104 protein-coding genes, 1 tRNA gene and 2 pseudogenes (1 of these 107 running past the window's edge) are annotated in these 115,343 nt (G+C 32.0%); 52 read left to right on the top strand and 55 right to left on the bottom strand.

The annotated features are described in order from the left end of the window. A protein-coding gene (locus tag HXZ74_RS12870) for a sigma-70 family RNA polymerase sigma factor (RefSeq protein ID WP_019975176.1) crosses the window boundary here: on the top strand, positions 1-825 show its 3' portion. It extends 42 nt beyond the left edge of the window; the window shows 825 of its 867 coding nt (coding positions 43-867); its start codon lies beyond the left edge, outside the window; its stop codon occupies positions 823-825. Positions 826-864: 39 nt separating this feature from the next. On the opposite strand, the gene mgtE is transcribed toward HXZ74_RS12870, so the two are convergent. Further along, entirely contained in the window at positions 865-2,184 is a 1,320-nt protein-coding gene (mgtE, locus tag HXZ74_RS12865) for a magnesium transporter (protein ID WP_114997840.1), read from the bottom strand. Positions 2,185-2,283: 99 nt separating this feature from the next. Here mgtE and HXZ74_RS12860 point away from each other — a divergent pair, with 99 nt between their 5' ends. The 6 genes from HXZ74_RS12860 to HXZ74_RS12835 all read left to right on the top strand — a co-directional run bounded on the left by HXZ74_RS12860 (position 2,284) and on the right by HXZ74_RS12835 (position 6,142). Further along, positions 2,284-2,673, top strand: coding sequence for a hypothetical protein (locus HXZ74_RS12860; protein WP_038332499.1), 390 nt, complete (start codon positions 2,284-2,286; stop codon positions 2,671-2,673). A gap of 60 nt (positions 2,674-2,733) precedes the next feature. Next, positions 2,734-3,321 carry a hypothetical protein gene (locus tag HXZ74_RS12855; RefSeq protein ID WP_286475735.1) on the top strand — a complete coding sequence of 196 codons (588 nt, stop codon included), beginning with the start codon at positions 2,734-2,736 and terminating at the stop codon, positions 3,319-3,321. 83 nt (positions 3,322-3,404) lie between these two features. Continuing rightward, complete coding sequence (gene rpe / locus HXZ74_RS12850; RefSeq protein WP_286475733.1) at positions 3,405-4,052, top strand: ribulose-phosphate 3-epimerase; 648 nt, start codon at positions 3,405-3,407, stop codon at positions 4,050-4,052. 233 nt (positions 4,053-4,285) lie between these two features. Beyond that, entirely contained in the window at positions 4,286-4,786 is a 501-nt protein-coding gene (locus HXZ74_RS12845) for a regulatory protein RecX (protein WP_280063361.1), read from the top strand. A gap of 94 nt (positions 4,787-4,880) precedes the next feature. Continuing rightward, positions 4,881-5,528: a DUF2306 domain-containing protein gene (locus tag HXZ74_RS12840; RefSeq protein ID WP_280063362.1), complete on the top strand. Its 648-nt coding sequence runs from the start codon at positions 4,881-4,883 to the stop codon at positions 5,526-5,528. Between the two features lie 23 nt (positions 5,529-5,551). Beyond that, positions 5,552-6,142 (top strand): hypothetical protein, encoded by a 591-nt coding sequence (locus HXZ74_RS12835; RefSeq protein WP_280063363.1) that lies wholly within the window; start codon positions 5,552-5,554, stop codon positions 6,140-6,142. 36 nt (positions 6,143-6,178) lie between these two features. On the opposite strand, the gene HXZ74_RS12830 is transcribed toward HXZ74_RS12835, so the two are convergent. Together HXZ74_RS12830 and HXZ74_RS12825 are read right to left on the bottom strand one after the other, a co-directional pair. After that, on the bottom strand, positions 6,179-6,604 hold the full coding sequence (locus HXZ74_RS12830; protein WP_280063364.1) for a GNAT family N-acetyltransferase: 426 nt from the start codon (positions 6,602-6,604) through the stop codon (positions 6,179-6,181). A gap of 18 nt (positions 6,605-6,622) precedes the next feature. Beyond that, the gene (locus HXZ74_RS12825; RefSeq protein WP_280063365.1) at positions 6,623-7,255 is read right to left on the bottom strand and encodes a CatA-like O-acetyltransferase; all 633 of its coding nucleotides are present in this window, start codon (positions 7,253-7,255) and stop codon (positions 6,623-6,625) included. 814 nt (positions 7,256-8,069) lie between these two features. Between HXZ74_RS12825 and HXZ74_RS12820 the strand changes: the two genes are divergently transcribed. From HXZ74_RS12820 to HXZ74_RS12805, 4 genes are all read left to right on the top strand, one after another. After that, positions 8,070-9,263, top strand: a complete 1,194-nt coding sequence (locus HXZ74_RS12820) for a phage tail-like protein (protein WP_280063367.1) — start codon at positions 8,070-8,072, stop codon at positions 9,261-9,263. 28 nt (positions 9,264-9,291) lie between these two features. Further along, complete coding sequence (locus HXZ74_RS12815) at positions 9,292-9,858, top strand: phage tail-like protein (RefSeq protein WP_038332516.1); 567 nt, start codon at positions 9,292-9,294, stop codon at positions 9,856-9,858. 215 nt (positions 9,859-10,073) lie between these two features. Continuing rightward, on the top strand, positions 10,074-10,700 hold the full coding sequence (locus tag HXZ74_RS12810; protein WP_038332519.1) for a Crp/Fnr family transcriptional regulator: 627 nt from the start codon (positions 10,074-10,076) through the stop codon (positions 10,698-10,700). 59 nt (positions 10,701-10,759) lie between these two features. After that, positions 10,760-10,963: a YgaP family membrane protein gene (locus HXZ74_RS12805; protein ID WP_280063239.1), complete on the top strand. Its 204-nt coding sequence runs from the start codon at positions 10,760-10,762 to the stop codon at positions 10,961-10,963. 67 nt (positions 10,964-11,030) lie between these two features. Here HXZ74_RS12805 and HXZ74_RS12800 read toward each other — a convergent pair whose 3' ends face one another. After that, the gene (locus HXZ74_RS12800; protein ID WP_280063240.1) at positions 11,031-11,927 is read right to left on the bottom strand and encodes a DMT family transporter; all 897 of its coding nucleotides are present in this window, start codon (positions 11,925-11,927) and stop codon (positions 11,031-11,033) included. A gap of 62 nt (positions 11,928-11,989) precedes the next feature. Next, on the bottom strand, positions 11,990-13,528 hold the full coding sequence (locus HXZ74_RS12795) for a serine hydrolase (protein ID WP_280063241.1): 1,539 nt from the start codon (positions 13,526-13,528) through the stop codon (positions 11,990-11,992). 173 nt (positions 13,529-13,701) lie between these two features. On the opposite strand from HXZ74_RS12795, the gene HXZ74_RS12790 reads away from it, so the two are divergent. Next, positions 13,702-14,694, top strand: a complete 993-nt coding sequence (locus HXZ74_RS12790; RefSeq protein ID WP_114997809.1) for a 2-hydroxyacid dehydrogenase — start codon at positions 13,702-13,704, stop codon at positions 14,692-14,694. Here HXZ74_RS12790 and HXZ74_RS12785 read toward each other — a convergent pair. The 5 genes from HXZ74_RS12785 to HXZ74_RS12765 all read right to left on the bottom strand — a co-directional run bounded on the left by HXZ74_RS12785 (position 14,689) and on the right by HXZ74_RS12765 (position 19,824). Beyond that, positions 14,689-15,033, bottom strand: coding sequence for a DUF4260 domain-containing protein (locus tag HXZ74_RS12785; protein ID WP_114997808.1), 345 nt, complete (start codon positions 15,031-15,033; stop codon positions 14,689-14,691). The genes HXZ74_RS12790 and HXZ74_RS12785 overlap by 6 nt on opposite strands. 87 nt (positions 15,034-15,120) lie before the next feature. Next, entirely contained in the window at positions 15,121-15,444 is a 324-nt protein-coding gene (locus tag HXZ74_RS12780; RefSeq protein ID WP_221408221.1) for a monooxygenase, read from the bottom strand. A 95-nt stretch (positions 15,445-15,539) separates the two neighbouring features. Next, positions 15,540-17,336: a translation elongation factor 4 gene (lepA, locus tag HXZ74_RS12775; RefSeq protein ID WP_038332533.1), complete on the bottom strand. Its 1,797-nt coding sequence runs from the start codon at positions 17,334-17,336 to the stop codon at positions 15,540-15,542. A 170-nt stretch (positions 17,337-17,506) separates the two neighbouring features. Next, positions 17,507-17,935: a hypothetical protein gene (locus HXZ74_RS12770; protein WP_114997803.1), complete on the bottom strand. Its 429-nt coding sequence runs from the start codon at positions 17,933-17,935 to the stop codon at positions 17,507-17,509. Between the two features lie 32 nt (positions 17,936-17,967). Further along, positions 17,968-19,824: a helix-turn-helix transcriptional regulator gene (locus tag HXZ74_RS12765; RefSeq protein ID WP_221408220.1), complete on the bottom strand. Its 1,857-nt coding sequence runs from the start codon at positions 19,822-19,824 to the stop codon at positions 17,968-17,970. A 238-nt stretch (positions 19,825-20,062) separates the two neighbouring features. On the opposite strand from HXZ74_RS12765, the gene HXZ74_RS12760 reads away from it, so the two are divergent. The 5 genes and pseudogenes from HXZ74_RS12760 (at position 20,063) to prfH (ending at position 26,247) form a co-directional block, all read left to right on the top strand. Further along, complete coding sequence (locus HXZ74_RS12760; RefSeq protein ID WP_038332539.1) at positions 20,063-20,383, top strand: magnetosome magnetite crystal formation protein family; 321 nt, start codon at positions 20,063-20,065, stop codon at positions 20,381-20,383. A 244-nt stretch (positions 20,384-20,627) separates the two neighbouring features. Beyond that, complete coding sequence (locus tag HXZ74_RS12755; RefSeq protein WP_286475731.1) at positions 20,628-23,108, top strand: beta-mannosidase; 2,481 nt, start codon at positions 20,628-20,630, stop codon at positions 23,106-23,108. 358 nt (positions 23,109-23,466) lie between these two features. Continuing rightward, positions 23,467-24,228 (top strand): hypothetical protein, encoded by a 762-nt coding sequence (locus tag HXZ74_RS12750; RefSeq protein WP_114997794.1) that lies wholly within the window; start codon positions 23,467-23,469, stop codon positions 24,226-24,228. Positions 24,229-24,230: 2 nt separating this feature from the next. Next, positions 24,231-25,621 (top strand): annotated as a pseudogene (locus tag HXZ74_RS12745) (RtcB family protein). Positions 25,622-25,626: 5 nt separating this feature from the next. Next, on the top strand, positions 25,627-26,247 hold the full coding sequence (gene prfH, locus HXZ74_RS12740) for a peptide chain release factor H (protein ID WP_115001907.1): 621 nt from the start codon (positions 25,627-25,629) through the stop codon (positions 26,245-26,247). Positions 26,248-26,279: 32 nt separating this feature from the next. Here prfH and HXZ74_RS12735 read toward each other — a convergent pair whose 3' ends face one another. The 7 genes from HXZ74_RS12735 to HXZ74_RS12705 form a co-directional block, all read right to left on the bottom strand. After that, positions 26,280-28,667 (bottom strand): hypothetical protein, encoded by a 2,388-nt coding sequence (locus HXZ74_RS12735; RefSeq protein ID WP_114997789.1) that lies wholly within the window; start codon positions 28,665-28,667, stop codon positions 26,280-26,282. A 62-nt stretch (positions 28,668-28,729) separates the two neighbouring features. Next, complete coding sequence (locus HXZ74_RS12730) at positions 28,730-33,565, bottom strand: DNA repair ATPase (RefSeq protein WP_286475729.1); 4,836 nt, start codon at positions 33,563-33,565, stop codon at positions 28,730-28,732. A gap of 87 nt (positions 33,566-33,652) precedes the next feature. Beyond that, positions 33,653-35,737, bottom strand: a complete 2,085-nt coding sequence (locus tag HXZ74_RS12725) for a flotillin family protein (RefSeq protein WP_114997783.1) — start codon at positions 35,735-35,737, stop codon at positions 33,653-33,655. 99 nt (positions 35,738-35,836) lie between these two features. Further along, complete coding sequence (locus tag HXZ74_RS12720; protein WP_114997780.1) at positions 35,837-36,529, bottom strand: OB-fold-containig protein; 693 nt, start codon at positions 36,527-36,529, stop codon at positions 35,837-35,839. 18 nt (positions 36,530-36,547) lie between these two features. Beyond that, the gene (locus tag HXZ74_RS12715) at positions 36,548-36,742 is read right to left on the bottom strand and encodes a DUF4177 domain-containing protein (RefSeq protein WP_038332555.1); all 195 of its coding nucleotides are present in this window, start codon (positions 36,740-36,742) and stop codon (positions 36,548-36,550) included. Positions 36,743-36,811: 69 nt separating this feature from the next. Next, on the bottom strand, positions 36,812-37,516 hold the full coding sequence (locus tag HXZ74_RS12710) for a PspA/IM30 family protein (protein WP_180905237.1): 705 nt from the start codon (positions 37,514-37,516) through the stop codon (positions 36,812-36,814). Between the two features lie 12 nt (positions 37,517-37,528). After that, positions 37,529-37,921: a type III secretion system chaperone family protein gene (locus HXZ74_RS12705; RefSeq protein ID WP_038332747.1), complete on the bottom strand. Its 393-nt coding sequence runs from the start codon at positions 37,919-37,921 to the stop codon at positions 37,529-37,531. Positions 37,922-38,014: 93 nt separating this feature from the next. Here HXZ74_RS12705 and HXZ74_RS12700 point away from each other — a divergent pair, with 93 nt between their 5' ends. Then, positions 38,015-38,674 (top strand): helix-turn-helix domain-containing protein, encoded by a 660-nt coding sequence (locus HXZ74_RS12700; RefSeq protein ID WP_038332559.1) that lies wholly within the window; start codon positions 38,015-38,017, stop codon positions 38,672-38,674. Between the two features lie 30 nt (positions 38,675-38,704). On the opposite strand, the gene HXZ74_RS12695 is transcribed toward HXZ74_RS12700, so the two are convergent. Together HXZ74_RS12695 and HXZ74_RS12690 are read right to left on the bottom strand one after the other, a co-directional pair. Then, on the bottom strand, positions 38,705-39,271 hold the full coding sequence (locus HXZ74_RS12695) for a hypothetical protein (RefSeq protein WP_038332561.1): 567 nt from the start codon (positions 39,269-39,271) through the stop codon (positions 38,705-38,707). Between the two features lie 10 nt (positions 39,272-39,281). Continuing rightward, positions 39,282-40,490 (bottom strand): acyltransferase family protein, encoded by a 1,209-nt coding sequence (locus tag HXZ74_RS12690; protein WP_180905236.1) that lies wholly within the window; start codon positions 40,488-40,490, stop codon positions 39,282-39,284. A 108-nt stretch (positions 40,491-40,598) separates the two neighbouring features. Here HXZ74_RS12690 and aspA point away from each other — a divergent pair, with 108 nt between their 5' ends. Next, positions 40,599-41,996 (top strand): aspartate ammonia-lyase, encoded by a 1,398-nt coding sequence (aspA, locus tag HXZ74_RS12685; protein ID WP_286475745.1) that lies wholly within the window; start codon positions 40,599-40,601, stop codon positions 41,994-41,996. 70 nt (positions 41,997-42,066) lie between these two features. On the opposite strand, the gene HXZ74_RS12680 is transcribed toward aspA, so the two are convergent. Further along, positions 42,067-43,209: a DEAD/DEAH box helicase gene (locus HXZ74_RS12680; protein WP_286475726.1), complete on the bottom strand. Its 1,143-nt coding sequence runs from the start codon at positions 43,207-43,209 to the stop codon at positions 42,067-42,069. Positions 43,210-43,452: 243 nt separating this feature from the next. On the opposite strand from HXZ74_RS12680, the gene HXZ74_RS12675 reads away from it, so the two are divergent. After that, positions 43,453-44,628, top strand: a complete 1,176-nt coding sequence (locus HXZ74_RS12675) for a trans-sulfuration enzyme family protein (protein ID WP_280049430.1) — start codon at positions 43,453-43,455, stop codon at positions 44,626-44,628. Positions 44,629-44,717: 89 nt separating this feature from the next. Beyond that, positions 44,718-45,227 carry a hypothetical protein gene (locus HXZ74_RS12670; RefSeq protein WP_286475725.1) on the top strand — a complete coding sequence of 170 codons (510 nt, stop codon included), beginning with the start codon at positions 44,718-44,720 and terminating at the stop codon, positions 45,225-45,227. A gap of 38 nt (positions 45,228-45,265) precedes the next feature. Here the strand turns inward: HXZ74_RS12670 and HXZ74_RS12665 are convergent, their stop codons facing one another. Next, the gene (locus tag HXZ74_RS12665) at positions 45,266-46,282 is read right to left on the bottom strand and encodes a threonine aldolase family protein (RefSeq protein ID WP_286475723.1); all 1,017 of its coding nucleotides are present in this window, start codon (positions 46,280-46,282) and stop codon (positions 45,266-45,268) included. Positions 46,283-46,376: 94 nt separating this feature from the next. Here HXZ74_RS12665 and HXZ74_RS12660 point away from each other — a divergent pair. The 3 genes and pseudogenes from HXZ74_RS12660 (at position 46,377) to HXZ74_RS12650 (ending at position 48,804) form a co-directional block, all read left to right on the top strand. Beyond that, positions 46,377-47,035, top strand: a pseudogene (locus HXZ74_RS12660) (response regulator transcription factor). Between the two features lies 1 nt (position 47,036). Beyond that, positions 47,037-48,311 carry a sensor histidine kinase gene (porY, locus tag HXZ74_RS12655; RefSeq protein ID WP_286475721.1) on the top strand — a complete coding sequence of 425 codons (1,275 nt, stop codon included), beginning with the start codon at positions 47,037-47,039 and terminating at the stop codon, positions 48,309-48,311. Positions 48,312-48,375: 64 nt separating this feature from the next. After that, positions 48,376-48,804, top strand: coding sequence for a PepSY-like domain-containing protein (locus HXZ74_RS12650; RefSeq protein ID WP_180905227.1), 429 nt, complete (start codon positions 48,376-48,378; stop codon positions 48,802-48,804). A gap of 55 nt (positions 48,805-48,859) precedes the next feature. Here the strand turns inward: HXZ74_RS12650 and HXZ74_RS12645 are convergent, their stop codons facing one another. Then, positions 48,860-49,507 (bottom strand): protein-L-isoaspartate(D-aspartate) O-methyltransferase, encoded by a 648-nt coding sequence (locus HXZ74_RS12645; protein WP_286475719.1) that lies wholly within the window; start codon positions 49,505-49,507, stop codon positions 48,860-48,862. A gap of 71 nt (positions 49,508-49,578) precedes the next feature. On the opposite strand from HXZ74_RS12645, the gene HXZ74_RS12640 reads away from it, so the two are divergent. From HXZ74_RS12640 to HXZ74_RS12630, 3 genes are all read left to right on the top strand, one after another. Next, positions 49,579-50,583 (top strand): Gfo/Idh/MocA family protein, encoded by a 1,005-nt coding sequence (locus HXZ74_RS12640; RefSeq protein ID WP_286475717.1) that lies wholly within the window; start codon positions 49,579-49,581, stop codon positions 50,581-50,583. A 128-nt stretch (positions 50,584-50,711) separates the two neighbouring features. After that, positions 50,712-51,602, top strand: a complete 891-nt coding sequence (locus tag HXZ74_RS12635) for a 3-hydroxyacyl-CoA dehydrogenase family protein (protein ID WP_219034882.1) — start codon at positions 50,712-50,714, stop codon at positions 51,600-51,602. Between the two features lie 40 nt (positions 51,603-51,642). After that, a complete protein-coding gene (locus HXZ74_RS12630) occupies positions 51,643-52,056 on the top strand; it encodes a hypothetical protein (protein ID WP_125350048.1) in 414 nt (137 codons plus the stop codon). A 52-nt stretch (positions 52,057-52,108) separates the two neighbouring features. On the opposite strand, the gene tpx is transcribed toward HXZ74_RS12630, so the two are convergent. After that, entirely contained in the window at positions 52,109-52,609 is a 501-nt protein-coding gene (gene tpx / locus HXZ74_RS12625) for a thiol peroxidase (protein ID WP_125350049.1), read from the bottom strand. Positions 52,610-52,720: 111 nt separating this feature from the next. Here tpx and HXZ74_RS12620 point away from each other — a divergent pair, with 111 nt between their 5' ends. The 3 genes from HXZ74_RS12620 to HXZ74_RS12610 all read left to right on the top strand — a co-directional run bounded on the left by HXZ74_RS12620 (position 52,721) and on the right by HXZ74_RS12610 (position 55,380). Then, positions 52,721-53,902, top strand: coding sequence for a pyridoxal phosphate-dependent aminotransferase (locus HXZ74_RS12620; protein WP_286475716.1), 1,182 nt, complete (start codon positions 52,721-52,723; stop codon positions 53,900-53,902). A gap of 203 nt (positions 53,903-54,105) precedes the next feature. Then, positions 54,106-54,179 (top strand) — tRNA-Met (locus tag HXZ74_RS12615). A 148-nt stretch (positions 54,180-54,327) separates the two neighbouring features. Continuing rightward, the gene (locus tag HXZ74_RS12610) at positions 54,328-55,380 is read left to right on the top strand and encodes an NAD(P)/FAD-dependent oxidoreductase (protein WP_038332589.1); all 1,053 of its coding nucleotides are present in this window, start codon (positions 54,328-54,330) and stop codon (positions 55,378-55,380) included. 60 nt (positions 55,381-55,440) lie between these two features. Here the strand turns inward: HXZ74_RS12610 and HXZ74_RS12605 are convergent, their stop codons facing one another. Continuing rightward, positions 55,441-56,886, bottom strand: a complete 1,446-nt coding sequence (locus HXZ74_RS12605; protein WP_280062113.1) for a DUF5723 family protein — start codon at positions 56,884-56,886, stop codon at positions 55,441-55,443. A gap of 108 nt (positions 56,887-56,994) precedes the next feature. Next, the gene (locus tag HXZ74_RS12600) at positions 56,995-57,786 is read right to left on the bottom strand and encodes a TIGR00266 family protein (RefSeq protein ID WP_280062112.1); all 792 of its coding nucleotides are present in this window, start codon (positions 57,784-57,786) and stop codon (positions 56,995-56,997) included. Positions 57,787-57,928: 142 nt separating this feature from the next. Here HXZ74_RS12600 and HXZ74_RS12595 point away from each other — a divergent pair, with 142 nt between their 5' ends. The 4 genes from HXZ74_RS12595 to HXZ74_RS12580 all read left to right on the top strand — a co-directional run bounded on the left by HXZ74_RS12595 (position 57,929) and on the right by HXZ74_RS12580 (position 64,781). Continuing rightward, the gene (locus tag HXZ74_RS12595; RefSeq protein ID WP_180905218.1) at positions 57,929-58,261 is read left to right on the top strand and encodes a 2Fe-2S iron-sulfur cluster-binding family protein; all 333 of its coding nucleotides are present in this window, start codon (positions 57,929-57,931) and stop codon (positions 58,259-58,261) included. 75 nt (positions 58,262-58,336) lie between these two features. Next, complete coding sequence (gene polA / locus HXZ74_RS12590; protein ID WP_286475712.1) at positions 58,337-61,174, top strand: DNA polymerase I; 2,838 nt, start codon at positions 58,337-58,339, stop codon at positions 61,172-61,174. Between the two features lie 138 nt (positions 61,175-61,312). Further along, positions 61,313-62,347 carry a hypothetical protein gene (locus tag HXZ74_RS12585; RefSeq protein ID WP_286475711.1) on the top strand — a complete coding sequence of 345 codons (1,035 nt, stop codon included), beginning with the start codon at positions 61,313-61,315 and terminating at the stop codon, positions 62,345-62,347. A 121-nt stretch (positions 62,348-62,468) separates the two neighbouring features. Next, the gene (locus HXZ74_RS12580) at positions 62,469-64,781 is read left to right on the top strand and encodes a GH92 family glycosyl hydrolase (RefSeq protein WP_286475709.1); all 2,313 of its coding nucleotides are present in this window, start codon (positions 62,469-62,471) and stop codon (positions 64,779-64,781) included. A gap of 49 nt (positions 64,782-64,830) precedes the next feature. Here the strand turns inward: HXZ74_RS12580 and HXZ74_RS12575 are convergent, their stop codons facing one another. The 5 genes from HXZ74_RS12575 to recQ form a co-directional block, all read right to left on the bottom strand. Continuing rightward, entirely contained in the window at positions 64,831-65,583 is a 753-nt protein-coding gene (locus HXZ74_RS12575; protein WP_286475707.1) for a class I SAM-dependent methyltransferase, read from the bottom strand. 33 nt (positions 65,584-65,616) lie between these two features. Next, a complete protein-coding gene (gene map, locus HXZ74_RS12570; protein ID WP_286475705.1) occupies positions 65,617-66,426 on the bottom strand; it encodes a type I methionyl aminopeptidase in 810 nt (269 codons plus the stop codon). Continuing rightward, the gene (locus HXZ74_RS12565; protein WP_280045217.1) at positions 66,423-66,845 is read right to left on the bottom strand and encodes a BT0820 family HAD-type phosphatase; all 423 of its coding nucleotides are present in this window, start codon (positions 66,843-66,845) and stop codon (positions 66,423-66,425) included. Before HXZ74_RS12565 ends, map begins: the two co-directional genes overlap by 4 nt. Beyond that, on the bottom strand, positions 66,842-68,407 hold the full coding sequence (gene gpmI, locus HXZ74_RS12560; protein WP_286475703.1) for a 2,3-bisphosphoglycerate-independent phosphoglycerate mutase: 1,566 nt from the start codon (positions 68,405-68,407) through the stop codon (positions 66,842-66,844). Before gpmI ends, HXZ74_RS12565 begins: the two co-directional genes overlap by 4 nt. Positions 68,408-68,473: 66 nt before the next feature. Continuing rightward, positions 68,474-70,675 carry a DNA helicase RecQ gene (recQ, locus tag HXZ74_RS12555; protein WP_280062106.1) on the bottom strand — a complete coding sequence of 734 codons (2,202 nt, stop codon included), beginning with the start codon at positions 70,673-70,675 and terminating at the stop codon, positions 68,474-68,476. Positions 70,676-70,839: 164 nt separating this feature from the next. Between recQ and HXZ74_RS12550 the strand changes: the two genes are divergently transcribed. The 6 genes from HXZ74_RS12550 (at position 70,840) to HXZ74_RS12525 (ending at position 76,536) form a co-directional block, all read left to right on the top strand. Further along, entirely contained in the window at positions 70,840-71,805 is a 966-nt protein-coding gene (locus HXZ74_RS12550) for a KpsF/GutQ family sugar-phosphate isomerase (protein ID WP_286475700.1), read from the top strand. A gap of 4 nt (positions 71,806-71,809) precedes the next feature. Further along, positions 71,810-72,643 (top strand): twin-arginine translocase subunit TatC, encoded by an 834-nt coding sequence (tatC, locus tag HXZ74_RS12545; protein WP_115001876.1) that lies wholly within the window; start codon positions 71,810-71,812, stop codon positions 72,641-72,643. A gap of 68 nt (positions 72,644-72,711) precedes the next feature. Further along, positions 72,712-73,458, top strand: a complete 747-nt coding sequence (locus HXZ74_RS12540; protein ID WP_219034417.1) for an electron transfer flavoprotein subunit beta/FixA family protein — start codon at positions 72,712-72,714, stop codon at positions 73,456-73,458. Positions 73,459-73,485: 27 nt separating this feature from the next. Further along, positions 73,486-74,442 carry an electron transfer flavoprotein subunit alpha/FixB family protein gene (locus HXZ74_RS12535; protein ID WP_286475698.1) on the top strand — a complete coding sequence of 319 codons (957 nt, stop codon included), beginning with the start codon at positions 73,486-73,488 and terminating at the stop codon, positions 74,440-74,442. Between the two features lie 108 nt (positions 74,443-74,550). Continuing rightward, on the top strand, positions 74,551-75,183 hold the full coding sequence (locus HXZ74_RS12530; protein WP_038332620.1) for a bifunctional nuclease family protein: 633 nt from the start codon (positions 74,551-74,553) through the stop codon (positions 75,181-75,183). Positions 75,184-75,201: 18 nt separating this feature from the next. Next, positions 75,202-76,536, top strand: a complete 1,335-nt coding sequence (locus HXZ74_RS12525) for an MFS transporter (RefSeq protein WP_280062101.1) — start codon at positions 75,202-75,204, stop codon at positions 76,534-76,536. Between the two features lie 67 nt (positions 76,537-76,603). On the opposite strand, the gene HXZ74_RS12520 is transcribed toward HXZ74_RS12525, so the two are convergent. The 5 genes from HXZ74_RS12520 to HXZ74_RS12500 all read right to left on the bottom strand — a co-directional run bounded on the left by HXZ74_RS12520 (position 76,604) and on the right by HXZ74_RS12500 (position 83,793). Continuing rightward, the gene (locus tag HXZ74_RS12520) at positions 76,604-77,101 is read right to left on the bottom strand and encodes a dihydrofolate reductase (protein ID WP_286475696.1); all 498 of its coding nucleotides are present in this window, start codon (positions 77,099-77,101) and stop codon (positions 76,604-76,606) included. Positions 77,102-77,167: 66 nt separating this feature from the next. After that, entirely contained in the window at positions 77,168-79,702 is a 2,535-nt protein-coding gene (locus HXZ74_RS12515) for a M1 family metallopeptidase (RefSeq protein ID WP_286475694.1), read from the bottom strand. 101 nt (positions 79,703-79,803) lie between these two features. Then, entirely contained in the window at positions 79,804-80,232 is a 429-nt protein-coding gene (locus HXZ74_RS12510) for a hypothetical protein (protein WP_280062098.1), read from the bottom strand. Between the two features lie 69 nt (positions 80,233-80,301). After that, positions 80,302-82,914: a zinc-dependent metalloprotease gene (locus tag HXZ74_RS12505; protein ID WP_280062097.1), complete on the bottom strand. Its 2,613-nt coding sequence runs from the start codon at positions 82,912-82,914 to the stop codon at positions 80,302-80,304. An 84-nt stretch (positions 82,915-82,998) separates the two neighbouring features. Next, positions 82,999-83,793, bottom strand: a complete 795-nt coding sequence (locus HXZ74_RS12500) for a thymidylate synthase (RefSeq protein WP_286475691.1) — start codon at positions 83,791-83,793, stop codon at positions 82,999-83,001. 43 nt (positions 83,794-83,836) lie between these two features. Here HXZ74_RS12500 and HXZ74_RS12495 point away from each other — a divergent pair, with 43 nt between their 5' ends. From HXZ74_RS12495 to HXZ74_RS12485, 3 genes are read left to right on the top strand one after another with little or no spacing between them, the layout of a single operon-like run. Next, positions 83,837-84,100: a hypothetical protein gene (locus HXZ74_RS12495; protein WP_286475689.1), complete on the top strand. Its 264-nt coding sequence runs from the start codon at positions 83,837-83,839 to the stop codon at positions 84,098-84,100. Positions 84,101-84,129: 29 nt separating this feature from the next. After that, a complete protein-coding gene (gene rlmB, locus HXZ74_RS12490) occupies positions 84,130-84,879 on the top strand; it encodes a 23S rRNA (guanosine(2251)-2'-O)-methyltransferase RlmB (RefSeq protein WP_038332636.1) in 750 nt (249 codons plus the stop codon). 12 nt (positions 84,880-84,891) lie between these two features. Then, positions 84,892-85,209: a hypothetical protein gene (locus tag HXZ74_RS12485; RefSeq protein WP_038332637.1), complete on the top strand. Its 318-nt coding sequence runs from the start codon at positions 84,892-84,894 to the stop codon at positions 85,207-85,209. A gap of 36 nt (positions 85,210-85,245) precedes the next feature. On the opposite strand, the gene HXZ74_RS12480 is transcribed toward HXZ74_RS12485, so the two are convergent. Both HXZ74_RS12480 and xrtF read right to left on the bottom strand, forming a co-directional pair. Beyond that, entirely contained in the window at positions 85,246-85,692 is a 447-nt protein-coding gene (locus tag HXZ74_RS12480; RefSeq protein ID WP_038332639.1) for an exosortase F system-associated membrane protein, read from the bottom strand. After that, positions 85,682-86,224 (bottom strand): exosortase family protein XrtF, encoded by a 543-nt coding sequence (gene xrtF / locus HXZ74_RS12475; RefSeq protein ID WP_038332642.1) that lies wholly within the window; start codon positions 86,222-86,224, stop codon positions 85,682-85,684. Before xrtF ends, HXZ74_RS12480 begins: the two co-directional genes overlap by 11 nt. 95 nt (positions 86,225-86,319) lie before the next feature. Between xrtF and HXZ74_RS12470 the strand changes: the two genes are divergently transcribed. The 3 genes from HXZ74_RS12470 to gyrB all read left to right on the top strand — a co-directional run bounded on the left by HXZ74_RS12470 (position 86,320) and on the right by gyrB (position 89,530). After that, positions 86,320-86,766: an XrtF-associated fRMsr-like GAF protein gene (locus HXZ74_RS12470; protein ID WP_038332644.1), complete on the top strand. Its 447-nt coding sequence runs from the start codon at positions 86,320-86,322 to the stop codon at positions 86,764-86,766. 6 nt (positions 86,767-86,772) lie between these two features. Further along, entirely contained in the window at positions 86,773-87,399 is a 627-nt protein-coding gene (gene rsmG / locus HXZ74_RS12465; RefSeq protein WP_286475743.1) for a 16S rRNA (guanine(527)-N(7))-methyltransferase RsmG, read from the top strand. Positions 87,400-87,586: 187 nt separating this feature from the next. After that, positions 87,587-89,530: a DNA topoisomerase (ATP-hydrolyzing) subunit B gene (gene gyrB, locus HXZ74_RS12460; RefSeq protein WP_286475688.1), complete on the top strand. Its 1,944-nt coding sequence runs from the start codon at positions 87,587-87,589 to the stop codon at positions 89,528-89,530. Positions 89,531-89,594: 64 nt separating this feature from the next. On the opposite strand, the gene HXZ74_RS12455 is transcribed toward gyrB, so the two are convergent. From HXZ74_RS12455 to HXZ74_RS12430, 6 genes are all read right to left on the bottom strand, one after another. Then, complete coding sequence (locus HXZ74_RS12455; RefSeq protein WP_280051288.1) at positions 89,595-90,197, bottom strand: hypothetical protein; 603 nt, start codon at positions 90,195-90,197, stop codon at positions 89,595-89,597. Between the two features lie 30 nt (positions 90,198-90,227). Continuing rightward, entirely contained in the window at positions 90,228-92,504 is a 2,277-nt protein-coding gene (locus tag HXZ74_RS12450) for a cation:proton antiporter (protein WP_286475687.1), read from the bottom strand. A gap of 98 nt (positions 92,505-92,602) precedes the next feature. Then, on the bottom strand, positions 92,603-93,325 hold the full coding sequence (locus HXZ74_RS12445; RefSeq protein WP_038332652.1) for a LytR/AlgR family response regulator transcription factor: 723 nt from the start codon (positions 93,323-93,325) through the stop codon (positions 92,603-92,605). Beyond that, entirely contained in the window at positions 93,294-93,830 is a 537-nt protein-coding gene (locus tag HXZ74_RS12440) for a histidine kinase (protein ID WP_286475741.1), read from the bottom strand. The genes HXZ74_RS12445 and HXZ74_RS12440 overlap by 32 nt, the downstream gene beginning before the upstream one ends. Then, positions 93,785-94,051, bottom strand: coding sequence for a hypothetical protein (locus tag HXZ74_RS12435; protein ID WP_286475685.1), 267 nt, complete (start codon positions 94,049-94,051; stop codon positions 93,785-93,787). Before HXZ74_RS12435 ends, HXZ74_RS12440 begins: the two co-directional genes overlap by 46 nt. A 96-nt stretch (positions 94,052-94,147) precedes the next feature. Beyond that, entirely contained in the window at positions 94,148-95,770 is a 1,623-nt protein-coding gene (locus tag HXZ74_RS12430; RefSeq protein WP_038332655.1) for an ABC-F family ATP-binding cassette domain-containing protein, read from the bottom strand. A gap of 66 nt (positions 95,771-95,836) precedes the next feature. Here HXZ74_RS12430 and smpB point away from each other — a divergent pair, with 66 nt between their 5' ends. Continuing rightward, the gene (gene smpB, locus HXZ74_RS12425) at positions 95,837-96,289 is read left to right on the top strand and encodes an SsrA-binding protein SmpB (RefSeq protein WP_038332657.1); all 453 of its coding nucleotides are present in this window, start codon (positions 95,837-95,839) and stop codon (positions 96,287-96,289) included. 66 nt (positions 96,290-96,355) lie between these two features. After that, entirely contained in the window at positions 96,356-97,858 is a 1,503-nt protein-coding gene (locus HXZ74_RS12420) for an OmpA family protein (protein WP_286475684.1), read from the top strand. A gap of 77 nt (positions 97,859-97,935) precedes the next feature. Here HXZ74_RS12420 and HXZ74_RS12415 read toward each other — a convergent pair whose 3' ends face one another. Then, entirely contained in the window at positions 97,936-99,567 is a 1,632-nt protein-coding gene (locus HXZ74_RS12415; protein ID WP_286475682.1) for an ABC1 kinase family protein, read from the bottom strand. A gap of 241 nt (positions 99,568-99,808) precedes the next feature. On the opposite strand from HXZ74_RS12415, the gene rpsA reads away from it, so the two are divergent. From rpsA to HXZ74_RS12400, 3 genes are all read left to right on the top strand, one after another. Further along, the gene (rpsA, locus tag HXZ74_RS12410) at positions 99,809-101,635 is read left to right on the top strand and encodes a 30S ribosomal protein S1 (protein ID WP_115001847.1); all 1,827 of its coding nucleotides are present in this window, start codon (positions 99,809-99,811) and stop codon (positions 101,633-101,635) included. A 193-nt stretch (positions 101,636-101,828) separates the two neighbouring features. Beyond that, a complete protein-coding gene (locus HXZ74_RS12405) occupies positions 101,829-102,305 on the top strand; it encodes an Lrp/AsnC family transcriptional regulator (protein WP_038332665.1) in 477 nt (158 codons plus the stop codon). Between the two features lie 14 nt (positions 102,306-102,319). Continuing rightward, entirely contained in the window at positions 102,320-103,327 is a 1,008-nt protein-coding gene (locus tag HXZ74_RS12400; protein WP_280062089.1) for an EamA family transporter, read from the top strand. A 51-nt stretch (positions 103,328-103,378) separates the two neighbouring features. Here the strand turns inward: HXZ74_RS12400 and HXZ74_RS12395 are convergent, their stop codons facing one another. From HXZ74_RS12395 to HXZ74_RS12345, 11 genes are all read right to left on the bottom strand, one after another. Then, positions 103,379-103,798 (bottom strand): hypothetical protein, encoded by a 420-nt coding sequence (locus HXZ74_RS12395; RefSeq protein WP_286475679.1) that lies wholly within the window; start codon positions 103,796-103,798, stop codon positions 103,379-103,381. Positions 103,799-103,819: 21 nt separating this feature from the next. Then, the gene (locus tag HXZ74_RS12390; protein WP_286475677.1) at positions 103,820-104,323 is read right to left on the bottom strand and encodes a hypothetical protein; all 504 of its coding nucleotides are present in this window, start codon (positions 104,321-104,323) and stop codon (positions 103,820-103,822) included. 36 nt (positions 104,324-104,359) lie between these two features. Then, positions 104,360-104,818 (bottom strand): hypothetical protein, encoded by a 459-nt coding sequence (locus HXZ74_RS12385; protein ID WP_286475675.1) that lies wholly within the window; start codon positions 104,816-104,818, stop codon positions 104,360-104,362. Between the two features lie 83 nt (positions 104,819-104,901). Then, positions 104,902-106,026, bottom strand: a complete 1,125-nt coding sequence (gene ribB / locus HXZ74_RS12380) for a 3,4-dihydroxy-2-butanone-4-phosphate synthase (protein ID WP_286475672.1) — start codon at positions 106,024-106,026, stop codon at positions 104,902-104,904. 9 nt (positions 106,027-106,035) lie between these two features. Next, on the bottom strand, positions 106,036-107,496 hold the full coding sequence (locus HXZ74_RS12375) for an LptF/LptG family permease (protein ID WP_286475670.1): 1,461 nt from the start codon (positions 107,494-107,496) through the stop codon (positions 106,036-106,038). Between the two features lie 3 nt (positions 107,497-107,499). Next, positions 107,500-108,129 carry an outer membrane lipoprotein periplasmic chaperone LolA1 gene (gene lolA1 / locus HXZ74_RS12370; RefSeq protein ID WP_038332673.1) on the bottom strand — a complete coding sequence of 210 codons (630 nt, stop codon included), beginning with the start codon at positions 108,127-108,129 and terminating at the stop codon, positions 107,500-107,502. 33 nt (positions 108,130-108,162) lie between these two features. Next, positions 108,163-110,727, bottom strand: coding sequence for an FtsK/SpoIIIE family DNA translocase (locus HXZ74_RS12365; protein WP_286475668.1), 2,565 nt, complete (start codon positions 110,725-110,727; stop codon positions 108,163-108,165). 216 nt (positions 110,728-110,943) lie between these two features. Further along, positions 110,944-111,408, bottom strand: a complete 465-nt coding sequence (locus HXZ74_RS12360; protein ID WP_115001833.1) for a hypothetical protein — start codon at positions 111,406-111,408, stop codon at positions 110,944-110,946. A 64-nt stretch (positions 111,409-111,472) separates the two neighbouring features. Continuing rightward, complete coding sequence (locus HXZ74_RS12355) at positions 111,473-112,717, bottom strand: amidohydrolase (RefSeq protein ID WP_115001831.1); 1,245 nt, start codon at positions 112,715-112,717, stop codon at positions 111,473-111,475. Between the two features lie 6 nt (positions 112,718-112,723). Beyond that, the gene (locus HXZ74_RS12350; RefSeq protein WP_038332680.1) at positions 112,724-113,395 is read right to left on the bottom strand and encodes an ankyrin repeat domain-containing protein; all 672 of its coding nucleotides are present in this window, start codon (positions 113,393-113,395) and stop codon (positions 112,724-112,726) included. Positions 113,396-113,438: 43 nt separating this feature from the next. Then, a complete protein-coding gene (locus HXZ74_RS12345; RefSeq protein WP_038332683.1) occupies positions 113,439-114,767 on the bottom strand; it encodes an amidohydrolase in 1,329 nt (442 codons plus the stop codon). 131 nt (positions 114,768-114,898) lie between these two features. Here HXZ74_RS12345 and HXZ74_RS12340 point away from each other — a divergent pair, with 131 nt between their 5' ends. Then, positions 114,899-115,297 (top strand): hypothetical protein, encoded by a 399-nt coding sequence (locus HXZ74_RS12340; protein WP_286475666.1) that lies wholly within the window; start codon positions 114,899-114,901, stop codon positions 115,295-115,297. Positions 115,298-115,343: the final 46 nt, after the last annotated feature.

Raw genomic sequence — 115,343 nt, 5'->3', positions numbered from 1 at the left:
ACTGCGTCGTTGGATAAATACTTACAAGAGATTGGTAAAGTAGATTTGATTACAGCGGAGGAGGAAGTAGAGTTAGCACAACGTATCAAAGCAGGAGATCGTGTTGCCTTAGAAAAATTAACAAAAGCAAACTTACGTTTCGTGGTATCTGTTGCGAAACAATATCAAAATCAAGGTTTAAGTTTACCAGATTTAATTAATGAAGGAAATTTAGGTTTGATTAAAGCAGCGCAACGTTTTGACGAAACGCGTGGTTTCAAATTTATCTCTTATGCGGTTTGGTGGATTCGTCAATCTATCTTACAAGCATTAGCAGAGCAATCTCGTATTGTACGTTTACCATTAAATAAAATTGGATCGATCAATAAAATTAATAAAGCCTATGCTTTATTAGAGCAAGAACATGAGCGTGCCCCATCTGCAGAAGAAATTTCTGAAGTTTTGGATATGTCTGAAGGTGATGTAAAAGAGTCGATGAAAAACTCTGGTCGTCACGTCTCAATGGATGCGCCATTAGTAGAAGGAGAAGATTCTAACTTATACGATGTATTAAACATTGGTGAATCTCCATCTCCAGATGTACAATTGATGATCGAATCTTTACGTGTAGAAATTGAACGTGCATTACAAACATTAACGCCTCGTGAAGCTGATTTAATTCGTTTATACTTCGGATTGAACGGACAACACCCAATGACGTTAGAAGAAATTGGAGAAACGTTTGATTTAACAAGAGAACGTGTTCGTCAAATTAAAGAAAAAGCAATTCGCCGTTTAAAACATACTTCAAGATCTAAGATTTTGAAAACATATATCGGACGATAAAAATAAAAAACTCCAACTAAATTTAGTTGGAGTTTTTCGTTATAATAATTTCCCGCTTAGTAAAATTGCAGCAATTGTAAAGTAGATAATCAATCCTGAAACGTCAACCAAAGTTGCAACGAAAGGCGAGGATGCTGTTGCGGGATCAAATCCAATTTTTCTCAAAATAAATGGAACTAAAGATCCAGAAAGTGTTCCCCATAAAACAATAACAATTAAAGATAAAGCGACTGTTAAAGCTACATACAACCAATATTCTCCATAACTATAAATTCCAGTTTTTTGCCAAATTAAGATTCGGATAAAACCCACAAATCCTAGAATTGCACCTAAGATTAATCCCGAAGCAAATTCTTTTTTCATTACATACCACCAATCTTTTAGCTTTAATTCGCCCAAAGCCATCGCTCGAATAATCAGGGAAGCCGCTTGAGAACCAGAATTTCCACCACTCGAAATAATCAATGGAACAAATAAAGCCAACACAACTGCTTTTTCGATTTCCTGGTCATAATAACTCATTGCAGAAGCCGTAAACATTTCGCCAATAAATAAGATAACCAGCCAACCTGCGCGCTTTTTGATTAATTCCGCAATAGGTGTTTTAGTATACGAAACATCCAATTCTTCCATCCCTCCGAATTTCTGAATATCTTCTGTATCACGCATTTTCATTCGGTCCAAGATGTCGTCGAAGGTTACAATTCCGACCAAAACATCATTTTCTGTCACAATTGGCATCGCAGAACGATCGTATTTATCAAAAACTTCTAAGGCTTCCTCTAAAGGAGTCGTCGTCTTGATTGAAACAAAATTATGATCGATCAAATCTTCAACTTTAGTATCTTCATCAGCCAAAAGAATTTCGCCAATTTTTAAATCATCAATTAATCTATTTTTTCCATCAACAATAAAAATATACGTCAACGTTTCCGCTTTCTTTCCATATTTTTTGATATGCGCCAAAACTTGTTTTACCGTATAATGTTCTTTTACCTGAATATAATTTGGCGTCATCAAACGCGCAATCGAATCTTCTTTGTATCCAATCAAATTCAGTGCTGTAGCGCGTTCTTCAGGATTTAAAAGATTAATGGAATGTTTGATTAATTGATCTGGGAAATTTTCAAAAAGTTCTGTTCGGTCATCAGGATCAAGATTGTTCAAAACTTCAGCTAAATCTTCGTCCGTCAAACTTTTTACAATTTCGTACTGAATATCGGGCTCAAAATAGGAGAATACTTCAACTTTATCATCATTCGAAAGCGAGTAAAAAGCGATATTTCTTTCCTTTACGTTCAACGCAGTTAATTGTTCGGCAATATCTGCTGGATGTTGATTAAGCATATTATTTTCCATAAATTTGTTGTTTTTTATCCCGAGCTGCAAATTAAGTCTTTTTGAGATGAGAAGAAGTATAGATTGGCTACTTTTAAGCTAATTTTAATATAGAAAATCATGATGAACAAAGCTGATCAAAACCAAATGAAAGAATATATAAAATCTATGGATGTAGATGACAGATTCGTTGGAATTTGGTCTGGAACTGATCATGGGAAATTTTTTAAAGGAGAAACAAATAGTTGGATGGTCAATAGAAAAGCTGACGGAACAATGACGGTTAACTTTAAAACGATTTATAGTGATGATCGTGTAACTTTTTCTGAAGACGAAGGCGTTTGGTGTACGATTGGCGACGAATATTACGAGTTTAGAGATTCTGATGAGATGGCAGATATTTATACTTATATTTTTATGTCAAAAGATTCGATTCATTTTATTATCAACGAAGAATTGAAAGACGAAGAACCTTATAACTTTATTGACAATAGAGTTTTCTTGGATTAAAAATAATTTTGCTGAATCATTTTTTCTGTTATATTCGTATTGAATTAATTAACACTGAAAATGAAAAAACTATTATTTACTCTCTTATTATCATCTTCTCTATTTGCACAAGAAAAAGCGACAGATTTGTTTAATGCAAACATTAGTTTTATTGGAATCGGAATTCAATATGAAAAAGCTTTATCCGAAAATTTTACAGCTGTTGGATCTTTAGACTATTTAGGAGGTTTCAGATACAGCTATAGCGATTTTTATGGGAGTGATTTTGAGTATATTTTGACAACAAATATAGCTTTAGAAGGACGTTATTATTATAATTTTGATCGAAGACTTTCTAAAGGAAAAAATACCAAAAATAATTCTGGGAATTATATTGCTTTAAAAGGAACTTATACGCCAGATTGGTTAACAACGTCTAATAGTGATAATTTAGGTGTTAATCCGCAAGGTTCTATTACATTCAATTATGGATTTAAACGTTCTTTTGCTCAAAACTTTTTTTACGAGTTTTATACGGGATTAGGACTTTCTCTTTATCAAGATGATAAAGTTACTTTTGATTATGAAATTCAAAATTATAAATATTATAAAAAAACAGAAACTGGAGTTGCCTTAGATTTAGGCTTTCGAGTTGGGTATAATTTCTAAAAAATATAAATCGTTGAGTTTTCAACGATTTTTTTATTTCCTTACCTTTGCACCACAAAATACAAACAACAAACAAAAAAAGTATGCCAATAGTAGCACCATCAATTTTAGCAGCCGATTTCGGAAACTTAGCAAAAGACATCGAAATGGTTAATAATTCTCAAGCAGAATGGTTTCATTTAGATGTAATGGACGGCGTTTTTGTTCCAAATATCTCTTACGGAATGCCAATTATCGAGAAAATTAATTCGTTAACAGAAAAAGTTTTAGATGTACATTTAATGATTGTTGATCCAGATCGTTACATTTCAACTTTCAAACAAGTTGGTGCAGATATTTTGACTGTTCATTACGAAGCGTGTACACATTTACATCGTACAATTCAGGCTATAAAAGCTGAAGGAATGAAAGCAGGAGTGGCGCTTAATCCGCATACACCAGTATCTGTTTTAGAAGATGTGATTAACGATTTAGATTTAGTTCTAATCATGAGTGTTAATCCAGGTTTTGGAGGTCAAAAATTCATCGAGAATACATACAACAAAGTATCAAAATTGAAAAAAATGATTACAGAAGCAAATGCAAATGTTATCATCGAAATTGATGGCGGAGTTGGAGTTCAAAATGCATCAAAATTGGTAGAAGCTGGTGCAGACGCTTTAGTTGCAGGTTCGGCAGTTTTCAATGCTGAGAATCCAACAGCATATATTGCAGAATTACAAAAAGCTTAATAAAAATAGGTTAATAAATAATAAAAAAACTGAATCAGAAATGGTTCAGTTTTTTTGTTAATGTCATTCTGAATGAAGCGTTAGTGGATTGAAAAATTTTATTAGATTCCTTGAAAGCTCGTATGACTTTTTACTAATCAACTCAGCCTGACAGTAGATGTCTTCTTGAACTTGTTTCAAGATCTCATCAAGTTAATCAAACAATTTTCTCATTAAAATCTTAACTTTGTTGCATGAATTTCTCTAAAGACAACCCAAAAAAGATTTATACGATTGATGAAATCAAAGATAAAATGGCAAAATATTGTCTTTATCAAGATCGTTGTCATTGGGAAGTAGAGAAAAAACTACGTGATTTTGATTTGATTCCAGAAGCGAAAGATGAGATTCTTTTTAAGTTAATTCATTACGGGTTTCTGAATGAAGAACGTTTTGTACATAGTTTTGTTCGAGGGAAGGTTAATCAAAAAATGTGGGGAAGAAATCGTCTTCGTCAAGAATTAAAAATGCGTCAAATTGATCAAAAATTAATTGAAAAAGCGTTTAAGGAAGAAATTGATTTGGAAAAATATTGGAATAATTTATTGCACTTAACACAGAAAAAGTTCAATTTATTAGCTTCTGAGCGCGAATCTTTCAAGAAAATAAACAAAGTAAAAGCATATTTAGCGTACAAAGGTTACGAGTTTGATTTGATGAATGACGCTATCGAAACAGTGAAAACAAAAGAGTAATACAATTCATCCACGAAATTCGACAATTCGGTCAACTATTTTTAAAATTAAAAACGACTTCACTTAATTTTATTCCATAATAAATAAACACATTATGGAAAATTTAATCAAAATCATTATTTACATTCACGCATTTTTCGGAGGAATTGGTTTGGTTGCTGGAACTGCTGTTATGATCATAAAAAAAGGAAACTCGACTCACAAAAAAGTGGGGAAAATATTTTCGATTGGTATGTTAGTTAGCTCTATTCTTTCGTTAATCATTTGTGCTTTTCCAAATCACCACAATTCTTTTCTTTTAATGATTGGTGTTTTTACAATTTATATGATTTTGATCGGAAATAGAATTCTGAATTATAAACGCAAAAATTATTCGAATAATTTAGATAAAATCATTTCTGGAGCAATGTTTATCACATCTATTGTGATGATTGTTTTTGGATTACTTCCACTTTTTATAAGCAATGGAATTGGATTATTGTATTTAATTTTTGGGTTTTTAGGCGGATTTATGTCTTATCGAGATTTTATTTTTTACAAGAATCCAGAGAATTATAAAAAATGGACAATGAATCATGTTGGAAAAATGGTTGGCGCTTATATCGCTTCAGTAACAGCGTTTTTGGTTGCAGGTGCTGGATTTGGAAATAATATTTATTTTTGGATTGTACCTTCAATTATCGGAACGATTTATATTTTTTCTTGGTCAAAAAAACTAAATAAAAAAGTTGCAGTGAATTGATTATCTTTAATCGAAACACTTGTATGAAGAATCTATATATTTTTCTCTTATTCATTCTTTTTGTTCAATGCGAGCAACCGAGTAATCAATCTGCTAAAGGTTGGGAAAAGACAGATGAAATAAAAGCAGATTCTGTTTTTAAAGATGAAAATGTAAATGAAGCTATTGAACAAGCTATTTATATTGCAAAAAGTAATCATATACCAATTAGAACAATCTCTCTCTTTTTCGCAAAAGAAAAATTTTATTTGTATGTTTCTTCGGCTGGACAAGATTGTTCAATAGGGAATTATTATACATTACCAATTACTATTCAAAATACAGATTATACTATTCTTTTAGATAAAAATGAAGTATTAAATAAATATATCGATATCTCAAATTTAAATTATATTCCTTTAGATAAAGAAAAAATAACATTCTGCTGCGAGATAAAAGGTTACGCTTTTCGATTTCATAAAGATGAAGAAGGAAATTACCAATTAAGAGAGTTGGAGCATTTTTATAATTATACGGATGATTTTGTTTTAGAAGAAGATAAAAAATATTATCCTATTCAATATGATGAAATTACAGAACCAGAACCATTTATTCATCCTAATGATGTAAAATAAAAAAACGAATTTCGAAACTCGAAACTCGAAATTCGTTTATACATCAAGTTCTAATAATAAGTAAAAACCATTTTCGAATGCTTTTTTTTCTTTTTCAATAAAGCCTTTTTGTTTGTAAAAACGTAGAGCTTTTGTGTTTTTTTCATCACACTTCAATCTAATTGGATATCCAACTTTTTCGATTACTTTATTCAATAATTCTGAGCCGATTGATTGGTTATGATATTGTTCGTCTACATATAAATGATGAATAAAATTGTCAATAAGCCAAACAGAAACAAATCCAACCAATATCTCATCTACGAATGCAACTAAAATGTATTCATTTTTAGTACTTTCATCAAAGTCAGATAATTTATATCGGGAAGTATCAGTCCACAAAAAAGTTTTTTGTCTAGATTGGAGAAACAATTCTTGTAAGGCTAGATAATCATCATTTCTGCTTTCAACAATTTTAATCATATTTTTTAAGAGAATAAACTAATATTTACCTAATTCGTTTTCAAATTCTTGTAGATAATTCGCTAAATGAAAACCATCTACAAAACCATGATTTGCTTCAACCGAAACAGGCATGTACATTTTATCGTTTTGGGTATACGCTTTTCCAAAAATAATTCGCGGAATAGATTCTCCCGTTCCAAAATTACTTGGTTGCGTTAAACCTGTAAATCTCGACCAAGGAAACGTAGAATGACGAACCAAACCAATGGTAATTTCTTCGTTTTTGATGTGCAAACCAACCGAGTTTTCTACACTTTGTATTTGCTCTTGAAGTTGCGCGTTAAATGCATCAAAATCTTCGGTAAAATTCATCAACGCAAAACCAAAAGTTCCGTCTTTTCTACCAATTGTTGTTCCGCAATCTAAATGATCGTACACAAAAATTTCATCATCTTCGATACGATATTTAAACTCATTAATCTTATTTTCTGCCAACATCGAGCAATGTAAATAAATGGCGAAAAAAGACAACTTATTTGCCTTTGCAAATTTGTATGCTTTAGAACATTCAACCTCCGCAACAACTCCGACATACGGATTATCCATTTTCGAGAACATATTAAAATGCTCTATACGATTCCAACCTTCAGGATTAAATTTCTGTTTCATTGCTGCAAAGTTAAAACCTTATGATTTATATTTATCATTATAGTATTAATAAAAAAACATTTTAGGAGTTTTGCATTGTTTTAAATAAAATTTAAAAAATTGATTAATATATAATTATAAAATTTTTATTAAAGAATATATTTTTATATTTGTTAAAGAAAATAGATTATTGATTGTATCAATTTTCATGAAATTTTCCAAATTTTTTAATTACTCTCACCCTAGAAATATATACTCTCCTACCATTGTTAATTTGTTTTGATATAATTTAATATGAAAACAAAGTTTTGATTATTAATTAAATATAAATAATACTTAAATTACAATGATAAAACAACATTGGGGATACTTTATTTTTTTATTCTTTTATAGTATTACACATGCGCAAGTAGTGAACTCAGGAGATATTGATTATACAAAAGTTGCTACCATATCTAATGTCACTCGAACTGGATATACAGGATCATCATACTATTCTAGTACGACATCATTTAATCTTCGATTTGGAGTAAATTCTAATGGTACAACGGCAGCAACAGTACCTGTTCTTAAATCATTCAAATATGGTACGATAGAATATGTTCCTTATTTAAAAGGGCTTACTCCTTATGAAAATATAAAAATTTCTAGAAAAGAAAATAATGATGTAAAAAGTGCGACGAAGTTTACCGGTTTTTTTGAATATAGTAATATTAGTGGTACTACAGACAAGTTTTTTAATGCTGAATATGTTGATAATCTTGAAACATTAATTAATAGTTATACATTAAATAGAGGGGTTGATAATATTTTTTCAAATTTCAATTCGAGTACGATGAATAATATTGAAAGAATTGATCTTATTCGAAATAGCGGAATGGAAGTACCAACTGGGGTTAGTCTTAATAAAGTTGGTGTTTTGATTTTAGAAAGAGGAGGTAATGATGATTATCGACTTGCTGCTATTACCAAATTGGATACAAATGGTAATGTAAGTGGTTTAGGAAGTTTAATTGCTCGGGCTAGAGGTAAATTTGGAGCTTTAGGAAAGAGTGTACTGTCGACTGTTTTTATGAATTCTAGCACAGTTTCTCCAGACCCCATAAAACCTAATCAAGATTTAACATCACAAAATATAGCAGGAGATTTTATTGATCTTGAAACATTAGGGCTTACACCAGGACAAGTGATTTATGGGATAGCTGTTTTTCCGAATGACGTTACATCAGCTATGGATCTTATTGGTTTATCAAATGTTCCAATTAATACAAATGGAGATAGTGATGGTGGAGGTCTTGACCTTATGGGAGGAGGAGGTTTCGCCATTGTGAGTACAACTGCTATTGTATCACTTAGTGGTAATGTCTACAGAGATATGATTAATAATAATATAGTAGATGGTGTTGGAATAGGAACAGCTAGTGGATCTCAGTTATATGCTTATCTAATCAACTCTTCTAATAAAGTTATTTTTAAACAAATAGTTAACACAAATGGTAGCTATTTGTTTTCTTCAATTTTAATAGATACAAGTGAAGATTATTCGGTAGCAATTGATTCTCGAAATTTAAGTATTAATGACGTATATCCTTCTGCTTATTCACTTCCAACAGGATGGGTTTCTATGGGGCAAACTTACGGAACAAATAATGGTTTAGGATCAGGAAACGATAGTAATACAACACTTAAAGTTCCGGTTAGATTTCTTACTTCGACTCCTTTTATTACTAATGTTAATTTTGGAATAAATCTTCATTGTTCAAAACCTGGAGATTTTACTACTGGCGGAAATCCTACAAATGTTGGTATTACCAATCAAACAAAACTTCCTAATTGGCCAGAAGCTATTCCCAATGCGTTTATCACATTAGAGTCAAAAGCTGACGGTTTAGTTCTGACGAGAGTTCAAAGTTCTACAGCTATAGTAAGTCCTAAGAAAGGTATGCTAATTTATGATGTAAATGCTGCATGTGTAAAATTATACAACGGGAATATTTGGAATTGTATTCAACGAAGTTGTAATGATTAATATCTAAATTTCAATAAATAGTTTTAAAATGAAAAAAATAATATACATTTTTATTTGTATAATCACAAGTTACGTAAACGCTCAAGTATATATTGGAACTAATAATGTAGTAGCTAATGAAAGTACACTTCTTTTTTTCGAAGGAAATACAACGAGTGATTTAACAAATGATGTGACAACAACTAATAGTAAAGGTATTATTCTTCCAGCAGTTGCAACTACACCTACTTATAATGTTGTAACTCCTACTACTAATAATCCTAATAATGGGACATTTATTTTTGATCGAACATCAAAAATGATAAAAATGTTTGAAAATGGTTATTGGAAAAACATATCTAATTCTGTCGGTAGCGATCTAAAACTATATGATAATAGTAGTGCAGAATTAGGAAAAGGAGTTATAATAGGAGAGCAAACAACCAATGCAAAAGGTGTTTTAGTTTTAGAATCTACGTCTAAGTCTTTAATTTTACCACAAATACAAAACCCACACATAACTGTTAAAAGTCCTTATGCAGGGATGATATGTTATGATACAGTGAGTAATACATTTGCTAGTTTTGATGGGGTGAGTTGGAATTATTGGCGATAATAAAATATCAAAACTATTTTCTTTTATAAATTCATCTAACTTATAAAACTCTATCTATTGTAGGTCAAATTTATGATTGTTAGTATTTAATAAATATTAACTTGACTTTATAGGATTCAATTTTCAACACTAAATTTCTGTTTCATCATTACAAATTTAAATACATTTTCACTAAATTGGTTTGTTAGTATGACTATTACCTAACATCATAAAAAATGAATAATGTGAATCTTAATTTATTCTCTGAAGTTGAATTGAAAGAAGAATTACTTTCAACATCTCAGCAGTTAAATTTTCCTTCTGCTACAGAAATTGTAAAGCCAGGTCAATATATAAAGGTTGTTCCTTATGTACTTTCTGGTGTAATTAAAGTATTGCGTATAAATGAAAACGGAGATGAATTATTTCTTTACTACATAAGAAAAGGCGAATCGTGTGCAGAATCTATAGCCAAAAGTATTTTGAATACAACTACTAATATTAAGGCAATTGTAGAAGAAGATGTAGAATTGCTAGCCATACCAACAGAAAAAGTGAACCAATGGTTTGTTAAATTTCCAAGTTGGCAATTGTTCGTTGTTAAAATGTTAAATCAACGCTACGAAGAACTTTCTCATACTTTAGATAACATTGCATTCAAAAAAGTAGAAAGCCGATTAATTGATTATTTAAAAGTGAAATCAGAAGTTTTGAATAGTAGAGTAATCATCATTACACATCAAGAAATTTCTTCAGAATTAGCTACCTCAAGAGAAGTTGTTTCTCGATTATTAAAAGCATTGGAAATTGAAGGTAAAGTAAAATTATATCGAAATAAAATTGAAATTATTTCTTTTGTGTGACAAAAAGTACAGACTTTCTTATCATGCTACCCGAAATTTGAAATAATAAAAGTATCGATATGAAAAAGAATATGGGAACGTTTGATAAATCAATTCGATTATTGATCGCAATAATTCTTGTTGTATTGTATTTCACGAATGTTATTTCAGGTACATTAGGAATAATTGCTCTTATAATAGCAGGTGTTTTTATACTAACAAGTCTATTAAGTTTTTGCCCACTTTATACAGTATTAGGTTTTAATACATGTGAAAAAAAATGACATACAATCTAACTAACCTACCTAAAATTGAAAAGCTACAAACCATTTAGGATGTAGCTTTTCTTATTTATGAAGATGATTTATTTAATCTTTTTTGTTGATATGCATCACCAATTACATTCAGAGTCACGCCTAGAATAATCATAAAAATTCCTAAAGCTAAACTCAGCGAAAAATCTTCACCAAATATCATAACACTTACAGCAACGGCAACCACAGGTTCTGATGCGCCAAGAATAGAAGTGGCTGTAGAACCAATATTTTTGATCGCATAAATCAAAGCGATGCTCGAAATAACTGTCGTTACAAAGGCAAATGTAAAAAAGTTGAAGGTTAATTCTAATGATGGTAAAATGAAAGATTCTTTGTGAAGAATCATTTTTATTGCGTAATAAATCGTTGTAAATAGAAACGAATAAAAGCTTAATGTAAAGCCTTTTATATCACGTACTTTCGATTTGTTGACTGTCACAATATATAATCCGTACCCCAAAGCACTGATAAATACAATTCCTAATCCGATTGGATTTAGCTCGAATTTTCCTTCTTTGAAACTTAGTAAAATGACGCCAGCCAATACAAAAACAATGGCTATAATGGTTGAAATTGTAATTCTTTCTTTGAAGAAAACAGCCATTATGATGGCAACAATCAACGGATAAACGAATAATAATGTGGAGGCAATTCCAGGAGTTAAATAATCATAACCTAAAAATAAAGCATCCGCTGAGATTCCGTACAATAATCCTAAAATGATTAAAAATGGAATCTGTTTTACATCTATTTTAAATGATTGTTTTTTGATGAATAAATATGTTCCGACAATCAATGCAGAAAAAAAGAATCGATAGAATAATGTAGTATCCATCGAAAAATTTGCCTGTTTTATAGGTAGGATAAATAATGGAATTAATCCATAAGATATAGACGAAATTAGCCCATATGCGTAACCTTTGAATTTCATTTTTAATAGAAAAAACGAAGTTCGAATTTCGAACTTCGTAATTGATTAGTATTTATTAAAATTTATTTTCTCGTAAAATCTAAATCGTGGAAATCGTAACTGAAATCTGTTAACGGAGAAATGGCTTTCATTTTGAAACCTGTCATTTTTCCATCTTTCATTTCAGCAAAAACAAAAGCATCTGCATGGAAATAACGATTGTACCATTTTACCGCAAACGTATTGTCTTTGTAAAATGACATTTCACCAGTTAATTGAGGCGAACGTTTCGATTCGAAAATTATTTTTCCTTTCTTTTCATAAATCACAACATCACCAAACCAATTATCTTTATACGTTCCAATTACACTTTTTACATCAAATTTGATGGCTTTATTTTTTTGGTTTGCTTCAACAGTTTTCCAAACAGCATTTGTAATATCATCGGCTTCTTCCACATTTTTCTTCATCAACTCATCATACGTTTTTACCCAATCTGTAGAAGAATTTTTTAAGTAAAAATCTTTTATTGTATTTGAAATTGCTCGGAAAGCTGCACCAGATTGTTGATTTGTCAAAATCACAATTCCTAATTTTTCTTGTGGATAAAACATCGTTTGTGTTACAATTCCTTCCAATCCTCCAGTATGCGAAACTTCTAATTTTCCGTTCATATCCTGTAATTGCCATCCCAAACCATAAGCTTTGAATAATGAATTATAAGGCGGAGTTGTACGATTTGGTTGTAAAGTTTGTGGCGTAATCATTTCGTTCATTTGTTTTTCAGAAATAATTTGTTTTCCGTTCACTTTTCCTTTATCCAAATTGAATTGCAACCATTTTGCAATATCATCAACATTAGAATAAATTCCTGCAGCTGCATCAAAAATAGTGTTCGTATAACGATCAATGACTTGTAATTTTCCGTCAATCGGAACGTGTGGATCAATTGCATTTTTCTTGTCTTTTACTAAGTGCCAATTCGCCGCTGTATTCGTCATTCCAATTGGTTCTAACAATCTTTTTGTTACAAAATCTGTCCAAGATTGCCCCGAAACTCGTTCAATCACAACTCCTGCAATAATATATAATAAATTATCGTAATCATATTTGACACGAAAATCTGAAACTGGTTTTAAAAACTGAATATTAGAAATAATATCTTTAGGAGTGAAATTGTGTCCATCAGGCCAAACCATCAAATCTCCTGCGCCCAAACCTAATCCACTGCGATGCGTTAATAAATCACGAATTGTGAACTCTTTGGTTACATAATCGTTGTACATCTTGAATTCAGGAATGTGCGTAATCACTTTATCATCCCACTTTATTTTTCCTTCATCAACCAAAATTGCCAAGGCCGCTGCTGTAAAAGCTTTCGAGTTAGAAGCAATTCCAAAATTTGTATTAGACTTAACTTTTTCTCCCGTTTTAAGCGATTTTACACCATAACCTTTCGAATGTACAATTGTTCCATCTTTGATAACCGCAACAGACATTCCAGGAACATCAAAAGTTTTCATGGCATTTTCTGTGACTTGATCAATGGTTTGATTCGAAATATTTTGTCCAAAAGCTGTAAAAGAAGCTAATGTGATTGTTGATAAAAGTATATTTTTCATGTGTGAGTTTGAATTTTCACGAAGTTAGAAATTTTTATTCATCAGCTTATAGCTTTTAGTAAAATATCAAAAATAGAGGATCAATTAATTTTGAATGATTTAAAACTAAATTATAATCAAGTATAAAGTAATTTACAATTAATTAAAAACGTAAATTAGTTAAAAATAATTTAATGAAAATAGCTTTCTTTTCGTCTAAGCCTTATGACAAAACTTTTTTTGAGGCTGAAAATAAAAATTACGGTTTTGAACTTAATTTTTATGAAACACATTTAGGTCCACATATCGTCAACGCAATTGAAGATGAGCAAGCAGTTTGTGTGTTTGTGAATGATAAAGTGAATCGACAAGTCATTGAAATTTTAGCAAAAAAAGGCGTTAAAATTATAGCTTTGAGATGTGCTGGTTTTAACAATGTCGATTTGGAAGCTGCGAAAGAATTTGGAATTAAAGTTTGTCGCGTCCCTGCATATTCTCCTGAGGCAGTGGCAGAGCATACAATGGCGATGTTGTTAACATTGAACCGAAAAACGCATAAAGCTTATAATCGCGTTCGTGAACAAAATTTTGCATTGAACGGTTTGCTTGGTTTCAATCTTTTTCAAAAGACAATTGGAATTGTTGGAACAGGAAAAATTGGAAAGGCTTTTGTCAATATTGCGAAAGGTTTTGGTTGCAAAATAATTGCGTATGATTTGTATCCAGATCAAGAATTGATGAATAATGGCGTGGAATATGTTGAGCTGGATAAGTTGTTTAAAAGCTCAGATATTATTTCGTTGCATTGTCCGTTGACGCCAGAAAATCATTACATGATTAATCAAGAAACGATTGCGATGATGAAAGATGGCGTAACGATTATTAATACGAGTAGAGGCGGATTAATCAATACACATGAAGCGATTGAAGCTTTGAAAAATCATAAAATTGGTTATTTGGGAATTGATGTTTACGAGCAAGAAGAAAAATTATTTTTCAAAGATTTATCGGCAGAAATTATTCAAGATGATATGATTCAACGATTGATGAGTTTTCCAAATGTTTTGGTCACTGCACATCAAGCTTTTTTTACACAAGAAGCATTGGAACAAATTTCAGAAATTACGATGCGAAGTATTTCAGAGATTAAGGAGAAAGGTTCGACTGATGAGGTTGTGATGTTATAAATCTCCTAAATGAGTGGACTTGAAACCATCATATTTTTTGAGACCAAATCCTAGAAAACGATCGAACGAAATATGAGCGGAAAATATAAATCCAATCATCAAACACCATTCAATATGTAAAAAATAACCAATAAGAATCAATGAAATTGTCGTAAAATAATTATGAATAAAATTATAGGATATTGCACCAATCTTATTTCCAAAAAGATAACCTAACATAAAAATATCGGGAGCAAGAAAAAGAATTGCAAACCACATCCATGATAATTTTAGGAGACTATATAGAACGATCATAAGAATTAATAGAGCAAGTTGTTCTAATTTTAGTATGTTTTTCATGCGATTGGTATTTAATTTATTAGTACAAATATTTTACCAATTGTTACAAAAAAAAGCCACTCTATTGTGAGTGGCTTTGATAATTATTTATATCCCATTATTTAGTGAGGAAAGAGTTTCATTAATAGAAAAGTATTCAACATTGATATTTGTTGCTCCTATTTGTTTTACTCGTTCGCTATGCATTTCAGCATAATTTTGAGCATTTTCTAAAGTGTCAAATATATAAATACCTCCACTTCTTGCAGTGTCTGAATTTTCGATCCATATTTTTGAGATGAATCCTTTTTCAGTATTTATACTTTCTGCTAATGAACGAGCATTTTTTGTTAAATTTTCTCCCATCATTTGAATAGGAAAATCAAAATTTATTTGAATTAAAATCATTATTACTTTTTTATCAAAGTTCATTAAATTGTTTTAAAATATCTGTAATATTTGTTACAGTGAGTTCAAAAAAAAAGAGCTACTTTAAAAAGTAGCTCTTATATAATTATATAAAAATTTTAATCATTCAATTTCAAAACAGCTAAGAAAGCAGATTGTGGAACTTCTACACGTCCAATTTGACGCATTTTCTTCTTACCAGCTTTTTGCTTTTCTAATAATTTACGTTTACGAGAAATATCACCACCGTAACATTTCGCCGTAACGTCTTTACGTAACGCTTTGATTGTTTCTCGCGCAATAATTTTTGCACCAATCGCTGCCTGAATTGGAATATCAAACTGTTGACGAGGAATTAATTCGCGTAATTTCTCACACATTTTTTTCCCAATATTGTAAGCATTATCAACATGAATTAAGGCAGATAAAGCATCCACAACTTCACCATTAATCATGATATCAACTTTTACCAATTTCGAAGCTTTCATTCCAGAAGGTGCATAATCAAACGATGCATATCCTTTTGAAATAGATTTTAATCGATCATAAAAATCAAAAACAACTTCAGCCAAAGGCATATTGAAAATCATTTCTACTCTATGTTGAGTTAAATAATTTTGAGATTGTAATTCACCACGTTTTTCAATACATAAACTCATTACAGGACCTACGAATTCAGATTTTGTAATGATTGCTGCACGAATATATGGTTCTTCTACACGATTTAATCCTGATGGATCTGGTAATTCAGATGGATTATGAACGGGAATCATTTTTTCTGGATCTTTTTCCAAATAAGCTTCATACGAAACGTTAGGAACAGTCGTAATTACTGTCATATTGAACTCACGCTCTAAACGCTCCTGAATAATTTCTAAGTGTAACATTCCTAAGAATCCACAACGGAAACCGAAACCTAATGCAGCAGAAGATTCAGCCTCAAAAGTTAATGAAGCATCATTCAAACGTAACTTTTCAATAGAAGCACGCAAATCTTCGTAATCTTCTGTGTCAACCGGATAAATACCCGCGAAAACCATTGGTTTTACTTCCTCAAAACCATCAATAGCTTCGCTTGCAGGATTCTCTACTAATGTAATTGTATCTCCAACTTTTACCTCAGAAGCTTCCTTAATTCCAGAAATAATATAACCTACATCACCAGTTTTAATGACTTTCTTCTCAACTTGATTCAGTTTCAACGTTCCAATTTCATCGGCACCATATTTTTTGTTGGTTGCCATGAATTTTACTTGATCTCCTTTTTTGATTTCTCCATTTACCACTTTATAAAAAGCTTCAATTCCTCGGAAAGGATTATAGACAGAGTCAAAAATCAAGGCTTGTAACGGTGCATCTGGATCACCAACTGGCGCAGGAACTTTCTCGATAATTGTATGTAACAATTCTAAAACTCCTTCACCTGTTTTTCCACTTACACGCAAAACATCTTCGGGATCACAACCAATCAAATCAACAATATCATCTGTTACTTCTTCTGGATTTGCAGAAGGTAAATCGATTTTGTTCAAAACTGGAATGATTTCCAAATCATTTTCTAAAGCCAAATAAAGGTTAGAAATAGTTTGTGCTTGTATACTTTGCGCAGCATCTACAATTAACAAAGCTCCTTCACAAGCGGCAATCGAACGAGAAACCTCGTAAGAAAAATCCACGTGACCAGGAGTGTCAATTAAATTTAAAATATATTTTTCACCATCTTTTTCATATTCCATTTGGATGGCGTGCGATTTAATTGTGATTCCGCGTTCGCGTTCCAAATCCATATCGTCTAAAGTTTGATTTTGTAACTCGCGATCAGAAATCGTGTTTGTTACTTGCAATAAACGATCGGCCAAGGTACTTTTACCATGGTCAATATGGGCGATAATACAGAAATTACGGATATTTTTCATATTCTATTTGTCGAATAGGCAAAAATAATCTTTTCCGTGCAGACTGCAAGTATTTTGAAAAATATTATGAATTATATTTTAATAAATTAACGAGAGTTGAAGTGAGAAATGCTGAATTAAAAATAAGTAATATCATCATTTTTCTTTGAAAAACTCTCTGTAAATAAGTTTTAACCTTTATATTTAACCTTAAACGTGATTGTAAAATCTTTATATTTATTATTCTCAGAAGCTGGAATTATTTTTTTACCTTTTTGTTCGTAGTATTTAAAAACTTTCGAAATTCGTTTAAGATAAGTTGTTGAAATCAATGCGTCACTATCATTTGAAAAGCTATAATTTGTTACTTTTCCATCTTTTTTAACTGTAAAATATAAAGTTAACTCATGTACAGATTTATTTTCTTTGAAAAAATCCTCACTAGAATCTTGGGTTTGGTCATTCAATTCATACCATAATTTTTCAGAAAAGCATTTGCTCAATTCTTCATTTGTTTTATATTTATTACAACCTGGAAATATTGGATATTTAACAGATTCTTGACTAAAACAAAAAGTTGAAATTGTTGTAAGTAGAATAAATAATAAAATTTTTTTCATTTTTTTATAAAAGTAATAAAACAATAATTGTTTTAAGCAATTATCTGATGGAAAAAAGTATACAATTCATCTTCTTTTACCAAACTAAATTTTTGTTTCAAACGATACTTTGTCATCCGTACACTTTTTGGTTCAATATTTAGAATAGTCGCAATTTGTTTGGTGTCTAAACCAAGATAGATATACGAACAATATTTCAAATCAAGAGGAGTTAGCTTTTGTTTAGAATGCTCGTTTAGCGTTTTGAAAAAGTTTGGATGTAATTCTTGAATTCTAAATTTTGCACTTTCAAAATCATTATCTAATAAATTTTCTTCTCGCATAACTTGTTTCAAATTGATAGAAGAATCATTCCCAATCTTATCTTTTAGATTTTTTAAGACCTGATTTTTATGCTCCAAATGCAACTGACTTGCTAAAACTTCGTCCTGTAATTTTTGTTGTTGCAACGTCATCAATTCTTGTTCAGCCAAAATTCGCGCTTGTTCTTCTTCTTGCAATTGTAATTTTAGATGTGCTTCTTGTTTTTCTGAATTAAGTTGATTTTCTCTACCAATCGAATAACGCAATTTGAAATGATAAGAACGAAACATAAAAAACGCACCAATAATTCCTAAAACAGCAAGGCAGATGTATAAAATTCGTTCTTTTTGAAGACTTTTATTTTTTGCTTCAAGATTTTTTAATTCTTCTTCTTTTCGCTCTGATTGAAATTGCGCTTCCAATTTTTTCGCAGCTTCCGCTTGATCTTGATTGTATAATTCGGTTGAATAATCAGTTGCTTTTTTCTGAAATTCAAATGCTTTTTGAAACTCTCCTTTTTGTTGATACAAATTGGCTAATTCGGTTGAATTGGCAACAAGCGCATAAAAATTCTTCACTGTTTGTGTGTACAAAATAGCATTAGCATCCAGCAAATATTTTTCGGCAAGCTCAGTCTGATTTTCTTCTTTTGCCAAACTACTCAACAATCCCAATGCACCAGCAGAAATTTCTTGCGAATTCGGAATAGTTTTACACAATTCTATAATTTTGAAACTATTCTGTTTAATTTCATTTTTATCATTAGTTGTTAATTTAGTGTAGTTACGTTGATAATCAGCCAAATTTAGCAAAGCAATCGCATAATTGTAATTTGTAACTTGATTTTGATAGTGTTCACTAATGTGTACCGCTTTTTTACTGGTTTTTATTAACTCATCTAAATCGTTAGAATTTTTAGATTCCATATATTTTAACGATTGTGCCACACCAAGATTTGCATAAGTAGTGACAAGTAGATTTTTGTCGGATGATAATTCAGCAAATTTCAACGATTTTTCGGCATAAAGAATAGAATTTTTTGCATCATTCCAAGTGGCATGAACCGCATATAGGAGATAATTTGCTTTAGATTTTAGAATATATTCATCAGGCGTTTTTTCGAGTTGACTGATAAATTGTAGAACCATTTTTTGACTTTTCTCAAATTCTCCAAGATTTACATAATGGTAGGCTAACAGATATTTTAGATAAGCTTTTGGAAGAAATTCTTTCGAATCTTTGGTGATATTTTGAATCGTATCCAATGATTTTTGAGCTTTTTCAAACCATTGTCTATTTTCATAAGAAACGCCTCTTTGCGTATAAGCTTTCACTAATTCTAGCTCATTATTTTCTCGCTTACTTAGTTTTATTTGCTCATTAATATAATAATCTGCTTGCTTGTATTGATCGGAAGTTCGATGATATTCAGCTAATTTATTTAGTAAATCAAATTTAATTTTTGTTGAAATAGTTGATTTTTTTAGTTCTAATTTAAGACTATCAATGTATTTATTCTGAGCGAATGAAATCGTAGAACAAAAGACGAAAAAAATTATGTATAGATAGGTTAATAGAATTTTCATATATCAAAAATCGTAAAAAAATACTTGATAAAAAATATTCATTAACTAAAATTTTCAGATTTTTAAAAATGTATAAATTTGATTTTTAAAAAGTTGTGTAAATCTGTAGTTAATCTGTAGTCGTTAAGTTTTATACTTGTAGATACAAAGTAGTATGCTTAAACTTTGTTTTGATCTTGATTTCGAACAAATTTGTATCAGAAAATAAATCAAAACATAACCAATAAAAATTATAACTATGGACAACAAAACATTATCAATCGTATCGTACATCACTATTATTGGCTGGATTATAGCTTTCGTTATAGGAAAAGATAAAGCTGATGATTTACTGAAATTTCATTTGAAACAAGGGTTAGGATTAGTAATTTTCTCATTTATTTGGGGAATACTTTTGAACATTATTATGTATGCAGTCAATATTCCTTTTATCGGAATTTTAGGATTTGCTTCTTTAATTTTAATGATAATTGGGATTATCAACGCTGCAAATGGTGTTAAAAAACCTTTACCAATCATAGGTTCTATGTTCGAAGATAAATTTGCATTTATCGGATAGAAAGTCAAATTATTTTAAAAGTTCATTTTCATAAATAGTTTAGGGATTTAAGAATCTTTTTCTGAATCCCTATTCTTCAAAAAAATAAAACATAACCGAATCAACCTAAATTTAGCACATTCGTTAATCCCATAACTAACGAAGTTTATATTATGTTTCAGCAAAAAGAGATTATTTTTAATAATCTCTTTTGTTTTTTTATGAATTATTAAGCTATTTTTATCTTTATGAAAATCAGCGCAAAATGAGGAAATTACTATTTTTTGTTATTACTTTTTTTACATTCATTCAACTTTCTGCTCAAACGACTCGAAATTTGAATTCAGAAAATTGGACTTTTCAACAAAAAGGAGATTCAAAATGGTTGAAAGCTGAGGTTCCTGGCTCTGTTCATACCGATTTGATGTTAAATAATATCATTCCAAATCCTTACAAAGATATTAATGATGCTAAAGTACAATGGGTAGAAAACGAAGATTGGACGTACAAAACTTCTTTTGATTTGACTGATGCTGAACGAAAAGCGCAAAATATTCAGTTAAAATTTAATGGATTGGATACGTATGCAAAAGTTTTTGTGAACGGAAAGTTGATTCTCGATGCGAATAATATGTTTCGAATTTGGGAAGTTTCGGTCAAAGATTTTCTAAAGAATAAAAATAATTTGCTCGAAATACAATTCAAATCGTCGTCGAATGAAGGAAAACAATTAGCAAATTTACTTCCGTATAAATTGCCAGAAGGAGAGCGAGTTTATACTAGAAAAGCGCAATATCAGTATGGTTGGGATTGGGGATTAAGATTGGTTACGGCTGGAATTTATAAACCAATCGAACTTATTTCTTGGAATAATTTTAAGCTAAATGATTTGTCTTATGAAATTCTCAAATTAGAGAAAAATCAAGCGAAAGTAAAGTTTAAATTCGTTATTCAATCGGAGCAAAATACAACTGTAGAAATTAATTTTAATCAGAAAAAAATCACTCAAAAATTAACCAAAGGAATCAATTATTTTTCGATTGATGAAACAATTCAAAATCCAAAATTATGGTGGCCAAATGGAATGGGCGAACAATATTTGTACGACTATCAATTCAAAATTAGACAAGGAAATGAGCAAGTTTCTAAGCATTTGAAATTTGGTTTACGCACTATAGAATTAGTTCAAGAAAAAGATAATGTTGGTTCAAGCTTTTATTTTAAAGTAAATGGAATTCCAACGTATATGAAAGGTGCGAATTATATTCCGCAAGATAATTTTGTTTCGCGAGTTTCAAAAAATGATTACGAAAAGCTGATAAATAGTTCGGTTGAAGCTAATATGAATATGATTCGCATTTGGGGCGGAGGAATTTATGAGGATGATTATTTTTATGAATTATGCGACGAAAAAGGTTTGTTGGTTTGGCAAGATTTTATGTACGCTTGTGCTTTTTATCCTGGTGATCAAGATTTTCTTAACAATGTAAAACAAGAAACAATCGATCAAGTGAATCGACTAAAAAATCATACTTCTATCGCGCTTTGGTGTGGAAATAATGAAATTGATGAAGCGTGGCACAATTGGGGATATCAGAAACAAATGGGCTGGTCAAAACAAGATTCTTTGAGTATTTGGAAAGATTATCAAACGACTTTTCATCATATTATTCCCAATGTTTTGGATTCTATTTTATCAAAGTCAGAGAACCGTTATTGGCCGTCTTCACCTTCGATTGGTTGGGGAAGAAAAGAAAGTTTGACGCAAGGAGATTCTCATTATTGGGGTGTTTGGTGGGGAATGGAACCGTTTGAAACCTATGAGAAAAAAGTTCCACGTTTTGCTTCGGAATATGGTTTTCAAGGAATGCCAACGTTAGAAACCGTAAAATCTATGTTTTCTGAAAAAGACACATTGAGTAAGAATTCTGTAACCATTTTAGTGCATCAAAAACATCCAAAAGGTTGGGAAACAATCAACGAATATATGCAACTCGATTATGCAATTCCGACCGATTTTGTGCAGTACAACTACGTTTCTCAATTGTTGAAAGCGCGCGGAACTCAGATTGGGATTGAGGCGCATCGACGCGCAAAACCGTACAATATGGGAAGTTTGTATTGGCAATTGAATGACGTTTGGCCTGTGACTTCGTGGGCGTCTTTGGATAAATTAGGAAATTGGAAAGCGTTACATTATCAAGTGAAAAGAAGTTTCGAGAATGTATTGATTTCGGTTGAGAAAGAAGAAAATGTGTACAAAATCTATATCATAAATGACTTATTGAAAGATTTGAAAGGAAAAGTAAAATTTTCTATAATCGATTTTAATGGAAATAAACGTTGGACTAACGATAAAGATGTAATTATTTCATCAAATTCTTCTACTAAAATATTGGAATTAAGTAATGAGGTTTTGAAAGGAACTTCTTCAATAAAATCTTTTCTTCGAATTGAATTTGAATCAAATAGAGAAAAATATTCGAGTAATTATTTCTTCGAAAAACCGAAAGATTTAGCTTTAACAAAACCAACAATTAAAATTAAAAAGATCAGTAGCAATCAAATTGAAATTTCTACAAATGTTTTGGCAAAAGATGTTTATTTATTGGACGGAAACAATCAATTTGATGATAATTTCTTTGATTTAATTCCGAATGAAACTCGTATTATAAATGGAGAGAAAGCAATTCAAAATCTAAAAATTTATTCGTTGTATGAGACGATGAATGCTGAAAATCAATAATATTTTTCTCCCTATTTTTAGTGAAATTTCACAAACGATTTGGAAATGTGAATTTTATTGACTTAAATTTGCACTGATAAAAATCATAACGTATAACAATTTAATAACGAAGAAATAAAATGTTCAAAGAAACGACATATCAGTTTTCAGCTATTGCAACAGATTTTGCAATGAGCATTTCTTCGTGCTTATAAATCGTAAATAATTAACTTATTATATCAAAAGCCCGGAGGATTCTTCGGGCTTTTTCTTTTATTATTCCATTCTAGATTCAGAATAACTTCTAAAAACTTCCGAAGAAGAAATAATTAGCGCTAATTATTTCAAAACAATTATTTGCAATCAAATAATCCATGTTATGGAAGATTCAATTTTCTTTTCAGCTCGTTTACGAACAAAGAGAACGAAGAAAAGAAGCGTAAAAACAGCAAAAGAAAAAAATGTAAGAGAGAAATATAAACGTAGAAAAGAAATCTTTAAAGAACAAAAAGCGATTCCGCTTGTTCCTTTAAAAGAGCCATATCAAAAAGGTTTCGAACGTTATTTTGTATTGAGAGAAGATATTAAAAAGGAAAATGAGATTGAATTTTTCACTCAAATTCTGAAGAAAATTAATACTTCTCAATATGCAGAAACGCGAAAGTTTGTAAAAAAACGAAAACGAAACGGAAAGCGAATTTATGTTCCGAGAATTCAAGAATTGAAACAATTACAACCTTATGAATATTCAGGACCGCATTCAATTTTGAATGATGAAGAACGTCGATATTTTGCGTGTATTCAGGTGTATGATCCAAAAACAAAACGTTTCAAAGGAATTTATGAATTTCTACAACCGTGGCGTTTTCGATTGATTATAAAACCAAATATGATTACGCATTACAAACCACTTGATATTGATTTGAAGCGCGAAGAAGCGCAAATCGATCACTTTTTTGACAAGTATAAAAATCAAGGAATCCTCTTAAAGAAAATAGTTGGAGGAGGTTATTCGTATGAACGAAAACCAAAATTTAAAAATCCTTTTACGAAAAGGAAATTTTTTAACGACAAAAATTCGGCGACAGAAATCGCTGAAATGCTGATAGAACAAGAACATCAGCTATCTAAAAGACATTAATCATGGGAAATAAAATCTCTGGAAAGGACTTCATAAAATTAGGCTTTCCAAAAAATAATTCGATCAATATTGCAATTGGGCAAATTCATCGATACAGAAAAAAAGAAAAGAAACAAACGATTCTCAACGAAGCAAAAGAAGTTTTACTCGAACCAGAAAAGTACATTGGTCACGGAATTTGGGGAAAAGTTGCGGAAGGATTGATAAAACCAGTTGAGGTAAGATTACAAGAATTGAAAACGACGCGTTCGCCTTTTTCGATTTTTGGTGAAAATGAAATTGACGAACAAGCAAAATTTCAATTGTATGATGCGTTGAAATTGCCAATTTCAGTAAAAGGAGCTTTGATGCCAGATGCACATTCCGGTTATGGATTGCCGATTGGCGGCGTTTTAGCGACGGACAATGCAGTAATTCCGTATGGAGTTGGTGTAGATATTGGGTGTAGAATGAGTCTTTCGGTTTACGATTTACCAGCCAGTTTTTTGAAAGGAAAATCGCATCAGTTGATTCAGATTTTGCAAGATCAGACCAAATTTGGAATGTATGAAACGCATAAATTAAAAGCAGATCACGAAATTTTTGAACGTTCTATTTTTGATGAAATTCCAATCTTGAAAAGTTTAAAAACAAAAGCTTATCAGCAATTAGGAACTTCGGGCGGAGGAAATCATTTTGTTGAATTTGGAATTGTGAAATTAGATGAGGTAAAACCTGAATGGAACTTGATTCCAGGTGAATATTTGGCAGTTTTATCGCATAGTGGCTCACGCGGTTTGGGTGCAAATATTGCAAAACATTACACGTATTTGGCGGCGAAACAATGTCCGCTTCCGAAACAAGTTCAGCATTTGGCTTGGTTGGATTTGGACACCCACGATGGGCAAGAATATTGGGCTGCGATGAATTTGGCAGGAGATTATGCCAAGGCTTGTCACGACGATATTCACCGAAGAATTGCGAAAGCTTTAGGAAAACGAATCGTTTTTAACATCGAAAATCATCACAATTTTGCGTGGAAAGAAATGGTTGAAGGAACGGAACGAATTGTTCATCGCAAAGGTGCAACGCCTGCTGGAGAAGGAGTTTTAGGAATTATTCCAGGTTCGATGACCGCGAACGGTTGCATTGTCGAAGGTTTGGGAAATGAATTGAGTATTAATTCGGCTTCGCATGGTGCGGGACGAAAAATGTCGCGAGCAAAATGTAAATCTACGATTACCAAAAGTTTTATGAATGCACAATTGAAAGATGCAGGAATTGAGCTGATAGGAGGAAGTGTTGATGAAGCGCTTTTGCGTATAAAAACATCAAAACGGTGATGAATTTACAAACCGAATTAGTGAAAGTGTTGGGAACTTTTACACCGAGAATTGTACGAATGGATAAATAATGATGATGAAAAAAATTATTCAATTTACATCGGGTAGAGGGCCTGCGGAATGTAATTTTGCGGCAACTAATGTTTTTAAAAAGTTTTCGGAAGCGTGTACAAAATCAGATATTAAGTTTGACGTAATCGAAAGAGAAATTGATAAAGATTTTAATCAACTTTCGTCTGTGATTATAGAACTTGAAGGAAATGATTTAAACACATTTTTGAAACCTTGGATTGGAACAATTTTATGGATTGGTAAAAGTCCGTACCGAAAATTTCATCAACGCAAAAATTGGTTTATTGGTTGTTTTGAATTAGAAATTCCGAAAGAAATTTCAATCAATCCAAATGGAATTGTCTATCAAACAATGCGTAGTTCTGGCAATGGAGGACAAAATGTAAACAAAGTAAATTCAGCTGTTCGCGCAACGCATCAATCAAGTGGAATTTCTGTTGTTTCGATGGATTCGCGTTCGCAACATCAGAACAAAAAAATTGCAACAACTCGTTTGTTATTGAAATTACAAGAATTTGAAACCAATAAATTGAAAGACTTGGTTCAAGAAAAATGGAATAATCAAACGTCTATTGCAAGAGGAAACCCTGTGAAAATATTCAGAGGAGATAAATTTAGTGAATAAATAAGCCGCTCAAAGAGCGGCTTTGTTTATTCTTATTCATATTTTTTAAAAAGACTGTTAATCGTTTCTTGAACTTCGTGGATAGAATTTACTTTTTTAGTAAAAGTTATTTTTCCGTCTTCATAAAATTCAACCAAATACTTTTTTTCCGTTTCAGAAATTTTAACGCCCCAATCAGGATTTCCATTTTTATTATATCTCAAACTTGAAAGCACTTTATTTGGACCTTCTATAAATGATTCTTGCCCATAAAGTTTTTGAATATTATTTGATTTAAAAATTCCTACAAATTGATTAAACAAATCATCTATTTTCATCGTTCGATTATAAGCAACAGAAGAATAAATCAATATAATTATTGGATTAACTTCTTTATAAACCTTTTCGATTAAAGGATTCAAACTCTCCGAAGATATATTTTCTTCTTTGAGCAGATTGTTTTCAACTTTATAAATTGTAGAAGAATTCGGTGAACCTTTTTGTACTTCTTTTTGTTGATTGTTGACAATTAATTTTCCGTTTTCATCAAAAACTTCTGCAAAAATTCCATTATTTTTTTCTGTTAATTTAATTGAAGTTTGCTTCTCAAAATCTTTTATCAGGATTTCTTTTCCATTATAATCAAACGTAAATCGGTTAAAAGCGTTCATCGCGAAAAGATTCATTTCAAGATAATTTGCCTTTTCATTTTTGGATCCAATTCGCAATAAAAAACCTTCATCATTATCGAAAAACTCAAAACCATCTACAATTTTGCCATTTTTGTAGACACTTTTTTGATCATATTCATAAAATTGGTAATTATCTAATTGCTTCAAAAAATCAAAAGAATACTGATATTTTAGTTCGCCTTTCTCGTAAAAATCAACCAAAGGAATTTCGTTCAAAATAATCTTATTGATGAAATAACCTTCATAAGGTTTTTCATTTTGAAAAATCCCAGTGTAAGAAGCTTGAGGTTTTTCTTTGATTGAAAAGTTTTTATAAGTTTTCGTTTTTAATTGATTGTTTTCGTACGTTTCAACAACTTTAACATAATCTGAATATTGGTCATATTCTTCTTTTTGAGTCAAGTTTCCATTTTTATAAATTGATAGGATATTATTTTCTACAATCGTACCTTGGTAAGGTTTTCCATTTCTATATTCACTTGTTAAAACAGAATTTTTGCCCGAATATATCTTTCTAAAACCATTCATCAAATCATTTTTCATTTCAAATTCTTCTGTAGGTTTGTCGTCCCAAATATTTGTGAAAATCTGTTGTATTCCGTCTCTTTTCTGATTTTTATAAGTAGAAATTGTTATCTTATTTCCATCAAAATTATAAAAAGTTCCATTGTTTGGCTTTCCATTTATATAATCACCTTTTGCAATGATTTTTGAAGTTTTGCTATCTTTTGTAATTGCTTCATCTACAATTTGCCCGTTTTTCATTTGGTAAATAGAATTGTAACGTCCAATTGTATCATCGAAATTGCCTTCAAATGGTTTATCATCTTTATATTTTAAGATAATTTCTTTTCCATTTGTATAAATTTTTTCTTCAACTCGATTACCATTTTGTTGTTTGCTAACATTACTAATCTTCCCATTTTTATCATACAAAATTTTGGTTACTAGATAATCATTTTCATGAATTGTAGTTTCTGTCTTAGATTTTGGTTGAATTGCAAAACCATTTTTGGTGTAAAATTCAATATCAATTTTTTTCTCTTTCGAACTTTTTTCAATTTCTTTTCCAGTAGAATCCCAATATTTAGAAGGTTCTTGTGAATAATTTTTGTTGATTGTTTCTTTGGCAATTTTCCCATTTTGCCAATAGATAACTTCTTTATAAATTTTATCAGGAGTTTTTTTTGTGTCATTATAAGAAATAGCAGGAGCAGTGACGCTTACAGGTGGCGGAATACTTTCATAATTTTCATAAAAAGGATTATCGTAATATAAATCTGGCCTATTTGGAGAAAAACTTCCGGTAAAATTTCCATTCGTAATTTTACCATTTATTAACTCTTTTCCATTGTGGTAAATTATAATTTCGGTTTTTTCTCCAAAATCTCTGTATTTAATTTTTTTCCAAATAGATCCGTCGGTGTTATAATAGATTAATTCTTTTTGATCACTAAGATTAATATTTTGTCGATAACCATTGTCAAAACCATTTTCATCATACCAAAAAACATCACCAACATATTTGTTTTCATCTTTTGGATAAATATATCCTTGAAATTGAAGTTGTCCATTGTTGTAATAATCCTTAAGCAAAACCAATTCACCATACTTTTTTAACGGTAAAGGACGATAAAAGTTGGATTTGGCTTTCGTTGTTTCTTTCCAATTTTTATCAAAATAAATTGTGTCTTGAGAATAGGAAAAAATTGAACTAAATAGAACAAAAAGAAGGGCTATTTTTTTCATAGTAGATGTTTTGGTTGAGGTTAAATATAAAAAAAAACTGCTCATTTTGAGCAGTTTTAATATTACTTTTTCAAGATTGCTTGGATAATTCCTTCCAAATTTTCATTGAATTCTAGCAATTGAGCAAAAACTTTATCGTCTTTATTCAAGCCGCCGTGCTTATTATTTTTGACAAACGTTGCTTTTATCGTTTCCCAACGTTCTTTTTCCTGAGAAGTCATCAAACCTGCAATTTCTTTTAAGCGCAAAAGATTCGATTCTGTGTCGGTTGTCAACGTTTGCGATTCACTTTCGTAATGCGCCAAAATCGTTTCATTAATTTCTTTTTCGTTCATCATTGGAACAATTTTCGAAACTAATTTTGACATATTTCTGTACGAACCTTGCATCTTGAAAGGTGGCTCAGTTCTGTAATCATCTTGCATTGCTGCGCTCGCAATATAATTTTGATTGACTTTTACGACAACATTTCTAATCTTAATTACATGTTTCAAAACAGCAATAAAATCATCAATTTCTTGTTTCAAATAATTGCCTTCCAAATCTGGAAGTTGTTCTTGATTTTCAGTTACAAAATTTGTTAACTTGTAAAAATCGGTCAAACTTTTCGAAGTAATTTTATCTAAATAAGGATTATCGCCTGTCGCATTTTCTATCAAACTCAAGTTGAACAACGTTTCCGTATCACCAATTACATCGCCCAAATTATACACATCAGCACGATTGGCTAACATATCTGGAATCTGAAATTTAGAACCGCTTTCCGTATATGGATTTCCAGCCATTACAATGCAAAAACGTTTTCCACGTAGATCGTAGGTTTTACTTTCTCCTTCAAAAATTCCGTCAATTTTTCGCTGTCCATCGGCTAATGAAATAAATTTCTGTAAAAATTCGGCACTCAAATGCTGAATATCGTCCAAATACAACATGACATTATCAGCCATTTCAAACGAAAGATTTATCTTTTTCAATTCCTCTCTTTCTCCAGAAGTTTTGGCTTCGATTGGATCGATTGACGTAATGTTATGTCCAATTGTTGGTCCATTTACTTTCACAAAATGTAAACCCATTGTTTTGGCTAAATATTCCATCAAGGTCGTTTTTCCATAACCTGGCGGAGAGATTAATAACAACATTCCCATACGAGCGGTACGTTTGTTTTCGCCTGCTGTTCCCAATTGTTTGGCTAAATTATTTCCGATTAAAGGAAAATAAACTTCGTTGATTAATTTATTTCTTACAAATGATGTCAAAACTTTTGGTTCAAATTCTGCGATTTTTAAATCTTTTTCATACGACTTAGAAATTTCTTCTTTTAGCTTTTGGAATGATTTAAAATTTGGAACATTAACAGTTGAAAAATGTTCTAATTTCGAAATGATTTTATGATAATTTTGAGTGTAAATTCCGTCAACAATTACCGCATGATTTCCTTTCAAATCTTCAATTTTGATAACAGAATTTCCATCATTTATATGATATTGATCTTTCGAAAATAAAAGCATTGTCGCCGCTTCATTCACTACATTTCTGTATGACGAATAATTTTCGTTTTCATCTATAAAAGAATGAATCCAGTTTTCGATCAAGTAAAATTTCTCTGTTGAAGAAAATTGTTGATCTGAAATCAATGCATTAAAATCGTCCGAATTTTTATTTTTTTCTAAATAATTTACAAACTCTTTTTGAAATTTTTCAGCTTCTCTACTCATCGAAAAAGCATGATATTTCGTGAAAGTTGTAAATAAATAGTGAGAAACTTTTTCTGATGATGTTTGTGATTTATCCCATTCTGTTTCCCAATTTTCAAAAAGCGATTTGATTTCATTTAGAATGTTTTCAAAACGATTTGAATTCGGGAAATTTTTCAAAATTAATTGAGCAGAACCAATCATCGCATTCAATTTTTCTTGCAAATTATTTTCTATAGAATGCCAAAAGACTTGAGCAGTTGTGCGTGTTGGTGCATCAAATTGTAAGACATCTAACTTCGAATTGATGTTTACCAATTCTGTAAAAATTCGCAATGCATCAAAATTGTGAACACCTTTTATATAACCTTCCGAATAATTTTGTTCAATGATTTGATTGATAAATTTTTCAGCATCGAAATCTTTTTCATTTCTCGCTAAAAAAGCTTGATAAGCCAAATATTCAGCGCGATAAACCAATTGATTTTCCGAAACAAATTCTTGATTCCAAATATCTTGATAACGATAAATTTCTTCGTTTTTAACTTTTTGATAGAAACTTGTTCCTGTTAAATGATAAAATAATTCGTTGTTACGATTCAACAAAGTCAGCGCTAATTGCTGCGTATTGACTGTAAATTTATTTTGTCCAAGCGCAATAATATTTTGTCCATCAACAAAAAGTTCAGTTTTATCACGTAAAACGCGAAGCGTATCTTCTTGCGATTTTTTCAAGAGATTTTCAAGATTTTCGGCTTTCGAAACATCTTTCAAATCCTTTAATTCTTGAATGATTTGACGCATTTTATCAATCATTAAATCCGAAGAATAAAACGCTAAAATTTCTTCTTTTTCTGAAAAAGTTTTGGATTTGTTTTCGATATTTCTCAAGACGCGCAAACCAATTTGCTCTAATGAATTGGTGCGTTTATTGGTTTGTTCAACCAATTGTTCGCGTTTCGAATTGAACGCTTTGATTATCTCGTCGCGTTTATCTGCAATTTTTAAAGCGAAATCATCAAAATCAGAGAATTTACTTTCTAATTCTTCGAGCTGAACAATGATTTTTGTATTGTATTCTTCCGTTTTTTCGGCAGTTGTTGATAACTCTAAAAAGTTGACCACACTTTGTTCCAACAACGTAATTTGAGCAGAAAATTCGGCAACCGCTTCCTTGCTTTTTAAGGCAGAAGTTTGACGTGTTAATTGCGCACGAACTTCGTTAAGCGAAGCAAAAATGACAGAAATTTTCTCAATAATTTTTGTTGTTTGCGTGGCGTCTTCAATTTTTAAACTGTTCAGAATGTCAATCAATAACTCTAATTCGGAAGCAATTTTAAGACAAGATTCTTCGATTACTTTAGCGTCAACAACTTTCTCAATCGAAGCCACTAAATTTTTCTGTTCCGCAACTTTTTCTTCATACGGAATCAGCGCTTCATCCAATAAAAGAAACTCAATTGTTTTGGTTGATAAATTTTCGTTGACTTCTTGCAATTGATTTTCTAATTCCTGAACACGTTCTAAATTGATATAACGAATCGAACGTAAATCAATCACTTTTCCTTGAATTTTACGCGCTTCAGCCAAATGTTCAACCAATAAATCCAATTGATTATACGTTGTACTATTTACTTTGAAAACGATTTCTTCAATCGATTTTTCCGTTTTTTCTAACGTTTCTTGCGCAAATTTTTTCTGAACTTGGACTTTTGCAAATTCATCAATCGCTGTATTGGCAACCGTTTTGATTTCTAGCAAAGGAATAGCTAGCTCAAAGGTATCTTTGTCATTGATCCAAAAATATCCATCAACAATATTATTCGCTTTTTTTACAATGTCCTCATACAAACCTTCGTACGAATCTTCTTTGTTAATTAATTGGATAACTTCTTGAGATTCAGCCATTGCTTTTACAATGTCTTTGTTTCCAATTTTGTATAATGGATGATTTGTTTTTTCTTGATTTTCCACCAAACGCTCGACATAAGGCGTTTCCCAAATCTGAACTTGATGATGTCGCGTTGCTTCTTCTTCTGTGCGGAAATAGATTAAACTTCCGTCTTTAAAAATAGTAAAACCATTGCAAACAATAGGCGTTTCGACATTTTGTTGAATGATATTGTACGATAAAAGAATGTATGTATTGGTTTCATCTTGATTGAAAATATACATAAAATCTTCTCCGTTTGGAGAATTTACACGACGGAAAAATTGAAAATTATCTAACTTATTTTCGAATATATGATAGGTTCCGTTTTGTAAATAATAGCCATTCGAAAAAATCAAACCTTGATTGTCTGGCAACAAAACTGCTGCATCCAAAAGAGCAGGAATATTGATGACTTCCTTGGTGCGAACATTGTAAATATACGCTCTGAAATCTTCTTGAAAAGGTTTGATTTTAACCGCAATCAGATTTCCTAAATCGGCGTAATAATATTCGGCATCGTCTAATTGTTGATCTAAATGCGTAACTTTTTCAGTGAAAATTCCTTTTCCTGTATCCGTATTATCCTCAATTTTGAACGTAATATCGCCACCAATCGCTTCGATAAAAATTTTATCTAAAATAGAAATGTGTGGAAATTTACCTAATCGACGATCATCAATTGACGTTTTTTGCCATTCGAAATCAAATTGATCTGCTTTTTTTACTTCGTGAATGCTGCGATCATCTTGATAAATTAATTTTCCGTCTTTGATTAACCATTTAAACGCTTTCAAATCTTGTGCGCTTTTACTGGTTTGGAAAACCATGTACAAATAATTATCTGTTCTACGAAATTTAGAAAAGATAGAATCGCGGTAATATTTATATAAATTCTGAAAATCTGTAAAGAAATTCTGATCGTTAATTAAGTCGAGAGGTTGAGGTATAAATTGATTTTCTTGAAACAGATAAATACTAAAAACATCGCTCAACTGAATGTCTGTGCGTAAACCGAAATGTACGTTGTACCCAAAAATACACAACTTATCGAACGCGATAATTCCACGTGAAATACAAGTGTTTTCTGTTGTAATTCTTTGGTTTGCGCTTAATGCAAAATTGGTAGAATTGAATACCTCTTTACGAGCTTCGTTCAATTTCGTTAATCTTTCCGAAAGAAAATCTTTTTGTGTAAGAAGTCTTTTTCGGATGATTTCGTACGCGCCTGCATCAAGCGTTTCGGTAACGTTAATATTTTTTTCTTCTTGCATTAAATTAAAATCTAAAAGGTGATTAAACGTGATGATAAGAGCGATTGAAACGATAAGATTTCAATTACTCTATTGTTGTTTAATGGATTAACCTATTTTTTTATTTGAAACACCTAACTGATTCGCAATTCCGAAAAGAGAATTGATAAATCCTGTGTCTTCGCTGTTTCCAGAAGCCGAAGCAGCTTGCTGTAATTTAATTAATGCCGCAGTAATTGTTAAGTTTTTGATATCGTTTGACGAAATACCATATTTATCGGCAAGACTTCTTACTTTTCCAGCTAAATCGCTTCCGCCATCTTCGTCAATCAATGCATTTTTGATGTCTGTTGCATGTTTAGAATTGTCGATTAAATGATCAAAACCTTTTGCATTCGAAACTTGTTTGACAATATTTTCGAAGAACATCGTTTCTCCACCAACAATGTCAATTTTCGCTGATTTCAATGCAGTTGATAACACCTCAGCTTGCGCTCCAGCAATATCTTTTTGAATGTTGATTTGAGCCAATTCGATATCTTTTTCTTTTTGTAATTGAAGTTTGAACTCTTCGTGCTCTTTTCCAACACCGTCCAATTTCTTCATAGCTTCTGCTTTTTCTTCGATTCCTTTCGCTTCTGCCAACGCTTTTTCACGTACAACTTCTGCTTGTGCTAAACCTTCTTTACGCAATGCTTCCGCTTTTTTCTCGATTACAGACGCTTCTACAGTTCCTTGTTTTTCTTCCGCTTCTGCTTTAGCAACCATTACTTCTGCTTCCGATAAACCAATTGCAGCTTCTTCTTTCGCTTGTGCTTCTGCAATAATTTTACGAGCTTCCGCTTCTTTTGCAGATGCCTCTTTTTTCGCCTCCGCATCAATTAATAACTCTTGCGCTTTGCGTTCTGCAACTTGTTTTTGTGCATCGGCTTCGATAACTTGACGAGCAGCTTCTTGTTCTGCTGCAATTTTAGATGCTTCCGCAGCTTTTACAGTTTCGATTAAACGCTCTTCCGCTTCTTGCGATGCAGCAATAATTCCGGCTTGTTTCTGACGCTCAACTTCTCTATAAACTTCAACGTCTTTCACGCCTTGTTGCTCTTCAATCACGCCTTTTTCTAAAAGAACACGTTCTTTGATAACGCCTTGAATATTTTTTTTCTCCACCTCGATTGATCTTTCTTTATCAATCTGAGCTAAAGTCACAATTCGTTCACGTTCTGTTTGCTCCAAAGCGCGATCTTTTTCAACGCGTTCAGTTTCGATAGCATCAGTACGAACTTTATTTTTTTCTGCGATAATAATTTGACGCAATTTATTTTCTTCTTGAACTGCTAATTGCTCTTCTGTTGTAATACGAACAGATTCAGCTTTTAGACGTTCTTCTTCACGAACTTTTGCAATTTCTGCTTCTTCACGTGCTTTTATATTTTCGATTTCTCTGCGTTGACGCTCTTCTTTTTCGGCTAATTGACGCTCTAATTCTAAGATTGCTTCACGTGCTTCAACGTTTTGTTTTTTGATTACTTTTTCTTCTTCACGACGAATTAAATTGGCGTTCATATTTTGTTGAGCCGTTAATTCAGTGATTTTTTTGATTCCTTCAGAATCTAAAATATTGTCTGGACTTAAAAATTGTAATTCAGTTTGTTCTAAATAATCAATTGCACAGTCATCTAAAATATATCCATTCAAATCTGTTCCGATAATATTTAAAATTTCATCTCTAAATTCACGTCTTGCTTCGTATAATTCGATAAAATCGAATTTTTTACCAACTGTTTTTAAGGCTTCTGAGAATTTTGCTTCAAAAATACTTTTTAATGTTTCTGGTTCTGATGCACGTTCTGTTCCTAAGTTTTGTGCAACATTGATTACATCATTCACCGATTTATTAACTCGAACAAAAAATGCAACTTTGATATCTGCACGAATGTTGTCTTTACAAATTAATCCATCATGTTGTTGACGCGCAATGTCAATTTTTTTGATCGAAATGTCCATAATTTCCATTTTATGGAAAACAGGAATTACATACATTCCTTTGTTGAATGCTACTTGCGAACCTCCAACACCAGTACGAACGATGGCTTTTCCTTGCGGAACTTTTTTATAGAAAACGCTTAAAACGACGATGAAAGCAATAAAGATGAAAACGATGACACCAACTGCTAAAAGAATAAAATTTGTCATGAGATTTTTATTATATTTTGATTGATTTAGTTAATAATTAAGGTTAAAATATCTTCGATAATAAACGAAGTAAGTTGAAATAATAGTATCATAATTAGGTTAAATATTGTTTAAAGTAATGTGTTTGATGACGAAATAATAATGATTTGACGGCGATTCGTCAGTAATAATAATGGTGTCACCAAAATTAATTTCTTCGCCATTTTGACTTTTGATGTTAAGCGTAATAATATCTTTCTCGATTTGAAATTCAGCAGAACCTATTTTATCACCAGTGATTTTAGACTTCGATTTTCCGACTCTTCCAATAAAATCTGTTTCGTCTTCTCCGTGATAGCCTAATTCTGCATAAACTCTTACGAGTGGTTTTGTAATCCAATGCATCATAAAATAAGCGATGATGAAAACTGGAATTAAAACTAAAACAGAATACAATCCTAACTTGCTTAATCCAAAAACAATCGAAGAAATAATGGTAATCACCCAACTGATAAATTTGAACAAGGTAATAATTACCATTAACGGAACTTTACCAACATTGATAAATTCTAAACATTTTGCCCAAAAACCTGGCTCGTGATGCACGTCAGCATCAGCATCGTGATCGGCGTCAATTTCGTGGTGCGCATCAACATCATTGATGTCTCCGATATGAAAATCTGAATCAGTTCCAAGGTCAATTCCGTCACCAGCCAACAATTGAAACACCCAATAGACGAGAGAAAATCCCATCAGAATGGTCATAATTCCATTGGCCAATGGATTGAAAAGAAGGTTTAAAATTTCGCTCATTAGCGTTGATTTTTAGTGTTAAAGTTGTCTTTTAAAGGTAAAATAAATTCTGTAAGTTATTCCATTATTTGACAATGGAGTAGAGGAGGTTAATTCCCAGCCTTCTGCTCCGTATTGATTCAATAATTTATCTAAATATTCTTGGTCGATAGAGACTTTGAAAATTCCTTGTTCAGCTTTTATTTCGATTGTTTTGTATTCAAATTTTGGCATATAGTTTCAAAATTAAAAATGATTAAGTTCTATTATTTTAAAGAAATAAAACTCACTATAAAAAGTGATTTATTCTTGATTTTTCGATAGAATTTTTAGCTTCAAAGCTTCTAATTCATTTTGAATCAAATCTCCTTTCAAGGTTTCATTAATTTCATCATCAGCTGTTTTCGAATTATCCGCCAAACTTCCGTAAGCTTGCGCAAGCGCTTCGTCTTCTTCTACTTTGGCTTTCATGCGTTCCAACATACTAATCGTGCTGTTCGCATCAATTTTTGCCATTTGTTTGTTTACCTGTTTTGTCGCATCAGCAACTTTTACACGCGCTTTTAACGTTGTCAATTCATTTTCCCATTTATTAATGTTGAATTTTAGAACTTCGACATTTTTATGGACTTCATTTGCAGATTTTTCATGAATAATTACTTGATTTTCTAATTCAGTAATTTCTTCTAACAATTGCTTCTTTAAGCCCAAAGCTTCTTTCGCTAAACTTTCGGCTTGTTCAACTGTAATTTCACTTCGCCCAGCTTTTTCTAACAAAAGAATTGCTTTTCGTTCGTAATCTGCCGCTTCTTCTTTCTTTTTGTCTACGCTATTTTGCGAACGAATTGCCATCGCTTTTACTTTTGCATAAGCTTCTAATGATTGATTAAGATCGTCGCGCATTTCGCGAATTCCTTGTTCAGTCATTTTAATTGGGTCTTCCATTTTTTCGACAACCGAATGTATTTCTGCTTGTCCAATTCTAAAAATACGTTTGAAAATATTCATAGTGATATTGTTTTATTGTTTAGAAAATTCGATTAATTGAGCAGAATATTCGCTCATCAATAAACTCAAAGAGTTTAACGTTGCTTCAAATTCGTTTTGATCAAGATTCGCAATTTGAAGTGTGTAACGATAAATAACTTTGTTTCCGTCTTCTGTTATTGCAAAAGCACCATGAATGATATCGCGATTTTTCATCAACAACGCTTTTAGCATTTCCAGATTATCATTTGTAATTGTAAATAAATACAACTCGAAAATGATGACAGGTGGTGCAATTCCTACAATCAGATTTTGAACACCATCCAATAAATTTTCAATCATAAAAACACCTTCTTTTTCGTCTTTGTAACTGATGGTGTAATTGATGTTTTGAATAAAATTTTCAATCTTCGAAAAATAATTCATTTTGTTGTTATTAGTGTTTTTTGTAATTTGTTTCCATAAAATTAAACAATTTGCTAAAATAATTAGCAATTAAAAATGTTAAAATTTTAAATAATGACAAAAATAGGTGAAAATATAAAAAAATTAAGACAGGTTAAGAACTTAACTCAACAGGCTTTTGCTGACTTGTTTGAAGTTAGTAGAGGAAATATTTCATCTTATGAAGAAAAACGTGCAGAACCAAAAATTGAAACGATTTCTCAAATTGCTAAATATTTTAGCATTCCAATAAGTCATTTGATCGAAAAAAACTTAACAGTTAACGAAATATTACACTTTGATAACTATTTCGAGGAAGCTGATATGTTGCGAAATGTTAAAAATTTGAGCGCGATTCCTTTTTTATCTCGAGAAGTTATTCAAGCAAAAAAAGAGTTGTTTTCGAACTTAGAAAATTATCCTTCAATCTATTTTCCAATTTATAATTCACATCAATTTATTGCGTTAGAATATTCTTCGAGTATCGCTTCTCCTATTGATTTTACAGAAGAAGAATCGTCTATTTTATTTTTTGAGCATTTGGAAGTGGAAAATTTACATTTGGTCAATGATAAATTTGGTTTGTATTTGAATGATGATGAAATTTTTGTTGGAAAGTTTATTCAACACGAAAATCAATTGATTTTGGAATTAAACCAATGGAAACAAATCATTTTTGATGTTGAGAATATTCAACATTTTTATCAGTTTTATGCGGTTTATAAGAAAGTTTAGCTAGAATATACGATTGATTGTGGTGTGTTTTTATTTTGTTTTTAAAGTAACTAATCGCATTTTAAAATCAATAAAATCTACTGTTTTGTTTCCATCTTGGTCATAAGATATAAGAGTCTCACCAGCTTGTTGATACTTATAATTTTTAGGCAATCCGAACTTTTGAATTAAATTATCGTATTTTAAATATTCTTTCGGTCTGGAATTATAAAAAGTCAATGCAGATTTAATGTCATATAATAAGGTATCTGAAATTTCATGTAATTGTCCATTTTTAAAAATTAATCGTTCTTCATAGAGGCACGAACAGTATTTGTCCTTTCCAACGGAAAAGCTAAAATCACTTGGACAATCATTGATTTCTTTAGAAGATTTTAATTTTTTCAAACGATTAATAATTGAATTAAATTCGTTCTCATTAATTAAAACAATTTCAGAATCTTTATTATAATACCCATTGTTTTCTTGACATTCAGGAGGAATATTATAATCTACGTAATTAGGAGGAAAAGACGCAATAATATCATTGATTTCTTTTTGTTCATTGCAAGAGAAAAAATAGAAAAGACTTAATAATCCAATAATAAAATACTTCATAATTAAGATTTTAAACTTTAATATAAATCTTCTTTTTATCTAATAAATAAGCTAACCACCAAAAGAAGGCTAAGAAAATTAGCGAATAAACAAATGAACCAATTTCTGGAATTCCAGGAATCTTTGCGCAAATGTTTTCGTAAAACCAACCCAATGGTGAAATGAATTTGACTTCTCCTTTGTCGTTTAAACCAGCTTCAATTCTGATTAAACCTAATAATCGAGGTAATAATCCACTCAAAACAAAGATAAATAAAGGATTTTTTCCGAAAACATCAAAGAATTTCATGAAACCATTTTTGATTCCTAAAATTTCGATGAACCAAATCATTGCGCCAATTGTCAAAATTGCTAAACCAGTTGTGTTGAAAACATAAGAGCTGCTCCAAATCTTTTTATTGTACGGAAAGTCCCATTGCCAAATGTAACCAATTGTCAACGCAATTGTTCCTAAAACAAATAAACCAGCTAACATTTTATATTGCGGATTGTCTGTTTTTGGTAACGGACGATTCAACCAATTGATATTTCCTTGTTTCTGAATATAGTCACCAACCAAATACCCAAATAAAACTTGTGGAATGGTAGAAATTGTACTGAAAATTCCTTCTGGATCAAACGGAACACCTTCTCCTTTGTAAATATGCGCTAAACCAAGCAATTGATTATCGATTTTAGTTCCGATAAAACCTTCTAACGAATAAGGATCAGAAGTTCCAAGTCCGAAAGTTAAAACCCAATAAAGTAGAAGAATCGCACAACTTATCAATAAAACTTGTTTTTGTTTAAAATAAAAAGCAATAACCGAAGCGAAAAAATAAGCAATTGCAATTCGTTGTAAAACGCCCATAATTCGGATTCCGCTTTCTTCTGAATCTTTCCATGCTTTGAAAATTAGTTCATTATTATCCCACTTGAAAAATGGCCACCAATTGATGAATAATCCAATTCCGAAAATTAAAATTGTTCGTTTTATTACTTTTTGCCAAAAAATCTGTTGAGGCTGTTGTTGCAATTTCGGAATCACAAAAGCCATCGCATTTCCTACAGCAAACAAAAAGAATGGAAAAACCAAATCTGTTGGTGTGCATCCGTGCCAATCTGCATGTTCCAAAGGATCAAACATAGCTGACCAGTTTCCTGGATTATTTACCAAAATCATCAACGCAACAGTTGCGCCACGAAAAACGTCTAATGAATAATAACGAGCTGCTTTCATCTCTTTTGTGTTAATGTTTTAAAGATATAGATTTTTTGAATTTTTTGACAAAATGCTTTTCAAAAAGATACTAGATTATTCCTTACCTTTAATTGTCAATAACAAACAATAAATAAAATGAGAACGGAGTCTGATTTATTAGGAGAATTACAAATTCCTGAAACGGCTTATTATGGTGTGCAAACGCAACGCGCCATTAATAATTTCAAAATTTCCAATAATTATTTGTCGCATTATCCCGAATTTGTAAAGGCGCTTGGTGTTGTGAAATTAGGGGCTGCACAAGCTAATCATGAATTAGGAATTTTATCGAAAGAATTATTTGATGCGATTTCTTTTGCTTCAAATGAATTAATTGCTGGTAAATATACAGAGCAATTTCCGATCGATATGATACAAGGTGGTGCAGGAACTTCTACAAATATGAACGCCAATGAAGTGATTGCAAATATTGCTTTGGAGCATTTAGGAAAACAAAAAGGTGAGTATCAATTTTGTTCGCCAAATGATCATGTCAACCTTTCGCAATCTACGAATGATGCGTATCCATCTGCCTTGAAATTAGCATTATTTAATATGAATAAGCCTTTGATTGATGCATTAACTTCGTTGTATGAAGCGTTTGATAAAAAAGGAAAACAATTTGGTAATGTTATAAAAATGGGACGTACGCAATTGCAAGATGCGGTTCCAATGACGCTTGGTCAAGAGTTTGAAGGATTTTCGAATACGTTGCATAAAGAAGTTGATAATTTGAATCGAATTGCTGCTGAATTATTAGTAATTAATATGGGGGCAACTGCAATTGGAACTGGATTGAACGCTGTTCCGGGTTATGCGCAATTGTGTACAACTAAAATTGCTGAAATTATGAATGAAGATGTTTCGTTGGCTGATAATTTAGTGGAAGCAACTTCGGATACAAGTTCGTTTGTGGATTATTCTTCAGCTCTGAAACGTCTTTGTGTGAAGTTGTCTAAAATTTGTAATGATTTACGTCTGTTGACTTCAGGTCCGAGAACAGGTTTGTTTGAGATTAATTTACCTCCAAAACAACCGGGATCTTCGATTATGCCAGGGAAAGTAAATCCGGTAATTCCAGAAGTTGTCAATCAAGTTTGTTTTAAAGTAATTGGAAATGATTTATCAATAACAATGGCTGCAGAAGCTGGACAATTACAGTTGAATGTGATGGAGCCGATTATTGGTTTTTCGATTATGGAATCGATTCAATATTTAACAAATGCGATGAATACGCTACGTGTTGAATGTGTAGATGGAATTACAGCGAATGCAGAACATTTGAAAAATGAAGTTCAAAATAGTATTGGAATTGTGACGGCGCTAAATCCTTATATTGGTTATAAAGCAAGTACAAAAATAGCGAAAGAAGCTTTAGAGACTGGTGGAAGTGTTTATCAATTGGTTTTAGATCACGGTTTGTTGTCGAAAGAACGTTTGGACGAAATCCTTGATCCTAAAAATATGCTTGGACCACATATATAGAAGTAAAAAATTAGAAATACGAAGTTAGAGTTGTTGAGTTTCTAACTTCGTAATTCGAGTTTCGTATTTCTTAGAATCCGTGTAAATTCACATCATCAGTTGGAAGTAAATCAACTTTTTTACCCATTTTTTTCTGAATGATTTTGAAATGATGTAAATCTTCTTCCGTAATCAAACTAATTGCTTTTCCATTTGCATTTGCACGACCTGTACGCCCAATTCGGTGTACATAATCTAAAGGTGAACGAGGTAATTCATAATTAATAACAGTTGGTAAACCTTCGATATGAATTCCGCGTCCAATCAAATCAGTTGCAACCAAAACTTTAATATCACCTAGTTTAAAATCTTCCAAATTATCCATTCTAGCGCCTTGGGATTTTTTACTGTGAATCGCCATTGCAGAGATTTTATTCTTTTTTAATTTTTCTACTAAATTATCTGCAGTTCGTGTCGAAGAAACAAAAACCAAAACTTGTTCTAAGTTTTCAGATTTAATTAAATATCTTAAAAAAGGACCTTTTGTTTCGGCATCAACTTTATAAGCAACTTGTTCGATTTGTTCCAAATCAATTTCTTGTTTTTTGATTTCAACAACAATTGGATCAATACTTAATGTAGATTTTATTTCATCAATTTTATCATTCAAAGTCGCAGAAAAAAGAATCGATTGTTTCTTTTTCGGAACACTTTTCAAAATTCGGTTCATTTCATCTCCAAATCCTAATTGGAACATTTTGTCTGCTTCGTCAATCACCAAATATTGCAATTGATCCAATGATAACGCATTATGATCCATTAAATCCAATAAACGACCAGGAGTTGCAATCAAAATTTCTGTTCCATACAAATTTTTCATCTGTGGATTAATCGAAGTTCCTCCATACACCGCTTGCGTTTGTACCTCACGGCGTAAAGCAGTTCGCAATCCTGCAAAAGTTTGTTCAATCTGAACTGCTAGTTCACGTGTTGGAACTAAAATTAACGCTTTTATGTTACGAGATTTTTCGTACGATTGATGTTGAATTTTTTGTAGCAAAGGCGCAACAAAACACAAGGTTTTTCCAGAACCAGTTTTTGCAATTCCCATCACATCTTTTCCTTTTAAAATAGATGGAATTGTTTCGGTCTGAATTTCAAAAGGTTTTAAAAATCCAAGTTTTGTAATTGCTTTTGATAAATATGGTGATAATCCTAAATTTTCGAATGACATAAATTGATATAAGACTGCAAAGGTAGAGATTAAATTTGAATGATATTTTAGGAATAATTACTCGTTTAATCATTTTTAATCGTGATGAAAATGAAAGTTTTAAAATCGTTTCTGAAATATTTCTAAAAATCTTTTTAGAAACAGTCAAATTATCGAAACAACGATTGAAAACAGAAATAATTTCTGTTTAAAACTTTATTAAAAGCTTTTTGCTTAATAAAACTATCGTTAACTTTGATTCTTATGAAAAAAGATCAGTCTAAGATAATTCGTGAGCAAGCGCCAAGATCTGCTACTCGCGAGCATTCGGTTCCATTATATTTAACATCAAGTTTTATTTTTGATAGCGCAGAGCAAGGACGTGCAATTTTTGCAGAAGAAGAGCAAGGTATGGTTTATTCACGTTATGCAAATCCAAATACAACAGAGTTTATTAATCGCGTTTGTGCTTTGGAAAAAGCAGATGCAGGTTTAGCTTTTGCTTCGGGAATGGCTGCTGTTTTTGCATCTTTTGCTTCGTATATAAAAAGTGGAGATCATATTGTATCGAGTCGTGCAATTTTTGGTTCTACACATCAATTAATTACGCAATTATTTCCGCGTTGGGGCGTAACTTATACATATGTAGAAACGCCAAATATCGAGGATTGGGAAAAAGCAATTCAATCAAATACAAAAATTGTTTTCTTAGAATCGCCTTCAAATCCTGGATTAGAATTATTTGATTTAGAAGCTTTGGCAAAATTGAAAGAAAAACATCCGAATGTTATTTTTGCAATTGACAATTGTTTCGCAACGCCATATTTACAACAACCTTTGCAATTTGGATTTGATTTATCTATTCATTCTGCAACAAAATATATGGACGGACAAGGTCGAGTTTTGGGTGGAGTAGTTGTAGGAAAAGAAGAATTAATCAATGAAATGATGTTTTTTATTCGTCATACAGGTCCGGCGATGTCGGCTTTTAATGCGTGGACAATTTCTAAAAGTTTAGAAACGTTGCCACTTCGTATGGATCGTCATTGCGAAAATGCGTTGGCGTTGGCAGAAGCTTTGGAAAATCATGCTGAAATTGCAGATGTGAAATATCCATTTTTACCATCGCATCCGCAATATGAGTTGGCGAAAAAACAAATGAAAGGCGGGGGTGGAATCGTAACATTTGAAGTGAAAGGAGGAAAAGAACGTGCTTTCAGATTTATTGATGCATTAGAAATGATTTTATATACGTCTAATTTAGGAGATTCGAGATCGATTGCAACGCATCCAGCAACTACAACTCACGCAAAATTATCAGATGCAGAACGTGCAGATTTGGGAATTAGGCCAGGTTCTATTCGTTTATCGGTCGGTTTGGAGGATAAAGTGGATATTATCGAAGATATTTTGCAAGCGTTAGAAAAAACTAAGGTTTAATTAATTGATTAGTTGTTGATTAAATATAAATTTTAATAATTTATTCATTTCAGCACGGACTTTGCTTATTCTAAACGAAAGTTTAGAATATGAAGAAGTTTTTAATTTTTGGTTTTGCGTTGTTTACAATGTCAAGTTATGCGCAAAATAGACCAAATGATGGAAATAATAGAAATGTCGATGTTTTAATTGAAAGATCTGATTATTACGGAATATCAAGTAGTCAAAAAAATAAAATAATTGCTTTAAAAAAACAAGCAAGTAAAGATTTCGAAAGAGTTGGAAGAGATCGTAATTTATCTGGTTACGAAAAAGGTAGAAGAAAAAGAGAGATTTCTTACAATTTACAACGTGATATTGATAAAATCTTAAACGATAATCAACGTTATAAATGGTCAAATTCTCATCGTGACGATTATTACAAAGACCGAATTGATGATCGATTAGAGCGTTTAGAAGACGAATACGAAAGAGATATCAAGCGAATAGAACGTAATTATTCTCACGATAAAAATTTGATGAAACGTAAAAAAGAAATCAGAAAAGCAGAATATAAACGCGCGAAAGAGCGTTTGAAAAATGTGAAAGATTATTATTAAAATAAAAGGATCCAATAATTTATGGATCCTTTTATTTTTTATATTGATTTGATAAAATTTTCTACTTGTTCCTCTGGTGTTGTCCAAGAAGTGACTAATCTAATTGCAGAATTTTGTTCATCAATTTTTTGCCAAATATAAAACTCAAAATCTTGTTGTAGTTTTTCGATAATTGAATTTGGTAAAATAGGGAAAATTTGATTGGAAGATGGTTCTGTCAAAAAGTTGTGACCTTTTGCTGAAATAGCATTTGCTAATTTTTCTCCCATTTGATTGGCGTGTTTTCCCATCTCGAAAAATAAATCATCTCGAAATATTTCCGAAAATTGAATACCTATCAAACGTCCTTTTGCTAACATTCCGCCTTTTTGCTTGATATGATAACGAAAATCTTCGTCCAATTTTAAATTATTTATCACAATTGCTTCACCTAAAAGTGCACCATTTTTAGTTCCACCAATGTAAAAAACATCTGTAAAATTCGCCATATCTTCAAAGCTTAAATCACATTTAGAAGAAGTTAAAGCAGAAGCTAAACGTGCGCCATCAACAAAAAGATATAAATTATTTTCTTGGCAAAAATGATAAAGTTCTTGCAATTCCTTTTTCGAATAAACACTTCCAACTTCCGTAGAATTAGAAATATAAACCAATTGTGGCTTCACCATATGCTCGTCCGTATGTGTGGAAAGAACAATCGAAATTTGCTCAGGAGTTATTTTTCCATTATCCGTCGCAATGGTATTTACTTTATGTCCTGTTGCTTCTATCGCGCCCGTTTCGTGAACGGCAATATGCCCGCTTTCGGCTGCAACTACAGATTCGTGTGGTTTTAGAATAGAAGAAATTACAATTAAATTGGCTTGTGTTCCACCAGAAACAAAATGAATTGCTGAATCTTTTTTCAGTCTTTTTTTGATGAACTCTCTTGCTTCATTGCAAAATTCGTCTTCGCCGTAACCAATTGTTTGTTCTAAATTTGTATCGATTAATCGTTGCAAAATTGCTGGGTGAGCACCTTCGCTATAATCATTTTTAAAGCTATATTTTTTCAAAATTGAAATCTTAAATTTTGAGAATAAAAGTAGGAGTTTTCCTAATTCTTTCCTATTTTACTATCTATTTTTACCAATTATTTAAACTGAAGTTATGAAGATTTTAGTCGTAGAAGATGAAATAAAATTGCAAGAAACAATTGTTGAGTTTTTAGAAAAGGAAAAGATGATTGTCGAAACAGCAGATAATTATCAGCAAGCTTTGGATAAAATAATTTCGTTCGATTATGATTGCATTTTATTGGATATGATGTTACCAGACGGTGATGGAATGTCTTTGTTGAAGGAATTGAAGAATCTTCGGTGATTATTTTGTCGGCGAAAGATTCGGTTGATGATAAAGTAGAAGGATTATTGGTTGGCGCGGATGATTATTTAGCGAAACCATTTCATTTTGCTGAATTATTGGCTCGAATTAAAGTTGCTTTGCGCAAAAATCTACAAAAAGGAGAGGATGTTTTGAGTTATAAAAATATTCAAATTTTTCCCGAAGATCGTTTGGTAAAAGTAAATAATATCGAACTGAAATTAAACAGAAAGGAATATGATTTGCTGTATTATTTTATGTTGAGACCCGAACGTGTTTTTCAGAAAACGACTTTAGCAGAAAGTGTTTGGGGAGATCATATTGAGCTATCTGATAATTTAGATTTTATTTATTCGCAAATAAAAAATCTAAGGAAAAAAATGAAAGAAGCAAACTCCGAAGCCGATTTACAAGCGGTTTATGGGATTGGTTATAAGTTGATTTAACATGAAAATATCACTAAAAAATTATACATTTCGTTACCTCACATTTTGGTTGCTTATCGTTATTGCGATTTGGGCATTTCTTTTTCATTCCTTGATTTTGGATGAAGTTTATGACAATGTAGATGACGGATTAAAGAATCAAAAAATTGAAATTATTCGAGAAGCTTATCGCGATCCGAATTTATTAAATACAACCGAATTTGGATTAAGTCAATTCAAAATTTCCAAAGTTGATCCAAGTAAATATGATGAAAGAAATCATTTTTCGAATGAGTTGGTTTACATGGGATACGATGATGATATGGAGCCTTATCGTATATTGAGAACTGGTTTTTATGACAAAGAAAATCATCCGTATTCATTAGAAATTAGAACCTCAACAGTCGAAGAAGATGAATTGATTTATGATTTATCGATTTCTTTGATTGCGTTGTATGTTTTTATTTTGATTAGTATTTTATTGATTAATCATTTTGGATTGAAAAAAGCCTTCAAACCTTTTGGACAAATTATTTCTCAATTAAGAAAATATGAAGTGGGAAATAACGAAAAACCAAAACTTGTCGAAACGAATGTGAAAGAATTTTCTTATTTGCAAAAAGAAATTGAGCGAATGATTAATCGAAATGATGAGGTTTTTAATTCACAAAAATTGTTCATCGAAAATGCTTCCCACGAATTGCAAACACCTTTGACAATTGCGCTAAACAAACTTGATTTGCTAATAGAAAATTCAGATTTAAAAGAAAAAGAAGTGATGAGTTTAGTAGAAACCAAGCAAACACTTTGGCGAATGGTGAATCTTAATAAATCATTATTAATGTTATCTCGAATCGAAAATAATCAATACAAAAATAATGTTGAAGTTAATTTTACAACTTTGACAAAAGATTTGATTGAAGATTATGAAGATATTTTAGAAGCAGAAGAAATTAAATTAGAAACAAATTTTAATGCAGATTTTATTCTTGATTTTAATATCGATTTGGCTCGAATTTTAATTTCAAATTTGATTCGAAATGCGATCAAACATAACAATGATGAAAAAATTATTAAGATAGAAAGTGACTCAAATCAATTTATAATTTCGAATACAGGAAAAAACGCAACATTGGATTCTAATCTTATTTTTAGTCGTTTTTATAAACAAGGAACAAGTGATGGAAATAATGGATTAGGGCTTTCGATTGTGGACACGATTATTAGAAATCAACAAAATCTAAAGTTAGATTACAATTATGTGTTTCCTTTTCATCAATTTATTCTGAAAAAATAAATTATTCCCAAATCTTTCCTAATTCACTTTGCAACTTTGTCTTATAATTATAAAATCAAACAAAATGAAAAAGTTTTTAAGTGTTATCATGTTAAGTGCAACGTTGATTTCTTTTGCTCAAGATAAAGCGATAAAATATAACCAAGTTCCAAAAACGGGACAGCAATTTATCAATAAGTATTTTGGTGCAAAACAAGTTGGTTCAGTGATGTTGGACGACGATTATTTTTCGAAAGAATATAAAGTGTATTTGGCAAATGGAACAAAGGTAGAATTTGACGGAGACGGAGCTTGGAAAGAAGTTGATGGAAAACGAAATGCTATTCCAACAGGATTTATTCCAGCTAAAATTTCGAATTATGTGAAAAGAAGTTTTCCGAATACTACAATCACAAAAATTGAAAGAGATCGAAAAGAAATTGAAGTAAAATTGAACAATGGACTTGAATTAAAATTTGATAAAAACGGAAATTTCAAGAAAATTGATGATTAATAAAAAATATATTCAGACAAAAACTCCAACTAAATTTTAGTTGGAGTTTTTTATTTTATTTATCTCGGCTTTCTAACATTGGCACAAATTTGAAATCTCCAAATTCGTAATGTTCAAATTGATTTTCTGATAAACGTATAATCACAATCATTCGTTGCGATTGTTCACCAACAGGAATCACCATTATTCCACCAATATTCAATTGTTTTTTTAATTCTTCTGGAATTTCTGGCGCGCCTGCTGTTACAATAATTTTATCAAAAGGAGCAAAAGAAGGTAAACCTTTGTAACCATCTCCATACGTCTGATAACGTGGCTCGAAATTGATTTTTTTCAACATGATTTTTGAGAAATCAAACAAATCTTTTTGACGTTCAATCGTAAAAACTTCAACACCTAAAGCAACCAAAACCGCAGTTTGATAACCAGAACCAGTTCCAATTTCTAAGACTTTTTCATTAGGTTGAATATCTAATAATTGTGTCTGAAAAGCAACTGTAAACGGATGCGAAATTGTTTGTCCAGCAGCAATCGGAAAAGCTTCGTCGCGATATGCGAATTCGGTAAAAGCGCTGTCTAAAAATAAATGTCGTGGCACTAAATTAATAGCTTCCAGCACGTTTTCATCTTCAATTCCTTTCGAGCGCAACAAATCAACCAACTTTTTGCGTCGTCCTCTGTGTTTAAAATCGTCTACAGACATATTCCAAAATTTTTACAAAAATGCATTAAATACAACTTATTCTCATTAATTTTAACGGCAAAATCTACCAAATGTTAAAAGTAGGAGTGATCGGTGCTGGGCACCTTGGAAAAATCCATTTAAAGTTATTAAATCAATCGGAAAGATACGAATTAATTGGCTTCTTTGATTCTTTTGAAGAAAATGGAAAAAAAGTTGAAGCTGAATTTGGGTTTAAATATTTTAGTTCAATGGATGAATTAATTGATGTTGTTGATGTTGTCGATATTGTGACACCAACCTTATCACATTATGAAGTTGCATTGAAAGTGATCGAAAAAAATAAACATTTTTTCATCGAAAAACCAGTTACGCATACCTTAGAAGAGGCAGATCATTTGTTGAAATTGACAAATGAAAAAGGTCTGAAAGCGCAAGTTGGACACGTAGAGCGTTTCAATCCTGCATTTACAGCGGCTGCACCTTTTATAGAAGAACCATTATTTATCGAAACGCATCGTTTGGCAGAATTTAATCCGCGCGGAACAGATGTTCCTGTTGTGTTAGATTTGATGATTCATGATTTAGATGTGATTTTATCGATTGTAAAATCAGAAATTAAATCGATTCATTCGTCTGGAGTATCGGTGATTAGTGATACGCCTGATATTGCAAATGCTAGAATTGAGTTCGAAAATGGTTGTGTGGTTAATGTTTCGACAAGTAGAATGTCAATGAAAAATATGCGAAAAATGCGTGTTTTTCAACGAAATGCGTATATTTCAATTGATTTCTTGACGAAAAAGACTGAAATTATTAAAATGCACAAAGCGCCAGAAAATCCAAGTGAATTTGCAATGATTTTGGAAAATGATAAAGGAGATCGTAGAGAAATTTGTTTCGAACATCCAGAAGTTTTACCAAATAATGCAATTTTGGATGAATTGGAAAGTTTTGCGGATTCTATTGTAAACAATTCGCCGATTAAAGTTTCGTTACAAGATGGACGAAATGCCTTGAAAGTTGCATTGGAGATTATTGCTTATTTTGAAAAAGAGCAACAAGTCATCAAAAATCAAACAATCGAGAAAGAATAAATCGAAGTTAGATTTTAGAAGTACGAATTTCGCTAAACGCTAAACGCTAAACGAATCTCGAACTTCGCATTTCGCAAACGAGCTTCTAATCTCGAAAACATAAATAATAAAAACAAACATACAAAAAGATGAAAAACATTACAGTTATTGGAGCTGGAACGATGGGGAATGGAATTGCTCACGTTTTCGCACAATCAGGATTTACAGTGAATTTGGTTGACGTTTCTCAAGATAGTTTGGAGCGTGGATTGAAAACAATCGCTGGAAATTTGGAGCGCATGATCGCCAAAGAAAAAATTACAGAAGCTGATAAAACAGCAACTTTAAATAATATTACAACATTTACGGATACTGCTGAAGCGGTGAAAAATGCTGATTTAGTTGTAGAAGCTGCGACAGAAAATTTAGATTTGAAATTGAAAATCTTCAAACAAATTGATGAAGCTGCGCCTGCAAATGCAATTTTAGCATCAAATACGTCTTCTATTTCGATTACAAAAATTGCGTCTGTTACAAGTCGTCCAAAACAAGTGATTGGAATGCATTTTATGAATCCAGTTCCGATGATGAAATTGGTCGAAATTATTCGTGGTTATGATACAACAGACGAAGTAACGAAAGCGATTATGGAAATGTCAGAAAAATTAGGGAAAGTTCCAGTTGAAGTGAACGATTATCCTGGTTTTATCGCTAATCGTATTTTAATGCCGATGATTAATGAAGCAATTTATTCTTTATACGAAGGAGTTGCTGGCGTAAAAGAAATTGACGAAGTAATGAAATTAGGAATGGCTCATCCAATGGGGCCATTACAATTAGCTGATTTTATTGGTTTAGACGTTTGTTTATCAATCTTAGAAGTATTGTACGATGGTTTCAAAAATCCTAAATACGCGCCTTGTCCATTGTTAGTAAACATGGTAACAGCAGGTAAAAAAGGAGTGAAATCTGGAGAAGGATTCTATGATTATTCAGAATCTAAAAAAGCTGAAAAATTAGCTGCTCAGTTTGCGAAGTAATTAGTTGATTAACTATTGATTTTATTGGGAATTTAATCTAATGAAAACAAATTTTAAAATTATTTCTTTTACAGAAATTGAATTTGAGAATGAAGAAATAGATCTTCATAATTGTTATGATTTTATTTCAAATGAATTGGAAGTGACAGATGAATTTATTAAAATACATTTTGTCATAATAGAAGAAAATACTATTAAAAAAATGAAGTATAATGATTTATATTTTTTAGTAAATAATTATACATATCTAAAACAAATTAAACCTTCTGAAGAATATATTGAAGACGATTCATGTTTATCTGGAATTACATTTTTTGATTCTAATTTACGTGATGAAAATTATTCATTAGTTGATAAAGAATATCCAAATGAAAATGATGACCTAATTTTTACTTTTGAAAGTGAAAGAGTTATTCGGATAAATTCTAAAGAAGTGATTTTAGTTGGGAAATAAACAAAAAGCGTTACTTTTCGGGTAACGCTTTTTATTTTGAAAACTATTTTGATTACTTAATTGCTGCTAAAGCATGTGTGTAATCAGGCTCTTGACCAATTTCAGGAACTTGCTCTGTGTAAGCAACTTCTCCATTTGGATTAATTACCACAACTGCGCGAGAAAATAAACCATTTAATGGTCCATCAACCATTTTTACACCATAAGCATTTGCAAACTCTTCATTTTTGAAATCAGATAAAGTCACTACATTATCCAAACCTTCGGCAGCACAAAAACGAGATAAAGCGAAAGGTAAATCTTTCGAAATACATAACACAACTGTATTTGCAGCAGAAGAGACTTCTTTGTTGAAAGCTCGTACAGATTGTGCACAAACACCAGTGTCAACACTTGGGAAAATATTTAAAACAACATTTTTTCCTGCATAATCAGCCAATGTTTTGTCGCTTAAATCGCCTGCTGTTAAAGCAAAACTTGGGGCTTTTTCACCAACTGTTGGTAAATCTCCGCCTGTATGAATAGGATTTCCTTTGAATGTAATTTCAGCCATAATTTTTTGTTTTATTCTAGATTTTTAATGATTAAAAGTAACAAAATTCTACGGAGAAAAAAGTATCTTCGCAACAATAAATTGTTACATTACAAATAACACACAAATATTATGCAACTTTCAAAGCGTTTACAGAATTTGAAACCATCTGCAACTATTGCAATGTCTGCGAAAGCAAGAGAATTAAAATCACAGGGAATCGATGTGATTAGTTTAAGTATTGGAGAACCAGATTTCAATACACCAGATTTTATTAAGGAGGCAGCTAAAAAAGCTATCGACGATAATTATTCAGGATATCCTCCAATTGCAGGGTATGCAGATTTGAAGGAAACGATTTGTAAGAAGTTTAAACGTGATAACAATATTGAGTATACAGCAAACCAAGTTGTTGTTTCTACAGGAGCAAAACAATCTATTTATAATGTTTTACAAGCAATTGTAGACGAAGGAACAGAAGTGATTATTCCAACACCTTATTGGGTTTCTTATTCAGATATCGTAGAATTATCAGGAGGAACGCCAGTTTTTGTGGAAGGAACTTTAGAAGCTGATTTCAAAATTACTCCAGCACAATTAGAAGCTGCAATTACAGATAAAACGCGTGCAATTATTTATTCATCTCCTTGTAATCCATCAGGATCAGTTTATACAAGAGAAGAACTACAAGGTTTAGCAACAGTTTTAGCAAAATATCCAGATGTGATTATTATTTCGGACGAAATTTATGAGCACATTGTTTACGGAGAAAAAAATGTTTCGATAGCATCTTTCCCAGAAGTTTATAACCAAACAGTAACTGTAAATGGTTTAGCAAAAGCTTTCGCGATGACAGGTTGGAGAATCGGTTTCATTGGAGCGCCAGCTTGGTTAGCAAAAGCATGCGAAACGTTACAAGGACAAGTGACTTCGGGAGCAACGTCTATCGCTCAACGTGCGGCAATTACGGCTTTAGAAGCAGATCCAAGCTCAGTTCAATACATGGTTGATGCATTTGCAGAACGTCGTGAATTGATGTTAGGTTGGGCAAGAGAAATTCCAACTTTCAAAGTAAACGAGCCAAAAGGAGCTTTCTATTTGTTCCCAGATGTTACGGCAACTTTCGGAAATACGTACAATGGCGTTACAATTAACAATGCAGATGATTTGGCTTTATATTTATTAGAGCACGCCCAAGTTGCGGTTGTTTCAGGTTCGGCTTTCGGATCTAAAAATTGTATTCGTATCTCGTATGCGGCGTCTGTAGAAGAGTTGAGAGAAGCAATGACACGTATCAAAAATGCTTTAGCGTAAGTAGAAAAGCAGATAAAATATCAAAATCCTCAAGTTTTGCTTGAGGATTTTTTTGTGGATGATATTTTCTTCAAAAAAATGTGATTTTAATTTTAATGAAATTCAATTGATTAGCCTATTTAAGCGACTTTTTATTGAAAATATTTCAAAAAAGATTTGTTTTAATCGAAAATAACCTCTTATATTTGCACCACTAAAAACAAGGCGAGGTAGCTCAGATGGTTAGAGCGCAGGATTCATAACCCTGAGGTCGGCAGTTCGATTCTGCTCTTCGCTACAACTTCAAAAGACAAATTCATTATCGAATTTGTCTTTTTTATTATCAATAAATATTATTAGACTTCTGATGATAATCATCGATTAATCCTTTCAAATTCATTAAATTTGCATTCAATTTAGTAACGTTCTAAATAAAATTCAAAAAAATGATTCAAACAGATATAGTTATAATCGGAGCTGGACCAACTGGTCTTTTTGCCGTTTTCGAAGCAGGTTTATTAAAAATGAGATGTCATATTATTGATGCACTTCCTCAACCTGGAGGACAATTGACAGAATTGTATCCCAAAAAACCAATTTTTGATATTCCTGGTTATCCTTCTGTAGGTGCAGGTGAATTGATTGATAATTTGATGGAGCAAATCAAACAATTTGAGCCAGGTTTTACATTGAACGAACAAGCTGCAACAATCGATAAGCAAGAAGACGGAACTTTTATTGTAACAACTAATAAAGGAACGCAAGTGCAAGGAAAAGCAGTTGCGATTGCAGGTGGTCTTGGATCTTTTGAGCCTCGTAAACCAATTATCGAAAACATTGAAGCATACGAAGAAAATGGAGTGGAGTATTTTGTGAAAAATCCTGAATTGTTCCGTGATAAAAAAATCGTGATTGCTGGTGGTGGAGATTCTGCTTTGGATTGGTCTATTTTCTTGGCTGATGTGGCTGCGGAAGTTACGTTGGTACACAGAAGAAATGAATTCCGTGGAGCGTTAGATTCTGTTGATAAAGTAATTGAATTGAAAAAAGCGGGAAAAATTAATTTAATTACCCCAGCCGAAATTACTGGAATCAAAGGTGATGGGAAAGTAGAATCTTTGGTCATCGAAAAAGGTGAAGAAACTTTTGAACTTGAAACAGATTACTTTATTCCATTATTTGGACTTTCTCCAAAATTAGGCCCTATTGCAAATTGGGGATTGGAGATTGAGAAAAATGCAATTAAAGTAAATAATGCGTTAGATTATCAAACAAATATCGAAGGGATTTACGCAATTGGTGACGTAAATACGTATCCAGGAAAATTGAAGTTGATTTTATGTGGTTTCCACGAAGCAACATTAATGTGCCAGTCTGTTTACAATAGAATGAATCCTGGGAAAAAATTTGTCTTGAAATACACAACAGTTTCTGGTGTTGATGGTTTCGACGGGACAAGAAAAGAAGCTGAAAAAGCGGTTGTCAAAGCTATTGACTAATTTTAACAAAATAAATAGAAATATTTTTTAAACCTTTTGCGTTTTGCGTAAAAGGTTTTTTTATTCACATTCACAAGGTTCTCTACTTCGTCTTTTGGCTTCATTATCCCAAAAGGGATAAAATTTTAATCCAAAATAAAAGTTTGCAGAAGTTAATTTTTTCTGTTTAAAAACGATTGGAATTGCATTATCACTGCCCAAAATCAGAGGACCAATTCTTACATAACCACCGAATGTTACATTTTCATAATCATAGATAGAAAGGGAAGGTCCAATTCCAAATCCATCTTTTTGGATAGTATAAGAAGTTTGTAGCACATTGATACGTTTCAAACTATTTTCAAAAACTGGAATTCGTTGCATCCAATTGAAATTTAAGTAATGATTTTCAATAATTTTTTTACTTAGATTAAGATGTAAACTGGTTGGTAAACCGATCGAAAAATTATTTCCCGTTTTATATTTTGTTTCATCACCATAAACTTCTTTGCTCAAAAGTCCTAAATATTGATCAACACTTTCAAATTTAACTCCATCTAAATTTGGATTATTACGAAGTTGAACTCTTTGCGAAGGATTGTAGAAATGATGGTTATCGCCTCTGAATTTTACTAATCCAACATCTAATAAATTTGCTGAAAATTTGAAATCATATAATTCATCATTCGCTCTTCTGTTCACAAAAGAAATTCCTAAATCTATTCCAACTCCATTTCCTCTATTTCGTAAAACATATTTATCTCGATCAAAATCATAATTGGTAGAATATCCTGCTTTTATATCATAATTTGACGCATAAATATTTGCATCAGGATTGTCGATTGTACTTGTTATAGTTGGTTCAGCTTCTAATTTTATCGCGTTTTTACTTTTGATATACGCGCCATCTAAACCCATAAGATATTTAATATTTGCCCCAATAATAACTTCAGAAGTATTAGTTGTATACAAATTTGTTGCAACATTTAAGCCTAATTCAGCCCAATTCATTGCATTTGTCTTTGTAGGTTCAAACATATAATTTTTTGGTTCTATTTCATTCTGATTACTAAAACGAAAATAATTATCTAAATCTTTAATAGAACCTTGTGTACGAAGTCGGGTAAAAATTCCAACACGATAAGTTTGACCTTTAATTTTCTTTTTAAAAGAAACCGAAGGTCCCATAAGATCATTTTCTAAATGATAAGAAATCGTATTTTTAGTTGTGAAATCTAAAATATTAGAATGTGTATCTCCTCTTATTCCAGCTTTTATATTTGCTGATTTTGTTTCACCTTTTATTAAACCTAATACGTTTTGATCGGATATGTAAGCGTAATCATTTCTGAATAAAATATCTTCAGAAATAATATTAACATCCCATTTATTCGGGTTGAAATATGAAGTTGTCGGAGAAAAAACACTACCGTTAATCCCGCTATATTGATCATTACTAAAAGATAAAATATTTTGTCCAAAAGTAAATCCTGAACAAAAAATAACGGTTAATAGAAGTTTTTTCAAATGATGAAATTTTTATTAAAAATAAGAAAAATCAATCAAAATAAATTATGGTTTTCCGTATAAAATAAAAGAGTTTCAATTTGAAACTCTTTTTTGTAAAATTAAATTTTAATCACCATCAATTAATCTTCCTAAACCTCCTAAAATAGATCCTTCACCTTGAGAAGAACCACCCGCAGAAGGTGCATGAGCAATAATACGATCAGCCAATCGGCTAAAAGGTAAAGACTGAATATACACAACTCCTGGACCTCTCAAAGTCGCAAAGAAAACACCTTCTCCTCCGAAAAATGTATTTTTAATTCCGCCTATAAATTCGATGTCGTAATGAACAGATTGTTCGAAACCAACAATGCAACCTGTATCAACTTTCAAGACTTCGCCAGCTTGTAAAACTCGACTATACAATGTTCCGCCAGCATGAATAAAAGCCATTCCGTCGCCTTCTAATTTTTGCATAATGAAACCTTCTCCTCCAAAAAGTCCAGTTCCTAATTTTCGATTAAATTCAATTCCAACCGAAACTCCTTTTGCAGCGCAAAGAAAAGCATCTTTCTGACAAATAAATTTTCCATTTACTTCTGGTAAATCAATCGGAACAATTTTTCCTGGATATGGCGCAGCAAAAGAAGCTTTCTTTTTTCCTTGTCCGTAATTCGTGTACGAAGTCATAAACAAACCTTCACCTGTTAACATTCGTTTTCCAGCATTCAATAATTTTCCGAAAAGTCCACCGCTTTGTTGCGAACCATCGCCAAAAATTGTTTCCATTTTTACGCCATCATCCATCATCATAAAACTACCTGCTTCTGCTACAACAGTTTCTTGTGGATCCAATTCAATTTCGACAAATTGCATTTCTTCGCCGTAAATTTTATAATCTATTTCGTGTGCATTCATTTTTTTAATTTTCTAATTAGTCGACAAAATTCGTAATTCGTAACAGTTCTTATTTAAAATTAGTATTAAATATAATCCAATGAGGCATATTCTTTTTTTGAAAGTAAACAATCCGTATTTTTGTGTAACTTGAAAAAGTATTATGGCAGATATTAAAATTACAATTATAGATAGAGAAGGTGTTTCGCACGAAGTTGATGCACCTACTGATATGAATATGAATATTATGGAGCTTGTGCGTGCATACGAATTAGCACCAGAAGGAACCATTGGTATTTGTGGTGGAATGGCGATGTGTGCCTCTTGTCAATGTTATGTATTGACACCAGAAATTCAATTACCTGAAATGACGCCTGATGAAGATGCAATGTTAGCAGAGGCTTTTAATGTGAAAGATAATTCTCGTTTAGGTTGTCAGTTACATCTTTCGGATGAAATGGATGGATTGGTTGTTGAATTAGCGCCAGAATATTAAAATAAACGTATTGCGGTTAGCGATTTGTGAGAATTTTCGCTTTACGCTCATCGCTTTTCGCATAACGAAAATTATATGAATCAATTAGATAAAAGACTTTTTTTGTTAGATGCGTATGCCTTAATTTTTAGAGGATATTATGCATTTATCAAAAATCCACGAATCAATTCAAAAGGGTTCAATACATCGGCAATTATGGGATTTACAAATTCCTTGTTCGATGTTATTCGCCGTGAACAACCAACGCATTTAGCAGTTGTTTTTGATGTTGGTCAAGCAACAGTTCGTACGGTGGATTTTCCTGAATATAAAGCAAATCGTGATGAAACGCCAGAAGCGATTCGTCAAGGTGTTCCGTATATTCAAGATATTTTACGTGCGTTAAAAATTCCAGTGCTTTTTGCCGAAGGTTATGAAGCAGATGATGTAATTGGAACTTTGGCTCAAAAAGCTGAAAAAGCTGGTTATACAACCTATATGGTAACGCCTGATAAGGATTTTGCGCAATTGGTAACAGATAAAATCAAGATGTATCGTCCTGCTGCAAACGGAAAAGGTGTGGAGATTTGGGGAATTGAAGAAGTCAAAGAAAAATTTGAAATCGATGATCCAATTCAAGTGATAGATTATCTTGGAATGATGGGTGACGCTGTCGATAATATTCCAGGTTTACCAGGTATTGGAGCGAAAACGGCAAGCAAATATTTGAAAGAATTTGGTTCGATGGAAGGACTTTTAGCGAATACAGATAAGCTGAAAGGAAAAGCCAAAGAAAAGATTGAAGAAAATAAAGAACTTGGAATTCTTTCGAAAAAATTAGCCACAATTATTACAGATGCTCCAGTTGAATTTGATGAAGAAGATTTAACGGTTTGTCCACCAGATATTGAAAAAGTTACTGAATTGTTCACGGAGTTAGAGTTCCGTAGAATGTTAGAAACGGTTTACAGAATTTATGGTTTGGATGCTTCTGGAATTATCAAAGAAGCGCAAGAAGAAATTTCTGCGGCAAGTCAGATTTCTTCGAATCAAGTGCAAACGGCTCAACAATCTTTGTTTGATTTTACGTCAGATGAAGAAATTATTCCTCAGAATTCTGCGTTTACAGATATTTCTACAACGAATCATTTATATCAATTAATCGATACAAAAAAAGGTCGTGAAATTTTATTACGAAATATTCTAAAACAAAAAGAAGTGACGTTCGATACGGAAACAACTTCTTTGGACGCTTTAGAAGCTGAATTGGTCGGGATTTCATTTTCTTGGGAAAAAGGAAAAGGATATTATGTTCCTTTTTCAGCAGATTTCGAAGAAACAAAAACAATTATCAACGAATTTAAACCATTTTTTGAAGATGAATCAATTTCGAAAATTGGTCAAAATTTAAAATATGATATCAAAGTTTTAAACAAATATGACATTGTTGTTTTAGGTCAAAATTTTGATACGATGATTGCTCATTATTTGATTAATCCAGATATGCGTCACAATATGGACGTATTGTCGGAAACTTATTTAAGTTATCAACCCGTTTCAATTGAAAGTTTGATTGGAAAAAAAGGAAAAAATCAAAAGAATTTCCGCGATGTTCCATTAATGGAGCAAACCGAATATGGCGTAGAAGATTCTGATATTACAAATCAATTGAAAAATCTTTTTGAGCCTGAATTAATCAAAGCAAATACACACAAATTATTCACTGATCTTGAAATGCCATTGATGCAAGTTTTGGCTGATATGGAATTGGAAGGTGTTAATTTGGATGTTCCGTTTTTGAAAGAACTTTCAGTAAAACACGAAGCTAAATTAAGAGAATTAGAAGCAAAAATTCAGGAAGATGCTGGAGAAGAATTCAATCTTAATTCGCCAAAACAATTGGGAGAAATCTTATTTGATAAATTACAATTAGATCCAAAAGCGAAGAAAACCAAAACTGGACAATACGCAACAGGAGAAGAAATTTTATCAAAACTGAAAGATAAACATCCAATTATCAATGATATTTTAGAGTATCGCCAATTACAAAAATTAAAATCGACTTATATTGATGCATTGCCAGAATTGGTGAATTCAAAAACTGGTCGTGTGCATACAACTTATGCGCAAACGGTTGCTGCAACGGGACGTTTGTCTTCTGTAAATCCGAATTTACAAAACATTCCGATTCGTTCGGAAGCTGGACAGCAGATTCGTAAAGCCTTTGTTGCACGAGATGAAAATCATGTGATTATTTCTGCCGATTATTCGCAAATTGAATTGCGTTTGATTGCGCAAATGTCACAAGATCCTGCAATGGTAGAGGCTTTCAAACATGGAGAAGATATTCATGCTTCTACTGCCGCAAAAGTTTTTAATGTGGCGTTGGATGAGGTGACGCGTGAACAACGTAGTCAGGCAAAAACGGTGAATTTCGGAATTATTTATGGTGTTTCGGCTTTCGGTTTGGCAGATCAAGCGAATATTTCTCGTAAAGAAGCCAAAGCATTGATTGATGCCTATTATGAAACATATCCAACGTTGAAAGCGTATATCGAAAAACAAGTTGATGTCGCTCGTGATCAAGGTTTTGTAGAAACATTGATGGGTCGTCGTCGTTATTTGAAAGATATCAATTCGAGAAATGCGGTTGTTCGTTCACATGCTGAGCGAAATGCGGTAAATGCGCCAATACAAGGAACTGCGGCGGATATCGTAAAAATGGCCATGATTCAAATTCAGAAAGAATTGAAGAAAAATTATCAAACCAAAATGATTTTGCAAGTACATGATGAGTTAATTTTTGATGCACCAAAAGATGAGGTAGAAAAAGTTTCTGAATTAATCAAATCGACTATGGAAGCGGCAATGCAAATGGATGTTCCGTTAATTGCAGAAGTCGGAGTAGGAGCAAATTGGTTAGAAGCACACTAAAATTTCAACTATTACAATATTTTATAAACGTCACTCGAAGAGTGGCGTTTTTTTGTTAAAATATATTTAAAACTTCATGATTCACAAATCCTTAACAGTTTTAAAATATATCTTTATCGGAAATCATTTTAAAACTATATGAAAAAACTAGTTTACTTATTTATCTTTTTTGCTATTTCGGTGAATGCGCAAATTGTGAATTTAAAAATTACAGATTTTTCGGATAATTTACCGTTAGATGATGCGGATATTTATTTCAAGAATTCGACAAAGAATTTTGTTTCGGATCAGCATGGAAAAGCGATTATTGATTTGAGTAATATTTCGCAAGCAGATGAATTAATTGTTTCGAAAAAAGATTATCAAGATGCAATTTTGAAAGTTTCGGATTTGAAATCTGAACTCAATATCAAACTCGAAAAAGTTTCGGAATTAGAACTTCAAGAAGCGTTCATTACAAACCTGAAAGCAGAAGATATTTTGCAGAAAGTGATTGATAATTATGATAAAAACTTCAATGTAGAACAATATTATTTCTTAGTAAATTTTCAGCAAGATTTGTTATTTAATAAAAATGATAGAGATTTTATAGATGCCGATTTACAATTCAAATTTAAACGTGGAGATTTGAAAATTAAGTCGAAAGGAATTGTAAACAACGAAATAAAAAGTGGTTGGCAACCTAATGCAAATATAAATTTGTCGGAGTATTTGAAAAGTATTTATTTGAAAGATAGTTATCTTCAATCATTTGTGGAGAAATTAAAAGATAAGTCTTTTTTAGAAAGTGATTTGACAATGACAAAATATGCCGATTCTTTTGTTTATGAAATTCATTTAAAAACAAATTCAACGGATTATTATCTAACTATTGATAAAAAGTCATTTGCTGTGGTAGAATTTTCTTTCATATCTTATAATCGAGTAAAAGAAGTATCTCCGAATAATTTTTTACGTGATGCAAAAGTTGTTTATAAGTATCGACCGCACAACGGAAATTGGGTATTGAAAGAAACGTCTGCAATTTGGAATACTACTTATGAAAAAGATGACGAAAAAACAGATTTGGATATGAATTTTAGTATTATTGTGAATGATTATAGTCTAAAACCTTTCCCTGAATTCAACAAATCGGTGAATGAGAAAATGGATATTCGTAGAAGTTTTAAATAAAATAGTTTTCAAAATAGAAGCGTTACCAAGAAAAGGTAACGCTTTTTATTTTGACTATTTTATGAAGAGATTGAAGATGAGGCAAAAAAAACAATATCTTTAATCTTCAGAATAATTACACATGAAATCGATAAAATTAACACTGATAAAAATATTGGTTCTGCTTCCTGCCGTTTATCCTTTGTTTATTAATGCGCAAAAAACGTTGTACAACAACAAAGAGATTGATCCTGTTGATTTGGTAAATCCGTTGATGGGAACCGATTCTAAATACGAATTATCTAACGGAAATACGTATCCTGCGATTGGTTTGCCTTGGGGAATGAATTTGTGGACGGCTCAAACAGGGAAAAATGGGAACGGTTGGCAATATCAATATTCGGCCGATAAAATTAGAGGTTTGAAACAAACGCATCAGCCTTCTCCTTGGATGAACGATTATGGACAATTTTCGTTGATGCCAACTACGGGTTCGGCGGTTTTTGATGAGGAAAAAAGAGCGAGTTGGTTTTCTCATAAAACAGAAGTTGTGAAACCGTATTATTATTCGGTTTATTTGGCAGATTATGATGTTGTAGCGGAAATGACACCAACAGAACGCGCTGCAATTTTTAGGTTTACATTTAATCAGACCGATCATGCGAATGTTGTGATTGATGCTTTTGATAAAGGTTCTTATGTAAAATATGTTGCGGAAAAAAATCAAATTATTGGGTATTCGACGCGTTATTCGAGAGGAGATTTAAAGAATTTTAAAAATTATTTTATTGTTCAGTTTGATACGCCAATCAAAGAAGTTACTGTTTTTGATAATGGAAAAAAAATAAACAAAAATGAAATTTCGAGTAAACACGCTGGGATTGTAGTTAGTTTTGGTGCTCAAACAAAGGCTAAACCAATTCTAGCAAAAGTTTCTTCTTCATTTATTAGTGATGAACAAGCTGCGACAAATCTGAAAGAATTAAAAAATCATTCGTTTGAACAAATTGCTAAAAAAGGTCGTAAAATTTGGAATGATAAATTGGGACAATTGGCTATAGAATCGGATAATTTGGATGAAATGAAAACTTTTTATTCGACATTGTATCGCACACTTTTCTTTCCGAACAAACTTTATGAAATTGATGAGAAGAATAATGTCGTTCATTATAGCCCTTACAATGGAAAAGTTTTGCCTGGTTATTTGTTTGGCGGAACTGGTTTTTGGGATACGTTTAGGGCGTTATATCCATTTCTTAATTTGGTTTATCCGTCAATCAATGTCGAAATGCAAGAAGGATTGGCGAATGCGTACAAAGAAGGAGGTTTTTTGCCAGAATGGAGTAGCCCTGGATATGCTGATATTATGATTGGAAATAATTCGGCTTCGGTTGTGGCAGACGCTTATATGAAAGGTTTGCGAGGTTATGATATTAATACTTTGTACGAAGCGCTTTTGCATGGTGCAAATAACGAAGGACCAATGAGTGCTGTTGGACGAAAAGGAGCGAAATATTACAATGATTTGGGATATGTGCCTTATGATGTTGGAATTAATGAAAATGCTGCAAGAACATTAGAATATGCGTATGATGATTTTACAATTTATCAATTAGGAAAAGCTTTGGGACGACCAAAAGCAGAAACTGATTTGTATAAAAAACGATCAATGAATTATAAAAACTTGTTCGATCATTCGACAGGTTTTATGAGAGGAAAAAATAAAGACGGAAAATTTCAATCGCCTTTCAATCCTCTAAAATGGGGAGATGCGTTTACAGAAGGAAATAGTTGGCATTATACATGGAGTGTTTTTCATGATGTACAAGGTTTGATAGATTTGATGGGAGGAGATGAAAAATTTATTTCGAAATTAGATAGTGTTTTTCTTCAGCCACCATTGTTTGATGATTCATATTACGGACAAGTAATTCATGAGATTAGAGAAATGCAAATTGTAAATATGGGACAATATGCGCACGGAAATCAACCTATTCAACACATGATTTATTTGTATAATTATGCTGGAGAACCTTGGAAAGCTCAATTTTGGACAAGAGAAGTGATGAAAAAATTATATGCTGCAACGCCAGATGGATATTGTGGTGACGAAGATAATGGGCAAACATCTGCTTGGTATGTTTTTTCGGCATTAGGCTTTTATCCTGTTACGCCAGCTGTGGACGAATATGTGATAGGTTCGCCATTGTTTAAAAAAGCTACAATTTATTTAGAAAATGGACGAAAAATTCAGTTGATTGCAGAAGATAATTCGAATGAAAATATTTATATTAAATCAGTTGAATTAAATGATAAAAAATATACGCAGAATTTCTTTAAACATTCAGAATTAATGAAAGGTGCAAAAATTGAATTTAACATGAACAATAAACCGAACAAAAATCGAGGAACTAAACAAGAAGATCGACCATATTCGCTTTCGGTAAATGATTAATACGAAAAAAGCTCAACTTTTAGTTGAGCTTTTTTTATGATTTTATATTTTATTCAGCTTTTGGTTTGCGAACCACAGGTAAAATTTCACCTTTTTCTAAGCAATATTTTTGAACATCTTCCGAAGGAATTTGTTTCGTGTAATCTACTTTTTCGACGATAAAACCAACATCTTCCAAACGTTTGTAATAATCTAAACCATAAACACGAACGTGATCATATTGTCCAAATTTTTCTTTACGTTCTTCTTTTGTTGTAACCGTTGGATCTTCGTACGTCACATCGCGTTGATACGAAATAGGAACTTGCAAAATTCCCCAACCTCCAGGTTTCATGACACGAAATAATTCACTCATCGCTTTGTGATCGTCAGGAATATGCTCCAAAACGTGATTACAAAAAATAATGTCAAATGTATCATCACCAAAAGGTAAATCGCAAATATCAGCTTTTACATCTGCCAAAGGCGATTCGATATCACTTGTGATGTATTCTAAGTTCTTCATCGCACGAAAACGCTTGATAAAAGATTGCTCTGGAGCAATATGCAAAACTTTTGCTTTTTCGGTAAAAAAAGACGTTTCATTTTTTAGGTACAACCACATCAAACGATGTCTTTCTAATGAAAAAGTTCCGGGTGAAAGCACATTATCACGCTGTTTTTCGTAACCATAAGGCAATAAACTGTAATAACCTTGTCCATCAATCGGATCTACGAAACGATTACCTTTCATAAACCAAACTAAAACTGGACGAACGATATAACTACCTTGTATTAATAAAGGACGAGGTAGAATATTCATGATTTTTTTTAAAAGCTTTTTCACAAAAGTTTTTTAGGGTTTGAATAAAAATGGTTTTTCTTCATCAGATTCGATACCTAACACATCGTAAATAAACTGATAAGTTGACAATAATTTTGGTTCGCCATCTACCACACAAACATCATGTTCGAAGTGAGCCGAATATTTATCGTCACGCGTTGTAACCGTCCAACCATCTGGATGAAAGAAAACTTTTTCAGTCCCCATATTTACCATTGGTTCGATGGCTAACACCATTCCTTCTTCAATTTTTTTACCAGATCCACGACGTCCATAATTTGGAACTTGTGGCTCTTCGTGCATTTTACGACCTAATCCGTGTCCAACTAATTCACGAACGATTCCGTAACCTTCTTTTTCACAATATTGTTGAATTGCAAAACCAATATCACCTATACGATTACCTTTTTTCATTTGTTCAATTCCTTTGAACATTGATTCTTTCGTAATGCGTAATAATTTTTCAGTTTCAGCATCTACTTCACCAACTGCGAATGTATAAGCATGATCTCCGTAAAAATCATTCATATAAACACCACAATCTACCGAAACAATATCACCTTCGTTAAGTGGTTTGTCGTTTGGAATTCCGTGAACAACTTGTTGATTTGGCGAAATACAAAGGTTTTTAGGGAAATCGTACATTCCTAAAAATGCAGGATATCCACCATTGTCGCGAATAAATTCGCCTCCTAATTTATCTAAATGATTGGTTGTAACACCAGGCACTACTTCTTTGGCTAACATACCCAAGGTTTTTGAAACCAATTGAGCGCTTAGGTACATTAGTTCTAATTCTTCTTTACTTTTTAAATGTATCATAATCCGAAAAATCCTCTTTTCTTTTTCTTCTCAGGAGCTTTTTGCCCGTTTGCGTGAACACTTAATTCAATCTTTTTTGTAATGATTTGATAGACGTCACTCCAACCTGGGAAACCTCCTAAATTTCTATCGTCGATAAAGATATCGGCATTTATTTTTCGACTTTGCGTATTTTTATCAAAATCCTCTCCGTCAAAACTATTGTTGATGGCATAAAACTCAATACCGTTTTGTTTGCAAAACTCAACTGCTTCGTCTAAATATTTACCACTACGATAAGTCCATAAAGTAAGGCGATATCCATCGTTTTGTAATTGTTTCAATGTTTCGAAAGCGAAGATTTTAGCTTTTCCAATTTCTGGATATTTATCATCTACCACAGTTCCGTCAAAGTCAACAGCAATAATTTTATTAATCATGTTTGTAAGTATTTAAAGTTATTTAGGTTATTTTTTTGAACAATAATATTTCCAGTCATTTCGGCTGGAATTTCAATTCCCATCAAAGTTAAGATAGTTGGCGCAATATCTCCAAGTTTACCATGCTCAACATTCCATTCTATATCTTTCTGAGCTAAAATAAATGGAACAGGATTCGTTGTGTGTTGCGTATTTGGCGATCCGTCTTCGTTCATCATAAAATCTGAATTTCCGTGATCGGCCAAAATTACCACATTGTAACCGTGTTCTAAAGCTGCATTTACAATTTTTTCTGCACAAGAATCTACTACTTCGGCAGCTTTTATTGCTGCAGACATTACACCTGTATGACCAACCATATCCGTGTTTGCGAAATTTAAACAAATAAAATCAGCTGATTCTTTTTCAATTTCAGGAACAATTGCATTTGTAATATCGTAAGCCGCCATTTCTGGTTTCAAATCGTAAGTAGCCACATCTCTTGGCGAAGCGCATAAAATACGAGATTCACCAACGAAAGGTTCTTCGCGACCACCATTGAAGAAAAATGTTACGTGCGGATATTTTTCAGTTTCAGCAATACGAATTTGTTTACGACCAGCATTCGCAATAACTTCACCTAATGTATTAACAATGTTTTTCTCATCAAAAATTACCGCAACTCCAGTATATGTAGCATCATATTCTGTCAATGTGATATATTTTAGATTTAATTTATGCATTCCAAATTCTGGGAAATCATGTTGTGTTAAAACTTCTGTGATTTCACGTCCACGATCAGTTCTAAAATTGAAACAAATCACGACATCATCATTCTCGATTTTAGCTTTTGGTTGACCATTTTCATCCGTTACAATAATCGGTTTGATGAATTCATCTGTCACGCCTTCATTATAAGATGCACGAATTGCTTCTAATGGATTTGTTGTTGTTTCACCAACTGCATTTACCATTGCATCATATGCTAATTTCACACGTTCCCAACGTTTATCACGATCCATTGCATAATAACGACCAGTTATCGAAGCAATTTCTCCTGTTGATTTTATCATATGATTCATCAATTCTGTGATAAATCCTTCACCAGATTTTGGATCGGTATCACGACCATCTGTGAAAGCATGTACAAAAACATTTTGTTGTAAACCTGATTGATTTGCTGCATCCAACAAACCTTTCAAATGATTGATATGTGAGTGTACACCACCATCAGAAACTAAACCAATGAAATGTACTTTTTTGTTATTCTCTAAAGCATATTGAAAAGCATCTTTCAAGATTGGTTCGTTTTGTAACGTTCCGTTTTCAACTGCCATATTGATACGAACTAAGTTTTGGAAAACCACGCGTCCAGCACCCAAATTCATATGTCCAACTTCCGAATTTCCCATTTGTCCTTCTGGTAAACCAACGGCTAAACCAAACGTATCCAATGTAGAATGTGGAAATTTTTCGAAACAGCTATCTATAAAAGGTGTATTGGCTTGCGCGATTGCAGAAACAGCAGGGTTTGGTCCAATTCCCCATCCGTCCAAAATCATTAATATTGCTTTATTGTTCATTTTTCTTGTAATAATTAAGCCCAAAGATAAGCATTCCTTGGGCTGAAAGTTTATTTTTTGTATGGTTTAATTTGCGACTTCACTGATGAATTTGATACGCATCAAACGTAATTCTTCTTCATCATAATCGTCACCAAATTCATCTAACAATGATGACATTGAGTCAGAATCTGCGTCCATCAAGAATTCATAAATTTCTTCTTGTTGGTCTTCGTCCAAAACTTCGTCAATGTAATAATTGATATTCAATTTTGTTCCTTGATAAACGATACTTTCCATTTCTGAAAGCAAATCGCTCATCGTCATATTTTTTGCTTCTGCAACATCTTCAAGATTTAACTTTCTGTCTGTTGATTGAATGATATAAACTTTGTGACTCGATTTGTCAGCAACTTGTTTAATCACCATGTCTTCAGGGCGAATGATATCGTTATCTTTAACATATTGCGCAATAAAATCTACAAATTCTTTCCCAAATTTTTGAGCTTTTCCTTCTCCAACTCCAAACACATTTGTTAACTCCTTAACGGTTGTTGGATATTGCATTGTCATATCATCTAAACTTGAATCTTGGAAAACTGCAAAAGGTGGAATTTGATGTTTTTTAGAGATTTTTTTACGTAAATCTTTCAATTGTTTCAATAAAACATCATCAAAAGCAATAGGAGCAGAAGACGTTTCTTCTTTGTCGAAACTACCTTCCGATAATAATTTTTTGAAATCAATATCTTCGGCAATTTCAAAAGAAGTTGGTTTGCTAATGAAATCTTTTCCTGCTTTGGTAATTTTTAAGACACCATACGATTCGATTTCTTTCTCTAATAAATTACGCACAATTAATTGACGTAAAATAGATTTCCAATAATAATCTTCTTTTGCTTTTCCAATTCCGAAGAAATCTTCGGAGCTCAAATTATATGATTTTGTAATCGAAGTTTCTTTACCAACGATAACGTTTACAACATCATTTAATTTTAATTTTTGATTTGTTTTCTGAACAACATTTAAGGCAATTACGGCATCATCTTTTGCCTCAATCATTTTTTTAGGATTGCGCATATTGTCGTCCATATTTGCACCTTCGCCGTTTTTGTCGTCAAATTCTTCTCCAAAATAATGTAACAAAAATTTACGACGCGACATCGAAGTTTCAGCATACGCCACAACCTCAGAAAGTAATTGCATTCCAACTTCGCGTTCTGCAACAGGTTTACTTGCTAAGAATTTTTCTAACTTTTCGATATCTTTATAATCATAGAAAGCAATACAAACACCTTCACCACCATCGCGACCTGCACGACCAGTTTCTTGGTAATAACTTTCTAACGATTTTGGCATATCGTAATGCATCACAAAACGTACGTCTGGCTTGTCAATTCCCATTCCGAAAGCAATTGTAGCGACAACAACACTTGCATCTTCCATCAAAAACATATCTTGATGTTTGCTACGTGTTTTGGCGTCTAAACCTGCGTGATAAGGAATAGCATTGATTCCATTTACTTGTAAAAGTTGGGTAATTTCTTCAACTTTTTTACGACTCAAGCAATAAATGACACCAGATTTACCATCGTTTTGTTTGATAAATTTGATGATTTGTTTGTCTTGATCAACCTTTGGACGGATTTCGTAAAATAAATTCGTACGATTAAAAGAATCTTTAAAAACTTTAGCGCTTTGCATTCCCAAAGTTTTCTGAATATCTTCTTGTACTTTTGGTGTTGCTGTTGCTGTTAAAGCAATAATTGGCGCATCACCAATTTTGTTGATAATCGCTTTTAGATTACGATATTCTGGTCGAAAATCGTGTCCCCATTCAGAAATACAGTGCGCTTCATCAATCGCAAAAAAAGAAATTTTTACCGATTTAAAGAAATCGATGTATTCTTCTTTTGTCAAAGATTCGGGTGCAACGTACAACATTTTAGTTACTCCATCTTTAATATCTGTCATAACTGTTTTCGTTTCTGACTTATTTAAAGATGAGTTTAATACGTGGGCAATTCCATCATTTTCAGAAATTCCACGTATAGCGTCTACTTGATTCTTCATCAGCGCGATTAAAGGGGATACAATAATCGCAACTCCATCTGACATTAATGCCGGTAATTGATAACATAAAGACTTACCTCCTCCAGTTGGCATCAAAACAAATACATCTTCTTTATTTAGTAAGCTTGTAATGATTTCGTGCTGCTGTCCTTTAAATTGGTCGAAACCAAAATATTTTTTTAGGTAAGATGTTAAGTTTTTCGAAGTGGCTTCCATCTACACAAAAGACTAAAATTAATATTATAAATTAAATAGTTCCTATATTTGATAACTCTTAAATATACACATAAATTTTATATGATTTATATATAATTGAGTGTAAATAAAAAAGGAGAGTAAAAGTACGAAAAATTTTAAAAATAGACAATAGAAATTTTATTGTGGAAAATTCAGAATTAATACAAATAGCGCAAGGGGTATTTCGAGAAGAAATTCAAGCGCTGGAAGCAATAGCTTCTCGTATTAGCGAGTCTTTTGTTGATGCGGTAAATGCGATATATAACACGAAAGGAAAGTTGGTAGTTGTTGGAGTAGGAAAGAGTGCACACATTGCAAATAAAATTGTAGCAACCTTAAATTCTACCGGAACTCCAAGTCAATTTTTACATGCGACGGAAGCTATTCATGGCGATTTGGGTCTTGTACGACCAGAAGATGTGGTGATTTGTATTTCGAAAAGTGGAAATACGCCAGAGATTACATATTTGGCTCCGATTCTTAAACAATATGCATCAGTTTTGATTGGTTTAACATCAAATTTGAAATCAGAATTAGCAAAAAATTCAGACATTGTTTTGGATGTTAATATTGATAAAGAAGCTTGTCCCGTAAATTTGGCACCAACAACTTCTACAACGGCTCAATTGGTAATGGGTGATGCATTGGCGGTAGCTTTGATGAAATTGAGAGCGTTTACACAAAACGATTTTGCAAAATATCATCCAGGTGGAGCTTTAGGAAAACGATTATTGTGGACAGTAGAAAATATTGTTGATCCAGAAAGAAAACCTTCTGTGCATCCAGATTCTTCGATTACAGAAGTCATTAATTCATTAACATCAGGTCGTCATGGAATTACAGTTGTGATTGATAATGATAAAATTGTTGGTGTGATAACAGATGGAGATTTGCGCCGAATGTTATTAAATAATGAAACTTTTGCACATTTAACTGCGAAAGATATTGCTTCAATGAATCCGAAAACAATTCAAAAAACTGAAAAAGCAAGAGAAGCTTTAGCAATTTTGCGTCACAACAGTATTGGACAATTGGTAGTAGTTGATGAAGAAAATCATTATTATGGAATTTTGGATATTCACTCAATTTTAAACGAAGGAATCGAATAAGCGTATGGCAGATAATACAAAATCGAGTATGTCATTTTTGGCTCATATTGGTGAGTTGAGAGGACATTTGGTTCGTTCTATTTTATCAATTGTGATTACATCTATTGCAGTTGCGATCTATTGGGACGAATTGGTGGAACATGTAATTATGGCTCCATTAAAATCAACTTTTCCAACGTTTGATATTTTTAATCAATTTGGTGAATTAACAGGTTTCGGAAAAATTTATACTGAATCATTTGACATTTCGAAAGAATTGACCAATCTTAATCCATCAGGACAGATTACTTCACAGTTTTTTGCAGTAATTGTGTGTGGCGTAATTATCGCAATTCCTTATATTATTTTTGAAATTTGGCGATTTGTAAAACCAGCCTTAAAAGAAGCTGAACGAAAGTATGCAGGATTTACAATCTTTGCTGTTTCGTTTTTCTTTGTAACAGGAGTACTATTTAGCTACTATATGCTGCTACCATTATGTACGCAATTCTTATTTACGTATGATCCTTTTGGTGTAGGAAATACATGGACATTGCCGAGTTATATCGATTTATTTGTTCAATTATTATTATCGATGGGAGTCATGTTTTTGATGCCAGTTTTCGTTTACTTCTTAACGAGTATTGGAATCTTAACACCAAAATTCTTGAAAGAATACCGTAAACACGCATTTATCGTTGTATTAGTGATTGCAGCTGCGATTACACCAAACGATGTGTACAGTATGATTTTAGTTACAATTCCTCTTTGGTTATTGTATGAACTAAGTGTATTGGTTTCAAATTCAGTTTATAAAAAACAACTGAAAGCGAAAAGTAACGACTTAGTAAAGAATTAACAATGTTATGCTTGCATAATAAAATAAATTAGTTATTTTTACATAAAAGAAAAAGTAAACACAAAATTATGAAGATATTAGTTTGTATTAGTAGTGTACCAGATACTACAGCAAAAATCAACTTCACAGCTGATGGAAAATCATTTGACAAAAATGGTGTTCAGTTCGTTATTAACCCGCACGACGAATTTAGTTTAAACAAAGCAGTAGAGTTACAAGAAAAACAAGGCGCTACTGTTACAATTTTAACTGTTGGAGATGCAACTGTAGATCCAGTTATGCGTAAAGCTTTAGCAATTGGTGCGAATGATGGAATTCGTATTGATGCGGATGCTCGCGATGATTTCTTTGTTGCTACACAAATCGCAAAAGCTGCTAAAGATGGTGGTTTCGATTTAGTATTGACAGGAAAAGAATCAATTGATTACAACGGAGGTTCTGTACCAGGATTAGTTGCAGCAATGTTAGATTATGGTTTTGTAAACGGATGTATCGGTCTTGATGTAGAAGGTTCTTCTGCAAAAGCTGTTCGCGAAATTGATGGAGGAAAAGAAACTGTAGAAGTTGCTTTACCAGCTGTTATCGCAGGACAAAAAGGATTGGTTGACGAAGCTGCATTAAGAATTCCTAACATGCGTGGAATTATGCAAGCGCGTACAAAACAAATCACAGTTGTTGCACCAGAAGTAACAGAAACTAAAGTTGAAGTTGTTGGTTATGTAAAACCTGCTGAAAGAGGTAATGTAACATTAATCGACAAAGACAATGTAGCAGAATTGGTAAGATTATTACACGAAGAAGCTAAAGTAATCTAATTATTCACCTAAAAAGAAATTAAAAAAATGGCAATTTTTGTATACGCAGAGTCACACGACGGAAAATATAAAAAAGCAGGATTAGAGGCAGTTTCTTATGCAAAAGCTACAGCTGATGTTGCTGGAGATACTGTTACAGCAATCGTTTTTGGAAATGCTGCTGCTGACGAATTATATAAATATGGAGCATCTAAAGTAGTTAAAGTTGAGAATGTAGCTTTAGCAAAATTTGATGCAAATTCTTACGCAAAAGCTTTGGCTGAAGTTGCTCAAGGAGATGTTGTGGTCTTACCATCAACAAACGAAGGAGCGACTATAGCACCAGTTTTAGCATACAAAACAGGAGCATCTTTAGTAACAAATGTAGAAAAAGCTCCAACAGCAGTTTCTCCATTCACAGTTGCACGTAAAGCATTTTCAGGGAAAGGAGTAGAAACTGTTGCAGTTTCAGGAAAAGTTGTAGTTACAGTTTTACAAAACGCATTCGGAGCAAAAGAAAATGCAGTTTCTGGTTCAGAAGAATCAGCTTCAGTATCAGTTTCTGATGCAGATGCTAAAGTAAAAGTTGTTTCAACAGAAATGGCTTCTTCTGATAAAATCGATTTGAAAGAAGCGGATATTGTTGTTTCTGCAGGTCGTGGAATGAAAGGTCCTGAAAATTGGGGAATGATCGAAGATTTAGCAAAAGTTTTAGGAGCTGCTACAGCGTCATCTAAACCAGTTGCTGATATCGGTTGGAGACCTCATGCTGAACACGTAGGACAAACAGGAAAAGCAATTGCGCCAAATTTATATATCGCAGTTGGTATTTCCGGAGCTATTCAGCACTTAGCTGGAGTTAACGGATCTAAAACAATTGTTGTCATCAACAATGATCCAGAAGCACCTTTCTTCAAAGCAGCAGATTACGGAATCGTAGGAGATGCTTTTGAGATTGTACCTAAATTAACTGAAGAGTTAAAAAAATATAAAGGTCGAGCTTAATCATTTTAAGATTATAAATTCAATCCGAATCATTTAGGTGGTTCGGATTTTTTTTATTCATTAAAAAAAGATTAAATATTCATCAGTTTTTCATAGATTTACACCCAAATGGACAATTTAATTAGATTAAATATTAAAGGAATTTCTTACAGTCAAACTCAGACTGGCGCATATGCGTTGATTCTTGAGGAAAATGTAGGAGGAAGAAAGTTACCTATTATTATTGGGAGCTTCGAAGCGCAATCAATCGCATTAGCTTTAGAGAAAGATATTAATCCACCTCGTCCATTAACACACGATTTGTTTATTTCATTAGGAAAAGAATTTCAATTAAATGTTGATTCAATTTATATTTATAAATTAGAGGATGGCGTTTTCTACTCGAATATTGTTTTTGTGAATGATGATGGACAACGTGCCGAAATTGATTCGAGAACTTCTGATGCAATTGCGTTGGCTGTTCGTTTCAATGCACCTATCTATGCCTATGATAATGTTGTAGAAAAAGCTGGAATTCATTTGGACGTTATTGAAGAAGAAGAAAATATACGTCGCGCAGCAAATAACTTTGAAGATGATTTGGATATCTTGGCTGGTTTGGAAAATGATTTGTCTGATATCAACGAATATGAAGGTTGGACAAAATCTGAACTTGAAACTGAGATGGAAAAAGCTGTGAAGAATGAAGATTACGAATTGGCAGCTCGCCTTCGTGATCAAATCGATAACATGGGAAACTAATAACTATTTCAAATAATTATGTCTGTAAAGCTTAGACTTACAATCATGAGTTTCCTTGAGTTTGCGGTATGGGGAGCATACCTAACCTCTATGGGAAATTACTTAGGATCAGTTGGCTTAGGTCCAAAAATTGGTCTTTTTTACGCGATGCAAGGTATTGTGTCGATTTTTATGCCCGCAATAATGGGTATTGTAGCGGATAGATGGATTCCTGTACAACGTTTGTTGGGATTGAATCATTTATTAGCTGCGATTTTTATGTTTGCAGCAGGTTATTACGGAATGACAGCTGGAAACGATGTAGATTTCACAACAATCTTCGCACTTTATTCGGTTAGTGTGGCGTTCTTTATGCCAACAATCGCCCTTTCTAACTCAACAGCCTACACAATTTTAAAACAAAATAATTTAGACACAATCAAATCCTTTCCACCAATCAGAACGTTTGGTACAGTAGGTTTTATTGTTGCTATGTTATTTGTTAATTTCTCTGGATTTAAAGATGGTGTTTTTGGATTTAACTTTTCAAGTGATCCAACATTCGTAAGTTTTCAATCCAATTATTATCAGTTCTTTGTATCAGGAGTTTTAGGTGTTGTATTATTTTTATACAGCTTCTTATTACCTAATTGTCCAGTTAACAAAAGTTCTGAAAAACAATCTATTTCTGATGCATTTGGTTTAAAAGCTTTTGCATTATTCAAGGATAGAAAAATGGCAATTTTCTTTATCTTTTCGATGCTTTTGGGTGTCTCGTTGCAAATTACAAATGGTTATGCAAATCCATTTATCACAACGTTTAAAGATATTCCAGAATATGCTAATACGTGGGGAGCAAGTAATGCAAATGCCTTAATTTCGTTATCTCAAGTTTCAGAAACATTGTGTATTTTATTAATTCCTTTTGTGTTAAAACGATTCGGAATCAAAATCGTAATGTTGATGGCAATGGTAGGTTGGGTCTTACGTTTCGGATTATTTGGATTAGGAGATCCAGGATCTGGCGTTTGGATGTTTATCTTATCAATGATTGTTTACGGAATCGCTTTCGATTTCTTCAACGTATCAGGTTCATTGTATGTAGACAAAGAAACAAACGAAGAAATTCGTTCTTCTGCACAAGGAGTTTTCATGATGATGACAAATGGTTTCGGAGCAACTATTGGAATGTTAATTGCGCAATATATCGTGAATCATTTAGTGTATAGTCAAACTGATTTGACATTGCAATTAGAAGGATGGAGACATTCTTGGTTTATTTTCGCGGGTTACGCATTAGTCGTTACGGTATTGTTCGCAATTGTGTTCAAGTACAAACACAATCCAGACGAAGTACAAGATGTTAAGCATTAAGTTGTTAAATTAATAAAATATAAAAGCAAGAATTTTAGTTCTTGCTTTTTTTATGCTCGTAAGTTTTCTAATTTTCTTTATCTGCTCTTTTATACGTCACAAACGAGTAAGCATACGGATGCTTTTCATCCTTTTTGAAATCTTCTCGCTCAACTTCTTCCCATTCGTCCGAGTCAATTTCTGGAAAATAAGTGTCTCCATCAAATTCGTGATGAACTTCTGTGATGTACAAAACATCTGTAAATTCCATCGCTTGTTTATAAATATTTCCACCGCCAATAATGTAAATGTCATCATCAATTTTTTTCGCAGCTTCTATTGCTTTTGGTAAAGAAGAAGCAATTTCGATACCTTCTGCATTCCAATTCTGATCTCTTGTCACAACAATATTGGTACGATTTGGTAAAGGTCTACCCAATGATTCAAACGTCTTTCGTCCCATAATAATAGGATGTCCAGAAGTTATACTTTTGAAATGTTTCAAATCATTTGGTAAATGCCAAATCAAATCGTTTTTTGCACCAATTACGTTGTTGCTTGCTTTTGCTACTACAATGTTTATCATAAGTTATAAGGTAAAAAAAGCTATCCTTTTTGGGGATAGCCTAACAAATATAATAATTTTAGCGAATTATTTCATTTTATTTATTGCATCTTGTAATTGCTCCACTTGTTTTGCAATAGTTGCAGATTTAATTGTTTTTGCTGCATTCGTTTTCACTTGCAACGCTTTTTCAGCCATCATTTTCACCGCTTGTCCAGCTTGTGGATTTTGCTCTTTCAAGTATGGATAATAGCGCGAATATGTTTTCGCAATTTCAGCTGTTGCATCTGGTGTATCATTGTTCATAATCCAATTGAAAGCTTGTTCAGCAATTTTTCCTTTTTCTGCATCTTGGAATTTTACAAATTCATACATCGCAGCAGATTCAGAAATTAAAGCAGCTTTATCCAATTGATTATTTTTAATCCAAGTCGGAACTAATGCCATTGCTAAATCTGGCGAACCTTTAATTACTTCATTGTCAAGATTAGTTGTTAAATCATTAATTTTTGAAGGATTATTTTTTAAGATTCCTGTTAATGAAGCTCCTTGAACACTAAACGATGGACTTTTTGAAGCTTTCTCGAAAATTGTTGCATCATAAATATTGGCATCATTCAAAGCACTTAAAGCTGCCGCTTGAACCAATGTTTTAGGATCGTTAGAAGCTAATTGTTTTAATTTTGAAGAAGCTTTATCTACAATCGTTTTTGATTTTGTATCTAATTTATGAATCGCATAAATTCTTAATCCATCAAATGAATCATCTAACGCATTAATTAATGCATCAGCCGCTTTTGGATTAGTAGCTTGCGCATTTGCCATCGCTTCAATCGCTAATAAACGCGTCGTGTAATTTCCTTTTCCAGCTTTGTATTGCGCAATAAAATCTTCAACAGGTTTTTTATCATCAATATCTGCTAATAAAACTTGATCCGCATTTGGAATAACGACATCAGGTTTTTGGTTTGAAGCAAATTCGAAAACAGTTTCTGCTTGTTTTGGAACCCAAACTTGTTGACGTGTTGTTTTTCCGTTTTCGACAATATCAATTGCAAAAGGGAATTCAAATAATTTTGAAGCATCTTGACGAACAACAACTTTTACTTTTTTATTCGTTGAAGAATAGTCTGAAACAATAGTTAATTTTGGATGACCATTTTCGTAATACCATTGATTGAAAAACCAGTTCAAATCACGGCCAGAAACCTCTTCCAAAGCCAAGCGTAATTGTGCAGATTCAGCTTTTCCGTATTCGTTGTCTTTCAAATATTTGTTCAAACCTTTGAAGAAAGCATCATCTCCCAAGAAATTTCTCAACATATGTAAGATGATTCCACCTTTGTTATACGAAACACCATCAAACATATCTTCGCGAGAATTATAATGAACTCGAACCAAATTTTTCGTTGGTCCATCACCTTGTTTATAACCAAACATTTCGTTGTAACGATGCTCATCCGCTTTCTCTTTTCCGTATTTATATTCGAACCATAAATATTCAGAATAGTTCGCAAAAGATTCATTCACCGTTAAATTTCCCCAACTCTCAGCTGTTACTAAATCTCCAAACCAATGGTGAAATAATTCGTGCGCAATCACATATTCAGCAGTATTTTCATCGACTAATTGACCAGCTTTTTGCTGAACACCATCATGAAAAAGAGAAGCTGTTGTATTTTCCATTGCTCCAGAAACATATTCGCGAGCTGTCATTTGCGCATATTTATCCCAAGGATAAGGATAGTTTAATTTATCAGAAAAAAACTGAATCATTTCTGGCGTGTTACCAAAAATTTGCTTCGCAACATCTTTATATTCTGGCTCTACATAATAATCAACATTGATGTTTTTCCATTTGTCATTGATGACTGCATAATCTCCAATCCCGAAAAAGAATAAATATGGCGCATGTTTTTTATCGAATTTCCAATAATCCGTTTTTGTTCCGTCCGAATTTTTCTTTGAAGATTTCATCGTTCCATTTGATAATGAAACATATTTATCAGGATATGTTAACGTGATTTCTTGCGAAGTTTTTTGATTTGTTTTATCAATTGTCGGGAACCAACAAGAAGAAGATTCTGTTTCGCCTTGTGTCCAAATTTGAGTAGGATAATTTGGTCGATCACTTTTTGCATTGATAAAATAAACACCTTTTGCATCGTTTATCGCCGCACTTCCTTCTTGTTTTACTTCGTTCGGACGCGCTGTATACTTGATGTAAAGCGTATATTCTTGATCTTTTTTGTATTCTTTATCTAAATCGATGACTAATTGTAAATCATCATATTTATAATTTAATTTCTTTTTTGTAGCGCCATTTACCAAAGCAACTTCGCTAATCAACATTGCTTTTGCGTCTAACGTAACTTTGTTTGTTGCATAGAAATGCGGTTTCAACGTAATCCAAGCTTCACCCAAAACGTGCTCTTTTGCATAATCAAATTTAAGATCTAACTTGGTATGAACAAGATTGTTGATTCGCTCTGCCTCCGCACGATAAATATCTAATTTATTCGTTTGGTTTTCGTTGTAACTCGGTGGTGGCGTCATTACTTGCGCATAAGTAAGACTTGATATAATAAAGGCTGATGAAAGCCAAAGAATGCGTTTTTTCATTGTAAAATTTTATTTCTATTGGTTGATAATTTTCTCGAAAAGTTACAAAAAAGCCTCCAATTTGGAGACTTTAAGTATATTTTATGAAGATTTAAATTCAATTAATTAATTTCTTGAAATTTATACAGGGAATTTGAAAATGGAATTTTATAGAATTTAATCAAATTTTCTTGGTTAGAAGTTGATTCAGAATTTTTATTCTTGATTCTTTCGTATAAAATTACTCCGTTTTTTATGTCGATAATATTAATACTATCTGTTTTCATATTAAAAACGACTAAATTATTTTTATCAAAATTAACAATTCCAATTGATACTCCAGGCATACGAGTCGCATTTATCGGGCCTAATGTTTTACCGAACTCAATATCATTTTTAATTGTAAAAATAGAATCGAAATTTTCGAGAGAATTTTCTCGTAACTCTAAAATTAAATTACTTTTATCGTCAAAGTTATCTTGATGTTGAGTTAATTTATTTGCTGAGCAACTTAAAATGAATAGTGGAATTATAAGAAAAATAGTTTTCATAATGGTTGTATTTTAAATTACAAAACCCATTAAAAAATGGGTTTTGTATGAATTATTGAATGAAAAAAATTATTTAATAATTAATTTTTTCGTTTGTGTTGAATCTCCATCATTAATTTTTACAAGATATACACCTTTAGGTAAATTTGTAGCATTAACTGCTTGGTCGATTTTATTTCCAGCAACATTATAAGTATTTGTAGAAACAACTTGTCCAGCAAGGTTAATAATTTCTGCAGTTACTTTATTAGTTTTCGTGTTCATACGAATATTAAAATTACCATTTGTAGGATTTGGATAAACAAATAATTCATTTTGTTTTGTGATGTCTGAAACAGCTAATTTTGACGTTTCACGATGACATAATTCAATTCCTATTTTATTGACAGTTCCTATATTTCCAGCTTTTAAATCTGCAAGGCGGAATAAATACGAACCATTTGCTGTTATGTTTTCATAACGTTTAAGATCTAAAGTACCTGTAATTACAGCATCTTTTACTCCACAATTATCAAAACTTGATCCTCCGAACTTATTAAATTTATACGATAAGTTTGGTGTAGTACAGCTTTGGTACCATGCATATTGATAAATTTGATCAACACCAGATTTCGCAAACATAACAACTAATTCGTTAGAATTATCATGTGTAATATCGGTAATTAATGAGATGTCTTCAACTTTTTTTGTTTCTCCAGAAATTGGAATTGTGATATTTGTAATTCCAGCAGTACTTCCTACGGCATCTTTCATTGTGATTGGAGTTGTCGCGAAAAATTGATTACATGATAAACTAACTTCATAACCAATAGCTATAAAAGGGCTTGCTGCATAATAAATATTATTAACAGCTTCTATGATAATATTTGCTTTTTCTGCAGTAACACCGCTAGGTAATGTAATAGAAGCTTGTCCGTTATTAGGAGTTGATTCTAATAGAGTGGTAAATGTTTTGCCTTCGTCTGTTGTTAGTTTTATTTTTACATTTTGCGTATTAATTGCTCCTGTATTTGTCCCAGCAACATCCCATTTTAAGTCAAATGTTTCTCCTGATTTAAATGATTGGTTAAGGTTAATATTATTAATCTTAAATGGACCATCTTCAGTAATTGTTATCAATGCTTTGTCCGAATCAATTTGACCTCCTCCTTGTTTGTTATCTCTGACTTGTAAGACGAAGTTCATCTCTTTTGCTATATCAGAAACTGTATTCCATGTAGAATATAACTGACTATTTAGTACATTCTCCATTGGGGGAAAATATCTTTCTGGATTTGTAGAGTGTTCATAAACTCTAAAATTTGCACCATCAGTATTTTTACTACTTGGATTTTTGAAATTAGATCCTGTATATGTTAATATTGGATCTGATTGTTCCCATGAATAAGTTAATTTATCATTATCTGTATCATTAGCACTTCCAATTAAATGAAAAGCAGTTCCTTTTGGTATTGTGTAATCTTTTCCAGCATTTGCTATAGGAGGTTTGTTAGTACTTTCTGTAGTGGTACCACATGTTTGTTTAGCTAAATAACTATTAATTTGTTCAAGATTATAATGATTAAATTGAGAAATGAAAGTATTTTGAACATCATGAGTGCCTGTTACGCCAGGGTATCCCATAACTGTTACACCACTTCCGATTTCTCTATTCGCCATATATCCTTCGTTTCTCGCGTGAACATGATTTGCTCCGAATTGATGTCCCATCTCATGGGCACCAGCAACCGAAAAATTAAAACCTTCAGGATTTGTTTCTACAGGTCCAATATAAGCTGATCCTTTTTTAGTATTATTACAAACACTTCCGATATAGCCAGCATTTCCTCCTCCAAGAAGATTAGTGAATAGGATTCCAATATCATAATTTTCAGAACCAATATTTGCGTCCAATTGTTTTTGAACTTCAGCGTTTAATCCAGTTGTTTTAAAAGGACTAGTAGCAGCTGTAAGATAAGTTACTTTGTCTAGATTGTCAGCTAATTGAAAAGAAATAGACAAGTCATTTTCATATATAGGTAATATATAAGTTAATGATTTTGATACAGCAGCAATAGATGTTTCTAAAGTTGGTTCTTGAGTACCAGAAAAATATTTATTGTATTGATAATCAGTTGCTATTGCTAGTTTGTATTTTCTGTAAGTTGAAGGGTTATTAATTCCTTTTGATTCGCTAGATACAACAGAAGTACTTGAATCTACACTACCACAACTGAAATTTTTTAAACTTGGAAGATTTTCGCTATCAATTAATTCATATTGACCAGCTGTTTTTTCGATAATATATTTATCAGTTGAAGAATATACAATAGCATTAATTCCTTGAGCCGTAGAGTAGCCTAAACTGATTTTTTTTAATGGATCAGAAGTTGAATATCCGTAATATGATTTAATGTTAGGAAACTGTTCCTTCATTTTATCATTTAATAATTCTCTTTCAACTAAAACAAATTTTTCATTTTTTCCTTTATTATTAGGAAGAGTAACTTCTAATTTTGAATTTTTATTAAGAGTATTAGCATTAGACGCTAATTGATTTTCAACATTCTTTAAGTCTAGAATTATTTTTTTTGAATTAGGTAATGAAGTGTCAATGTTTTTTAATTGATTATTGCTATTTTCTTGCGCATAGGTAATAGTCATAGCTAAAAGCATAGCTACAAGCGTAAAATTTTTTCTCATAATTGCGTGTTAATATTATATTTAATGTTAATAAAATTAAATAAGTTATTATGAATTACAAAAAAAATAACGTTAAAATAAAAATTAAACCGCTACAATTCCTTTGATATGAGGATGAGCTTGATAGTTTTCTAACTCGAAATCTTCGTATGTAAAATCAAAAATATCTTTTACATTCGGATTGATTTTCATTGTTGGTAATGGAAAAGGTTCACGCGTTAATTGTAATTCAACTTGTTCGAAATGATTTTTGTAAATATGTGCATCTCCAAAAGTATGTACAAAATCGCCAACTTCTAACTCACAAACTTGCGCAATCATCATTTGTAATAATGCGTACGACGCAATATTGAATGGAACACCTAAGAAAATATCTGCACTACGTTGATACAATTGCAACGATAATTTTCCATTATTCACATAAAATTGAAAAAATGCATGACAAGGTGCTAAAGCCATTTGATCTAATTCACCAACATTCCAAGCAGAAACTATTATTCTACGAGAATCTGGATTATTTTTTATTTGATCAATTGCAACTTTAATTTGGTCAACAACTTCTCCATTTGGTTTTCCCCATGAGCGCCATTGATGCCCATAAACAGGACCTAAGTCGCCATTTTCGTCAGCCCATTCGTTCCAAATTCTAACGCCGTTATCTGTTAAATATTTGATGTTTGTATCACCTTTCAAAAACCATAACAATTCGTAGATAATCGATTTTAAATGTAATTTTTTAGTCGTCACCAAAGGAAAACCTTCCGACAAATCGAAACGCATTTGGTAACCAAAAATACTTTTCGTTCCCGTTCCTGTTCTGTCTTCTTTAAAAGCGCCTTCTGCCAAAACCTTTTTACATAAATCGTGATATTGTTGCATTTTGAGTATATTTAACCTTTCAAATTTAGTGAATTTTTTTAGAATGAAAATTAGTTTAATTCTTACAATTTTAGTGCTTTTTATGTTTTTTGCTTCGTATAGCAAATCAGATTTTGGACGAAAAATTGCGCAACATTTTTATTTCCAAACCTTATTTAATGTTGTTTTGGTGATTGTTTTTGTGTCAAAAATCATTCATCTCAAACTAAATTTAATCTCAATGATTTCGCTAATTGTCATTGGTTGCATGTTGTATATGAGCTTTCCAAATTATTTACAACAATTGAGAAGAAGGATTGGTAAATAGTTACGTATAATTTTTTTATCTTTGCACTTATGAAAAACGAAGCAGGAATTTTTGGTTTAAGACCAGTAATAGAAGCGATTGAAGCAGGGAAAACAATCGACAAAATTTTTATTCAAAAAGGTTTACAAGGAGAAATTTTTTCAGAATTGAGAAAATTAATCACTGAATATGAAATTCCTGTAAGTTATGTGCCTTTAGAAAAACTAAATCGTTTTACTGGAAAAAATCATCAAGGTGTTTACGCATTCGTTTCTCCAATCGAATTTGATTCAATCGAAAATGTATTACCTCAAATTTGGGAACAAGGAAAAACGCCTTTTATTTTGATTTTAGATCGTGTTTCTGATGTTCGTAATTTTGGTGCAATCGCTCGTACAGCAGAATGTGTTGGTGTTGACGCGATTATTATTCCAGCAAAAGGTTCGGCTTCTGTAAATGCAGATGCGATCAAAACTTCGACAGGGGCGTTGTATAATATTCCGGTTTGTAAAGAAGGAAATTTAGTGAATGTTATTAAATATTTACAATCGGCTGGAATCTCAATTTTTAGTGCTTCTGAAAAATCAGCAGAATTTATTTATGATGCAGATTTCTCTGTTCCTGCAGCAATTGTGATGGGAAGTGAGGAAGATGGAGTTTCGGATTCTATTATTAAAATTTCAGATAAAATTATTAAATTGCCTATGGCTGGACAAACTGCTTCATTGAATGTTTCGGTTGCGGCTGGAGCGATTTTGTACGAAGCTGTTCGCCAAAGAATGTTACAAGATTTATTTTAAAAACATATAACGATGACCTATTCTACTTTTATTGGATTTTTGTTGATTGCGATTAGTATTGCAATGTATTATTTTACGAATTTGGATATTTCGAGATTATTTTCGGATAAAGAATTTTTGGTAGGAATTACTGGAGGTGCTGGTATCGGATTTATTTTGGGAGGATTTTTAGGCTGGCTTTATAAATACAAAGCGGTGAATAAAGCAAATGCAGAAATTGCAAACGAAGAAAAACGTAAAGTTGCAGAACAAAAAGCACAAGAAGCTGCTGCAAAAGAGCAAGCAAAATTGGATGCACAACAAGAAAAAGATGAATCAGGTTTATTGTAAAATATAAATTAGATAAAATAAAAAAACGGTCGAAAATTAATTTTCGACCGTTTTTTTATATTGTATTTCTTGGTAATAAAAACAAGGAACTAAAATCAATAAAAACATAGGCTGAATGAGAAATCTTCTCACATAAAAGAAAATCATTTCGCCTGATGAAAATTGTGTCGAAATCAAATAATTATAGATTGGTAAAAGAACGATTAATCCAATAATCATGATAATGATAGAGAATTTAACGTAAATTTTTTTCCAGAAAATAAACCAAATAATTAATACAGTTAATAATGTATTGATAAGATAACGAACTGTCAAACTAGCGCTCAATTTTGGTAAATCAATTTCTGGGAATTTTGAATGACCAACAAAATGAAAGTATTTTATGAAAGGATCATAAAATAAAACATCTTCAAATTTTCGGACTAATATCAATCCAAAAACAAGTAAAACTGCAATTGCGTAACGTAAATATTTATTTGGCATTTCGCTTATTGTATTTTGTTACAAAAAACTTAATCCAAACAATCCAAAGAATTACGATTGAACCATAAATAATTGCTGGAAACAAATAATCGTGCGCCATTTTACCATATTCTGCGTGGTATCTAAAAATATAATTTAGCAACATAATTCTCGAAATATTCATCACAAAAAGAATTGCTAAACCAGACAAAATAAACAAAAAAGTTTGTTTGAAATTCGTGTAAAAAGCAACGATAAACGAAACGAAAATGATCAGAATAGAAATCGCATTACAACCTTCATTTACAATAGATGCAACTTGTCCATCTACAACCAAACGCATCCAAGGGTGATTTTCGGCAATATTAGAAAATGAGAAAAAACCACATTTGTTCAAGCCAAAAGCTGTTATATCTGATGTTAATTTTGTAAACGGATCAGGGTTATTGTGCGGTAAATATTGATCTAAATATAATTTATAAGCTAAACTTAAAATAATGTAAGTTCCTAAAAAACGTGCAAGGAATAACAATAAGGGTTTAAATTCTTTCATTTGATTAAAAAATCTTGTACAAAGATAAATGAAAAACGTCAACTTTTGATTAAGTTATGATTAATCAATAAATTTGCTTTTTTAGAAGTAACAAAATGCAAGATTTACATAAACGCGTGGATGTCATAATTGATAGCGCAATTTCTACGGAAGACAGACTACAAAAGATTTGTCAATTGTTGAGTGATGAAGTTGAATACTACAATTGGGTGGGATTTTATTTCAAGAATGGAGATAAAAACGAGCTAAAACTTGGTCCTTATGTTGGAGCGGCAACCGATCATACAATAATTCCTTATGGTAAAGGAATTTGTGGGCAAGTGGCAGAATCTAACGAAACTTTTGTTGTGCCAGACGTTTATGCACAAGATAATTATTTGGCTTGTTCAATCGAAACGAAAGCTGAAATTGTTGTTCCAATTTTCAAAAATGGAGAAAATATTGGTCAAATTGATATCGATTCGCACAAAATTAATCCGTTTACAGAAGACGATACAAAGTTGTTAGATTACGTTTGTCAGCGAGTTTCAGAAATTATTTAAGCAATGATTGATTTAATTTTAAAATATTTTCCTGATTTAACGGAGAAACAAATCGAGCAATTTTCGAAAGTTGGTGATTTGTACAAAGAATGGAACGATCAAATCAATGTTGTTTCTCGAAAAGATATTGACGAAATTTATACGAATCATATTTTACATTCGTTAGCGATTGCAAAAGTGATGGAGTTTACAGACGGTTCTTCTGTTCTTGATGTAGGAACTGGAGGAGGTTTACCAGGAATTCCGTTGGCAATTTTGTTTCCGAATGTTCAGTTTCATTTGGTAGATTCTATCGGGAAAAAAATCAAGGTTGTAAAAGGTGTGGCTGATGGTTTAGGTTTGACGAATGTAAAAGCGGAACAAAAGCGTGCCGAAGAGTTAACAGATAAATACGATTTTGTTGTTTCTCGTGCGGTAACTGCGATGCCAAGATTTGCGGAATGGATTCGTGGAAAATTCAAAAAAGAAGCGATTAATCCTTTTCCAAATGGTTTATTATATTTAAAAGGAGGCGATTTGACAGAAGAATTAGCAGGTTTTCCGAATGCAGTTTTATTTGATATTCAAAACTTTTTTGACGAAGATTTTTTCGAAACGAAAAAAGTCGTTTATTTAGAAAAGAAAGATATTTAATTTATAGAAATTATATACTTCAAAACCGAAATCAATTTGATTTCGGTTCTTTATTTTAACAATTATTGAATTAATCCAAAAAATGATGTTTAAAACGTTATTTTATCCAATACTTTAAGTTCTTTTTAAGAGGTTTTCTCGTCAAAATTCACTATATTTGTTTGTTTTAAAAAGTTAGAGACATATTATGAGTAATAACACATATACGGCGGATAATATCCAAGCGTTAGAAGGAATGGAGCACGTACGTCTTCGTCCATCGATGTACATTGGTGACGTCGGAGTTAGAGGATTACACCACTTAGTTTACGAGGTTGTTGATAACTCTATTGATGAAGCTTTAGCAGGATACTGTGATACAATCAAGGTAACAATTTTAGAAGGGAACTCGATTCGTGTAGAAGATAACGGACGTGGTATTCCTGTCGACTTACATAAAAAAGAAGGAAAATCTGCATTAGAAGTTGTAATGACGAAAATTGGTGCAGGAGGTAAGTTTGATAAAGATACGTACAAAGTTTCTGGAGGTTTGCACGGTGTTGGAGTTTCGTGTGTTAATGCACTTTCTAACCATTTATCGGCAGAAGTTTTCAAGAACGGAAAACAATATATTCAGGAATATTCGAAAGGGAAACCTTTGTATGATGTAAAAGAAGTTGGAACGACTGATAAAAGTGGTACAACAGTTACTTTTACGCCAGATGATACAATTTTCCAAGAAGTACAAACATATAACTATTCTACTTTAGCAAATCGTTTGCGTGAGTTAGCTTTCTTGAACAAAGGAATCAATATTGTATTGGTTGACGAGCGCGAAAAAGATGCTGATGGAAATCCTGTAACAGAAACTTTTCATTCTGAAGAAGGATTAAAAGAATTTGTTGAGTTTATCGACGGTAGCCGCGAATCTATTATGGACAAAGTAATCTTCATGGAAGGTGAACGTGATGGAATTCCGGTTGAGGTTGCAATGCGATACAATACGTCGTATAATGAAAATGTACATTCATACGTAAATAACATCAATACACACGAAGGTGGAACACATTTATCTGGTTTCCGTCGTGCATTGACACGTACATTGAAAAAATATGCTGAAGAAAACTTTAATCTTGCAAAAGAAAAAGTTGAAATCGTTGGAGATGACTTCCGCGAAGGATTAACAGCAGTTATTTCGGTAAAAGTAATGGAGCCTCAATTCGAAGGTCAAACGAAAACGAAATTAGGAAACTCTGAGGTTTCTCCTGCAGTTGATAAAATTGTGGCAGAAATGTTAACGAATTTCTTAGAAGAGAATCCAACAGAAGCAAAACAAATTGTTGATAAAGTAATTTTAGCAGCAAAAGCTCGTCAGGCAGCGAAGAAAGCTCGTGAAATGGTACAACGCAAAAACCCAATGGGAGGAAGCGGATTGCCAGGGAAATTAGCGGATTGTTCTTCTCGTAAACCAGAAGAATCTGAGTTATTCTTAGTCGAGGGAGATTCTGCCGGAGGAACGGCAAAACAAGGTCGTGATCGTCATTTTCAAGCGATTTTACCATTACGTGGTAAGATTTTGAATGTAGAGAAAGCGATGGCGCACAAAGTTTTGGATAACGAAGAGATTAAAAATATCTATACAGCTTTAGGTGTAACAATCGGAACTGAAGAAGATTCGAAAGCACTTAATATTGCAAAATTACGTTATCATAAGGTTGTAATTATGACCGATGCCGATGTCGACGGTTCTCACATCGCGACATTAATTTTAACATTCTTCTTCCGTTACATGAAAGAATTGATTGAGCAAGGACATATTTACATTGCAACGCCACCTTTATATTTAATCAAAAAAGGTGCGAAAGCAGAATATGCTTGGGACGAAAAAGATCGTGAACGTTTAACTGCAGAATTCTCTACAGATGGTTCTGGTAAAGGAGTTACAATTCAACGATACAAAGGTCTTGGGGAAATGAACGCGGAGCAATTATGGGATACAACACTTAATCCAGAGCACAGAACGTTGCGTAAAGTAACGATTGACAATGCGACAGAAGCAGATCGCGTGTTCTCTATGTTGATGGGTGATGATGTACCGCCTCGTCGTGAGTTTATCGAGAAAAATGCACACTATGCAAAAATTGATGTTTAATCAGTTTTAGAAATTTATAATAACAAAAAATCCAGCTTTTCAGCTGGATTTTTTTTGTTGTATTTTATTTTATCCCAAATTGTTGAACCATCCAATGCTCAGAATGATTTTTAACTAAGTCATTTTTTATTTTCTCATCTTTTGATGATAAGTATTTATAGACTTTTAAAGGTATAGAATTTGGAAAACTTTTAAGACTTGATTCAATTAAATTTGCAGATTCTTTTGATTGGTTATCTAAGCTTAAAGCTTCAATATTATAAATTAATACAATAACAGGAATGTCACTATAGGTGTTTTTAATTTCTTCTTGTAAATCATTTATTAACTCTAATTGAAATTTTGAATCAGGTATACTTCCATTAGCAACAGCATCACTTATATTATTTTGATATGCTATAAACATATCCAAAATTTGTTTGTTCTTTGAATCTTTATTCGCATAAAAATCGGTAATTTTCTTAAGTGTTTCAGGCTTTATACCACCTGCGTCAGATTGTAGCATCTCGTCATAAAAGTTGTTGAGAAGATTGTAAACAGTTTTATCATTCTTATCGATTTTAGAATCCTTTTTTAATTCTTTAATAAAACTATTATATGCTTCAGTTTTTTGTGCAATTAAATTTGATGATATAATTATAAAGAAAATGATAACTATTTTTTTCATGTTTAGTTAAATTTTCAACAAATATATATTCTACTCAGAAATAATCAAAGTTGTTGGAACATTGGAAATCCAAATGCTTTTTGTTTCGATAAGGTTTTTCCAACTTTCCATACTAATCATCATCAAATCCATTTCATCCAAAAACTCTTTATCCAGTTGTTGTTTGTACGAAAGACTAATATGATTTGGAGCAATATTTTCGATACTACGAATAATTTCTTTTACTTCTGAATGACGTTTTGTGTAACCGCTCACGTCTACAATAATAATTTGAGATTCGCTATTCGAGATTAAACGTTGTGCATATTTCAGTAAATCGGCATCTTTATTCCCGAAAAGTGGAAGAAAAACTTTTTCTGCTTTTGTGAAATTTTTGTCCAAAACAATTCCAACAGGAACGGTTGATTTGTTCAATAATTGTTTCGTTCTTTCATTGAAAATTGAATGATCAAACATGTTTTCTTTTCCAGTAACTTGACCAATTAAAATATCTGGATCAATAATTTTAGTTGTAAATCCTAAAATATTTCCTAACAACGAACCTGAATAAATAGAATTTCTTACACCCATTAACATCAAATCGTAATCACCTTTTTGCGCAACATCAACGGTGTCGAAAACCATATCTGTAGACACTTTGAACATGGTTGTTACATCTTGATGCAACTCTTCGGAAACCTCAATAATCGGTTCGAAAATTTCTGCTTCTCTATCCTCAAGATTGAAATGTTGCACTTCGCTACTTTTCATCACATGAATTGCAGAAACAAGTGAATTTTCGTCTTGTTTTTTGATAAAGCTATTAGCTATTCGCAATAATTCAGCACCTTTTTCGGGTGTTTGAAAATCAATTAAAATTTTATATTTCTGACTTTGACTAATTTCAGAAAGTTCATTTTCTGTTTTTTGTTTGCGGAAAATCCAATTGATTAAATCCAAAGCTGGACCTGTCATAAAAGTTGTGACCAAAGCCATTATCACCATCATAGCGAAAACTTCTGGTGTTAAAACTCCTAAATCATATCCAATGTTTAACACGACTAATTCCATCAAACCTCGTGTATTCATCAAAGCACCGATGGTCAAACTATCTTTCCAGTTTTGTCCAACAAATTTAGCGGCGACTGCACTTCCTACAAATTTTCCAGTTACAGCTACCAAAATAATCAATCCTGCTGTTTGCCATAAATGTGGCGTATCTAATAATCCAATTTGTGTTCTTAAACCTGTGAAAACGAAGAATAAAGGAAGTAATAAAACCAATGAAACATCTTCTATTTTTTCGATGAATAAGTTTCTGAATTTAAGATTATCTGGCATAATTGTTCCAGCTAAAAAAGCACCAAATAGCGCATGAATTCCAATGATTTCACTTAAATAAGAAGAAATAATTAGCACCAAGAAAAAGATTCCAATAATAGGTTTTGTAAGCGTTGTTTTGCTCGAATGTACGTCTGCAATGCGCTTTAGAAAAGGGCGAACGAAACGAACCATTGCGATAACGTAAACAATTGCCAGTAAAATCACATAGATAGAACTGATGAATGAACCAGCTTTTACAATGGCGATAACCGCAGCTAATAAACACCAAGCTGTGATATCGTCGGCAGCAGCACAAGTAATTACAATAGAACCTAAACGTGTTTTGCTAATTCCGCGTTCTTGTACAATTCGTGCCAAAACCGGAAAGGCTGTAATACTCATCGAAATTCCGATAAACAGGGCGAATGATAGAAAATTAATTCCTTCTGGCGCGAATTCCATGTAAATTAATCCAGCTAAAGCTAAACCAAGTGTAAATGGAATAATGATACTTGCGTGGCTAATAACAATCGCGTCTTGTGCATTTTTCTTTAGCACTTTCAGGTCTAATTCCATTCCGATAACATACATGAATAGAATCAAACCGATTTGACTGATAAATTCTAAGTTTCCTAACGATTCTTTTGGAAAAAGATCGCCAAAAAATTCTGGGAAATGCATGCCAATAAAAGAAGGACCAAGGAAAATACCTGCAATAATTTCTCCAATTACAGTTGGTTGTCCAATTTTATTAAAAATCCATCCAAAAACCCTTGCGGTAAATATAATGGTCACAATTTGTGCTAATAAAATAGCAAGCGGATGTCCAATATTATGTGTTATACTGTTGATAAAGTCATTGAAGTAATTGCTTCCGTTTGCAGCGTGAACAACATGTTTTCCAGCTTCCATTTCTTCTGCTCTTATCACAATAAAATACATCATGATTGAACAAAGTAGAATGGTTACGATATAAAAAATTGAATTTCTTGTCGATTTTTTCATGGCGTTAATTTTCAACAAAAGTCAGAAATTAATTTACAGAAAAATATCAATATTTTTTAAACTCGAGTAAAATGTAATGAAATGGATTTTTTTTGTAATCAAATTGAAATTTGAGCAATAAAATTAGCTTTGTAAACTTCGCTTAATACCAAATTGATTTCTTTATTCTCTTTCGATAAAATGTCTAAAGTAACATTGTCTGAGTGGAAATATTTGATGTGATGTAAGCTGATTATTTCTCGTTTATTGATGCGGACAAAATCTTTTTCGGGTAACATTTCTGACAATGCATCAAGAGTGATATTTTTCAAAATCAAGAATGATAAATCTTGATAATAAACCACTTTATCACGACTGTCAACGGTAGAAGTTGTAATGTATAAAATCTGATTAAACTGCAACAAAATTTTTCCTTTATCCGAATTTAATTGCACAAAATTATTTGGTGTCGAAAAACTATTTTGCAAACGCTTTTTTACTTTGTCAACAGCTTGTTGTAAACGCTCTTTTTTGATTGGTTTTTGAATATAATCTGTCGCATCTAAATCAAAAGCATCAACAGCATATTCCTTATAAGCAGTAGAAAAAATAAACGGTTTTTCTTTTAATAAATTAGCGATTTGTAAACCATTTATTTTAGGCATTTCGATGTCCAAAATACAAAAGTCAAAATCTAAGTTTTCAATTTCGTTAATGAATAATTCAGGATCAACATAAGCTTTCACAACTTCTATGTCCTCCATTTGTTCACATAACATTTTTAGGTACTTTAACCCAAGAATTTCGTCATCAATTAGTATGCATTTTAGTGTAAAACTCATGTAGATTTATTTTTAAGTTGGCTACAAAAATATCTTGTTCAATAGTTTTAGAAAGTGAAAAATCGTCGCCGTAAACCATTTTTAGGCGATGTTCTAATGATTGACTTCCATGTCCGCCAGTTTCTTTTTTCAAACTATTTTTTGGAGAAATTTTATTCATTACTTGAATTTGAAATGATTTATTATTCAGTTCAAGCATAATTTTTATAAATGAATTGGCTTGTTGAAAATCGGTATGTTTGAAAGCATTTTCAATAAAATCAATACTTAATAAAGGTAAAATAATTTTTTTTTGATAGTAAGGTGAAGTTTCATCAATTTTCGTTTTAACTTGAAAATCAAACAAAGGCGAAACTTTTACTTTATTAATTTCAATAAAGTTTTTAGTGAAATCTATTTCATCTTTTATCGTCACAAAATTGTCTTTGCTTTCGTACAAAATATAATCCAATACATTAGCTAATTTATCAATCGTATAATAGGTTTGGTACGCATTGGATTGAATCGAATTGAGAATATTTTGAACAAATGTGGATTCAATTTTGCTTCGTATGACTCCAATTTTAACTCATCAACTTTTGTAGATAAATTGTCTAAACGTTGCGTTTGCTCATGACTTATTTTTTTCTCAGATTTTAATGAATGGATTAAATATGTAATCATAATGATTAGAAAAATAATCAATGCAATAATGAGATAAAGTAATATGGTAGGAAGTTGAATCATGCGAAAAATTCTAACTCAAAGATAGAATAATTTATGAATAAAAAAATCCAGAAAGTAGAACCTTCTGGATTTTTAGAAATATGGTGAAAGAAATTATTAAGCGTAATATTTTGCTTTTAATTCTTTTACTTTTGGATCATCTAAGAATTCATCATACGTCATATAACGATCGATGATTCCGTTTGGAGTTAACTCGATAATACGGTTACAAGTTGTTTGAATCAATTCGTGGTCATGAGAACCCATTAAAATTGTTCCTTTGAAATTAACCAAAGAATTATTCAATGCTGTAATCGATTCTAAGTCTAAGTGACCTGTTGGCTCGTCTAACAATAATACGTTTGCACGTAATAACATCATGCGAGAGAACATACAACGCATTTTTTCACCTCCTGATAAAACAGAAGATTTTTTAAGAGCTTCGTCTCCAGAGAATAACATTTTCCCTAAGAAACCACGCATAAATTCTTCGTGACGTTCATCGTCTGATTCTGTATATTGACGTAACCAATCAACCAAGTTGATATCTTCTTTGAAGAAATCTGTATTATCTAAAGGTAAATACGCTTGTGTTGTTGTAATTCCCCAAGTAAAATCTCCAGAATCTGGCTGAGCTTTTCCTGAAAGAATTTCGAAAAATTGAGAAACTGCTTTCGAGTTACGAGAGAAAATACCAATTTTATCACCTTTTTTCAAGTTGATGTTCGCATCTTTAAATAAAACTTCTCCATCTACAGAAGCAGATAAATTGTTTACTTCTAAGATTTGATCACCAGCCTCACGCGATTGTTCCCAGATAAGTGCTGGATATCGACGAGAAGAAGGTTTGATATCTTCGATATTTAATTTCTCGATCATTTTTTTACGAGAAGTCGTTTGTTTTGCTTTAGCAACGTTAGAAGAGAAACGAGCAATGAAATCTTGTAATTCCTTTTTCTTTTCCTCTGCTTTTTTGTTTTGTTGTGCACGTTGTTTTGCAGCTAACTGAGAAGATTCGTACCAGAATGTGTAGTTACCAGAATATAGGTTTAATTTAGAGAAATCTAAATCACAAATATGCGTACAAACCGCGTCTAAGAAGTGACGGTCGTGCGATACAACAATTACAGTATTCTCGAAATTACCTAAGAAATCCTCTAACCATTGAATTGTATTAACGTCCAATTCGTTGGTAGGCTCATCTAAGATTAACACGTCAGGATTTCCAAATAAAGCTTGCGCAATCAAAATACGAACTTTTGCTTTATTATCTAAATCTCCCATTAACGTATAATGCATATCCGAATCGATTCCTACATTAGATAATAATGTAGCAGCATCAGATTCTGCATTCCATCCGTTCATTTCTTCATAAACGACACCTAATTCTCCTGCTTTGATACCATCTTCTTCAGAAAAATCTGGTTTAGCATATAAAGCATCCATACGTTCTTTAATATCGTATAATACTTTATTTCCACGTAAAACAGTATCCAATACTGTATATTCGTCATATTTGAAGTGATTCTGTTCTAAGACAGACATACGTTTTCCTTTTTCAAGACTAACTTGTCCTGAAGTTGGATCGATTTCACCTGATAATATTTTTAAGAAAGTAGATTTTCCTGCTCCATTAGCACCAATTATCCCGTAACAGTTGCCATTTGTAAATTTTATATTAACTTCGTCGAAAAGTACACGCTTGCCGAATTGAAGCGATAAATTAGAAACATTTAACATAATTTTTGGTATGATGTTTGTTTGACCTTCCGGCAAAGTTACAAATTTTAATTGGAATAAAATAAAGTGCAGAAAGAAGTTACGATTAAGAATAAACGTGCAAGGTTTGAGTATGAATTATTAGATTCTTACGAAGCCGGCATCCAATTATTTGGGACTGAAATAAAATCTATCCGAATGGGAAAAGCTTCGATTACCGAAAGTTTTTGTCAAATGAAGGATGGAGAACTCTATATTGTTAATATGTTTATTGACGAATATGATTGGGGAACATACTTTAATCATAAAACGAGACGAGACAGAAAACTTTTATTACAAAAATCTGAGTTGCGAAAATTGGAACGCAAAACGAAAGAGACAGGATTGACAATTGTAGCAACCACGCTGTTTATAAACAATAAAGGGTTGGCAAAATTGAAGATATATTTGGCAAAAGGGAAGAAACTTTTTGACAAAAGAAACACAATAAAAGGAAAAGATTTGAAAAGAGATTTGGATAGAATGATAAAGAATTCTTAAATTTGTCTTATAATTGTATAAAAATTAAGTAAAATTTAATATATTTAAAACGCTAAATATTTGATAATGAAAAAGTTTAATCTATTATTATCTGCAGTAGTATTATTCCTAGCGGGTAATTCTTTTGTAGATGCTCAGAATTCTAAGAATCCTTGGGCAATTACAGTTGGTGCTCACGCAGTTGATCACAACTCGATCACTGGACCATTCAACCAGTATTTCAAAACAGATAATTGGGATATCGTTCCTCCTTTATCTAAATTATCTATCATCCGTAACTTAAACAGATCTTTTGATGTTGATTTAACTGCTTCAGTAGGTGAAGTTGATAACAACAGATTACGTATCAAAGATGAATTATTCATCAATGCTGGTTTAGGTTTACGTTATAAGTTAGCTAATGGTTATATCTTAAAAGAAGATTCTTGGTTTGATCCATATATCCGTGTAGGTGCTGGTTACCACAGATACGACTACACAGGATTACAATTTCCATTAACAGCTTACTATGGTAATGGTGATGGAAATGAAACTTATCAATTAACTGAAGTTGAAGATTTAGAGAAAAATCATTTCGTAGCTTCTTTAGGTGCTGGTATGAACTTTTGGTTTACTAAAAACTTTGGTTTAAACGTTGCTTCTGATTACAACTGGTTACCAGCTTACGGAGGAAACAATTATTTTGACTTCTTCCAACACACAGTAGGAGTTACTTTCCGTTTCGGAAGACCAGATAGAGATAAAGATGGTATTCCTGATGATGAAGATGCATGTCCAGATACTCCAGGTATTGCTACAAATGATCCATCAACAAACGGATGTCCAGATACTGATGGAGATGGAATCTTTGATAAAGATGATGCTTGTCCAACAGAATTTGGTTTAGCTGAATTCCAAGGTTGTCCAGATACAGATGGTGATGGTGTTCCAGATAAAGACGATGCTTGTCCAACAGTTCCAGGACCAATTGAAAACAATGGTTGTCCTTGGCCAGATAGAGATGGTGACGGTATTCCTGATAAAGATGATGCTTGTCCAGATGTACCAGGTTTACCTCAATTCCAAGGTTGTCCAGATACAGATGGTGATGGTATTCCAGATCCAGATGATGCTTGTCCAACTGTACCAGGACCAAAAGAAAATAACGGATGTCCATGGACTGAAGTTCACGTAGCAAAACGTTTATCTAATATTTTATTCGAATACAACTCTGATAAAATTGTTCCTTCTTCTTACGAAGATGTACGTGTAGCTGCTCAAATTTTAAATTCTGATGATTTAAAAGAAAAAAGCTTCTACATTGACGGACATGCTGACCAAAGAGGTAAAGACGCTTATAACAAAACATTATCTTTAAAACGTGCTCAAGCGTTAGTTAATATTTTAGTTGAAAGAGGTGGAGTGGATAAAGCTCGTTTAACTGCTCGTGGTTTAGGAAAATCTCAATTGTTATGTACTGAAAACACTGAAGAGTGTTACCAAAGAAACAGACGTGTTGAGGTATTACCTAGAACAGCTGTAGTAACTGAAACAAAAGTTATCAAAAAAACAGCTACAAAAAAGAAATAATAATTCTTTGAATAGCTTACAATAGAAATAGCCACCTCATTGAGGTGGCTATTTTATTTTTATTAATTTTAATTTTATTATTTCTTTCTAAAAACTAATATAATAATACATCCAGCTGTAAAGATAGATAATAAATAACCAATCCAAGAAAGTAGTGGCATGTCTAGAATCACAGGACGAACAGTTGTATTAGCTAACATACTTGCTCCAATTCCAAAAGCTAAAGTAAGTATCGCTAAAACCAGTTTATTAATGCTGTCTTTTATTAATTTCTGAATATTACCTATTTGATCAATCTTAAAGTTTAAAGCCAATTTATCATTGTTTACTTTTTCGATTAATTTCAAGGTATCTTCTGGTAAATCGTTGATTAAATCCTGAATATCTTTAAAATTATCAATTGCTTTTTTACTCAAATATTTAGGATGAAATTTTTGTCGAGCCAATTTTACTGCATAAGGGCGCATCGAACGTTGCACATTAAGATCAGCGTGTAATTGTTGTCCAATTCCTTCTATAAGCGCAATTCCGCGTAGTAAAATGTAAACATATTCGGGTAATAAAACATGATTTCGCTGTAGAATATTATTGAATTTTTTGATGATGATTTGAACTTCTATCGTATCAACGGTATTGTATTCTAAGTAATCAAAAATATCTGCAATATCACGTTCTAATTGTTTTTCGTTTTCGATATAATGTTTAATTGCCATTTTTTTGAGTGAACGAACAATTCGTTTCGGATTTTTTAATCCAAAATCAATTACAACATTTTCTAAAGCCTCTTTTTCGTTGATGGCTAAAATTCCCATCGAACCAAAATCTATAAAAGCAAGTCGTCCATCTTTTAAAATAAAAATATTTCCGGGATGTGGATCAGCATGAAAAAATCCATCATCAAGTAATTGTTTCAAATAAATATCAAAACCTTTCTGTACGATTTTTTTCGGGTCAACTCCTAAAGCTTCTAACTGTTCAACATCATTTACCTTGAAACCTACTATGAATTCCATGCAAAGAAAATTGTTGTTCGAATAATCTTCATATGTTTTCGGAACATAAACATCTTTACTATTCTCGAAATTTTTTCTGAAACGTTCGATGTTCTGAAATTCATTGGTTAATGAAAGTTCTTTCAGAATTGAATTTTCAAATGATTTTTCGATTTCAGAAATGAATAATTTTTGAAGTTTCTCATATTTTTTTTCCAAAAAATGAACAATGTCTCGAATCAGGGCTAAATCTGATTCAATTATTTTCTGAATATTAGATCGTTTTACTTTGAAAACAACTTTTTCTCCATTCAACAAAGTGGCACGATAAACTTGCGAAATACTTGCAGCAGCAAAAGGTTGTTCTTCTATAAAAAGAAAATGTTCGTCTGGTTCTATTCCAAATTCATCTCTAATTTTTTGTTTGATGTCAATTTCTTCTGGCGGAACATTATCTTGCAATTTCTTTAACTCTTCTACTAAAGAATCTGGAACCAAATCTTTTCGATTGCTTAATAATTGACCAAATTTTATATAAGTAGGACCAAGTTCTTCCAAAGCCATTCGGAATCGTTGATTGAAAGAACTGTTGAAAAATTCGGTATTTTGATCAGAATGAAATAAATCGTTTCCACGAGAAAGAATTTCTTCAAAACCATATTTTGAAACGACTTTTACGATTTTTGAGAATCGTTTTATTTTCTTTAAACTATCCATAAAGTTGAGATTCGATTACAAGTTACGAATAAACAAGAGTGTAATTCGTTTATAAAATCTTAAATTTCTTTGAGTTGAATCTAAAATTATTCCAAATATTAAAATATAATTGTTTATCTTTGCACTCGCTAAAATGGTTTAGGAATCAAGCGATTAATTATTAAGTTAAACATCTCTCGGTCATTTATTTGCATTTGAAGATTCCGAAATAAAATAGATTGAGATACAAATTTTTAGAATTATGTCTAAAGAAACAAAACAAGAGGAAGTACAAGAAGTTGTATTAAACACTCCAGTATTAGATGCGTCTGCTAATGCAAACGTAGCGCCAGAATCATTTGATTGGGAATCTTTCGAATCAGGATTAAACGAAGAAGATCGTAAAGAAAAAGCTGAATTAGAGCAAATGTACGATACAACTTTAGAAGACTTACATGAGAATGAAGTATTCAAAGGACAAGTTGTACGTATTACAGATAAAGAAGCTATCGTTGACATCAACTTCAAATCAGAAGGTGTTATTTCATTAAACGAATTCCGTTACAACTCAGACTTGAAAGTTGGGGATATCGTTGAAGTAATGGTTGATCAACGTGAAGATAAAAATGGACAATTAATTTTATCTCACAAAAAAGCTCGTACATTAAATGCATGGGATGCTGTTAACAAAGCACACGATTCTCAAGAAATCGTTAACGGTTACATCAAAGCTCGTACTAAAGGTGGTATGATCGTTGACGTATTCGGAATTGAAGCTTTCTTACCAGGTTCTCAAATCGATGTTAAACCAATCCGTGATTACGAACAATTCGTAGGAAAAACTATGGAGTTCAAAGTTGTTAAAATCAACCCAGAATTCAAAAACGTAGTAGTTTCTCACAAAGCGTTAATCGAGGCAGATATCGAAGTTCAGAAAAAAGAAATCGTTGCTCAATTAGAGAAAGGACAAGTATTAGAAGGTGAAGTTAAAAACATCACATCTTACGGTGTATTCGTAGACTTAGGAGGTGTTGACGGTTTAATCCACATCACTGACTTATCTTGGTCTCGTATCAATCACCCATCTGAAATCTTAGAAGATGGACAAAAAATCAACGTTGTAATCTTAGATTTCGACGAAGATAAATCTCGTATCCAATTAGGTATTAAACAATTAGAAGCTCACCCTTGGGATGCTTTAGATGCTGATATCAAAGTTGGTGATAAAGTTAAAGGAAAAGTAGTTGTTTTAGCTGACTACGGTGCATTCGTTGAGGTTGCTCCAGGTGTAGAAGGTTTAATCCACGTTTCTGAAATGTCATGGTCTACTCACTTACGTTCTGCTCAAGATTTCGTAAAAGTAGGTGATGAGGTTGAAGCAGTAGTTTTAACTTTAGATAGAGAAGAAAGAAAAATGTCTTTAGGAATCAAACAATTAACTCCAGATCCTTGGACAGATATTACAACTAAATACCCAGTAGGTTCTACTCACAAAGGTAAAGTTCGTAACTTCACTAACTTCGGTGTATTCGTAGAATTAGAAGAAGGTGTTGACGGATTAATCTACATCTCTGACTTATCTTGGACTAAGAAAATCAAACACCCATCAGAATTCTGTGCAGTTGATGATATCTTAGACGTAGTAGTTTTAGAATTAGACGTAGAAGCTCGTCGTTTATCTTTAGGTCACAAACAATTAACTGAAAACCCATGGGATCAGTACGAAGCTAAATATGCAGTAGGTACAGTTCACACAGGTAAAGCAGTTGACGTATTTGACAAAGGTGCTACAGTACAATTCGAAGATGCTGATGTTGAAGCTTTCGCTCCAGCTCGTACATTAGAGAAAGAAGACGGATCTCGTATCAAAAAAGGTGAAGAAACATCTTTCAAAGTTATCGAGTTCAACAAAGAATTCCGTCGTGTAGTAGTTTCTCACACAGCTACTTTCCGTGAGGAAGAAGTTAAAGCTGAGAGATCATCTAACAACAATAACAACAATTCATCTAACACAATCGAAACTTCTACTTTAGGAGATATCGATTCATTAGCAGAATTGAAAAAGAAAATGGAAGAAGGAGGAAACTAATTCTCTAACCAAAATTTTTTAAAATAATAGAAAGGCTACTCATTTTTGAGTAGCCTTTTCTTTTGAATAATGATATTGTTTTATAGAATTAAAATGAATTTAATTTAAAGTTTAAAATAATATCAAGAATAACATACAATTTTTGATATATTTTTTGAATATTATTCAAAATAGTCTTAATTTTGCAGTCGAAATGGAAAAGATAGAATTTAATTTAGATGCTACTGATTTGAAAATCATGCGATTAATGCAAGATAATGCACGTATTAACAATGCAGACATCGCAAGAGAATTGGGAATGGCACCTTCTGGAATATTAGAACGAGTGAAAAAGCTTGAAAATAAACAAGTTATTTTGGCTTATCACGCAAAAATAAATCCAGTGGCAGTTGGACAAAAATTACTTTCGTATATGTTTATCAAAACCGTAGATATTATCGGTGATGAAACAGTAGGAAGACAACTTGCCGAAATTCCAGAAGTTTTAGAGGTTCATGATATTGCTGGAGAAGATGGTTATCTAATCAAAGTGAGAACTTCTGATAACGAAGGTTTGGTAGAATTGATGCGCAAACATTTGAGTAAAATTGGCGGAATCACTTCTACGCGTACAACTATAGTTTTACAAACAATAAAAGAAGAACAAAATATCGTTATACCAACGATTTAAAAAATAGAGATTGAATGAAAGGGAATCAACCAAGTAAGTGGCTGATTATTGCAGCGTATTTCGTGGTTTATGTAGTTTGGGGATCAACTTATTTTTTTATAGATAAGGCTTTGCATGGTTTTAGTCCGTTTATTTTGGGTTCGTTTCGCTTTATTGCGGCGAGCACAATGTTAATGGGATATTGTAAACTGAAAGGTTACAAGCTGTGGGATAAACAAATTGTGAAACAATGTATGTTTACAGGTTTTATGTTGTTGTTTATTGATATGGCTGGGATTATTTGGTCCGAACAATTTTTACCAAGTGGAATTGTTGCAATTATGGCAGCATCGGCAGCGATTTGGTTTATTGTATTAGATAAACCGAAATGGAAACAAAATTTTTCAAGTATTCCTACGATTTTAGGCGTTTTGTTAGGCTTTGTTGGTGTTTTGATGTTATTCTATGAACAAACAACCACTGTGCATGCAGATGCAGATCAACAATTCTTAAATATGATTGGGTTGATTGTTCTTATCTTTTGTTCGATTGCTTGGACGTTAGGTTCTTTGTATTCAAAATATGTAACAGAAAAGCAGAAAAAAGAAGTTACGAAACCAAAAGAAGATTTGAACATCATGGTCAAAACGGCTTGGCAAATGATTACTGCTGGAGTTTTGTTTAATACAGTTGCAATCTTCAATGGAGAATATGCTAATTTTAATTTTGCGAATGTAGCGACAGAAGATTGGTTGGCAATGGCTTATTTAACGACTTTTGGCTCAATTCTTGCTTTTGGATCATATGTTTGGTTGTTGCAATACCGACCAGCTGTGGAAGTTTCTACATATGCGTATGTAAACCCTATTGTAGCCGTTGCATTGAGTTATTTTTTTACAGATGATGTCGTAACTCATTTGCAAATTTACGGTTTGGCAGTAATTTTGTTCAGTGTTTTATTAATGAACTGGAATCTTTATAAAAACACAAAATTAGTTCAGAAAATTCTGCATTTTGTTTCTCGTAAACATTATGCGCATTAAATATTATGATGATTATTAATAAGAAAGCTTCTCGATCGCGAGAAGCTTTTTTTATAGTACAATTTTATCAAAATTTATATCATTTGTAATTTCAAAGCTTTTAGCAATACACTCGAATAAATCATCATGAAAAGTAATTACATAATGATTTAAAGAATTCCATTTATCCTCATTAAAATAAGGATGGTTTTTATCGATTTCTTTTAATTCATTTATCCAATCTGAATCTTTTATCAAATAAATCTCAGACGAATTAATTCCGTAAATACTATAAGGATGATAATAAAGAGTTTCATTTCCTGGATAACCTATTTTGTATAGATGATGGTTAAGAAATTTTAAAGTAATCGTTTCATAGTTTTCATCATCAACTCTAAAATTTAAATAAAGATTATTAGAGTTAGAAATTATTTTAGGAGAAGGAAATCCATCATCAATAATAAATTCGGTTTCAATTTTTTCTATTGTCATAATTTTTTGTTTTACTATCTTTTAAAGAATAATACCTCCTTTTCCTAAATAAGTTAATCTTGCATTTTTGTAAAAACTTTGTTCGTTACAGTTTTTGTCACATTTTACTTCTATATAGTAAATACGTGGATTAATCAGGCAAATTTTATTCAAATCTTTTCTACAAGCAGTGTTTAACCATAAGCTGAATCGTTTTGTTTTTGAGGATGAAATAGTTTTTATTTCTTGTAAATTTCTAATAATATAAGTACGAGAAATTCCATCTTTATCTTTGTAAAATGGATATAATAAATTGTTTTCCAAAAGTAATTTTAATTCAGGATTTGCGCTTATAGAGATAGTATCTTTATTATATTTGTACTTGTATTCTGATATTTTCTGTACATTTTTTTTAGGTTTTTTAAAGTTTTGTTCAGAATATTTTTGTTCAAAATGTTCAATAGCCCTTTTTTCTTCTTGAGATTGAGCAATAGAAAAACTTGTATTGAAAAGGAAAATAATAATTACGAATAAATATTTATACATAATGAATGTTTTGCAGTGTTATAAGTTATAAATATCTTAATGAGAATAAATTAAACCTAAATCTATTTGACAATTATCTTTAATTTTTCCTGTTTTGGATAATTTATAAGTTCTAGTTTTTACATTGTTTTTATCTAAATAATAATTTAGTGATACATATAAATCGTCATAATTATTTTCAAAGATATAAGAGTTTGAAATAGTTATTAAAGGATATTTTTTCTGAGATATAATTTTAAACTTTTTAGAATCAACAATACTTTTGTTTATAACATTTTCTAAATCATTTGTATTAAGAATTAATTTCTTTTCTTCATTAAAACAATTTGTAGCATTGTAGATATCAGGATTCAAATCTAAAAATATATTTTTTTGACCTTTATATTCTTGTTGAAAATTTCGAAATACAATTTCTCTATAATTAATGAAGTTTTGCGAATAACTATTAATAGAGAACGACAGAATAATTAATGTGAAAATTAATTTTATTTTCATAGGTGTGATAATTAGTAGTTAAATCTACAAAAAAAAGCAGCTCTTTTCAGAACTGCTTTTGTATATGTTGGATAAATTATCTTTTACAATTTAGTGCATTTTACAATTTCCAAACCATATTGTGTTGTATGTGGTTCTTCTAAAGTACGCGTAATCAAATTCATTTTTTGGATGCCTAAATCTTTGATGATTTGAGAGCCAATTCCGTGATCTTTTTCATCGGCTGATAAAACACCTGATTTGGATTTTCCTTCAGAAAAACTTTTGAAAATCTCTAATTTTTGTTCAATCAATTCAGAATTTTGAATGTTATTAATAAAAATTACAACACCTCTTTCTTCTTCGTTGATGATGTTCATCGTTTTTTCTAACAATGGTGTTTCACCGTTTTGTAAAGCGCTAAACAAATCATAGTAGCTATTTGTTGATTTTACACGAACTGGAACCACATCATCTTTTGTCCATTTTCCTTTTTTCAAAGCGAAGTGAACTTGATTATTTGTTGTTTGTTGATAAGCGATTAATTCGTATTCTCCGAATCTTGTTTTTGCTGGAAATTGCTCGATTCGTTTTACTAACGATTCATTTTCTAATCGGTAAGCAATCAAATCTTCAATCGAAACAATTTTAAGATCAAATTTCTTCGCAATCTCTAACAATTCTGGCAAACGAGCCATTTCTCCATCTTCTTTCAAAATTTCGACAATACATCCAGCAGGATAATGTCCCGCCATGCGCGCCAAATCAACAGCAGCTTCTGTATGTCCCATGCGAACCAAAACTCCACCATCTTTTGCAATTAATGGGAAAATATGTCCTGGTTTTCCTAAATCATCTGGATTTGTATTTTCGTCAATTAAAGCTTTAATAGTTTTGGAACGATCCGAAGCCGAAATTCCTGTCGTACATCCGTGACCTTGTAAATCTACAGAAACCGTAAAATTAGTTTCGTAAATCGCTGTATTGTGTCCAACCATAAGGTCCAAACCTAATGCTTTACATCTTTGTTGTGTAAGTGGTGTACAAACCAATCCGCGTCCGTGCGTAACCATAAAGTTGATGACTTCTGGCGTTGCAAATTCGGCGATACATAGGAAATCTCCTTCATTTTCACGATCTTCATCGTCAACTACAATGATAACTTTTCCTTGTTTTAAATCTTCTAAAGCTTCTTCAATTGTGTTTAATTGAGATGATCTATTTTCCATTGTTTTATGTTATTGATAACGAGAATGCTCCTCGTTTTTGTTTGTTTTCTTAAACTTATTAAAGTATTTTACAATTGGATCAACGTAAATACTGATGTCAAATAATCCAGAATCTTGATTGGCTTTGTAACTAAACAAAATAGAGAATGGAAGCGCAATAATATTCGCTGCCCAAGCGGCAAAAGTTGGATCTAATTTTCCGTTTTTCGCCATATTTTCTGCCGAGAAATTAAGGATAAAATAAATAACGAAAATGATAATTGAGATAACAACTGGCATTCCAATTCCTCCTTTTTTTACGATTGCACCTAAAGATGATCCAATCAAAAAGAAAATAATACAAGTTACCGCATACGAGAAATTTCGTTGGTAATGAATATTTACTTTTGAATATAACTTTTCTCTGTTTACAATTTCTTGTTCAGAAAACGTCATATTTTCTTGATCACGATTTACCATTTGTACAGCTTGATTAAGCACTTGATCTTGTTCTTGACGATTTCGCTCTTTCAAGTCAAAAATCATATTTGTTTTTACCGTATCAATATCTTTTACTTTGATTGAATAGAAATAGTTTTGATTAAACATATTCGTTTTCAAATCTTTATAATACTTCTTGTAATCTGTGTTTAATGAATCGATAAGATGTCTTAAACCTTTTCCGTCCAAGTATTTGTAAGAGTTTCCTGGATCTTCGTCTTTACCAGAATTTAAAATATCTGAAATGTCAATATAATAGTTTAATGTATCAAATTTCGTATATTGATTTTCTTGACGTTTGCGTTGATCAAAGTTTTTATTTTTGATGTTATCAGTATAAGCAATTCCATCAAAAAGTTCCATTTTCAAGTAATGATTATCATTTTTATCTGGTGCAAGATTTCCCTTTTTCGCAATAATTGTCATCGTATTTTCTCCAAAAGGTGCATTCTGATGTACAAAAACGTCTTCTAATTTTTCTGAATTTTCGCCCGAAACTTTATTAATTTTCATCTGAAATCCGGGAACGGTTTCGATAAAAACACCTTCTTTCATACTTACTGTTGGTTTGGTTTGTAAGATATTGAAGTACATTGTTCGCGCTTTTTGTTGGGAATAAGGCATCACTTTGTCTCCGAAAAAATACAATCCAATAGACATTAAAGCGACTAACGTAAACAATGGAGCAAGGATTCTGGTAAGTGAGATTCCAGATGCTTTCATTGCTGCTAATTCGTATCTTTCTCCAAAACCTCCCATGGTCATAATAGACCCTAAAAGGATTGTAAGCGGTAATACAAGCTGAATAACGTTAATTCCTAACCAAAAAAGTAATTCGGTAATAGTGTACCATTCTAAACCTTTTCCAACAAATTTTTCCATTTGTTGCCATGCAAATTGCACGATAAAGATGAAAAATAGAACACTAAATATGAAAAAAAATGGACCTAAAAAGGTCTTGATTATATACCAGTCAAGTTTTTTTAACATTGATTATAATTGAGTAATCATATAGCCTTGCGACTTATATTTCTTTTGGTCAAAGTTAAAGTAACTTTTGTGAATAAGTAAATTTTGAACGTAATCTTTTACAACGATTGATGTTGTATCTCCATTTTTACCATATTCCTTGTAATCGTAGATTTCATTATTCGCAGTATTCACTCCCAAAACCGAATATTTGATTGTAGAAGTTTTAGTTGGCGTTAATTTTATATACTGAATTGTTTTTCCTCCAACGGTTTTTTTATCTGTTAAAGCGTAGCTGAAATCAGTACGATACGTGTTCAAAACTTTAGTTGGTGTTAAGAAATCATCTGTGTTAGATGCATCAGAAATAGTGACTTCTTTATCATCTTTTGCAATTGTATATAATTTAGTTCCTGTGAAAATTTGGTTGATGTCGCCTACATTCAAGTTAAATTTTTGTTTCATTGCAAAAACTTCCCCCGAACGACTTGTTGATTTTCCATTTGCGTTATGGCTAAAATCAAATTTGATGTAATACGAGTTTGCGTTGGTATATTTAGCGTAAACTTTGTCTAAGATTTGTTTTGCTGATTGAGCGTTTAATGTTCCAACCCCTACTAATAAGAGTATGAAAGAATAGATTATCTTTTTCATACAATTTAATTTTCTATCTGTTTTTAATAAATTTTAGTTCAAATTATTCAACAACTGTTCCAAACTCATGTCATCTTGTATCAACACTTGTCTAGCTTTACTTCCTTCGAAAGGACCAACAATTCCGGCAGCTTCCAATTGATCAATCAATCGTCCGGCGCGATTATATCCTAATTTTAATTTTCGTTGTAATAAAGACGCAGAACCTTGTTGATTCATTACAATTAATCTTGCAGCATCTTCAAAAAGTACATCACGATCAGATAAATCAATATCTAAATTAGAACCACCTTCTTCACCAACATATTCAGGCAAATGCATCGCATCTGGATAACCACGTTGTTCACCAATAAATTCGGTAATTTTATCCACTTCTGGTGTATCCACAAACGCACATTGTAAACGTACTAATTCGTTTCCAGTTGTGTATAACATATCACCTTTACCAATTAATTGATCAGCTCCTTGCGAATCTAAAATCGTTCTCGAATCTATTTTTGACGTTACACGGAAAGCGACACGACCAGGGAAATTGGCTTTAATTGTTCCTGTAATCACATTTACAGACGGACGTTGAGTTGCAACAATCAAGTGAATACCAACGGCACGAGCTAATTGAGCCAAACGAGCAATCGGTAATTCAACTTCTTTACCAGCTGTCATAATCAAATCTGCAAATTCATCCACGATTAATACAATATATGGTAAGAATCTGTGACCTGCTTCTGGATTTAATTTACGTTGTTTGAACTTCGCGTTATATTCTTTGATATTTCGAACGAAAGCATTTTTCAATAATTCGTAACGATCATCCATTTCAATACAAAGTGAATTTAATGTGTTAATTACTTTTGTATTATCTGTGATAATTGCTTCTTCCGAATCTGGTAATTTTGCTAAATAGTGACGCTCTATTTTAGAATATAAAGTAAGCTCAACTTTCTTAGGATCGACCATCACAAACTTTAATTCAGATGGATGTTTTTTATAGATTAACGAAGCAATAATTGCATTCAAACCAACCGATTTACCTTGTCCCGTTGCACCAGCCATCAACAAGTGAGGCATTTTTGCTAAATCGGCAACAAAGGTTTCGTTCGTAATTGTTTTCCCGAAAGCAATTGGTAATTCCATATCAGCATTTTGGAACTTTTGCGAAGCAATTACCGAATGCATGGAAACCATCGAAGGATTAGAATTTGGAACCTCGATACCAATTGTTCCTTTTCCAGGAATCGGCGCAATAATACGGATACCAAGCGCAGCCAAGCTTAGAGCAATGTCGTCCTCAAGATTTTTGATTTTAGAAATACGAACACCAGCTTTTGGTACAATTTCGTACAATGTAACTGTAGGACCGATTGTTGCTGAAATTTCATCGATTCCGATTCCGTAGTTTCCTAAAGTTTCGACAATTCTATTTTTGTTCGTTTCTAATTCTTTTTGATCAATTAACGTATTTCCGTTGTCATATTTTTTTAACAATGAAATAGGAGGAAATTGATAATTTGGCAAATCTAAACGTTGATTGTACTCACCTTGTTCTTGTACTAATCGAGCAGAAGTCGCTTCAAATTCTTCTTCCTCATCAACGTGTTGAACTTTTAATTCTAATCCATTTTCAGAAGAATTTTGAGTTGGTTGAATTTCTGTTTCGAAATTTTCTTCATCATTAATTGATAAAAAATCTACTTGATTATTTTCTTCCTCATGATCTGCCAAATCTTCAACCACTAATTCTGTAATATTAAGTGGAGTTTCTTCGATTGTTTCTTCCTCTTTTGGTTGATTAATTTTAAATTCTTGATGAAATGCTTCGTTTGGATTTACTTTATGAGATTGAATTGCTTCTTTCTCTTGTTGTTCTATTAATTCTAATTCTTGCGATAAACTATCTTCTTGTTGCTTTTCGGCATCTTGATTGAATTTATTTATCTTTTCTTGTTCTTCTTTTTCCTTGCGTTTTCTTAATTCAAGCTGTTCTCTCTTGATTTTTTCTTGCTCTTTTTCTATGCGCTCAATTTCTTTTTGTTTCGCACGTTCTTCCATTTTTTCTTGGATAGATTGATACGTCATTCGGAAATGAATCACACAATAAATCAATAAACTAACGAAAAGCAATAAAATTACACCCCATTTACCAATAAAGCTATTTAGGAAATCATTAATTTCAAATCCCATTACGCCAGAAAGCATATGTTGAGTTGGTAAAATGCAACCAAAAAATATTGGCAACCAAATCATGAAGAAAATGCTTTGATAAAGCGTTGTGAAAGGTTTAATTTTTTTCCAATTTGTAGCCACTTTAATTCCCAAAAGGATAAAGAAAACTGGGACAAAAAATGAAACGATTCCAATTCCTTGCAAAATGAATGTTTCGCTTAATAATGCGCCAAACTTCCCGAAGATATTCTCGGCGGTTTGACTTTTGTCTAATAAATCAGAGATTTGACTCTGATCCATAAAACCATTAAAAAAATAAGAGATAAACGAAGCCAATAGTAATAAACCGATTACTAAAAACAGTATACCTATAATTGTTTTGACGATTTGTTTTTTAGGAGTTTTTGGGACTTCCTGCGTGTTTTTTATAGCCATTTTAAGGTTGAGTATAATTGAGGCAAAAATAATAAATCTTTGACAGACGAATCTAACGAAAAGTATTTAAATTTACTAAAATCGCAATCAATTTTAACTCAATTTGCTATCTATGATTGATTATTATTAGAAATGATTTAGAAAAAATAAAAAACTGAGTTAGATATTGTATCTAACTCAGTTTTGAATATTTGATTATTTAGTCTGTTTTTTTGCTTAATCATTTTTGAAATGATTCATTTGACGTTTGGCTTCTGCACGAATTAGATTTAATTCTATTTCAGATTCTTTCTTAATTTTTTCAAGACTTTCTTCCATCGATTGTTTCAAGGCATCAATATCTTTTTTGAGTTCTAATGATTTTCTCTTGTTAAAACGTTCTAGATAATAACCTGCAGCAGCGATGACAACCGAAACAATAATTCCCATCACAACCAATAAATAATTCAAAGTTCGATGAAATTCCTCCATTCCTTCTTTATGAAAATTGATAATATCAGCGACATTTTGTTTGCTTAATTCTAAATTATCTTCTTTCAAATCAAGTTCTCTTAGCTTAGAATCAATTTTATTTTCATACAATTCTATCTTAGCATCTATAACCTCACTTTTCGAAATAGTTTGTTGTCCGTAATTATTTATTGATAGTAGTAAAATAAAAATTATAAAAGTAAACTTCATCTTAATCGCATTAATTTTAAACAATGTACTAATATAGTAAAATATAACGATTGTTTCTTTCTGATTAATTCTTCCAAACTAAATTTCCTTTGTGCGCTAAAGCTAAAACAGGCGACATTCTTGCAACCGCTTCAGCAGAGCAACTTGCATCAATCAAAACGATATCAGCATTATCACCAGTTTTTGGCCATTGTTGACTTCCTTTGTTGTCTAATGGCGTAATGTTTTTTGTTGCAAAACCTAAATTTCTCGATAAATCATATTCAGTTTCTAAACCATATAATTCTGAAATCAAATTTGCTTTTTGCAACATATTTCCCGTTCCAAACGTGCTCCAGTAATCTTGTACATTATCATTTCCTATTAAAACTTCAACACCATTTTTTACCAAAGTAGGAATTGGCATGGCGACTTTATTGCGGAAAGGAACAGAAGAAACAATTCCAACTTTTGCTTCGGCTAATTTTTCTGCAATTTCTTGTTCCTCATTTTTTGATAAATGTGCTAAAGCAAAGGCGTGACTTACATATGATTTTCCTTTTAATTGAGGATTTTTTATCGTTAATTCAGCTAAATATTCAATTGTACGCATTCCTTCTTTTCCTGTGTCATGCAAATGAATATCGATTCCTTTATTATGATCCAAAGCCAATTGAACCGTAAAATCAATTGCTTTTTCGATGTTTTTATCAATACTGAAAGGATCTAATCCACCAACAAAAGCAACGCTTTTTAATTGCGCAGCTTCTTTCATCAACGAAGCAGAATCGGTATAGTATAAACCGTGTTGAGGAAAAGCAACCAATTCGGCACTGAATGTTTCCTTTTTATTTTCTAAGGCTTTTTCTAAATTTTCTAAAGACTTCAACCCAGAAGTTGTGTCAACATTGAAATGTGTACGCGCATAAGTAGTTCCGTAATGTTGTAATAAATTGATTAATTGCTCGCCACGCTCAACTGAAGTTTTTAACAATTCTGGAATAATTTCTTGCTCATACGCAATCATATCCGCAACTGTTCTTCGTTTTGGCGAAAGCGCTTGCCAAGGTAAGCCATACAATGTTTTATCCAAATGAACGTGCATATCTTTGAAAGAAGGCAACATTAACAATCTTTTTGCATCAATTGCATCTGTTAATTGAGGATTTTTAGCACTTATTTTTGCTATTTTACCATCTTTTATTTCAATCGAAAATAAATCGGTTTTTGTTCCGATAATTCCAGATTCATCCTCAATAAAACCTGTTTCTAATCGTACATTTTTTAAGGTATAATTTCCTTTTGCGATTGTTTTATAATTTGTTTGCATGATGATTTATGATTTAATAATGGCTACAATTTCTTTATAACCTCTTTGTTGTGCATGTTGCAAAGGCGTTACTCCATCAGAATCTGGAATATCCATTTTTGCACCTGCATCTTTTAATATCTGAACAATTTGTTGATATTTTTTGCTTCCGTCACCCAAAACAATGGCTTCCATTAATCCAGTCCAACCCAAACGATTCACATGATCTACAGGATAATTTTTGGTATTGGCTAATAATCGTACCGTTTCTACATGTCCGCGCTCACAAGCAGGAATTAAAGCAGAACCATTGTAACGATTAAATACATCAAAACGTGCGCCATGATCTAAAAATAATTTCACTAATTCTGTTTGTCCACTTGCGCCTGCATATAAAAATGCACTATCTTGATTATCGGCTTGCTGATTAACATCTGCGCCATGTTTTACCAATAATTTTGCGATTTCTATATTTGAATTATTAGTTGCAATTAACAATAACGAACGCTTGCTACTATCAATGCTATTGACATCTTCACCACTTTCTAATAAGTTTTTAACAGATTGTAAATTGTTATTTTTAACTGCTTTTACAATATCTTTTTCATTCATAATTTCTGTATTTGAATCTTCTGTTGGAGTTGAATGACATGCTGTAACCGTTGTCATCATAAACATTAAAATTAAAACTGATTTCATAATGATTTATAGTTTGAATGATTTTGAATGACGAAGTTTTGAATTAATAGACAATATTTCCTTTTACAATTAAGGAACGAACAGGTGATATTCTCGAAACCGCTTCTGCAGAACAACTTGCATCAATCAAGATAATATTTGCATCATCGCCTTCTTTTGGCCATTGTTGTACACCTTTATCATTCAATGGAATTGGTCCTGCGGTTGCTAATTTCAACATTCTTGATAAACCAAATTCAGAACTTTGTCCGTATAACTGTGCTGCAAGATTTGCTTTCTGTAAAACACTTCCTGTTCCAAACGTATTCCAATAATCCACAATGCTGTCGTTTCCTGTCATTACGGTTACACCATGTTTTAATAAAGTTGGAATTGGCATAACTAAGCTTCCGAAAGGAATCGTAGAAACAATTCCGATTTGCGCTGCACCCAATTGTTCGGCAATGGCTTCTTGTTTTGATTTATCTAAAGTTGCTAATGCAAAAGAATGACTGACGAATGTTTTTCCTTTTAATTGTGGATTTTCGTTTACTTTTTTGATTAAATAGTCAATGGTATCATGACCAGATTTTCCTGATTCGTGCAAATGAATATCAATTCCTTTGTTATGATCTAACGCTAATTGAATTGTTGCATCCATTGTTTTCTCGATTGCGCCATCAACATTTGTAGGATCTAAACCTCCAATAAAATCGATGTTCATTTTAGCAGCTTCTTTCATATACGGCATCGAATCGGTGTAGAATAAACCATGTTGAGGAAAAGCAACCAATTCAGCTCCAAATGAATCTTTTTTATTCGCCAAAGCAATTTCTAAATTTTTCAATGAATCTAATTTAGAAGTTGGTTCAATGTTCACATGGCTACGCGCAAAACCTGTTCCGTACGATTGTAATAATTCAATCAGTTTTTCTGCTTTGTAGGTAGATTTTTTCAACATTTCAGGCAAAACTTTTTGTTCTAATTCAATCATTCCTTTGATTCCTCCAGAACGACGAACTGAGCGCCATCTATCTGCATATAAGGTTTTATCTAAATGAATGTGCATATCTTTGAAAGATGGTAACATCAACAAACCTTTTGCATCGATAGCTTTTGCATTCGGTTGATTTGGGCTGATTTTTTTGATTTTTCCGTTAGAAATTTCAATTGTAAAAAGATCTGTTTTTGTACCAATGATTTCGTCGTTTTCATATTCGAAACCTGTTTCTAAACGAACATTTTTTAGGATGAAATTTCCTGGCTTTGTTACATTCGTCTTATCTAATTGAAAATCTGGTGCAGCTTGTGAAAATCCTGGTAAAAGTGAAAATCCTGCTAATCCTAAAGCTGAATTTTTAAGAAAATCTTTGCGAGATATATTGTTATTCATTATTGCCTTTATTTGTATTAAACAAAGTACTTGAAATTATGTCCACTAAACTATCATAAAAACTGCTTATGCTTGTGGAATTTATCTTTTTTTGTATTTTAGAGATTATATTCTATTAGAAGTACTAAAAAATGAAAGAAATATTAATCTTCTTTTTTATTGGATTTTGTTTTGTTGGAAATTCACAAGTTATAGATTCTGATATTCAATTGAAAGTATTGAAAAATAATATAAAAGGAGAAGAGTTTGTGTTCGGAAAATGGAAAGCAAATACTGAAACAGAAACTCATCTTACTTATTTAGGTGATGTAAAAGTGAATACAGGAAAAATATATAAAATAATGAATTCAACATTATTTTGGGGATTATCAAAGAGAGCAACAAATAAAATTTTAATTTTTAATGAAGATAACCAATATTTAGGAAATTATTATGTGACATTAATAACTGATTTACCAATTGAATTAAATAATGGAGTATTGATTTTTAAAAATTTAAGTTCCTTTAGATTTGAAAATCTTAAATTGTAGTATAAAAAGAAGAGAAAAGAGTTTGAGTACACTATAACGAGTTCAG

It is taken from the genome of Empedobacter sp. R750, from assembly GCF_030324345.1.
Classification (GTDB): Bacteria; Bacteroidota; Bacteroidia; order Flavobacteriales; family Weeksellaceae; genus Empedobacter; species Empedobacter falsenii_C.
The sequence above is the reverse complement of the archived record's forward strand: the minus strand, read 5'-3'. Positions and strand labels throughout refer to the sequence as shown.

Excerpts from the sequence above, each read along its gene's own strand:
- mgtE (WP_114997840.1), bottom strand. The coding sequence starts at position 2,184 with ATGGAAAATAATATGCTTAATCAACATCCAGCAGATATTGCCGAACAA.
- HXZ74_RS12860 (WP_038332499.1), top strand. The coding sequence starts at position 2,284 with ATGATGAACAAAGCTGATCAAAACCAAATGAAAGAATATATAAAATCT.
- HXZ74_RS12855 (WP_286475735.1), top strand. The coding sequence starts at position 2,734 with ATGAAAAAACTATTATTTACTCTCTTATTATCATCTTCTCTATTTGCA.
- rpe (WP_286475733.1), top strand. The coding sequence starts at position 3,405 with ATGCCAATAGTAGCACCATCAATTTTAGCAGCCGATTTCGGAAACTTA.
- HXZ74_RS12845 (WP_280063361.1), top strand. The coding sequence starts at position 4,286 with ATGAATTTCTCTAAAGACAACCCAAAAAAGATTTATACGATTGATGAA.
- HXZ74_RS12840 (WP_280063362.1), top strand. The coding sequence starts at position 4,881 with ATGGAAAATTTAATCAAAATCATTATTTACATTCACGCATTTTTCGGA.
- HXZ74_RS12835 (WP_280063363.1), top strand. The coding sequence starts at position 5,552 with ATGAAGAATCTATATATTTTTCTCTTATTCATTCTTTTTGTTCAATGC.
- HXZ74_RS12830 (WP_280063364.1), bottom strand. The coding sequence starts at position 6,604 with ATGATTAAAATTGTTGAAAGCAGAAATGATGATTATCTAGCCTTACAA.
- HXZ74_RS12825 (WP_280063365.1), bottom strand. The coding sequence starts at position 7,255 with ATGAAACAGAAATTTAATCCTGAAGGTTGGAATCGTATAGAGCATTTT.
- HXZ74_RS12820 (WP_280063367.1), top strand. The coding sequence starts at position 8,070 with ATGAATAATATTGAAAGAATTGATCTTATTCGAAATAGCGGAATGGAA.
- HXZ74_RS12815 (WP_038332516.1), top strand. The coding sequence starts at position 9,292 with ATGAAAAAAATAATATACATTTTTATTTGTATAATCACAAGTTACGTA.
- HXZ74_RS12810 (WP_038332519.1), top strand. The coding sequence starts at position 10,074 with ATGAATAATGTGAATCTTAATTTATTCTCTGAAGTTGAATTGAAAGAA.
- HXZ74_RS12805 (WP_280063239.1), top strand. The coding sequence starts at position 10,760 with ATGAAAAAGAATATGGGAACGTTTGATAAATCAATTCGATTATTGATC.
- HXZ74_RS12800 (WP_280063240.1), bottom strand. The coding sequence starts at position 11,927 with ATGAAATTCAAAGGTTACGCATATGGGCTAATTTCGTCTATATCTTAT.
- HXZ74_RS12795 (WP_280063241.1), bottom strand. The coding sequence starts at position 13,528 with ATGAAAAATATACTTTTATCAACAATCACATTAGCTTCTTTTACAGCT.
- HXZ74_RS12790 (WP_114997809.1), top strand. The coding sequence starts at position 13,702 with ATGAAAATAGCTTTCTTTTCGTCTAAGCCTTATGACAAAACTTTTTTT.
- HXZ74_RS12785 (WP_114997808.1), bottom strand. The coding sequence starts at position 15,033 with ATGAAAAACATACTAAAATTAGAACAACTTGCTCTATTAATTCTTATG.
- HXZ74_RS12780 (WP_221408221.1), bottom strand. The coding sequence starts at position 15,444 with ATGAACTTTGATAAAAAAGTAATAATGATTTTAATTCAAATAAATTTT.
- lepA (WP_038332533.1), bottom strand. The coding sequence starts at position 17,336 with ATGAAAAATATCCGTAATTTCTGTATTATCGCCCATATTGACCATGGT.
- HXZ74_RS12770 (WP_114997803.1), bottom strand. The coding sequence starts at position 17,935 with ATGAAAAAAATTTTATTATTTATTCTACTTACAACAATTTCAACTTTT.
- HXZ74_RS12765 (WP_221408220.1), bottom strand. The coding sequence starts at position 19,824 with ATGAAAATTCTATTAACCTATCTATACATAATTTTTTTCGTCTTTTGT.
- HXZ74_RS12760 (WP_038332539.1), top strand. The coding sequence starts at position 20,063 with ATGGACAACAAAACATTATCAATCGTATCGTACATCACTATTATTGGC.
- HXZ74_RS12755 (WP_286475731.1), top strand. The coding sequence starts at position 20,628 with ATGAGGAAATTACTATTTTTTGTTATTACTTTTTTTACATTCATTCAA.
- HXZ74_RS12750 (WP_114997794.1), top strand. The coding sequence starts at position 23,467 with ATGGAAGATTCAATTTTCTTTTCAGCTCGTTTACGAACAAAGAGAACG.
- prfH (WP_115001907.1), top strand. The coding sequence starts at position 25,627 with ATGAAAAAAATTATTCAATTTACATCGGGTAGAGGGCCTGCGGAATGT.
- HXZ74_RS12735 (WP_114997789.1), bottom strand. The coding sequence starts at position 28,667 with ATGAAAAAAATAGCCCTTCTTTTTGTTCTATTTAGTTCAATTTTTTCC.
- HXZ74_RS12730 (WP_286475729.1), bottom strand. The coding sequence starts at position 33,565 with ATGCAAGAAGAAAAAAATATTAACGTTACCGAAACGCTTGATGCAGGC.
- HXZ74_RS12725 (WP_114997783.1), bottom strand. The coding sequence starts at position 35,737 with ATGACAAATTTTATTCTTTTAGCAGTTGGTGTCATCGTTTTCATCTTT.
- HXZ74_RS12720 (WP_114997780.1), bottom strand. The coding sequence starts at position 36,529 with ATGAGCGAAATTTTAAACCTTCTTTTCAATCCATTGGCCAATGGAATT.
- HXZ74_RS12715 (WP_038332555.1), bottom strand. The coding sequence starts at position 36,742 with ATGCCAAAATTTGAATACAAAACAATCGAAATAAAAGCTGAACAAGGA.
- HXZ74_RS12710 (WP_180905237.1), bottom strand. The coding sequence starts at position 37,516 with ATGAATATTTTCAAACGTATTTTTAGAATTGGACAAGCAGAAATACAT.
- HXZ74_RS12705 (WP_038332747.1), bottom strand. The coding sequence starts at position 37,921 with ATGAATTATTTTTCGAAGATTGAAAATTTTATTCAAAACATCAATTAC.
- HXZ74_RS12700 (WP_038332559.1), top strand. The coding sequence starts at position 38,015 with ATGACAAAAATAGGTGAAAATATAAAAAAATTAAGACAGGTTAAGAAC.
- HXZ74_RS12695 (WP_038332561.1), bottom strand. The coding sequence starts at position 39,271 with ATGAAGTATTTTATTATTGGATTATTAAGTCTTTTCTATTTTTTCTCT.
- HXZ74_RS12690 (WP_180905236.1), bottom strand. The coding sequence starts at position 40,490 with ATGAAAGCAGCTCGTTATTATTCATTAGACGTTTTTCGTGGCGCAACT.
- HXZ74_RS12680 (WP_286475726.1), bottom strand. The coding sequence starts at position 43,209 with ATGTCATTCGAAAATTTAGGATTATCACCATATTTATCAAAAGCAATT.
- HXZ74_RS12675 (WP_280049430.1), top strand. The coding sequence starts at position 43,453 with ATGAAAAAAGATCAGTCTAAGATAATTCGTGAGCAAGCGCCAAGATCT.
- HXZ74_RS12670 (WP_286475725.1), top strand. The coding sequence starts at position 44,718 with ATGAAGAAGTTTTTAATTTTTGGTTTTGCGTTGTTTACAATGTCAAGT.
- porY (WP_286475721.1), top strand. The coding sequence starts at position 47,037 with ATGAAAATATCACTAAAAAATTATACATTTCGTTACCTCACATTTTGG.
- HXZ74_RS12650 (WP_180905227.1), top strand. The coding sequence starts at position 48,376 with ATGAAAAAGTTTTTAAGTGTTATCATGTTAAGTGCAACGTTGATTTCT.
- HXZ74_RS12645 (WP_286475719.1), bottom strand. The coding sequence starts at position 49,507 with ATGTCTGTAGACGATTTTAAACACAGAGGACGACGCAAAAAGTTGGTT.
- HXZ74_RS12640 (WP_286475717.1), top strand. The coding sequence starts at position 49,579 with ATGTTAAAAGTAGGAGTGATCGGTGCTGGGCACCTTGGAAAAATCCAT.
- HXZ74_RS12635 (WP_219034882.1), top strand. The coding sequence starts at position 50,712 with ATGAAAAACATTACAGTTATTGGAGCTGGAACGATGGGGAATGGAATT.
- HXZ74_RS12630 (WP_125350048.1), top strand. The coding sequence starts at position 51,643 with ATGAAAACAAATTTTAAAATTATTTCTTTTACAGAAATTGAATTTGAG.
- tpx (WP_125350049.1), bottom strand. The coding sequence starts at position 52,609 with ATGGCTGAAATTACATTCAAAGGAAATCCTATTCATACAGGCGGAGAT.
- HXZ74_RS12620 (WP_286475716.1), top strand. The coding sequence starts at position 52,721 with ATGCAACTTTCAAAGCGTTTACAGAATTTGAAACCATCTGCAACTATT.
- HXZ74_RS12610 (WP_038332589.1), top strand. The coding sequence starts at position 54,328 with ATGATTCAAACAGATATAGTTATAATCGGAGCTGGACCAACTGGTCTT.
- HXZ74_RS12600 (WP_280062112.1), bottom strand. The coding sequence starts at position 57,786 with ATGAATGCACACGAAATAGATTATAAAATTTACGGCGAAGAAATGCAA.
- HXZ74_RS12595 (WP_180905218.1), top strand. The coding sequence starts at position 57,929 with ATGGCAGATATTAAAATTACAATTATAGATAGAGAAGGTGTTTCGCAC.
- polA (WP_286475712.1), top strand. The coding sequence starts at position 58,337 with ATGAATCAATTAGATAAAAGACTTTTTTTGTTAGATGCGTATGCCTTA.
- HXZ74_RS12585 (WP_286475711.1), top strand. The coding sequence starts at position 61,313 with ATGAAAAAACTAGTTTACTTATTTATCTTTTTTGCTATTTCGGTGAAT.
- HXZ74_RS12580 (WP_286475709.1), top strand. The coding sequence starts at position 62,469 with ATGAAATCGATAAAATTAACACTGATAAAAATATTGGTTCTGCTTCCT.
- HXZ74_RS12575 (WP_286475707.1), bottom strand. The coding sequence starts at position 65,583 with ATGAATATTCTACCTCGTCCTTTATTAATACAAGGTAGTTATATCGTT.
- map (WP_286475705.1), bottom strand. The coding sequence starts at position 66,426 with ATGATACATTTAAAAAGTAAAGAAGAATTAGAACTAATGTACCTAAGC.
- HXZ74_RS12565 (WP_280045217.1), bottom strand. The coding sequence starts at position 66,845 with ATGATTAATAAAATTATTGCTGTTGACTTTGACGGAACTGTGGTAGAT.
- gpmI (WP_286475703.1), bottom strand. The coding sequence starts at position 68,407 with ATGAACAATAAAGCAATATTAATGATTTTGGACGGATGGGGAATTGGA.
- recQ (WP_280062106.1), bottom strand. The coding sequence starts at position 70,675 with ATGGAAGCCACTTCGAAAAACTTAACATCTTACCTAAAAAAATATTTT.
- tatC (WP_115001876.1), top strand. The coding sequence starts at position 71,810 with ATGGCAGATAATACAAAATCGAGTATGTCATTTTTGGCTCATATTGGT.
- HXZ74_RS12540 (WP_219034417.1), top strand. The coding sequence starts at position 72,712 with ATGAAGATATTAGTTTGTATTAGTAGTGTACCAGATACTACAGCAAAA.
- HXZ74_RS12535 (WP_286475698.1), top strand. The coding sequence starts at position 73,486 with ATGGCAATTTTTGTATACGCAGAGTCACACGACGGAAAATATAAAAAA.
- HXZ74_RS12530 (WP_038332620.1), top strand. The coding sequence starts at position 74,551 with ATGGACAATTTAATTAGATTAAATATTAAAGGAATTTCTTACAGTCAA.
- HXZ74_RS12525 (WP_280062101.1), top strand. The coding sequence starts at position 75,202 with ATGTCTGTAAAGCTTAGACTTACAATCATGAGTTTCCTTGAGTTTGCG.
- HXZ74_RS12520 (WP_286475696.1), bottom strand. The coding sequence starts at position 77,101 with ATGATAAACATTGTAGTAGCAAAAGCAAGCAACAACGTAATTGGTGCA.
- HXZ74_RS12515 (WP_286475694.1), bottom strand. The coding sequence starts at position 79,702 with ATGAAAAAACGCATTCTTTGGCTTTCATCAGCCTTTATTATATCAAGT.
- HXZ74_RS12510 (WP_280062098.1), bottom strand. The coding sequence starts at position 80,232 with ATGAAAACTATTTTTCTTATAATTCCACTATTCATTTTAAGTTGCTCA.
- HXZ74_RS12505 (WP_280062097.1), bottom strand. The coding sequence starts at position 82,914 with ATGAGAAAAAATTTTACGCTTGTAGCTATGCTTTTAGCTATGACTATT.
- HXZ74_RS12500 (WP_286475691.1), bottom strand. The coding sequence starts at position 83,793 with ATGCAACAATATCACGATTTATGTAAAAAGGTTTTGGCAGAAGGCGCT.
- HXZ74_RS12495 (WP_286475689.1), top strand. The coding sequence starts at position 83,837 with ATGAAAATTAGTTTAATTCTTACAATTTTAGTGCTTTTTATGTTTTTT.
- rlmB (WP_038332636.1), top strand. The coding sequence starts at position 84,130 with ATGAAAAACGAAGCAGGAATTTTTGGTTTAAGACCAGTAATAGAAGCG.
- HXZ74_RS12485 (WP_038332637.1), top strand. The coding sequence starts at position 84,892 with ATGACCTATTCTACTTTTATTGGATTTTTGTTGATTGCGATTAGTATT.
- HXZ74_RS12480 (WP_038332639.1), bottom strand. The coding sequence starts at position 85,692 with ATGCCAAATAAATATTTACGTTACGCAATTGCAGTTTTACTTGTTTTT.
- xrtF (WP_038332642.1), bottom strand. The coding sequence starts at position 86,224 with ATGAAAGAATTTAAACCCTTATTGTTATTCCTTGCACGTTTTTTAGGA.
- HXZ74_RS12470 (WP_038332644.1), top strand. The coding sequence starts at position 86,320 with ATGCAAGATTTACATAAACGCGTGGATGTCATAATTGATAGCGCAATT.
- gyrB (WP_286475688.1), top strand. The coding sequence starts at position 87,587 with ATGAGTAATAACACATATACGGCGGATAATATCCAAGCGTTAGAAGGA.
- HXZ74_RS12455 (WP_280051288.1), bottom strand. The coding sequence starts at position 90,197 with ATGAAAAAAATAGTTATCATTTTCTTTATAATTATATCATCAAATTTA.
- HXZ74_RS12450 (WP_286475687.1), bottom strand. The coding sequence starts at position 92,504 with ATGAAAAAATCGACAAGAAATTCAATTTTTTATATCGTAACCATTCTA.
- HXZ74_RS12445 (WP_038332652.1), bottom strand. The coding sequence starts at position 93,325 with ATGAGTTTTACACTAAAATGCATACTAATTGATGACGAAATTCTTGGG.
- HXZ74_RS12435 (WP_286475685.1), bottom strand. The coding sequence starts at position 94,051 with ATGATTCAACTTCCTACCATATTACTTTATCTCATTATTGCATTGATT.
- HXZ74_RS12430 (WP_038332655.1), bottom strand. The coding sequence starts at position 95,770 with ATGTTAAATGTTTCTAATTTATCGCTTCAATTCGGCAAGCGTGTACTT.
- HXZ74_RS12420 (WP_286475684.1), top strand. The coding sequence starts at position 96,356 with ATGAAAAAGTTTAATCTATTATTATCTGCAGTAGTATTATTCCTAGCG.
- HXZ74_RS12415 (WP_286475682.1), bottom strand. The coding sequence starts at position 99,567 with ATGGATAGTTTAAAGAAAATAAAACGATTCTCAAAAATCGTAAAAGTC.
- rpsA (WP_115001847.1), top strand. The coding sequence starts at position 99,809 with ATGTCTAAAGAAACAAAACAAGAGGAAGTACAAGAAGTTGTATTAAAC.
- HXZ74_RS12405 (WP_038332665.1), top strand. The coding sequence starts at position 101,829 with ATGGAAAAGATAGAATTTAATTTAGATGCTACTGATTTGAAAATCATG.
- HXZ74_RS12400 (WP_280062089.1), top strand. The coding sequence starts at position 102,320 with ATGAAAGGGAATCAACCAAGTAAGTGGCTGATTATTGCAGCGTATTTC.
- HXZ74_RS12395 (WP_286475679.1), bottom strand. The coding sequence starts at position 103,798 with ATGACAATAGAAAAAATTGAAACCGAATTTATTATTGATGATGGATTT.
- HXZ74_RS12390 (WP_286475677.1), bottom strand. The coding sequence starts at position 104,323 with ATGTATAAATATTTATTCGTAATTATTATTTTCCTTTTCAATACAAGT.
- HXZ74_RS12385 (WP_286475675.1), bottom strand. The coding sequence starts at position 104,818 with ATGAAAATAAAATTAATTTTCACATTAATTATTCTGTCGTTCTCTATT.
- ribB (WP_286475672.1), bottom strand. The coding sequence starts at position 106,026 with ATGGAAAATAGATCATCTCAATTAAACACAATTGAAGAAGCTTTAGAA.
- HXZ74_RS12375 (WP_286475670.1), bottom strand. The coding sequence starts at position 107,496 with ATGTTAAAAAAACTTGACTGGTATATAATCAAGACCTTTTTAGGTCCA.
- lolA1 (WP_038332673.1), bottom strand. The coding sequence starts at position 108,129 with ATGAAAAAGATAATCTATTCTTTCATACTCTTATTAGTAGGGGTTGGA.
- HXZ74_RS12365 (WP_286475668.1), bottom strand. The coding sequence starts at position 110,727 with ATGGCTATAAAAAACACGCAGGAAGTCCCAAAAACTCCTAAAAAACAA.
- HXZ74_RS12360 (WP_115001833.1), bottom strand. The coding sequence starts at position 111,408 with ATGAAGTTTACTTTTATAATTTTTATTTTACTACTATCAATAAATAAT.
- HXZ74_RS12355 (WP_115001831.1), bottom strand. The coding sequence starts at position 112,717 with ATGCAAACAAATTATAAAACAATCGCAAAAGGAAATTATACCTTAAAA.
- HXZ74_RS12350 (WP_038332680.1), bottom strand. The coding sequence starts at position 113,395 with ATGAAATCAGTTTTAATTTTAATGTTTATGATGACAACGGTTACAGCA.
- HXZ74_RS12345 (WP_038332683.1), bottom strand. The coding sequence starts at position 114,767 with ATGAATAACAATATATCTCGCAAAGATTTTCTTAAAAATTCAGCTTTA.
- HXZ74_RS12340 (WP_286475666.1), top strand. The coding sequence starts at position 114,899 with ATGAAAGAAATATTAATCTTCTTTTTTATTGGATTTTGTTTTGTTGGA.